The 82,512-nt window shown below is 59.1% G+C and carries 65 protein-coding genes and 4 pseudogenes; 32 read left to right on the forward strand and 37 right to left on the reverse strand.

The features are described 5' to 3' along the window. Nucleotides 1-330: 330 nt before the first annotated feature. From ACYPYD_RS03560 to ACYPYD_RS03570, 3 genes are read right to left on the reverse strand one after another with little or no spacing between them, the layout of a single operon-like run. Complete coding sequence (locus ACYPYD_RS03560; RefSeq protein WP_459662079.1) at nucleotides 331-1,752, reverse strand: aldehyde dehydrogenase family protein; 1,422 nt, start codon at nucleotides 1,750-1,752, stop codon at nucleotides 331-333. A 15-nt stretch (nucleotides 1,753-1,767) separates the two neighbouring features. After that, on the reverse strand, nucleotides 1,768-2,838 hold the full coding sequence (locus ACYPYD_RS03565; protein WP_459662081.1) for an amidohydrolase family protein: 1,071 nt from the start codon (nucleotides 2,836-2,838) through the stop codon (nucleotides 1,768-1,770). Between the two features lie 17 nt (nucleotides 2,839-2,855). Continuing rightward, nucleotides 2,856-3,410 (reverse strand): carboxymuconolactone decarboxylase family protein, encoded by a 555-nt coding sequence (locus tag ACYPYD_RS03570; protein ID WP_459662082.1) that lies wholly within the window; start codon nucleotides 3,408-3,410, stop codon nucleotides 2,856-2,858. A 290-nt stretch (nucleotides 3,411-3,700) separates the two neighbouring features. Between ACYPYD_RS03570 and ACYPYD_RS03575 the strand changes: the two genes are divergently transcribed. The 3 genes from ACYPYD_RS03575 (at nucleotide 3,701) to ACYPYD_RS03585 (ending at nucleotide 7,132) form a co-directional block, all read left to right on the forward strand. Beyond that, nucleotides 3,701-4,969 (forward strand): CaiB/BaiF CoA transferase family protein, encoded by a 1,269-nt coding sequence (locus ACYPYD_RS03575; protein ID WP_459662083.1) that lies wholly within the window; start codon nucleotides 3,701-3,703, stop codon nucleotides 4,967-4,969. A 3-nt stretch (nucleotides 4,970-4,972) separates the two neighbouring features. Next, the gene (locus tag ACYPYD_RS03580; protein ID WP_459662084.1) at nucleotides 4,973-6,367 is read left to right on the forward strand and encodes an MmgE/PrpD family protein; all 1,395 of its coding nucleotides are present in this window, start codon (nucleotides 4,973-4,975) and stop codon (nucleotides 6,365-6,367) included. Nucleotides 6,368-6,535: 168 nt separating this feature from the next. Next, nucleotides 6,536-7,132: an isochorismatase family protein gene (locus ACYPYD_RS03585; RefSeq protein WP_459662085.1), complete on the forward strand. Its 597-nt coding sequence runs from the start codon at nucleotides 6,536-6,538 to the stop codon at nucleotides 7,130-7,132. A 349-nt stretch (nucleotides 7,133-7,481) separates the two neighbouring features. Here ACYPYD_RS03585 and ACYPYD_RS03590 read toward each other — a convergent pair whose 3' ends face one another. The 13 genes from ACYPYD_RS03590 to ACYPYD_RS03650 form a co-directional block, all read right to left on the reverse strand. Then, a complete protein-coding gene (locus ACYPYD_RS03590; protein WP_459662086.1) occupies nucleotides 7,482-8,789 on the reverse strand; it encodes an MFS transporter in 1,308 nt (435 codons plus the stop codon). Nucleotides 8,790-8,872: 83 nt separating this feature from the next. After that, complete coding sequence (locus ACYPYD_RS03595; protein ID WP_459662087.1) at nucleotides 8,873-10,006, reverse strand: carbohydrate porin; 1,134 nt, start codon at nucleotides 10,004-10,006, stop codon at nucleotides 8,873-8,875. A 751-nt stretch (nucleotides 10,007-10,757) separates the two neighbouring features. Beyond that, nucleotides 10,758-11,522, reverse strand: a complete 765-nt coding sequence (locus ACYPYD_RS03600) for an SDR family NAD(P)-dependent oxidoreductase (protein WP_459662088.1) — start codon at nucleotides 11,520-11,522, stop codon at nucleotides 10,758-10,760. 15 nt (nucleotides 11,523-11,537) lie between these two features. Continuing rightward, nucleotides 11,538-13,019: an NAD-dependent succinate-semialdehyde dehydrogenase gene (locus ACYPYD_RS03605; protein ID WP_459662089.1), complete on the reverse strand. Its 1,482-nt coding sequence runs from the start codon at nucleotides 13,017-13,019 to the stop codon at nucleotides 11,538-11,540. A 28-nt stretch (nucleotides 13,020-13,047) separates the two neighbouring features. Then, nucleotides 13,048-14,247, reverse strand: coding sequence for an NAD(P)-dependent oxidoreductase (locus tag ACYPYD_RS03610; RefSeq protein WP_459662090.1), 1,200 nt, complete (start codon nucleotides 14,245-14,247; stop codon nucleotides 13,048-13,050). After that, nucleotides 14,244-15,725, reverse strand: coding sequence for a 3-hydroxyacyl-CoA dehydrogenase (locus ACYPYD_RS03615; protein WP_459662091.1), 1,482 nt, complete (start codon nucleotides 15,723-15,725; stop codon nucleotides 14,244-14,246). Before ACYPYD_RS03615 ends, ACYPYD_RS03610 begins: the two co-directional genes overlap by 4 nt. Beyond that, nucleotides 15,722-17,227 carry a 3-hydroxyacyl-CoA dehydrogenase NAD-binding domain-containing protein gene (locus ACYPYD_RS03620; RefSeq protein WP_459662092.1) on the reverse strand — a complete coding sequence of 502 codons (1,506 nt, stop codon included), beginning with the start codon at nucleotides 17,225-17,227 and terminating at the stop codon, nucleotides 15,722-15,724. Before ACYPYD_RS03620 ends, ACYPYD_RS03615 begins: the two co-directional genes overlap by 4 nt. Continuing rightward, entirely contained in the window at nucleotides 17,224-18,390 is a 1,167-nt protein-coding gene (locus ACYPYD_RS03625) for an acyl-CoA dehydrogenase family protein (protein WP_459662093.1), read from the reverse strand. The genes ACYPYD_RS03620 and ACYPYD_RS03625 overlap by 4 nt, the downstream gene beginning before the upstream one ends. Continuing rightward, nucleotides 18,390-19,094: an SDR family NAD(P)-dependent oxidoreductase gene (locus ACYPYD_RS03630; RefSeq protein WP_459662094.1), complete on the reverse strand. Its 705-nt coding sequence runs from the start codon at nucleotides 19,092-19,094 to the stop codon at nucleotides 18,390-18,392. The genes ACYPYD_RS03625 and ACYPYD_RS03630 overlap by 1 nt, the downstream gene beginning before the upstream one ends. Next, nucleotides 19,087-19,902: an enoyl-CoA hydratase/isomerase family protein gene (locus ACYPYD_RS03635; protein WP_459662095.1), complete on the reverse strand. Its 816-nt coding sequence runs from the start codon at nucleotides 19,900-19,902 to the stop codon at nucleotides 19,087-19,089. The genes ACYPYD_RS03630 and ACYPYD_RS03635 overlap by 8 nt, the downstream gene beginning before the upstream one ends. Beyond that, nucleotides 19,847-21,481: a class I adenylate-forming enzyme family protein gene (locus ACYPYD_RS03640; RefSeq protein WP_459662096.1), complete on the reverse strand. Its 1,635-nt coding sequence runs from the start codon at nucleotides 21,479-21,481 to the stop codon at nucleotides 19,847-19,849. Before ACYPYD_RS03640 ends, ACYPYD_RS03635 begins: the two co-directional genes overlap by 56 nt. A 10-nt stretch (nucleotides 21,482-21,491) precedes the next feature. Then, entirely contained in the window at nucleotides 21,492-22,271 is a 780-nt protein-coding gene (locus ACYPYD_RS03645) for an enoyl-CoA hydratase-related protein (protein WP_459662097.1), read from the reverse strand. Continuing rightward, nucleotides 22,268-23,953: a CaiB/BaiF CoA transferase family protein gene (locus tag ACYPYD_RS03650; protein WP_459662098.1), complete on the reverse strand. Its 1,686-nt coding sequence runs from the start codon at nucleotides 23,951-23,953 to the stop codon at nucleotides 22,268-22,270. The genes ACYPYD_RS03645 and ACYPYD_RS03650 overlap by 4 nt, the downstream gene beginning before the upstream one ends. A gap of 110 nt (nucleotides 23,954-24,063) precedes the next feature. On the opposite strand from ACYPYD_RS03650, the gene ACYPYD_RS03655 reads away from it, so the two are divergent. The 5 genes from ACYPYD_RS03655 (at nucleotide 24,064) to ACYPYD_RS03675 (ending at nucleotide 27,939) form a co-directional block, all read left to right on the forward strand. Continuing rightward, nucleotides 24,064-24,984 carry an SDR family oxidoreductase gene (locus ACYPYD_RS03655; RefSeq protein ID WP_459662099.1) on the forward strand — a complete coding sequence of 307 codons (921 nt, stop codon included), beginning with the start codon at nucleotides 24,064-24,066 and terminating at the stop codon, nucleotides 24,982-24,984. Next, nucleotides 24,984-25,823: an enoyl-CoA hydratase/isomerase family protein gene (locus ACYPYD_RS03660; protein ID WP_459662100.1), complete on the forward strand. Its 840-nt coding sequence runs from the start codon at nucleotides 24,984-24,986 to the stop codon at nucleotides 25,821-25,823. Before ACYPYD_RS03655 ends, ACYPYD_RS03660 begins: the two co-directional genes overlap by 1 nt. Continuing rightward, nucleotides 25,789-26,148 carry a carboxymuconolactone decarboxylase family protein gene (locus ACYPYD_RS03665; protein ID WP_459662101.1) on the forward strand — a complete coding sequence of 120 codons (360 nt, stop codon included), beginning with the start codon at nucleotides 25,789-25,791 and terminating at the stop codon, nucleotides 26,146-26,148. The genes ACYPYD_RS03660 and ACYPYD_RS03665 overlap by 35 nt, the downstream gene beginning before the upstream one ends. Nucleotides 26,149-26,292: 144 nt before the next feature. Next, nucleotides 26,293-27,459: a thiolase C-terminal domain-containing protein gene (locus tag ACYPYD_RS03670; RefSeq protein WP_459662102.1), complete on the forward strand. Its 1,167-nt coding sequence runs from the start codon at nucleotides 26,293-26,295 to the stop codon at nucleotides 27,457-27,459. Nucleotides 27,460-27,480: 21 nt separating this feature from the next. Further along, nucleotides 27,481-27,939: a MaoC/PaaZ C-terminal domain-containing protein gene (locus ACYPYD_RS03675; protein ID WP_459662103.1), complete on the forward strand. Its 459-nt coding sequence runs from the start codon at nucleotides 27,481-27,483 to the stop codon at nucleotides 27,937-27,939. Here the strand turns inward: ACYPYD_RS03675 and ACYPYD_RS03680 are convergent. Beyond that, nucleotides 27,936-28,364 carry a Zn-ribbon domain-containing OB-fold protein gene (locus tag ACYPYD_RS03680; protein ID WP_459662104.1) on the reverse strand — a complete coding sequence of 143 codons (429 nt, stop codon included), beginning with the start codon at nucleotides 28,362-28,364 and terminating at the stop codon, nucleotides 27,936-27,938. The genes ACYPYD_RS03675 and ACYPYD_RS03680 overlap by 4 nt on opposite strands. A 129-nt stretch (nucleotides 28,365-28,493) precedes the next feature. On the opposite strand from ACYPYD_RS03680, the gene ACYPYD_RS03685 reads away from it, so the two are divergent. From ACYPYD_RS03685 to ACYPYD_RS03720, 8 genes and pseudogenes are all read left to right on the forward strand, one after another. Further along, nucleotides 28,494-30,218 carry a sigma-54 interaction domain-containing protein gene (locus ACYPYD_RS03685; protein WP_459662105.1) on the forward strand — a complete coding sequence of 575 codons (1,725 nt, stop codon included), beginning with the start codon at nucleotides 28,494-28,496 and terminating at the stop codon, nucleotides 30,216-30,218. Nucleotides 30,219-30,265: 47 nt separating this feature from the next. Beyond that, nucleotides 30,266-31,909 (forward strand): MFS transporter, encoded by a 1,644-nt coding sequence (locus tag ACYPYD_RS03690; RefSeq protein WP_459662106.1) that lies wholly within the window; start codon nucleotides 30,266-30,268, stop codon nucleotides 31,907-31,909. A 109-nt stretch (nucleotides 31,910-32,018) separates the two neighbouring features. Beyond that, nucleotides 32,019-33,224, forward strand: coding sequence for a 3-oxoadipyl-CoA thiolase (gene pcaF, locus ACYPYD_RS03695; RefSeq protein ID WP_459662107.1), 1,206 nt, complete (start codon nucleotides 32,019-32,021; stop codon nucleotides 33,222-33,224). Nucleotides 33,225-33,264: 40 nt separating this feature from the next. Beyond that, on the forward strand, nucleotides 33,265-33,663 hold the full coding sequence (locus tag ACYPYD_RS03700; protein WP_459662109.1) for a (R)-mandelonitrile lyase: 399 nt from the start codon (nucleotides 33,265-33,267) through the stop codon (nucleotides 33,661-33,663). A 122-nt stretch (nucleotides 33,664-33,785) separates the two neighbouring features. Beyond that, nucleotides 33,786-34,097 (forward strand): YciI family protein, encoded by a 312-nt coding sequence (locus ACYPYD_RS03705; RefSeq protein ID WP_459662110.1) that lies wholly within the window; start codon nucleotides 33,786-33,788, stop codon nucleotides 34,095-34,097. Nucleotides 34,098-34,180: 83 nt separating this feature from the next. After that, the gene (locus ACYPYD_RS03710) at nucleotides 34,181-35,782 is read left to right on the forward strand and encodes a carboxylesterase/lipase family protein (protein WP_459662111.1); all 1,602 of its coding nucleotides are present in this window, start codon (nucleotides 34,181-34,183) and stop codon (nucleotides 35,780-35,782) included. A gap of 91 nt (nucleotides 35,783-35,873) precedes the next feature. After that, a complete protein-coding gene (locus tag ACYPYD_RS03715) occupies nucleotides 35,874-37,172 on the forward strand; it encodes an O-acetylhomoserine aminocarboxypropyltransferase/cysteine synthase family protein (RefSeq protein WP_459662112.1) in 1,299 nt (432 codons plus the stop codon). Nucleotides 37,173-37,217: 45 nt separating this feature from the next. Beyond that, nucleotides 37,218-37,385: pseudogene (locus tag ACYPYD_RS03720) on the forward strand (IS3 family transposase); the annotation flags it as partial. A 101-nt stretch (nucleotides 37,386-37,486) separates the two neighbouring features. On the opposite strand, the gene ACYPYD_RS03725 reads toward ACYPYD_RS03720, so the two are convergent. From ACYPYD_RS03725 to ACYPYD_RS03745, 5 genes are all read right to left on the reverse strand, one after another. Beyond that, nucleotides 37,487-38,188, reverse strand: a complete 702-nt coding sequence (locus ACYPYD_RS03725; RefSeq protein ID WP_459662113.1) for a DUF1330 domain-containing protein — start codon at nucleotides 38,186-38,188, stop codon at nucleotides 37,487-37,489. Between the two features lie 215 nt (nucleotides 38,189-38,403). Then, nucleotides 38,404-39,057, reverse strand: a complete 654-nt coding sequence (locus tag ACYPYD_RS03730) for a DUF1838 family protein (RefSeq protein ID WP_459662114.1) — start codon at nucleotides 39,055-39,057, stop codon at nucleotides 38,404-38,406. A 515-nt stretch (nucleotides 39,058-39,572) separates the two neighbouring features. Continuing rightward, complete coding sequence (locus ACYPYD_RS03735; protein ID WP_459662115.1) at nucleotides 39,573-39,683, reverse strand: hypothetical protein; 111 nt, start codon at nucleotides 39,681-39,683, stop codon at nucleotides 39,573-39,575. Nucleotides 39,684-39,756: 73 nt separating this feature from the next. Further along, nucleotides 39,757-40,080 (reverse strand): ATP-binding protein, encoded by a 324-nt coding sequence (locus tag ACYPYD_RS03740; RefSeq protein WP_459662116.1) that lies wholly within the window; start codon nucleotides 40,078-40,080, stop codon nucleotides 39,757-39,759. A gap of 117 nt (nucleotides 40,081-40,197) precedes the next feature. Continuing rightward, a complete protein-coding gene (locus ACYPYD_RS03745; protein ID WP_459662117.1) occupies nucleotides 40,198-40,407 on the reverse strand; it encodes an ATP-binding protein in 210 nt (69 codons plus the stop codon). Nucleotides 40,408-40,807: 400 nt separating this feature from the next. Here ACYPYD_RS03745 and ACYPYD_RS03750 point away from each other — a divergent pair, with 400 nt between their 5' ends. From ACYPYD_RS03750 to ACYPYD_RS03790, 9 genes and pseudogenes are all read left to right on the forward strand, one after another. Then, nucleotides 40,808-41,452 carry a GntR family transcriptional regulator gene (locus ACYPYD_RS03750; protein ID WP_459662118.1) on the forward strand — a complete coding sequence of 215 codons (645 nt, stop codon included), beginning with the start codon at nucleotides 40,808-40,810 and terminating at the stop codon, nucleotides 41,450-41,452. An 82-nt stretch (nucleotides 41,453-41,534) separates the two neighbouring features. Next, a pseudogene (locus ACYPYD_RS03755) lies at nucleotides 41,535-42,022 on the forward strand (transposase); the annotation flags it as partial. 286 nt (nucleotides 42,023-42,308) lie between these two features. Then, nucleotides 42,309-42,772, forward strand: a pseudogene (locus tag ACYPYD_RS03760) (transposase); the annotation flags it as partial. Between the two features lie 490 nt (nucleotides 42,773-43,262). Continuing rightward, nucleotides 43,263-45,881, forward strand: a complete 2,619-nt coding sequence (locus tag ACYPYD_RS03765; RefSeq protein ID WP_459662119.1) for a TonB-dependent receptor — start codon at nucleotides 43,263-43,265, stop codon at nucleotides 45,879-45,881. A 204-nt stretch (nucleotides 45,882-46,085) separates the two neighbouring features. Continuing rightward, nucleotides 46,086-47,099, forward strand: a complete 1,014-nt coding sequence (locus ACYPYD_RS03770; protein WP_459662120.1) for a DUF1838 family protein — start codon at nucleotides 46,086-46,088, stop codon at nucleotides 47,097-47,099. Continuing rightward, nucleotides 47,096-47,980: a DUF1838 family protein gene (locus ACYPYD_RS03775; RefSeq protein ID WP_459662121.1), complete on the forward strand. Its 885-nt coding sequence runs from the start codon at nucleotides 47,096-47,098 to the stop codon at nucleotides 47,978-47,980. The genes ACYPYD_RS03770 and ACYPYD_RS03775 overlap by 4 nt, the downstream gene beginning before the upstream one ends. Nucleotides 47,981-47,982: 2 nt before the next feature. Then, nucleotides 47,983-49,233, forward strand: coding sequence for a serine hydrolase domain-containing protein (locus ACYPYD_RS03780; protein ID WP_459662122.1), 1,251 nt, complete (start codon nucleotides 47,983-47,985; stop codon nucleotides 49,231-49,233). After that, complete coding sequence (locus tag ACYPYD_RS03785; RefSeq protein WP_459662123.1) at nucleotides 49,230-50,717, forward strand: flavin monoamine oxidase family protein; 1,488 nt, start codon at nucleotides 49,230-49,232, stop codon at nucleotides 50,715-50,717. Before ACYPYD_RS03780 ends, ACYPYD_RS03785 begins: the two co-directional genes overlap by 4 nt. Nucleotides 50,718-50,875: 158 nt before the next feature. Further along, a pseudogene (locus ACYPYD_RS03790) lies at nucleotides 50,876-51,322 on the forward strand (IS5 family transposase); the annotation flags it as partial. 107 nt (nucleotides 51,323-51,429) lie between these two features. Here ACYPYD_RS03790 and ACYPYD_RS03795 read toward each other — a convergent pair. Beyond that, nucleotides 51,430-52,095, reverse strand: coding sequence for a helix-turn-helix transcriptional regulator (locus ACYPYD_RS03795; RefSeq protein WP_459662124.1), 666 nt, complete (start codon nucleotides 52,093-52,095; stop codon nucleotides 51,430-51,432). Between the two features lie 134 nt (nucleotides 52,096-52,229). Further along, complete coding sequence (locus tag ACYPYD_RS03800; protein WP_459662125.1) at nucleotides 52,230-53,189, reverse strand: Rossmann-fold NAD(P)-binding domain-containing protein; 960 nt, start codon at nucleotides 53,187-53,189, stop codon at nucleotides 52,230-52,232. 180 nt (nucleotides 53,190-53,369) lie between these two features. Here ACYPYD_RS03800 and ACYPYD_RS03805 point away from each other — a divergent pair, with 180 nt between their 5' ends. Beyond that, nucleotides 53,370-54,725: an MFS transporter gene (locus ACYPYD_RS03805; RefSeq protein WP_459662126.1), complete on the forward strand. Its 1,356-nt coding sequence runs from the start codon at nucleotides 53,370-53,372 to the stop codon at nucleotides 54,723-54,725. A gap of 29 nt (nucleotides 54,726-54,754) precedes the next feature. Here ACYPYD_RS03805 and ACYPYD_RS03810 read toward each other — a convergent pair whose 3' ends face one another. Beyond that, complete coding sequence (locus tag ACYPYD_RS03810) at nucleotides 54,755-55,657, reverse strand: LysR family transcriptional regulator (RefSeq protein WP_459662127.1); 903 nt, start codon at nucleotides 55,655-55,657, stop codon at nucleotides 54,755-54,757. A 160-nt stretch (nucleotides 55,658-55,817) separates the two neighbouring features. On the opposite strand from ACYPYD_RS03810, the gene ACYPYD_RS03815 reads away from it, so the two are divergent. Continuing rightward, complete coding sequence (locus ACYPYD_RS03815; protein ID WP_459662128.1) at nucleotides 55,818-57,173, forward strand: APC family permease; 1,356 nt, start codon at nucleotides 55,818-55,820, stop codon at nucleotides 57,171-57,173. Between the two features lie 53 nt (nucleotides 57,174-57,226). Here ACYPYD_RS03815 and ACYPYD_RS03820 read toward each other — a convergent pair whose 3' ends face one another. From ACYPYD_RS03820 to ACYPYD_RS03875, 12 genes are all read right to left on the reverse strand, one after another. Next, nucleotides 57,227-58,297, reverse strand: coding sequence for an aminotransferase class V-fold PLP-dependent enzyme (locus ACYPYD_RS03820; RefSeq protein ID WP_459662129.1), 1,071 nt, complete (start codon nucleotides 58,295-58,297; stop codon nucleotides 57,227-57,229). A gap of 90 nt (nucleotides 58,298-58,387) precedes the next feature. Further along, a complete protein-coding gene (locus ACYPYD_RS03825; protein ID WP_459662130.1) occupies nucleotides 58,388-59,917 on the reverse strand; it encodes a S10 family peptidase in 1,530 nt (509 codons plus the stop codon). Nucleotides 59,918-60,028: 111 nt separating this feature from the next. Beyond that, complete coding sequence (locus tag ACYPYD_RS03830) at nucleotides 60,029-60,991, reverse strand: aspartate dehydrogenase (RefSeq protein ID WP_459662131.1); 963 nt, start codon at nucleotides 60,989-60,991, stop codon at nucleotides 60,029-60,031. Next, nucleotides 60,897-61,364 carry a RidA family protein gene (locus ACYPYD_RS03835; protein WP_459662132.1) on the reverse strand — a complete coding sequence of 156 codons (468 nt, stop codon included), beginning with the start codon at nucleotides 61,362-61,364 and terminating at the stop codon, nucleotides 60,897-60,899. The genes ACYPYD_RS03830 and ACYPYD_RS03835 overlap by 95 nt, the downstream gene beginning before the upstream one ends. Nucleotides 61,365-61,549: 185 nt before the next feature. Further along, nucleotides 61,550-62,335, reverse strand: a complete 786-nt coding sequence (locus ACYPYD_RS03840) for a pyridoxal-phosphate dependent enzyme (RefSeq protein WP_459662134.1) — start codon at nucleotides 62,333-62,335, stop codon at nucleotides 61,550-61,552. Beyond that, nucleotides 62,320-63,312 carry a retropepsin-like aspartic protease gene (locus ACYPYD_RS03845; RefSeq protein WP_459662136.1) on the reverse strand — a complete coding sequence of 331 codons (993 nt, stop codon included), beginning with the start codon at nucleotides 63,310-63,312 and terminating at the stop codon, nucleotides 62,320-62,322. Before ACYPYD_RS03845 ends, ACYPYD_RS03840 begins: the two co-directional genes overlap by 16 nt. A gap of 10 nt (nucleotides 63,313-63,322) precedes the next feature. Further along, a complete protein-coding gene (locus ACYPYD_RS03850; protein ID WP_459662138.1) occupies nucleotides 63,323-64,825 on the reverse strand; it encodes a S10 family serine carboxypeptidase-like protein in 1,503 nt (500 codons plus the stop codon). A 32-nt stretch (nucleotides 64,826-64,857) separates the two neighbouring features. Further along, on the reverse strand, nucleotides 64,858-66,267 hold the full coding sequence (locus ACYPYD_RS03855) for a S10 family serine carboxypeptidase-like protein (protein ID WP_459662139.1): 1,410 nt from the start codon (nucleotides 66,265-66,267) through the stop codon (nucleotides 64,858-64,860). A 59-nt stretch (nucleotides 66,268-66,326) separates the two neighbouring features. Continuing rightward, entirely contained in the window at nucleotides 66,327-69,293 is a 2,967-nt protein-coding gene (locus ACYPYD_RS03860) for a TonB-dependent receptor domain-containing protein (protein WP_459662140.1), read from the reverse strand. A gap of 55 nt (nucleotides 69,294-69,348) precedes the next feature. Next, complete coding sequence (locus ACYPYD_RS03865) at nucleotides 69,349-69,618, reverse strand: hypothetical protein (RefSeq protein ID WP_459662141.1); 270 nt, start codon at nucleotides 69,616-69,618, stop codon at nucleotides 69,349-69,351. 234 nt (nucleotides 69,619-69,852) lie between these two features. Beyond that, nucleotides 69,853-71,229 carry a S10 family serine carboxypeptidase-like protein gene (locus ACYPYD_RS03870; RefSeq protein ID WP_459662143.1) on the reverse strand — a complete coding sequence of 459 codons (1,377 nt, stop codon included), beginning with the start codon at nucleotides 71,227-71,229 and terminating at the stop codon, nucleotides 69,853-69,855. 819 nt (nucleotides 71,230-72,048) lie between these two features. Continuing rightward, nucleotides 72,049-74,439 (reverse strand): TonB-dependent receptor, encoded by a 2,391-nt coding sequence (locus tag ACYPYD_RS03875; RefSeq protein ID WP_459662144.1) that lies wholly within the window; start codon nucleotides 74,437-74,439, stop codon nucleotides 72,049-72,051. A gap of 588 nt (nucleotides 74,440-75,027) precedes the next feature. Here ACYPYD_RS03875 and ACYPYD_RS03880 point away from each other — a divergent pair. The 5 genes from ACYPYD_RS03880 (at nucleotide 75,028) to ACYPYD_RS03900 (ending at nucleotide 82,324) form a co-directional block, all read left to right on the forward strand. Then, complete coding sequence (locus tag ACYPYD_RS03880; RefSeq protein WP_459662146.1) at nucleotides 75,028-76,158, forward strand: N-acyl homoserine lactonase family protein; 1,131 nt, start codon at nucleotides 75,028-75,030, stop codon at nucleotides 76,156-76,158. Continuing rightward, nucleotides 76,145-77,740 (forward strand): carboxylesterase/lipase family protein, encoded by a 1,596-nt coding sequence (locus tag ACYPYD_RS03885; protein ID WP_459662147.1) that lies wholly within the window; start codon nucleotides 76,145-76,147, stop codon nucleotides 77,738-77,740. Before ACYPYD_RS03880 ends, ACYPYD_RS03885 begins: the two co-directional genes overlap by 14 nt. Nucleotides 77,741-78,192: 452 nt before the next feature. Further along, on the forward strand, nucleotides 78,193-78,690 hold the full coding sequence (locus tag ACYPYD_RS03890; RefSeq protein ID WP_459662148.1) for an RNA polymerase sigma factor: 498 nt from the start codon (nucleotides 78,193-78,195) through the stop codon (nucleotides 78,688-78,690). After that, a complete protein-coding gene (locus ACYPYD_RS03895; RefSeq protein WP_459662149.1) occupies nucleotides 78,683-79,708 on the forward strand; it encodes a FecR family protein in 1,026 nt (341 codons plus the stop codon). Before ACYPYD_RS03890 ends, ACYPYD_RS03895 begins: the two co-directional genes overlap by 8 nt. A 72-nt stretch (nucleotides 79,709-79,780) precedes the next feature. After that, nucleotides 79,781-82,324, forward strand: a complete 2,544-nt coding sequence (locus tag ACYPYD_RS03900) for a TonB-dependent receptor (RefSeq protein ID WP_459662150.1) — start codon at nucleotides 79,781-79,783, stop codon at nucleotides 82,322-82,324. The last annotated feature ends 188 nt before the right edge of the window (nucleotides 82,325-82,512 follow it).

Raw genomic sequence — 82,512 nt, forward strand, 5'->3', positions numbered from 1 at the left:
AAATGGGAAAATATCGATGATATGGGCGGATGCGTCTTGCCCCTCGATCAAGCACTCGACCACGTTGCTGAAAACAGCATCTTCTGGACCTGGACCTGACCAAAAACGTACAAAGTCGAGCTTAGCTGAATTTCCCTCATTTGAAACAGCACAAGAACGTGCTCTTGTCATCGCGGTGCGCCCTATTACGCCGTGGTTTGAAATTCGCAACGAGGCTTCGTACCTCTGTATTCCCGATGATGTAGGGTATCCTGTGACTTCGCAGGAGTTTTCGGCGCTTAATCGGGGTTAGGCGGCAGGACATTTCATCCTGCCGCTGCGCATCCGTTGTCAGATGAAGCCAATGATCGACTTAATCTCGAGATACTCTTCCATACCGAAAATGCCCATTTCGCGGCCGTTTCCGGATTTCTTGTAGCCGCCCATCGGCGAGTCAGAATTGCTGGGCGCTGCATTGTAGAAGACGCGTCCCGCGCGAAGCTGGCGAGCGACGCTCAGCGCACGCTCCCTGTCTGCGCCGAACAGATGAGCGCCCAGGCCGTAAGGGGAGTCGTTGGCGATTGCGATCGCCTCGTCAACCGTGCGGTACGTCAGAATGGCTGTAACCATGCCGAAAATTTCCTCGCGGGCGATCGTCATGTCAGGAGTCACGTCGGAGAAGATCGTCGGGCGAACGAAGAAGCCGTGCTCAAGCCCCTCAGGCCGGCCCAAGCCGCCGGTTACGAGACGTCCGCCTTCCTTTATGCCGGTCTCGATGTACGCCTGGATACGGTCGAACTGCGCCCTGTTGACTACAGGACCCTGCTTGGTCGCAGGATCGGTCGGCAGGCCGACACGGATGTGAGCATCGACAGCATCGCGCAGCAGGTCCTCGAGTTCGCCAAGGCGATGTTCCTCAACGAGAATGCGCGTGGGTGAGTGGCAGGACTGACCACTGTTGGAAAAGCCGCGGGTGACGTTGTACTCTGCCGCAGCTTTGAGGTCGGCATCCGGCAGGATGAGGTTCACGGATTTGCCGCCCAGTTCCTGAGCGACACGCTTGATGGACGGGGCAGCGGCCTCGGCGATCAGGGCTCCAGCGCGGGTTGAGCCTGTGAAGGACACGATGTCGATGTCGTCATGCCCGCTGATGGCCGCGCCGACTGTCGGTCCATCGCCATTCACAAGATTGAACGCGCCTCTTGGCACACCCGCCTCATGCAAGATTTCGGTGAAGACCAGGGCGCTGACAGGCGTGAATTCACTCGGCTTCACAACGACAGTGCAACCTGCGGCGAACGCAGAAGCCAGCTTGTTGCACAGCAACTGAATCGGCCAGTTCCAGGGGGTGATCAGCCCCGCGACGCCGATTGCCTCGCGCTGCACGATACTGACGCCGATCCGGGTCTCGAATTCGTAATTCTCAAGGGTCGTCACTGCCTGACGCAATGCGGCAAGACCGGCACCCGTCTGGCCTTTGAGACTGCATGGAGCGCCCATCTCCTGCGTCAGCGCGGCCATGACGTCATCCTGGCGCGCTTCGAATTGCTCGATGATCGCGCGCAGGAGGTTGGCGCGATCAGCCACCGACATTGCGCTGAAGGCCGGAAAAGCCGCTCGTGCCGCGGCTACGGCGCGATCAACGTCGGCGACACTGCCCAGTGCCACGGTGGCAAAGACAGCTTCGGTCGCAGGATCGATGAGTTCAAACGGGCGTTGCTCGATAGGATCCACCCACGCGCCGTCGATGTAGAATTTACCATAGTGCTTCATAAACTTATCCTATTTTCATGCGGTCGCGGGCCGTCCGATCAGCGGGCGGGGCAGCCGGTATGTGCGAACAGCGTTGTCGTGATAGAGCGCCGTCTTTTCCGCGGCGGGTCGATGCGCGGTGATGCGTTTGAATGCGTTCCACAGGGCCACATAACTGCAGCTCTGCTTGTCCATCGGAAAATTGCTTTCGAACATGCAGCGTTCGACCCCGAAAGTGTCGATGCATGTCTCGACGTATGGACGCCATGCATCGGCCAGCTCTTCGGAGGACGGCGGGGTTTCGCGCAGATGGAAATCCCAACCGAGGTAAAGCATCCCTAGACCGCCGATCTTGACGGAAAGGTTGGGAAAGGCCGCAAGCATTTCGATGTTGCGTTTCCATTCCTCGAAAACCGCCGAACGATCGAGGTGAGGTGCAGTGCCGAGTAATCCGCCGCAGTGATCCAGTATCACAGTGGTTTCGGGGAAATGCTCGAGCAGGATCGCGAGGTCTGGCAACTGATGGTAGAAAAGCCACGCGTCGAAAGACAGACCAAGAGGGGCGAGGTGGGCGAAGCCGCGATGGAATTGCGGGTCCGCGAGCAGCCCCCGCGGTCCGAAGCTGCGGCCATGGGCCGCCGCGCCATCGTCCCAGGTGGCGCCGTGACGGATGGCACGAAGCCGACCATTCCCAGCGCGGACGAGGGCTTCGAGGACGGGCAGGGCGTCGTCGCCGCGCAAGAGATCTGCATAAGCGATCATCGCCTCGGCAACCCGAATGGTGCCGTATCGCCCGCTCGCGCCTGTTGCTGCCTGTCCGTTGACGAACTCGGCTTCGCCTACGGGCTTCATTTCGGTGGGGCCATCAGCCCGGTACATCGCCCGATACTGCGCATAGATCGTCGAGACGACATTGTGCCCGCTCATGGTATCGGCCACGAACTGCTCGATCAGATAGAGGCCGCGGTCATCGTCCCACAAGTGATGGTGGGGATCGACGATCGGCAGGTCGGGCTCCAATGCCGCTTCCACGTTTGAGGAAGTCCACATCTGCAATTCGAGTGTGTCACGGTAGTGAGTTCCGTGGAAAGGTACGGGGTCAACCAAGATTCCGGCTCCGTGCGTCAGTGCTTGTCGCGAAAACTGGGATAGAGATTGATGTAGCCGTGCTCGATGCGCTGATGCGCCCGGGCGGCGGCCTTCTCCCTCGTCATAGGGGTGAAGCCATGGGCCTGCGCGATGCAGCGCATGAACATCGCTCGTCCCGTTATGGCGACCGCGTCATCGAAAGCCTGTTGCTCGAAGCCGGCGGCAAAGACAGCATCGACATCCTCTTGCCCGATGTCACCGGGCTCGAGCGTGAGTTTACGCACAAAGGCCAGCAACGGTGTCAGGCCTTCGTCGATCGCGGTACTCGCAGGGTCCGCAATAAGGCTGGCGATGGATCCTTGGGGAATCCCGAAGGCATAGGCAACCTCGGAATGAGCCACGTAGGTGAACTCGCAGCCTGCCAGGCCTGAGGCGTAGGCGAAGATCAGTTCGCGCTCGCCGCGAGACAGCGGCGAGGGGCCGTTCATCATGGCCTGGCTCATCTCCGACCAGGGGCGATACACATCGGGATAGGCAGCATAGACGGCCGGTGGTCCGGCGTCCGGCTTCATGGTCTTGATAAACGGCATCAGGTTCCTTCCGCGTTGGTTTCCATCTTCTAGCAAAGTCTATGCCATCACCTGTTCGCGCCATACACGGGTCACCATTCACGGCCATGTCGCATCATTGGGCGGCGAAGAGTGTCCGTGCCGGGCACACTTTTGTCGTTGGCGCGCGCATCTGGTGGTAGCGTGGGCCCGGGAAAACCAGCGCGATGCGCCCTTTTCTACGGATGGCACACAAGTTGCGAGAGGGTGATGGAACCAATAAAGGCGGGGCGGTAAGGATGGCCGGGCTCGTTTTCGCAGCCGGAGATAGCATGGCGAATATCAATAGCATCGAAGCGGATTTTCCGATCCATCAGGCGCGACCGGCAGATGCGCCGCTCGCCCTGGAAGGGCTGCGCGTCGTCGATTTCACGCATTACATCGCCGGCCCCTTCGCGACCGTGATCCTTGCCGACATGGGCGCCGATGTCATCAAGATCGAGGCGCCGGGAAAGGGTGATGATTTCCGGCACTATCCGCCGGTTCAGCCTCCTGTCGAGGGAGGAGCGCCCTACATCTGGGCGAACCGGAACAAGCGCAGCGTCGCTCTCGATCTGAAATCGCCCGAAGGGCTGGCTCTGGCGCGCGCGCTCATCGCAAAAGCCGATGTGGTGATCGAGAATTTCTCGACAGGAGTGATCGAGCGCCTGGGCCTGGGTTACGATACCTTGCGCGAAGAGAACCCGTCCCTCATTTTCTGTTCGGTATCGGCCTACGGCCGTACGGGTCCCTTTGCTGATCGTGGCGGGTTCGACCCGATCGCACAGGCCGAGAGCGGCTTTATCATGATGAACGGCTATCCCGATCGTGACGGTGTCCGTGCGCTCTCGCCCGTGATGGATATCAGTACCGCGATGATGGCCTCCAATGCGATACTCGGTGCTCTGGTCGCCCGTGCACGTACCGGCGAGGGGCAGGCGATCGAGGTGGCACTGTTCGACACCGCGGTAATGATGACGGGCTATGCGGGCCTGCAGCAGATCTATACCGGCAGGGATGCCGTGCGCGGTGGAAACACCAGCCCGGATACCTGTCCGTCTGGAGTTTTTCACGCCCAGGACGCACCGTTTCTGATCAATTGCGGCAACACTGGCATCTTTCAGCGATTGATGCGCCAGGTTGTCGAGCTTCCCGATGTTGCGGACGATCCGGCCTTTGCCACCAACAAGGACCGGGTCGCAAGGCGCACGGAGTTGTTCGAGCTACTAGGTGAGGTGTTCGCAAAGCAGCCCTGGACCCATTGGCAACAGCGCTTGCGGGCTGCAAACGTGCCTGCGGGCGAGTTGCGAACGGTAGGCGCCGCAATCCGATCGGAGGAAGCTCATGCCCGCTCGATCATGACGCGAATACCCCACCCCACCATGGGTTGGCTGCCGAACCTGGCATTGCCGATCCGCTACGCGCAAACGCCCCTTGCCGACCCGGTGCCGGCTCCGCGGATCGGTGAGCAGACACGGGAAGTCCTGACTGACTGGCTCGGGCTTGACGACACCGCCATCCAGGAGAAGGCGGCTGCGGGCGCGCTGGGCAAAGGAAACTGATCGATGACCGAGAGCACCAACCCTGCCGTCCCCATCGCGCGTCAGCTCGCTCAGTGGGGCCTGTCGCTACGTCTCGAAGATGTGCCCGGCGACGTCCTTGAGAAAGTGAAACTTCATCTGCTCGACCAGATCGGCGCGCAGGCGAGCTGTCATGCCTTGCCCACTCCGCGGATCACGCAGCGCTACGTTACCCAGTTCGGACGGCCGGGCATCGCATCGGTGCTGGGGACGAACTTGTCCCTTGATCCCGAAGATGCCGGCTTTGCGAACGCGGTGGCCGGCAGCAGCTTTGAAATCGACGACTATGGAGGTAACGGCGCCTACGCTCATCCCGGTTGCGTCGTGGTTCCCGGGGCGCTCGCGGTTGCGGAATCGCTGCAGGCAAGCGGCGCAGAATTCCTGCGTTCGGTCACGGCCGGTTTCGAGGTGATCATGCGGCTTGCGGTCGCAACCATGCCTTCGATGCTGCAGGAGCGAGGCGTTCATCAGACTGGAGCCCATGGCGTGTTCGGCGTCGCCATCGCCAGTTCGCTGCTGCATGGCGATGACGCTGAAACTGCGACCAATGCACTTTCGATCGCCGGAAGCCATGCCTCGGGAACTACCGAATATTCCCAGACTGGCGGTGAAGTGAAGCGTATCCACGCCGGTATCGGTGTTGCAGGAGGTTTGCGCGGTGCTCGGTTGGCGCGGCTCGGCATCAGCGCCCCGCCGACGATTCTGGAAGGGCGGCGCGGGGTTCTTCAGGCGCTTTGCAACGGTTATGACATCACTCCGCTTTACGAGGAACTCGGCACACGCTGGCATTTCCACGAGAAGGCAGCGTTAAAGGCTTTCGCTTCGTGTGCACTGGTCCATCATCATTTCGCGGCGCTTGACAAGATTCGGGCGCGCCATGCGGTGGCAATCGACGAGATCGAGGAAGTGGTTCTCGGGTGCGATCCGCTTACCCTCATTCACAACGGCGCGGCAGGCCCCCATCCAACCACGCTCGTCGGGGCGCAATTCAGCGCTGAATACGGCATTGCCATGCGCATCGTGCGCGGCAACAACAGTGTCGGTACTTATCTCGATCTGCAGGCTGAAGGTTTCCAGGATCCGGCGATCAAGGCAATTGCCGAGAAGGTCGTGATGGCTGCCGACGCTGAATGCGCGGCAGGCCTTCCGATGGGACGAGTGACTATCCGCCTGCGTAGCGGCGAAACTCTTTCCGATACCGGCTATGCACTGGGATCACCACTCAACCCTCTGGGGCGTGGAGATGTAGAGGATAAGTACCGCGAACTGGTCGAACGGGATTTCGGAGCCGAGGCGACAAAGCGCTCGCTCGATCTGATCATGAACATCGAGAACGTCGCGGACCTTCGCACGCTTACCGATATTTTCCGGCGGGACTGAAGCTGCGGGCGCGGACTTCCTGTGCCCGCCCGCCTGCACCCTGATCGCAACAGCCTAAGGAAAAAGGAAATAGCCAATCATGACCAATCGAGTGAAGCGGCAGCGCTTCTGCAATATCCTGGAATGTCGATCCATCCTCCAACTTCGCTATCTGCTTGCGGAGGTGTCATGACAGACGAGACACTGGACGGATTTCGTCTCGATCGCGATGATGTCGTCATCGTTTTCGCTCATCTTCAACCGGCGATCGTACGCAACAGCGGAACCATATCGCCCAAAATGATCGAGGCAGGCGCACTCGCCTTGGCCGAGGCTGCTGCTGTCCTCGATATTCCGATGCTGTTCAGCCTCGTTCCGAGGGAAGGGGGGGACTCGTCTCCACTTCCTGCACTGGCGCCTTACGTCCATGATGAAAACAGCTTTGTTCATCGGGTCGCCAGTCCGTTCATGGACGAGGACTTCGTTGCTGCGCTTTCGAAGACCGGCCGGCGTACGTTGGTGCTTGCGGGCTATTCCACCGAAGCAATCATCGTCTTCGCTTCGCTGGATGCGATCGCGGCTGGTTACAAGGTCGTCGTGGCGCTGGATGCGGGCGGCGCGCGCGGCACGCGAATTGAAGAGGCGGCTCTGCGCCGGATCGAGCGTGCCGGTGCAGTATCGTCGTCCGTCATCGGGGTTGTCATGGGCTGTGCGCCGGAATTTGGTAAATCGCCGGACAGTGAGGCATTTGCAGCAGTCCAGAAATTGCTTGGAATGCGAGAGTAGTTATTGATATCGCGTTTCTTAAATCCGATTAATTTTTTATATAGAAGTATAATCTAAATAATACTGAAACCTAAATTTATAGAATTTGACGTTTTTCGTTGTAAGATGTCAGTTTAATTTGTATTGTGCAATCGCCTTCCAGGCAATCCTCTCCCAACTCTGGCCGGCCTTTGTGCCGGCCTCTTTTTGTTGGCTGGATCTGGGTAATCCGAACAAGATTACAGCGCTGCTGCAACTGACCCCCGGCAGCATGTCTATATTGACATAATGAACATGCCGTGTGCCTCATGGGCGTCAGTCCCGGGAGAACGGATTTCCTCCCGAGAACGCCCATCGGTTGCGACGGCACTCAGGGTTTCGTGGCTCCGCCGGTTTCCTGTCCTGCCGTTCGCAGGGAGATGCCTTTCGTTTCAGGTATCCAGCGCAGGAGTAGAAGCGCTCCGCCGCATACGGCGGTCGTGTAGATCCCGGGAGCAATTTTGGTGTCGAACACGCCGACAAGCCAAGTTGCTATGAACGGTGTGGTGCCGCCAAATACAGCGACCGCGAGCTGGTAGGAAATGGCGTGACCGGTCGCGCGGAACGTTGTGGGGAACAACTCGGGCATGATCGTGAATGCCGCACCAGCATATAGTCCGATGCCGATCGCAAGCAGCGTCTGGCCGAGTAAAGCGCTGTAGATCTCCCCTGTGGCAGCGAGCGCCACGGCAGGATAGGCAGCGAGCGTTATCCACACTGCTCCCATGAGAATGACCCGTCTACGGCCTATTCGATCGCTCAACGCTCCGGAGATCGGCATGAAGATCGCCGAAATGGTAATCGCGGTCGCATTGGTCAGAAGGGCGGACCTGGGCTCCATTCCGACCTGACGGACCAGGAAGGTGTACATGAACGCGAGCAGCAAGTAGGAACTCACCGCCAGGATGGATTCAAGCAGGAGAACCTGGAGCATGGCCTTGAGGTTTCGCGGATTGGTGACTGCCGACATGAAGGTTTCCGCCGCCTTCTTCTCGGCTCTTGCCTGCCTGAATTCCTCGGGGTCGTGCAAGCTCTGGCGAAGCCAGATTCCAACGATCCCGATAAGTCCACCAACGAGAAACGGGATGCGCCAGGCCCAGGACATGTATCCGTTCGACCCAACAAGGCTTTGAATCACCAGCAGAAAGGTGGCAGCAAAGGCATTCGGCAGGAAACCGAAAAACCAGATCCATCCAATCCAGCGGCCCCGCTGTTCCTCAGGGGCTGATTCGATCACAAAACTGGTACTGCCCGATGTCTCTCCACCCATGGCAAGGCCCTGGGCAAGGCGGCACAGGACAAGCAGAACAGGAGCGGCCAGACCGATCGAGGCATAAGTGGGCAACAGACCGATAATCATGGTTCCCGCCGCCATCATCCATATCGTCAGGCTCAGTACCTTGATGCGCCCGATCCTGTCGGCGAGCGCCCCGAAAAGTACGCCTCCCACCGGCCGTGCGAACAGGGCCACCGCATAGACCGCAAACATGCCCAGAACGGCAGTTTCGGGCGCCGCTGCGGGGAAAAAGTAGACTGAGAGGACGGGGACGGAAAAACCGAAAATCGCGAAATCATAGATTTCTCCGAAGTTTCCGATCGAGGCTGCCGCCAGTGTCCTGCGCGAACGTTGCTCTTTCATATTGCTGGGCCTCTCGTGGGAGCGGAATGACGAATGATGGGCGATGCTGGTGCTCGACGGCTCTTCTGTGGCTTCATTGCGCTTCAGATGATCAGAAACACCGCGAGCGACATCACGGCAGCGTCCTTGAAATCACCGACAAATGAGGGATTGTGGACGTACGTAAGCCCTGGGGTGGCGTAGACACCGTGGGTCAGTCGCGCGGAATAGGACAGAGATGCATTCACCTGCGACCGATTGGCATGCATCCCGGCAAGACGCTGCGCTTCGCGGGCATCGTCGCTGAATTGGGTCCAGATGAATCGTAGCGACAATGTGTCCTTTGGCCTGCTTGCCGCCATTCCGATGGAGTAGACCCGGGCCTCGATTGATTTTGTGGAACTGTTGACGCTCTGAGGTATCCAAAAGGCAGATGCACCGACATAAACACCGCGACCAGGCGCCAGCTGGTCCGGCTGGGTTATTTGCCGATCGGCCGCTGCATAGATGCTGGCATTCGCGGAGGTTCCCCTGCCATCGAAGCGTCGATACCTAGAATCATTGAAGAAACCGCCTGCTCGCAACCAGATCTGCTTCGAGTTGAATGTCGCTGGGCGACGGACGCCGATTTCGCCGATGTACAGAGGGCCTGCGTCCTTTAGCGTGAAGTTGAAGAAGCGTCCGCGTCGGTTGAGCACTTCATCGGGAAGCCCGCGCACGCTGGTGCTGCGTTGGACACCGACGCGTATATACTTGCCGTTGCTTCCATATCCGGTGACATTGATCAAAGGGACATTGGCCGGATCAGCACCGAGCCCTGCCTGCACGGGAAGGAGGCCTGGAATTCCCGCCGAGAGGATCGGGCTGCCTCCGGCAAACATTCCGACATACTCGTAGTAGTTTGGTGTTATTCCGGCCTTTACGGTGAGCTTTCCGTGTAGGAAGGTTTGGTAGATACCGAAGTTACGGACGTAGTTCGAGCTGGGACCATTAGGGTAGAAGCTAGTGAACGTATTGTTCATTCCAAAAAACAGCATGGTGTCGGGAAGCCCAACAGCATCCATGCGATAAGTGATCTCGAAGTTCTGGGATGAAGTGTTCAGGGTGGGGCGCTGCCCGTTGTAACGCTGCGGAGATCTTGGCTGTCCGGTGTTCAGCGGATTGTATGTCATGTTGACATTTCCGATTGCCCGGAAGCTCATATTGCGGTCTGCCAGCCAGCTCCGGTAGCCGCCCACGTCCTGTGTTATCGTGTCCGCGCTGCCCGGGAACGTGGAGGTATTGCCGGGCTCGAGCAATGTGTCGAAGTAATCGTATCGAGGCTCGGGTGATGGGGGAGCTGTGTTACGTACCGGCAGAGATGTCGGGGGCTTCAGGCTCGGAGCGGAGGATAGCCGTTCCCGAACATCGTCCTGCCTCTCGCCAATCCCGGAACTTTCGGCCCGACCGCTGCTGGCGAGAGCACGACCCGGTTCTGCGACCATCGCAAGAGCCGTCAGAAGAAGGCCGGTTCTTGCTATCGTTCCATTTCCCATCAGATTTCCTGCGCGCTGTTGATCCGCATACTCCCTCGGGCTCACATGGACTCGCGTGTGTCAGGCGGAGGTTCATGCGAACACTTGCCGACAAATCAGCAAGTTACATGCCAGAAGGTGAAGCGCCCGACAGGTGCGCTGAGCAGAGCGTCGGGTTTCAGATGGGCTGCGCTGAGAATGAATGTTGGCTTTCAAGCCGACAGTGCGTGTATGTGAAACGAACACCTGAACGCATTGTAGCGATCACGCACGAACACCTCGCCCCGCGATCGGGAAGGTATTGTCATACAGGTATGGGGTTCAGGATGGGCACTGCTCTCTGCACCGCCGAGCTTCTGGACGAGTGCACTGCGTATCAGTTGGGAATTCACCGCGCCTCGCTCATCGGACGGGCGCGTGCACAGGCCTGCGGACGAGGATCAACTGACCTTCTCGCACGCAGGCCAGAACTACCTCAACCTGCCATGTAACCGCCATCGACCACGAACGAGCCGCCTGTCGCGTAGGAGGCACGGTCGGAAAGCAGCCAACAGACCATCTCGGCCATTTCCGCGGCACTGCCAAGACGGCCGAAGGGTATCTTGGAGAGGATCTGGGGCCCGCGACGCGACATTGCATCCTCGATCATGCCTGTATCGACGTAACCGGGGCAGAGGACATTGACCCGGACTTTGGGCGCATACTCGATCGCTGCCGTCTTTGTCATCCCAATCACTGCATGCTTGCTTGCCGCATAGCCAGATTGGGTGATGAATCCCGTCAACCCGGCGAGGGAGGCTGTGTTGACGATCGAGCCCTTTCCCGCGGCCGCCATGATCTCGAGCTCGGCGCGCATGCAATTCCAGACGCCTTTCGCATTCGTATCGACGATGCGGTCCCAGGCTTCTTCAGTCCAGTCAGCCGTGAACTTGCCGCCCATGCCGACCTGGCCACCGGTCACCCCGGCATTGTTGAAGGCGCCATCCAGGATACCGAGCTTTTCCGTGGCTTGGGTGACCATGGTATCGACCTCGCTTTTGACCGCGACGTCAGCGAGCAGGGTGAAGCCTTCTCCTCCCGCTTCCTGCACCATTGCCAACGTTTCGATCAGGGCATCCTCACTGCGGCCGGAAAGGGCCACTCGCGCCCCCTCTCGTGCGCACAAGATTGCAGTCGCCCTGCCAACACCGCTTCCTGCACCGGTGATGAGGATGTTCTTTCCCTGGAGCATGTCCGACATCGTCGAATTTCCTTCTCAGATCCGAGCCGAAGAGCGCATGACGGTCTTGGAAACCGAGTATGCATCCAGGCCGAATTCGCCACCTTCGCGTCCGACGCCGCTCTCCTTTACACCGCCGAACTCGGTTTCGGGACCGGTGAAAGTGAAGCCGTTGACGGATACCATGCCGGTTTGCAGTTCGCTGCAGACGGTGTCGAGATTCTGCAGGTTGTTGGAGAAGACGAACCCGGCCAGCCCCACCTCGGAGTCATTCGCGATAGCAACCGCTTCATCTATTGAGTCGACCGGCAGGCACAGGGCGAGAGGGCCGAAGGGCTCGATCGTCATCGCGTTCGCGTCCCGGGGGACATCGGCCAGAACCGTCGGAGCGTAGAAATACCCTCGATTGCCGAGTCGTTTGCCGCCGGTCGCAACCCGTGCGCCGCGCGCAACGGCATCGGCGACAAGTTCCTCCATTTCGCTGACCCGACGGCCATTGACGACCGGCCCCATGTCTACGCCAGGCTCGAAACCGTCTCCGATCGTCAGGGCCTCCGCGCCCCGGGCGAAGCCATCGACGAACTCGTCATAGATGCGCCTGTGGACGAGGTAGCGTGTCGGCGCAGCGCAGATCTGGCCGGCCATACGGAATTTGGGAAGCACCGCTGCCTTCGCCAAGGCAACCGGATCGACGTCTTCGTCGACGATCACTGGAGCATGGCCGCCAAGCTCCATGAGCGAGGGCTTGATGCCTTCTGCAGCAAGGCGGGCCAGAGCCTTTCCGACCCCGACCGACCCGGTGAGGGTCACCATGCGAATAACGGGCGACAGGATGAGGTGTCTGGAGATTTCCGACGAGGAGCCATGGACGACGCTGATCACGCCGGGCGGCACGCCGCCATCGAGGAAGCACTGGACGAAGAGGCAGGTCGCCGCCGGGGTTTCGCCCGCCGGCTTGATGATGACGGAGCAACCGGCGGCAAGTGATCCTGATATCTTGCGCGAAGGCGCGCTGATCGGAACGTTCCAGGGCGTGAAAGCTGCTACCGGGCCGACCGGTTCGCGTACCACCTGCTGGTGGAAGCCGGCGGGTGAGGGGATCACCCGGCCGTAGCGACGCAGGATCTGTTCGGCATCCCAGTCAAGGAAGGTTGATGCGCGAAACACCTCTGCGCGCGCATCGCCGATCGGCTTGCCCTGCTCGAGCGTGATCGCGGTAGCAATCTCTTCGGTCCGCGAACGGACGATGTTGGCGACGTTGTGCAGAATTTCAGAGCGCTTCGCCGGCGGCACTTTGCGCCAGGTCTCGAAGCCCTTTTCGGCCGCGGCTAGCGCACGATCGAGATCTTGCGGCGTGGCGCGGGGAAGGGCGCCAAGCACTGCCTCCGTGCTGGGATTGACGATTTCCTGCGCCGCCGGGCGATCGTAAATCCAGTCACCTTCGATCAGCAAGCCAACCTTGGGATAGTTCTTCTGGGCGATTTCTGCAGCTTCGCCAGCTTGTTTGGTGTCGCTCATGCCGTTGCGTTCCTCGTAAGACAAATAATCAGGCGCCGAGATAATGCGCGCGGATCTGGTTGGTCATGGTCAGGGGGACACCGAGCTCGGCGCCTTTGCGCGAGACGGCATCGAGGGCCTCCAGCGCCCCATCGAGCGGAGCTTCGGAAGCAGGCGAGAAGAGGAGATCGCCCTGAGCGCTTGCGCCTGAGCCTGAAGCGATCACGGGAGCGAACCCGTCCATGTCGAGGCCGGCGGCTTTGGCCAGCTTCAGGTTCTCGAGCATGATCGCACGGTTCGAGGCAGCCATTGCAAGTTCGACGAGCCTGAGACCTTCGCCGACCTGCGTTTCTTCCTCGCCCGGTTGTCCGGCGAAATCGGCACCCGTGACGCGCTCCATGAAAGGAACGAGATCATCCAGCCGACTTTCTTGTCCGAGCAGTGCGAGAGCAACATTCATGAGGCTGCGTGCCGCATCTGAAATTGGCATCGGAACATGGGTGGCAAGCGCAAAGTCTGCCGCCTGATTGACATCCTTGACCATTAGGCCAAGCGCGAAATCGGCTGAAGATCTGCCCTCCACGATGGCGGGGAGCAGCCTTTGCGTGACGAAACTGCGTGCGTGGCCTGCATTGCACGCTTCGGTCACCGCCGCAGCAGAGCAACCCATGCGACGAGCGAGACCAAGCAGTTCCAGACTGGTCATGCGATAGCCGGTGTTGATGAGATTGTTGATGGCCTTGGTGGCCTGACCATCGCCGACCCGTTCGCTGCAATGGAACACCTTTGAGCTGATCGTTCCCAGGATTTCCTGGGTCTTGTCGAAAGCCGGCTTCGGTCCCGATGCCATTATCGTGATCTGGCCCGCGATCGCCGATGGCACCCCTCCGGCCACCGGGGCGTCGATCAAACCGATGCCGCGTTCAGCGAGCCTGTCCGCGAACTCTCGTGTCGTGGCAGGGATACCGCTGGTCTGGTCGACGACCACGGACCCTCGAGAGAGATGCTTCGCGATCCCGCCATCGCCGAACAGCGCCTGCTCGACATTGCTGCTTTTGGGAAGGCACAGGATCACGACCTCGCATTGCTGCCCCATCTCGGCAAGGGAGCGAGCACCGGTTGCGCCAAGGTCCTCCAGATCGGCGATTGCCGCAGGATTTAGATCCCAGACCAGAAGGTCGTAGGGACCGGCCAGATGGCGTGCCAGCGCGCGTCCCATCGCCCCGAGGCCAATATAGCCGACTTTCAATTCGTCTCTCCCCTGTCTGCCTTCTGCACGTCTGCTTCCTGCGCAGCCTTGCGCAGGGCGACCGATGGCCGGTACCGGGAGTCCCCGGTCCAGGCCAGCAGCGTATCAATCACTTTCACGATTGTGGACAGTCCGATCGAACGCGCCCAACTGATTGGTCCATTCGGATAATTGACGCCGAAACGCATTGCGTCATCGACCGCGTCGGCATCCGCTACGCCCTGCATGACCGCTTCGAAAGCCTCGTTCGCGATCATCGCAACGGTTCGCATCACTACGAGCCCCGGCCAATCCGGCAGGCGGGTGGCCGAGATGCCTTGTGCGGCCAGCGTCGCGACAAAGAGGGCTTGTGTCTCGGCGTCGACATCTGGCGAAGTGGTGAAACCAATGCGCTTTGGTCCCGGTCCGGCGTCGGCCAACAGATCACAAAGGATGACCGGCACGCCGATCTCGGTGCTGCGCTCGGCGGCAGTGCGGCCATCGGTCAGCAGAACTGCGGTGTCACCTATACTGCCGGCATCGCTCCGCCCGGCGGTTACACCGGGAATTGGGGAGATCGCCGGATCGGCTGGCTCGGACATCGGGCAAGGCTGAGCGCTATCGGGCGTGTAATCGTAGAACCCGCGCCCGGACTTGCGACCCAGATGGCCGGCATTGACGAGTTCGAGCTGGACGATCGATGGGCGAAAGCGTGGATCTTGGTAATAGGCGTCGAAGATCGATCGGGTCACGGCATAATTCACGTCGTGCCCGATGAGATCCATAAGCGCGAACGGCCCCATCCTGAATCCGCCTCCCTCGACCAGCAATGCGTCGAGCGTAGCGGGATCCGCGACCTGCTCCTCCAGCAGCCGCAACGGCTCCGCGTAATAGGGGCGGGCCACACGGTTGACGATAAAGCCCGGTGTCGAACTGGCCATCACCGCGACCTTGCCCCAGGCCTGAGCCGTCTTCCGGACCTTCACAGCGACTTCGGGATCGGTGGCCGCTCCCGAAATCACTTCCACCAGCTTCATGACGGGAGCAGGGTTGAAGAAGTGCATGCCTACGACGCGCCCAGGCCTTTTGGCGTCGCGCGCAATCGAGGTGATCGAGATGGAGGAAGTGTTGGTCGCGATGACAGCATCGGCTGAGAGGACGGCTTCCAGCGCGCTGATCAATTCGCGCTTGATCTCGAGGTTTTCCACGATGGCCTCGATCACCAGGGCACAATCGCCAAGTGTGTCGAAGTCCTCGGAGATTGTCAGGCGCTCGGCAATTGCCGACATTGCGTCGGGTTCCATCTTGCCTCTGGTGACAAGCGCCTTCAATCCATCGAGGGTGCGCTCGCGCCCGCGCTGCGCAGCACCAGGTGCTGCATCGTAAAGCCGGACACGATGTCCGGCCGCAGCTGCGACTTGCGCGATTCCCGCGCCCATCGCACCCGCACCGATGACGCCGATCACAACCGTGTTCGGTAATGCTCCGGTTCCGGTCATGCTGTCACCCGCCGTTTCGCGACAACAGCTGCACGGGCAGGGGCATAACCGGACTGTCCCGTCATCGCCAGGATTGCGCTCGTCACGTCGAAGTGACGCGCGAGGCCGCCACGGGTCACCCGTTCGATGGGACCGTCTGGATAACCAAGGCCAAGCCGGCAGGTCGTGTCGATCGAAGCGGCATCGGCAAGCCCTTCGTCGAGAAAGCGCAAGGCATCGTTGTATTTCGGACGGACCAGGTGATCGATGATGCGACCGGGCCGATCGGCGCAGACCGCGACCGCAAAGCCGGCCGCACTGAACAGCGCGCGCGCGGCAGCAATGGCGTCGGGCGAAGTCCCCGGCTGGCGGACGATCTCGATAAGGCCCGATGGCGCATCGTCGCCGTTGCGATACCGCGCGAAGCCGACGACATTGGATCCCTCGCGGCCCATGTCCTCGCCAGTGTGGACACCTAGACATTCGGTATCCAGCTCGACCAGAACGCAGACCTTGTCTGGATTCTCTGCATATCCGCCGCCGAGATGGACGAGCACCTCGCCATCTCGCACCGCTTCGGTGACGAAGGGTTCTCCAGCGTCGAACGAGCGTCCCTTGCCGGCGCCCACGATGCTGTAGCTGGGTGCTTCTTCCGCAACCGGCGGGATGTTCGCACCGAGCAGGCCGGAACCCGATTTGTTGCCGAGCTTCCCAGCGGCAACCATGCGCCGCGCAAGCGGCGGTACTGCCGCGCGGCGGTCCAGCGTGATGGGATAGAATGCTTCGCCCAGGCGAACCTGGGTGTCATACCCGATCATGTCGAGCAAAGTGCATGGACCCATCTTGTAGCCAAGCCCCGCCGTGATCGCGATGTCGATGTCTTCAGGTGTCGCGAGGCCAGCCTCCACGGCGCGGATGACATCATTGTTGAAGGGGACAAGCAGGGCGTTCAGAATGAATCCGGGCTTGTCCTGCGTCTCGACCGGCTTCTGTCCCGCAGCTTCGGTCCAGGCCCAGGCTGCCTGGAAGGTCTCGTCCGAGGTGTTGATGCCGCGCGACATCTCGATCAGCTTCATGAGCTGGGCCGGCAAGCAGAAATGCATTCCGACCACTTTGTCCTCGCGTCCGCAGCCGCCAGCGATCTGGGTGATCGAGAGCGTCGAGGTATTGGAGGCAAAGATCGTCTCGGGTTTGCAGACCGCATTCAGCTCGGCGTAGAACGCCTGCTTGACCTCCAGATCCTCGAAGATCGCCTCGATTACCATATCGCAGTCTGCGAGGTCCGCCAGATCGGTGCTGTCCGAGAGCCGCGCCATCGTGGCGTCGCGATCCTGTTCGGTCATTCGACCGCGTTCCACCGACTTGTCGAAGAACTTGCGGGTTCCTTCCCGCGCCGATGCCAGGCCTTGGGCAGACCGGTCGAAACAGATGGTTTCGAAACCGGCGCGTGCTGCCACGATTGCGATTCCCGCGCCCATGGTGCCGCCGGCGCCGCAAACGGCGACTTTCCTGATAGTGGTCATTTTGCTCTGAAACTCCGTCCGATAAGCTGGCGGTGGATCTGGTTGGTGCCTTCCCAGATCTGGGTAATCTTCGCGTCGCGCATCAGCCGTTCGGCCCGATAGTCGCGGCAGTAGCCGTATCCGCCATGGAACTGGACGCATTCGGTCGCCATGCGCATCGCCAGGTCGCTGGCTCGCATCTTGGCAACTGATGCCTCGAGGCCGATGTCCTGTTCCCCGGCATCGACGAGAGCGGCAACGTGGTCGATCCACTTTTCGAGCATGACCAGTTCGCTGGCGAGGTCGGCGAGGGTGAACTGGTTACCTTGGAATTCGATCACCTTCTGGCCGGATTGCGAGCGCTCGTTGCCGTAGGAGACCATGTCCCGGAACGCTGCGCGGGCAATGCCTCGTGCATGAGCGGCCACCGAGGGACGCGACTTGTTGAGCGAGGCGAGAAGGATGGCGAGCCCGTCGCCGGGCTCGCCCAGCAGGTTGGCGCGCGGCACCCGTACGGCGTCGAATGCCAGGGCGCAGGTCGACGAGCCATGGTGGCCCATCTTTTCCTCTCGCGATACGACCTCGAACCCGGGCGTTCCTTTTTCCAGGATCAGGGCAGAGATGGAACGCTTGGGGTCGTCGATCCCGGACCATTTGCCGAAGACCAGCAGCAGTTCGGCCACATCGCCGCTCGTAATGAAAATCTTCCCGCCATTGATGACGATATCGTCGCCATCGGGCGTGAAGCTGGTTTTCATTCCGGTGGCGTCGGATCCGGCTGACGGCTCGGTAATGGCAAGGGCACCCAATGCTCCCTCGGCAATGCGAGGCAGCAGGCGCGCCCGCTGCTCGTCGTTGCCATATTCGATGAGCGGCTTCATGCCGTGGTAATTGGTGGCATAGATGATCCCGGTCGCTGCGCACGCTTCGGAGATGAGCGTCACGACTTCCAGGTAGAGCGCATAGGACATGCCGACGCCGCCATAGACTTCCGGGACGAAGATCGCATTGAGGCCCAGGTTGTTAAGCGCCTCGACGTTGTCCCATGGGAAGGTGCCGGTTTCATCGACGTGTTTCGCATTGGGTGCGATGACATCATCGACGAGCCGCTGGACCTGATCGAGGATCATCCGTTCCTCGTCGTTCCAGGCTCGCGCCGCAAGAGTTCGATCGAACAATTTCATCAGTGATTGATCCCCTGTCCGCCGTCGACATAGATCGTCTCGCCGGTCAGGAACGGCAGGTCCTCGACGAAAAGGGCAGCGACCAGCCTCGCGACATCACCCGTCGCACCTGGCGCACCGACGGGGATGCGACCCGCCATCCAGCTGGCGACCTTGGGGCGTGTCAGATAATCGCGGTTGAGATCGGTTTCGATGTAGCCGGGCGCGACGTTGATCGCCCGGATTGCGTCGCCGGCCCATTCCACGGCCATCACGCGGGTCATCGCCGCGACGGCCGCCTTCGAGGCGCAGTAGGCGAGGTTGTCGCGGACGCCCAGCTTGTCGAAGAACGAACCGATGTTGACCACCAGCCCACCGCCCTGGCGCAGCAGCGGATAGGCTTCGCGCGCCGCGATCATGACGGCGGTGGCATTCAGCGCCATCGTGCGGTCGAAGTCCTCGACGCTCAGGTTTGCGATCGGTCCGGGGATGTGGATTCCGGCGTTGTTGACCAGACCGGTCACCGGTCCTCGTTCACCGATCGCTGCGAAGGCCTTTCGGACAGCGTCTTCGTCGGTCACATCGCAGCGCATGCCATTGCCGGCAGGTGCCTCGCCAGATCGCGAAAGACAGGTTACGGTCATGCCTCGCGCCGCGAGTTCGACAGCAATGGCAGCGCCGATCCCCTTGGATGCGCCGGTTATGACGATCTGGCCATCACGCATCGCTGAACACCGCTTTGCGCTTTTCTTCGAACGCGGCCATGCCTTCCTCGGCGTCGCGCGTACGGTATGCGAGGGTCGAGAGGTCGGCTTCGATGCGCAGTCCTTCGACAAGCGATACGTCGCCGGCGCGCTGGACGGCGCGGCGTGCGAGTTCGAGCGCTGGCAGGCTGTAGCGCGTGAACCTGGCAGCAAAAGCGAGACCTGCCTCCTTCAAGTCGCCATCCGCCAGAGCATTGATCAGGCCGATCTGCTGCGCCTCCTCGGCGGACACGTTGCGACCGGTCATGATAATCTCGAGCGCCCGCGCTTCACCCACGAGACGAGGCAGGCGCTGGGTACCGCCGTAACCGGGAATGAGACCCAGTTTGATCTCCGGGAGGCCGAACGCAGCGTTGGTCGATGCGATACGGAACGTCGACGCCAGTGCCAGCTCCGCGCCGCCGCCGAAAGCGTAGCCGCCGACGAGTGCGATCGAGGCCACCGGCAGCGTGTCCAGCTTGGCAAAGACGCTCTGCCCCAGTTCCGCGCCGCGCTTCTGTGCCACGAGGTCGCGCCCGCGCAGTTCCTTGATGTCCGCACCTGCGCAGAAGGCCTTGTCTCCCGCGCCGGTGATCAGAAGAGCGCGCACATCGGACATGGCCGCGACGGCATCGATCGCGGTACCGATGTCCTTCAGGATCGCGAACGACAAGGCGTTGAGCGCCTCTGGACGATTGAGAGTGAGGAGGGCGCAGTTACCTTCCCGGCTCAGTTCAACTGACATGGAGTGCTCCGGATTTTGGTTGATAGCGAACGGGTCGAGGCGCAAGTTCGCCTTTCTCGACCATGGCAGCGAGATCGCGTTTCAGGATCTTTCCGCTTGCGGTCAAAGGCATCGCCGGCATTGAGACGAACCATTCAGGCATGTCGAACTTCGACAGGTCCTCGCTGGCAAGATGTTCGAGAAGTTCGTCCGGTTCGAGCGAACCGATGATCGCGAGGCATACCTTTTCGCCCAGGCGCGGGTCGGCGACACCGAATGCTGCGGCTTTCTCCACCAGAGGATGGGTGAGCGCGAGTGCTTCAATCCGCGAGGGGTAGATGTTGTGCCCACCCCGGATGATCACATCCTTGATGCGCCCCTCGATGCGCAGGTTGCCCTGGTCGTCGAACGAACCCAGATCACCCGAAAGCATGTAGCCATGCCTGTTGAAGGAGCGTTCCGTGGCTTCCTGATTAGCAAAGTAGCCAAGCATGAGACAGGCGCCGCGTCCCCCGATCTCGCCGGTCTCGCCAGGTGCCAGTTCGCGGTCCGGGTCTGCCGGGTCCCAGATTCGCACTTCGTAGGCGCTGCCCCCCCGACCGCAGGTAGATATCCAGACATCGACCGGGTCGTCAGGGTGAGTGTACTGATGTGAGGAGCACTCCGTCATTCCGTAGATGTTCTGCGGCACGATGCCCTGGTCGACGAAGCCCTTGGCGACGACTTCCGGAATGGGGGCCCCAGCCATGTAGAACGTACGAACCGATCCCAGCCGGGCGAGGCCGCGCCTTTTTTGTTCCGAAAGCAGTTCCATCGCATGGGTCGGAACACCGAGAACATACGTCGCCCCCGTTTCCATTATCCAGTCCAGACGGCCGGTTCCCGATGGCGCATCATCGGTCACCATCTGGCCGCCGCAAACCAGCCACTGGCCGACGGCAACCCAGGCGATATGGTGGGAAAGGGGGCTGAGCGATAGGATCACCGCCTGATCGTTTAGGCGCCAGTCGCGCGCCAGTTGCCGTGCATTCGCAAGCAGCGTGTTGCTCGAATGCATGACGCATTTCGGGCGGCCGGTCGTCCCGGATGTAAAGGCGAGATAGACGACTGCATCCGGATTGCCGTGCGGTTCGCGATGTTGCGGACCGGTGATGCACAGTGGCCAGTTGGCAGGCGTGTAGACATGACGAAGCGAAGGCACGTCCGAAAGCATCGCCTCGAAATCCTTGGTCGCCCGGTCGGCGCCCCAGCCTGGTTCGGTGACCAGGGCCGAGGCTCCGATTTCCTTCAGCAGAACAACGATCTCGCCGCAGTTGTAACTGCGGTGCAGCGACGGGTTGCATGCGAGCCCCTCTCTCGAGCAGGCGAGGAACGCGATAATGGCCTCGGCCCGGTTCGACATCCAGATCGAGACGCGATCCCCCGCTGTCAGGCCGCGTTCGCGCAGGTCGTCCGCCATCGCGTCCACCCTGGCCTTCACGCTCTGCCAGTCGAGCGACTGTTGGCCATCGCGCAGTGCAGGTGCATCGGGACGCAGCTTCACCTGCGCAGCCAGCAGGCCATAGAAGGTATCGTCGCGCCAGAGTCCCGAACCATAATAGGACCGGGATGTCGCGGGATCGTGCAGGGTCAGGAATGGACGCATTCGTAATCTCTCATCGACCGATTTTGGCGGGGTCCGGCTTGCGCCGTTCAGCGAAGCTCGCGCCAAGTTCCTTGGCTTCGGGCGATCCCAGGTACTGGCTGAGCAGCATGTCGTGGGTGACTCGCGACAGACCTCCGACACCGCCGTGGCGTGCATTGAATGCGCCCTTGATGGACGCTAGGGCAAAGGCGCCGCGCTCGGCGACCTCGAGAGCAAATTCGCGGGTCTTCTCGGCAAGCTGATCGTCAGCAACGACCCGGTTGATGAGGCCGATTTCCTGCGCATGGGCTGCGGTCATCTTGGGATTGGTGTACCAGATTTCCTTGGCGCGCTTCTTTCCGACCAGGTCCTCGAGATACCAGGTGCCATAACCCGCATCGAACGACCCCATCATCGGGCCGACTTGCCGGAAGATCGCACTTTCCTTGGCAATGGTGAGGTCGCAGACGACTTGCAGCACGTTCCCCCCGCCGACGGCAAATCCGTTGACGCTGGCGATTACCGGCTTTTGCAACTTGTCGATCGCCTCGTACATTTCCAGCACCGGCAAGACGCCTGCGTACAGCTTGGTATCCTCCATGCCGTCCTTGCGCCCGCCGATGCAGAAGAAGCGATCGCCCGCACCCGTAAGCACGACGACCCGGGTTCGGGTTTCACGGCGAATTCCCTCGATGCAGTCACGGATTTCGTGACACATCGTCTCGGTAAACATGTTGCCGTCGTCCGGACGATTGAGCGTGATGGTGCCGATCACGCCGTCTTCTTCGTACAGGATTTCGCTGAAGCTCATGTCGTCGTTCCTTCGATGCTGGCCGTCCGTCGGGAAGATCGGCCATTCAGAATTTCGCTCGTGTGCTGGCCCAGCAGCGGCGGGGCAGAACGCGGGTAACTGGGCAAGTCGTCGATCCGGATCCCAAGGCCGATCTGGGGCACCCGCCGGCCATCTCCGGCATCGATGGCGTAGAACAGGCCGCGGTCCTGCAGAGCCTTGTCACAGGCGACCTCGTCGACCCGGTTGATCGGGCCGGCAGGGACGCGTTCGGCCGCGAAGAGCGCAAGCCAGTCCTCGCGCGTGCGGGTGAGCAGGATACGCTGAATGTCGGCGACGATCGCTTCGCGGTGTACGCGCCGCAAGGCATTCGATCCGTACTCCGCGCGCGCTGCATAGTCGGGATCGCCAAGCGCAGCCCAGAACCGCTTCCAGATGGGGTCGGAGCCAAGGCCGAGCGTGATCGGCAAGTCGGCCGTTTCGAAAGCCTGATAGATGGCGATGACGCTGTCCGTTCCACCCGATCGTGTGGGCACTTCACCGGAACCGAGGTATGTGGCGATCCGGCAGGAAAGAAATCGCGTCATGCTCTCGACCAGGCTGACATCGATCTTGCGTCCGCGACCGCTCCTTTGCCGATCGAACAAGGCTGCCAAGGTGGCCATGGCCGCATCGTGGCCCGCCAGCATGTCCGCGGCCGGCGCGCCCACCTTCTGCGGATCGCCGCCAAGGGCTCCGGTCAGGTCCATGATTCCCGAATAGCCTTCTGCGATCAGGTCGTAGCAGGTCAGTTCCGCTCGCTCGCCGCTCAGGCCAAATCCGGTGATCGAAACATGCACGATGTCCTCGCGGATCTGGCTCAGGGAGGCGTGGTCGAGGCACAGCTTTCGCTGGATGTCGGGAGGCTGGTTCGTGACCACGACATCGGCGCGGCGAACGAGATCGTGCAGATCCGCTCGTCCCCGCTCCTGCCGCAAGTCGAGAACGACGCTGCGCTTGTTGCGGTTCATTGCTGCGAACCAGAGCGCCTCACCGTCGAGAAAGGGGGGGCCCCACTGCCGCGCATCGTCGCCCTGCGGACGTTCGACTTTGATGATGTCAGCCCCGAAGTCGGACAGAAGCATGGTGGCGTAAGGTCCGGCGATCGACGTCGTGAGATCAAGTACGGTGATCCCCGTGAGCAGGGCGAACGGCTCACCGAGCGGCGCGACCGGCAGCCGATCGACTGGCAGCCCATCGATCCCGGGCGTCGTTCCTGTTCCATCCATTCCGCAGCAACCTCCCCAGCCGGCTGATCCGGCGTTCGGAAGGTCTCGATGCAAGCGATATGCCAAATGCAAAATGGTGCGGCGCAATGCTGTCGTGCGCGTGTCCGTTGTCCTTGGCGCCAACAGAATGTCTTTTCTGTGCGCACCGGTATCGAGGCTTTCCCCACCACGAAGCTCTAAGATCAGGCTTTCCCGGACCGGTTCGCGTCCCGTCCCGGAGTAGCCGATCGACGGCCGCAAAACACGAAGGCGTGCCGGCTCGGGACCCGGTCGCCCGCCACCCGCGTCGGGTGCTCGCGGATCCGAGACGACCCTGACTGCGGTGAGCCTGCCAAGGGTATGCAGCCGTGCAGGCTCGACGATGGTACCGGCAAAACGGTTCGGCGATTGGCGGAATGTCCTCTTCTGGAGGACGGCGCAGGCTGCGTAACGCATGTCGAGATCGGCTCCCCGTTGTCCTCGCGGTCAACACGATGTCCGCCTGATATGCACAGCGGCCTTGGGGTGCCCAGGTGCTCGATACCCTTTCGTGAGCCGGTTCCCCGGTGCGCGGCCTGTTTCTGGACGGCTGGCATGAGGCTTGCAGAGGCCGGTTCACGATTTGCGAAAACGCGGTTTCTCGGAAAGGATCATCAATGACATTTGCCTCGGACGCACTGGCGGGACGCGTGGCGCTTATTACCGGCGGTGGCAGCGGCATCGGCTTTGGCATCGCCGAAGCCTTTGTGAGGCATGGCGCGCGGGTCGTAATTGCGAGCCGGGACGCTGCCCGGCTCGAAGGTGCGGTTGAGAAGCTGCGCGCACTGGGCGGAGAAGCCATGGCTGTCCAGGCGGATGTACGATCCTACGATGATGTGGAGCGGGCTGTCGCAACGACTGTCGAAACCTATGGATCGCTCGATGTCATGATCGCGAATGCAGCCGGGAATTTCGTGGTTCCCGCCGCGACGATGAGCCCCAATGCATTCAAGGTGGTGATCGATATCGACCTCAACGGCACCTTCTTCTGTGCCCGTGCCGCACACGAGGCCCTTGCAAGATCCGCCTTCGGTGGTCGATTGATCGCGATCTCGACGACGCGCGCGCTTGAGGGGTGGCCCGGCTGCGCGCACGCAGGCGCCGCCAAGGCGGGGATCATGTCGCTTATGCGAACCCTGGCAGGCGAGTGGGGTCCCGATGGCATACGTTGCAATACCATCGCTCCGGGCGCGATCGGAGACACCGAGGGGGTAAAGCGCATCTATGAAGACGCTGGGCGCGCGGCTCATCAGCTTTCCTCGATCCCGCTGGGGGCTTTCGGCAAGACCGCGGACATCGCCGATGCTGCTGTCTTCCTGTGTTCTGACGCAGGCTCCTACATCAGTGGCGCGGACATCGTGGTGGATGGCGGCCGTAATCGCAGTCGCGCAGGCGGTGTGCCTCCCGAAGTGCTGGCCGAAGCCGCGCACGCAGGAAAGGCTGCGTAATGGAGGATTTCGCGCATATCGAGACTGAACGGCAGGGCGCCGTGCTGGTGGTGCGGCTCGACAACGAGGCGGGCCGCAACGCGCTTACCCGCGAGATGCGGTATTCACTGAGAGATCTCACGCGGGCGATCCAGGATGATCTTTCCATCCGCGCCATCTACTTGACCGGCAAGGGCAAGAGTTTCTGTGCCGGCGGCGATCTCAATATGCTCACGAAGGCGTCGGAGCCGTGGGACGTGCATCGTCGCTTCAGCCATGCTGCGACGATGTTCCCGCCGCTTCTTACGCTGGACCGCCCGGTGGTGTGCGGAGTGCGTGGTCATGCGGTGGGGGGCGGCCTTGGCTTAGCCCTCATGGCCGATCTGATCGTCGCGGGCGAAAGCGCAAAGTTCTCGGCGGGTTTCTTCCGGCTGGGCGTTGTGCCCGATTGCCTGGCGATGTTCACGCTTCCCCGCCTTATCGGGCTGGCGCGAGCGCGCAATTTCCTGTTCACCGATGCGACCTGGACTGCCGACGAGGCGGTTGACCTTGGGGTGGCGCTCAAGAAGGTGCCGGACGACGAGGTGGACACGGAAGGTCTGGCGTTGGCCCATCGTCTTGCAAATGGTCCTGCGCAGGTCATGGGACTTTCCAAGCAGTTGCTTCTCAGAACCTTCGAGAGCAGCGTCGAGGAGATGATGCGAACCGAGGGCCTCGGGCAGGTCCTCGCAATGTCGAGTGCCGAATTCCAGGAAGGACTGGCCGCGCTCGTCGAGAAGAGGCGCCCGGAATATGCCGCCGCGGCTGCGCGTAGCGCAGTTACTGATGGAATGGGCGGTCCTCCGCCAGTGGGCGAGTAAATCGGTTATGTCCCGGACAAAAGCCACCACCCCTTATGAGATCGCCCCGCAGCTCGAACGAATTCGCGACGAGGTGCTTTACGCAGATGTCTGGGAGCAGCCTGAACTCAGCAAGCGCGACCGCAGCCTCGTTACTTGTGCCGCGCTCGCAGCATTGTGCCGGACGCCGGAACTGGAAGCGCACATGGCTATCGCCATTCGCAATGGCGTGACCCAGGACGAATTGCGAGGTCTCATCACCCATATCGCATTTTATGCGGGTTGGCCCGCAGCGATGAATGCCGGCCGGGCAGCACTCGCTGTCTTCGATGACGAGCGTGACTGACCAGCATAAGCGCACGCAATCCCGGTCCTGGTCCCACGGCCGGTCCGTGCGGCGTCGCACATGCAAAGCGCAAGGCGGGCGCGAGCCGCTCTGCCGCAAGCCGACTGAGGGATACAAGCAAATGAGAAACCGGAAGGTGTCACGATGACGCTGCGCAACAGTGTAGCCATAGTAGGGGTTGGTGAAAGCGATATCGGCAAGCTGCCACATATGACGGGCCTGGGTCTAAATGCCCAGGCTGCGCGGCGTGCGATCGAGGACGCGGGCCTCAAGCCAAACCAGATCGATGGGCTCCTGACGGCCTATTCCATGACCGAGCCCTACTTTATGCTGGGCTCGGTGCTGGCCGAGTATCTGGGCCTGCAGCCGCGCTTCTGCGCCTCGATGGTCGTTGGAGGTGCTTCTCCACTGGCAATGCTTCACCATGCGGCACAGGCCGTCAAGACCGGTGCGGCGGATGTGGTACTGGTCTGCGCAGGTGAGAACCGGGCGACCGGCATGTCGCGTGATGCAGCTGTTGCCGCATTGAGCTCCGTGGGGCATCCTTATTTCGAGGCTCCCTATGGCGTAGGCATCCCCTCGCTCTACGCCATGGTCGCCAATGCCTACATGGCCAAATACGGGACCACGCGCGAGGAGATGGCAGCCGTTGCGGTCAACACGCGCGCCCACGCCTGCCTTCATCCGCGCGCACAGATGCGCGCGCCGATTTCGATCGATGACGTGCTCACCTCGAAGGAAATCTCCGATCCCCTTCGCATGCTCGATTGCTGTCTGATCTCCGATGCGGGCGGAGCCTTCATTGTGACCAGTCCCGAGCGAGCCCGCGACTTGCCCGGAAAACCGGTACATCTGGCCGGTATTGCCGAGGCGCATACCCACGAGCATCTGCTGTGTGCACCTAGCCTTACCGAGTTTGGTGCCGCGCGATCGGGCGAGGCGGCTTACGCGATGGCCGGCCTTGGGCCGACCGATATCGATGTGGCCATGCTTTACGATTGTTTCTCGATCGTGCCGATCATCGAGATGGAGGAGCTTGGCCTCGCAGGACGGGGAGAGGGAGGCGCCTTCTTCGCCGCCGGCCACGCGCGTGTGGGTGGCAAACTTCCCGTCAACACGCATGGCGGTATGTTGAGCCATGCCCACGCAGGCGCGGTGGGCGGCCTCATGGCGATCATCGAGGCGACGCGTCAGGTTCGTGGCGAAGCGCATGGGAGACAGGTGCAGGGAGCGGGCACGGCTCTGGTGCACGGTGAGGGGGGAATCCTCTCGTCGCATTGTACCGCCGTTCTCACCGCCGAGCCACGCTGAACAGATTTAGGAGAAGATCATATGACAACGCCGCGCGGCATGTTTTTCGACGATTTCACGATCGGTCAGCAGATCGAGACTCCCCGAAGGACCATCACCAGTACCGATATCGTCAACTTCGCTTGCCTTTCAGGAGATTTCAACGGCGTTCATACCGACCATGAATACTGCCGCACGACGCCATTCGGCGAACCGATTGCCCACGCCCCCCTGATCTATGCTGTCATGGGCGGTCTTCAGTATGCCAGCGGTACGAATGACGGAACGCTTCTGGCTGTGCTTGGCATCGATGAATGGCGGATGCTCATTCCGGTCAAGCATGGCGATACCGTACACATGCGCTCCACCGTGATCGACAAGCGGGAGACATCCAAGGACGACCGCGGTGTCGTGTCGTTCAACCGCGAGTTCGTGAACCAGCGGGAGGAAGTGGTTCAGCGCATGAAGGCCACCTTCCTCTACCGCCGACGCCCAGCCTAGTCGGTAAGTTCGACCCGCGGCCGAGCAAGCCGGAACTGGGGCAGGGTGCGTCCGTTCGCATCCTGCCCGAATTCGACTACGACCGGATCGCCGATCTCGACTGTGAGGGCATCATTGCCTAAGATGTTTGTGATCATCCGCGGACCTTCCTGCACCCGGATCGAGGCGATCGCGTAGGGAACCTTGTCGCGAAACTCGGCCAGCGGGGCGCGGCGCACGATCGTGAAACTCTCGACGGTCCCCTTTCCTGCACTTTCGAGGGGCTGCAGATCGACCTCCCAGCATGTCGCACACTGGTGGCGCGGCGGGAACTGCACGTGGCCACATGCACCGCATTTCTGGAACTCCAGGCGCCCGTGCGCAGCCGCGTTCCAGAAGCTCGAAGAATCCCCGTTGGCCAGTCCATTCTCCATCGTCATCTCCATATCTCTTGCCGGCGCGTCGCCAGAATGCATCGAACGATATGCAAGGAGCGGACCAACCGCTGACGATCGTGTCGCTTCAAATAGAAATTGACGAAAGTGACCGCAAGAAATACACCAAGGGGGAGAGGAATGGCGGAATCGAGAACAGTTTCCACCGCCAGTTGGGCAGATATGGCAAAATTTGAAAATGACGCTCCGAGGCTTTCCGGCGTTGTCATCGTCAGTCTGGATGGAAAAATACTCTACTCTAGAGGGCAGGGGGAAGATCCGCAGGTTCAGGCGGCAATCACCAACCGGGAGTGGCTGGCCGAAGTGGCAGGTCGCGATGCCTATCCGATTGCGCTTCGAACGGAAACGCTGGTCGCATTGGTGAACCGCTGCAGTGATGCATACATCATTATTCTGTCGCGCGAACCTATCGGCACCGCGATGCGCTTTGTCATGAACGTGGACTTTGCTTTCGACATCTTCACGCAGGTTCTCACGGACCCTTATGATGCGATGGTCGTGATTGATGACAAGGAACGGATATCGTTCGTCTCACCAGTGCACGAGAAGTTCTTTGGTCTCGGCGAAGGTGAGGCGGTGGGAAAACACATCCGCGAAATGATCCCCAACACGCGCCTGCCTGAGATCCTGCGGTCGGGGGTTGCTGAAGTGGGGCAATTGCTTCGCCTCAAGGACGGCGACCGCGTGGTGTCGCGCCATCCCATTCGCCGTAACGGGAAGATCGTAGGTGCCATTGGCCGGGTCATGTTCAAGGGGCCGCAGCAGGTCGAGGAGCTTTCCCGACGGGTCAACAGCCTGGAGCGGCAGATCGCCCAGTACAAGATGGAGGCGAGCGCCGAGAAGCGCGCCTCGCGTCACCTCGATGCCATAATCGGGCGCAGCCTTGCGATCGAGTCCGTGCGTCAGCAAATCCGCAAGGTCGCGCCGCTCGACGTGCCCGTATTGATCCAGGGCGAAAGCGGGACCGGTAAGGAACTGGTTGCGCAGGCGCTGCATATGCTGAGCGCTCGTCACTCTGGTCGTCTGGTCACGGTGAACGCGGCAGCGCTGCCTGCTTCCCTCGTTGAAAGCGAGCTGTTCGGGTATGAAGCGGGCTCTTTCACGGGGGCCGATCGCAAAGGGCGTCCCGGGAAATTCGAGCAGGCCGACAAGGGAACCATATTCCTGGACGAAATCGGCGACATGCCGATGGAGGTCCAGTCGAAACTGCTGCGCGTACTTCAGGACCGCATCATCGAGCGGGTTGGGGGCGACAAGCCCAAGCACGTGGATTTTCGGCTTTGCACCGCGACCAATCGCGATCTTCAGCGTTTCATCGAGGAGAATCAATTCCGCCTCGACCTGTTCTACCGCATCAGTCCGGTATGCATCATGATCCCGCCGCTGCGCGAGAGGCTCGAAGACGTCCCCCTACTGCTGCACCACTTCGTCGCTGAGCTTTCCGGAAAGTACGGGAAGCCGACGCCTGAAATCGACCCGGATGTCATCGATTTCCTGATGGGCCAGCAGTGGCCCGGTAATGTGAGGCAATTGCGGCACGAGGTGGAACGGGCACTGGTCTTTTCCGAGAACGGCCGCCTTGCTGTGGCTGACTTCATTCGGGGGGCCACGCATGCGCCTCGCGCACCAGAACGTGCTCGTAATGCGCTTCCGATGGCCGCTGCTGAAGGTGAAGTCATGAAGGCAGCGATCGAGCAACTCGAGCAGGACTTGATCACCGAGGCGATGGGACGCTTCAAGGGCAACAAGAAAAAAGTTGCCGAGTATCTCGGGGTGTCGCGTTCTTACCTCTACAAGAAGCTGGGGGAATCCGATGCGGAAGCCGAAGTGGAGATTCTCGGCTGAAGCTCCTGTCTCGTGAGCAAGTCGATACGCCTGGAACCTCGACGCAGGTGAAAGATCGTCCACTTTCGCCTCTGTCGATCCCGACCTTCCGCGCCTTGTGGGCGACCACTGTGCTTTCCAACATGGGGAGTACCATCCAGGCTGTCGCAGCGGCATGGTTCATGACCACGCTGACCACTTCGCCGGTCAAGGTGGCGTTGGTCCAGGCCTCGGCCAATCTCCCGATCATGCTCTTCGCCCTATGGGCGGGGGCGGTCGCGGACGCTTATGACCGGCGGCGAATAATGCTGTCGGCACAGCTGTTCATGCTGCTGGTGTCCACCGTGCTTGCGCTGCTTGCCTGGTCCGGACAGTTGTCTCCCGCGGCCTTGCTGGCGATGACGTTTATGATCGGGGCGGGAACGGCGCTAAACTGGCCCGCGATGCAGGTTTTGGTAGGTGAGATTGTGCCCTCTGCAGCGCTGCCTCGCGCGGTGGCGCTGAACGGTTTGGGTGTTAATCTGGCTCGTACGCTGGGCCCGGCATGCGGAGGTGCGATCCTCGCGCTCTTTGGCGCCGCGGTGGCCTTTATCGTCAACGCCGTGTCGTTCATTCCCCTGGTGACGATGCTTGTGCGATGGCGCTACGATGCGCCCGCCCGCATCTTGCCGCGCGAGAAGATTGGCGCTGCAATGGCCGCCGGGCTGCGCTACGCTGCGCTGTCACGGGCGTTGCGTGCGGTGGCCGTGCGTGCCTTTGTTTTCGGTGTTGCCGCCGGTTCCGTTCCCTCGCTGATGCCTCTCGTCGCAAATGACCTGCTGCATGGGGGGCCTTTCGTCTTCGGAATCCTTCTGGCTTCTTTCGGTGCGGGTGCGATCGGCGGTGCGATCGCGAGTGCCTCGATGCGTGCGCGATGGTCCTCGGAACAGATTGTCGCTCGCCTTTCACTTGTGCTGGCGGCAGGTGCGACGCTTGCCGGGCTTAGCCGATCCATGCCTTTGACGACCGTGGCGATGGCGCTCGCCGGTGCAGCATGGCTGACCGTCCTCACCACCTTCAATGTCGTTACTCAACTCTCCTCCCCGCGCTGGGTCGTGGCCCGCGCCTTGTCGATCTACCAGATGGCGACGTACGGAGGTCTCGCAGCGGGCAGCTGGTTCTTCGGGGCGCTTGCCAGCCGGGCCGGATGTACGGCGGCGCTGGCGGTAGCCGGGGGAGGGCTGCTCATTGTCGCTGCAATCGGGCGGGTATGTCCTCTTCGAGGGGAAAGTCTCGACATGGCACCCCGCGCCGACTGGCACTTGCCTGAAACCAGCGTCCCGGTTGAAATGCGCAGCGGCCCGATCGTCGTCGCGGTGGACTATCGTGTACTCACGGACGACAGTGAAACCTTCCTGTCGCTCATGGCCGAGCGCTCTCGGATACTCAGGCGCGATGGTGCTCGCGACTGGATGCTGCAACAGGATCTGGTCGAGACAGAGGCCTGGGTCGAGACGTACCGGTTTGCGACTTGGCATGACTACGTCCTGCTTAATCAGCGCCGGACCCGGGCGGATCAGCTCGTGCACGAGGCGCTGGCTGCGGTGCAGGCACCCGGAAGCAGTCTGGTTGTGCATCGACGCATTCAACGGCAGGCAAATGGCAAGTCTGGCGGGACGGATGGTCATTGCCAAGGACTGGGTTCAGTCGCAAGCGGCGCCATGACGCCTTGATAGGTCGGCCCTGGCGTCGTGATTGGCCCGGGACTTGCATCCACGGCATCGGCGATGACGCCATCCGCCATGGCGGTGCTCGACCCTTGGACAAGGCCTTCTTCAGACTATGCCCGATGCCTTCATCTGCGATGCCATTCGTACACCTATCGGGAAGCTGAACGGTTCCCTCTCGGCGATCCGCGCCGACGACCTTGCAGCTGTTCCCCTGCGGACCCTGATGGAACGCAATCCACATGTTGACTGGCCTTTGGTCGACGATGTGATCATGGGATGCGCAAACCAGGCCGGTGAAGACAATCGCAATGTCGCACGCATGGGCGTACTGCTGGCAGGTCTGCCGGAAACCATTGCCGCCACTACGGTGAACCGGCTGTGTGGTTCGGGATTGAATGCGGTCGGTTCTGCGGCCCAGGCAATCCGCAGCGGCGATGCCGAACTGATGATCGCCGGCGGCGTCGAGAGCATGACGCGCGCACCATACGTCATGGGCAAGGCAGGTAGCGCCTTCGATCGTACGCAGTCGATTGAAGATACGACTCTGGGTTGGCGCTTCATCAATCCGGCAATGCGGGCAGCGTACGGTGTCGACACCATGCCCTCGACCGCAGAGAACGTCGCAGCCGAATGGAACGTGTCGCGCGAGGAGCAGGATGCGTTTGCATTTGCGAGTCAGGAAAAGGCCGCCGCCGCCCAGAAAAGCGGGCGTTTCGCGCGTGAAATCGTCAGTGTCCGGGTGCCGCAGCGCCGCGGGGATCCGGTGGTCTTTTCCGAGGATGAGCATCCGCGTGTAACTTCGATCGAGAAGTTGGCGGCGCTCCGTCCGGTTGTCAGGGAAAATGGAACGATCACGGCCGGAAACGCGTCCGGACTGAACGACGGTGCGGCGGCGATGCTGATCGCGTCTGAAGCCGCAGCGCAACGTCATGGCCTTACGCCGCGAGCCCGAATTGTGGCGATGGCAGCAAGTGGTGTCGCGCCGCGCGTAATGGGTGTGGGGCCGATCGACGCCGCGTTGAAGCTGCTTCGTCTCGGTAACATCGGTATGGCCGACATCGACGTGATCGAACTCAACGAGGCGTTTGCGAGTCAGGCTGTCGCTACGCTGCGTGCGCTCAATGTCGATCCGTTCAATGACCCGAGGGTCAATCCGAATGGTGGTGCGATCGCGCTTGGGCATCCCCTCGGCATGTCGGGAGCGCGGATCACAATGTCAGCAGTAGAAGAACTGCACTTGCGCAAAGGCCGCTATGCCCTTGCTTTCATGTGCGTCGGTGTCGGCCAGGGGATTGGCTTGCTGCTCGAGCGCGTGTGACGGCGAGCTGCTTATTCAAATCTTTAAACGGGAGAGTCAGATGATCGTAAACAAATCGGCATCCGTACCGTCAAGCCTTGCCCCGGCCGAGACCTTCACCGGTACCGTTCGTCGCGATGGCCTCATCGCGGCGCAGGCGCCGGGACGGGTGTCGACCGGGCTGGTTACCTTCGAGCCGGGCGCTCGCACCGCCTGGCATTCCCATCCCGCAGGCCAGATTCTGATCGTAACCGCTGGTCGAGGGTGGGTGCGCGCCGAGAACCAGCCGCGCTATGAGGTGACGGCTGGTGATTCAATATGGATTCCAGCCAACGAGCGACATTGGCACGGCGGGACAGATACGACGGCGATGACGCATATTGCTGTTACGGAATACATCGATGGAAGCGCAGTGACCTGGCAAGAGCACGTCGCTGACGAAGACTTCCTGACGAGTTGACAGTCCCAGATAGGTTTTGCCCGAGCGCAAAGGTTCGAACGGACCGCCATGAACGTTTGGGCAGACGACGTGCAAAGTGCAAACAAGGGGCAGCGGGTTGAAATAGCGGAGGATATGACGGCATGCTTTGGACCATATATTGTGTCGACAAACCCAACACAGCCCATATCAGAGCGGAATTGATGCAAAAGCATCGAAAATTCATGGAAAGATACAGCGGTTCAATACTATTTTCAGGACCGCTGGTCTCCGATGACGACGAAAATTATCATGTCGGAAGCCTTTTCGTACTCAATGGCGATAAAAACGATTTAGAATTGTTTCTTGCGGACGAGCCTTTTGGCCGTGGTGGGATCTTCGCTCAAGTGATGGTTCGCCGAATGCGTATCGGGCGATTAAATCCGGCTGCCACCGACCCTCAGCCGATATCTTAATGGATAATCTAAACCGGGTCGGTAAGTCGGTGTTTCACACTCCGCGTGCTTGCTCTACCAATGCTCCTCTCAGGCGAGATCCCGTGAAATCAGAATTGTTCCGCACCTGTCGCAATCCGGTGCACGCTGCAGCGCTCGCAGCATTGTGTCCAATCTTGCTGGCACCTGCGAATGCTCAGGTCGTCGCTCAAGCGAGTCACCCGGTGCGCGTCCGCACGCTTCAAGGTACGGTTGAAGGGGTTCGAAAGGAAGGTCTCGCAGTCTTCAAAGGTATCCCATTTGCTCGAGCTCCTGTGAGAGACTTGCGCTGGAGAGAACCGGTTGCTCCTCAATCATGGACGGGCGTTCGTGACGCCACGCAATTTGCCCCGGCGTGTATGCAGGTCGCAAATCCTGCCATGAACATTCCAAGTCAGCCCGTAAGTGAAGATTGTCTTTACCTAAATGTGTGGTCTCCAAACGAAAAGGGCAAACGCCTTCCAGTACTTGTCTGGATTCATGGAGGCGGTTTCAGTTTCGGATCGACCGCAATGCCATTGTTCGATGGCGCCCCATTGGCTAGGAGAGGTGTGGTCTTTGTCTCCTTAGCGTACCGCCTGGGGCCATTCGGTTATCTCGCCCATCCGGACCTTACACGAGAGTCAAAACATCGCGCATCGGGCAACTACGCCCTTATGGATCAGATCGCCGCGCTGCGATGGGTTAAGACTAACATCAAACGTTTCGGCGGGGATCCGTCGAAGGTAACCATCATGGGAGAGTCCGCAGGAGCGATTTCGGCGGGAGGATTAGTCCAATCCCCCCTTGCAAAAGGGCTTTTTCGCGGGGTCATTGCACAAAGCGGTGCGAGCTTCGGTCCTGAATGGGGAGCTATGAGCACGCTACCGCAAGGGGAAGCAGAGGGCGTTCGTTGGGCACGGGCGGTGGGTGGAGATAACCTGCAAGCGCTCAGAGAGATACCCGCTGACAAACTTATCGCTGCTACCCCTCAGGGGAAATATCCTTTCACGCGCATGGCATCGCTTCCCATTATTGATGGCTATGTATTACCAAGTAATCCGTTCATAATTTACCGGCGTCGACGCTTTAATGACACACCTATACTGATCGGAAACAACGCTTTGGAGGGCGCTCTCTTTCCGCCCGTAAGTGGCGTGGGCGAATACGTTGGGAATGTGACGCGTAGGTTTGGGGATGGCGCCGGTCAGGTCCTCAAAGCCTATCCCGCGTCTAGCGATGCCGAGGCAGCTCGATCATGGGTCGCGATAAAGGGAGACGAGGCTTTCGGTCTCCCCGAATTTACTTGGGCAAGGCAACACCAGCTATACGGCAAAACGCCTGTTTTTTTCTACTATTTCGCGCATAATCCTCCCCTTAGACCGGGTGCCCATCCTGGCGCGGTGCACGGTGCGGAGTTGCCTTACGCCCTTGGAACGATGAGTGCCCGAAAGGTCGAGTGGTCGAACGCCGATCGGCAGTTAGCCGATCTTATGGGAGCGTACTGGACGAACTTTGCCAAATATGGCGATCCGAATGGAAAGAATCTTCCGATCTGGCCGAAATTCGATTCACGTCGTGCGACAACCATGCGGTTCACTGACGAAGGCGCGGTTGCTGGCGGGGTCGCTTCGCGTGAGCGATTGGACTTACTTTCTACGCTAATTTTCGGATCTCAACCGAACTGAGGGGCTCGCACGCTACCTTGGTCTGAGAGCATATAATCAGGCCGCCTTAGCGGGCTTGTTCATGCGGTTTTTTTGAATTTAGGAGCCGACGATGGAATTCAAATCCCGACATCCCGAGACTTTGGCATTGCACGCCGGATGGCGCGCCGATCCGGCGACAGGTGCGGTAGTGCCTCCCATCTTTCAGACGACGTCGTATCAGTTCGCCAGCACGGCTCAGGCTGCGCGCCGCTTTGCCCTGGAAGAGCTTGGCCCGATCTATACCCGGATCGGGAACCCCACCACGGATGTGCTCGAGCAGCGGGTGGCAGCTCTCGAAGGGGGCGTTGCAGCCGTCGCCGTCGCATCCGGTCAAGCTGCATCAGCAATGGCAATCCAAAACCTCGCGTGCGCAGCCGATAACATTGTAAGTGGGACGGATCTGTATGGCGGAACGTGGAATCTATTTGCAAACACATTAAAGAATCAAGGTATCGAGGTCCGCTTTGTTGATCCGTCCGATCCTGAAAATTTTTCGGCTGCAAGCGACGAACGCACCCGGGCATGGTATGTGGAGACTTTACCGAACCCAAAACTTGTTGTTTGCCCAATTGCAGAAATTGCTGCGGCGGGTCGGGCTTCAGGAATACCGCTAATCGTGGACAATACCGCAGCCCCGCTCATTGCACGTCCGCTCGATCACGGAGCTGCCATCGTCGTTTATTCGACTACTAAATACTTGGGCGGGCATGGTACCTCGATCGGCGGAATGCTTGTCGACGGGGGGAATTTCGATTGGAAAGCCGCTGGTGTCCGGCAGCCTATGCTCAATAGTCCAGATCCAAGTTATCATGGGTCGGTTTGGAGTGAAGTCGCCGAATCTATCGGGCCGATCGCATTCTCTCTGCGTGCCCGGACAGTGTTGCTACGAGATCTTGGCGCAGCCTTATCGCCCTTTAACGCCTTCCAGATCTTGCAGGGCCTGGAAACATTGCCGCTACGGATGCCCAAACACTGCGCTAACGCTCAAGAGGTTGTGTCGTTTCTTGAGCGGCACGAGATGGTCGAGAAAGTCATCTATCCTTCGGTGCAGGCAGGCAGTTCGTTGGACCGAGCCTCCAAATACCTGAAGGGTGGTTTTGGAGGCTTGGTGGGATTCGAGCTCACGTCGGGGCGGGAAGGAGGGCAACGCTTCATTGATCGACTTAAGCTTTTTTACCACGTTGCTAACATCGGTGATGCTCGTAGCCTCGCTATTCATCCTGCATCTACAACTCATTCACAATTATCGGTGGAAGAGCGAGACGCTGCTGGAGTGTCGGAAGGCTACGTGCGCCTATCTATAGGCCTCGAACACATTGAGGATATCATAGCAGATCTCTCGCAAGCCTTGGACGATGCAAGCACTTAATCCACCTTTCACGAGCGAATTGCCAAGCGGTGAGAGCCTGCTTAGCAATCCGCTCGTTTCCGGCGGGAGGAGGAGCTGAAGCCTGACGTTCTGCGTGCCTTTGTCGAGGACTTCGGTGTTTACGGTGTGCGCAAGGTCTGGCGGCAGATCAAGTGCGAGGGCTTAGGTGTCGCGCGCTGCACTGTCCAGCGGTTGATGCGAGATCTTGGTCTGCCGGGGGGGGGGTATGAGGGTTGCCTGGCTTTAGTCCGCGCTGGTGGGAACTGGCGCGCACGTCAATAGCACTGGATATAGCTAGACAGCCCGGTGATCGATCAATTCGAGAGGTCATTGATCTCGATTACGGACCAATCTCCAGTTAACTTGCGAACCTCTGAAAGTTTCCGATATTCTTCACTTGACCAGAAATTCCGGAGAGCGTCGGTATTGGGAAATTGCACGACTACTATTCCTTGGTTTGGCCAATTGCCTTCAAGAAGTTCTATATTCTCCCGCCCGCTCCGAACGATAAATTTTCCGGAATATTTGTCGACTACAGCAGGCGCAAAAGGTGCGTATTCCTTAATGAATTTCTCACGGTCCTTGAGGTGCATGAGGAAGACGAGATAGGCGTTGCCGGTTGACATTGTTGGCGAGGCACCGGTTAGGCCCTGTACCGTAACGACATCAAGATACGCGCCGTCCAAACGGATTTCCCGCGCCTCCTGATAGGCATCGCTCCACCAGAACTGCTTGACCCTCATTTGATTGGGAAATCGTGCGAGTAGCATGAAGCGGGGCGTCCAGCCACCTTCCAGCACCCGCAAGTTCACGCCTGGCAGGCCTACAATCGCCTTTTCATAATCATATTGGCGAATGACTTTCAGCATTTCTGGCTGATAGGCTCTCTGGACGGCTGCATCCTTATACCAGCCACTGACAATGAGATATCCCGATTTCTGTTCCGTTTGTGCCTGAAGTGGTGTCTGGGCCAAGATAAAAGCTATCAATCCGGCAAATATCGATCGGCAGCGCATGTCTTTTCCTAATAATTTGACGTTTATAATTTCGAAAAGTCGATTAAAAAATATCTTAATTTACTACAGATTGGCCGTAGTCACAAAAGTCGGTTGAAAAAGGCGAGGGGACAAATTCCGGATGCGTTGCTCGGCGCGTGGAAAACTGGTCACCCTAGCTTTGCGCGGTCAGCGATGCGCCCCGCGACATGGCGGGAGTGTAAGTTAAGCTGTGATCAACCCGGCTTATGCTTTGCCATATATTCCGGCAGGTCCAAGTGAGGCTTCGGCCAGTTCTTATAATCAAGGATTTCCGGCGTCTGCTTTTCAACGCCTCTGAGTACCTGGACGGGCATTGCCTCAAGCGAGGCAAATTTGGTGCCGTGCGCCTTACCATAGGTACGACCGGGTCGGTTGCCCATCCCGAGCCGCGGGTGCCAGCTCGTCAGATTCTGGTACTGGCAAAATGCCGGTGCACTGACCACATCCGGATTCAAAATATCTGCCACTCGCGCACTATATGTTGCTAGGGACTCCCAATAGATTGTCTTACCCGCTCCTTGGGTCGGCCATCTCTCGGGGGTCAGAGGGTTGGGACGTGCCATGCTGGCTGCGGTGGGCAGAAAGACCATGTCGTTCATTACTTCCATGCGCAACACTTTCGTGTCGAGTTCTGCACCTCGTATAATGACGCCGTCAGGGCCCAGCTCGATCTCGAATGGACCGCCGAGGAAAGGCCAGATTTCGCGGGTCTCGCCCGTAATAGGATTGACCCAGCTGTCGAGCGGCTCATCTGTATCGAATTTACAGTAGACGCCACTTTCTGCCGTACGCGCGAGAAAATTACCGTCGGGTAGCGGTCGCCATTGGCCGATCGCTATATTGTTCATGGTAAAAAGGGGATCAGATTTCCGTCGTTCATGTAGCCGTAGATGTGAAGGCGATGCAATGAGAAGACAGTCTGTTCGCCTGCTGCACCGATGATCTTCACGTGTTCGGGTCCTCACCTTCGGGTCTTCCAAGTTGAGTCGCGGCAAGCCAACAGCGCTCGCGGACAAGGAGGACGCCATGCTGCCCGACGTGAAAAACCTTCCCGATTCACCTTTGCACTCCCTGTCTTGTTCGATCAGCGGCCCCTCGGACGTCGCATGCCGCGCGCGAACGAAGAAGCCGCTGGGCAATATTCTTCTATTGTATACTGTCAGGTAAATCTGATATTTAGATATATCCGATACGCGGACAAAACTTTCCTGCTTTGCTTAGATGCGTACTTCAGAGTTTCTGGACAGCCGTTTAACAAAAACGCGGACAGGCGTTTCGCTATGTCCCGGACAGCTGGCGTAGTTTGGTCACGGGTGCCTTGATGTGGTTCAGGCGGTTGTGATTTCGGCTTTCTCAATGTCGGTCAAGAAAGGCGTGGGTCGGGTTTGCAGCTGTCGCCTTCGAGCGTTATGCGGTTGGCATTGTGTACGAGGCGGTCGAGGATGGGGTCAGCGATCGTAGGGCTGCCAGTCATTTCGTGCCACTAAAGTAAGGGTAACTGATCCGTAATCAAGATGGATTCGCGCTTGTAGTGCTCCTCGAGATCTCTAGCAGAACGCTGCGCTGCTGCGCTGCTGCGCTGCTGCGCTCGGTGAGCCTTGGCTGCCCCAGTCGTCGAGCACGAACAGTTGGATGCGGGTGAGCTTGTCGATCAGGCACGAGAAGCGACCGTCGAGCCGGGCTATTGCCAGATCTTCGAATAGTCGGGGCATGCGAATGTAGAGGACCGAGTAGTCGGGCCGGGCTGCCTGACTGGCGAACGCACGCCCCAGCCAGGTTTTCCCCGTACCGATTGGCCCTGTAACGATCAGATGTTCATGCGTCTTGGGCCAGTTGTAAATGCTGATCGAATATTCCTCAGAAGTGCACATTTGGGGAGATTACGACCAGCACTCACACCAGTCGCCCTGTGCGAGCGCCATGACGCTGCGGCGATGCAGCTTGCGGTGCCCGGCAAAGTCGATGTTCTCGATACAGGCGTCGCTGAATCATGGCCGCGCGACCGCAAGCCAGTTGGCAAGCCGCTTTTCGCTGCGCATCGCGATCTCCCGGTCGAGCATCAGGCCGAGCCATTCATCGTGGGCAAGCCCATCGCTTCCCGCCTGTTCGGCAAGTTCCCGGTAAGCGCTCGCGATCCCGGTGAGCCCCACCGTCTGTATCTGATCCAACATAGGGTGCGGCAGCATTATCAGCAGCAACAGTAATTCAGAGCCAATTCTCGGTGGAAACCCCAGGTCACTTCTCAGTGGCAATCAACAAACTGCCCATACCGAGGAATTATCGGCATGCAATTTTCTACCAATAAAATTCTCAGAAATCTACGTATAAGAAAAATTATATTTAGTCTATGAAATTTAAAATCCGCTAATTCTATGATAGTTTTTCGATTGAATCTATAAGGTAATTGCGTTAATTTCAGAATACTAACGTTATGCTGGCGCATCGTTTATAAACTGTAAATTGCCTACTTAAAAATAATAATTAATACTCAATATCGTAACAATAAACTTACGTTTCATTATTCATTGTGCGGACAATGCCAAAATGCGCGTATAAGCTGCTTGACCTGAGGGCTTAAGCTGTCATTGCATGATCAGAATGACAAACGCCAGTGAACGCGCCTATCATGCTATACGAAAGCTTATTCTCGATGGAATTCTGGCACCCGGTGCGCAGCTAACCGAAGAGGAGGTAGCCGCGCACTGCAGTATGTCACGCACCCCCGTTCGGGAAGCCATTCGCCGGCTAGAAGGCGAAAAGATCATCGGCCGAGAGCGGGGGCGCACCTTCGTTAAAGAATGGTCTGATGAAAAAATGCTCGAAATTTTTTCTCTGAGATCGTTATTGGAAGGGCATGTAGCCGAAAGGGCTGCGCTTCGCTCGACAAAAGACCAGATTAACAAGTTGAAGTATTTTCATAAAATTCTTCAATATGAAACTGAAAAACCACGTCCAGATGTTCGTGAATTTGTGCGAATTAATACACGTTTTCACAAGACGCTTTTAGATGCGGCCGATTTCGAAATGCTTGAAACCATCGTGGAAATTACCACAAACGTCCCTATAGTTCACAATACCTTGGACAAATATGACCGGCAGCGACTCAGGGAGAGCGTCTTTGACCATGCCGCCTTGATTGAGGCTATTGAATTAAAAGACCCTGAAAGAGCGAAAGCTATCGCGCAAGCCCACGTTCTAAGGGCAAAAAGTGTGTTATTATTAAGTAAAAAACCGATATCTTAGCATGTTAACAGCCCGAATTGAAAGTTTTTGCGCATATCAGCATGTTGTTCTCTATACTGTCCTGCGAGAGAGGGAGTGGCCAATGGCATGGGTTGGTTTTGCCCGGCAGGAGCGACGTCGGAGAGGATTGCGCTATTCCGGTGATAATGACGTACCGTGAATAATCATTGGCGGCGCGGTTTATCGCGCTGGCCAAGCGTGGAGGCCGTTGTCGGACGACGGACATGCGCAAGGTTGTCACCGCTTTGCTCTATATCGCGGCAAGTGGCTGCTTGGCGGCTTCTCCCCAATGCTTTCCGCCTGGTCTCCACAGTCCAGCGCTATCTCTCGCCTGACGCAACGCTGGCCTGCTCGAAGCCATGAACACGGTGCTGGTGATGAACCTGCGCGAGATAGAAGGGCGCGAAGCCTCGCCGGGCGCCGGTGCAATCGACAGCTAGTCAGTAAAAAACTACCGAAAGTGGCGATCCTTGTGGCTATGATGCGGGCAAGAAGATCCAAGACCGCAAGTGTCTATCCCTGACGGACACCTGCGGCTTCCTCATCTTCATCCTCGTTCATACCGCCGACTATCGCATTACCTCAATGAAAATGTTCCTCACGTTGGCATTTGGAGCAGTGATGCGCTCGCCCATTTCGGCGAGAGGTAAGCGATGAAGATTGCCCCCACGTGGCGGTGGAGCGGCAGTGGCGGGTTTGGCGATGTGGTTTCAGTGATAAAGCCGCGGTGACGATGTTGCTCATTTCGGCCATTGTTTGCCTGGTGTTTATAATGCCCCAACTGGACACCTCGGGAAACCTCCGGCGGATAGCGGCTTGAGTTGATCCACGCGTTTGCGTTGCAGCGAAGGCGTTGATGGCAGGGCAGCCGGATTTGTTCGAGCTTTTGAACCCATATGAAGCGTTGAGCGCGGCGGGCGATCCGCTGGAGCGTTTGGCCGCGGTTCGTTGGTTGCCGCGCTGCGCCGTAATCCCCGCGAAAAGGTGGTCGCCCGCCCTTCGAACCGCTGCTCATGTTCAAGGTCTTGGCGCTGCAGGCGCCTACTCGCTGTCGGACGAGGCGAACCAGTTCGAGATCAAGGACTGCCTCTCCTTCCAGAGCTTTCTGGGGCTCGGGCTTGATAGGACGATGCCCGATGCGGCGACAGTGTGGCTGTTCGAGGCGCGCGTGGTGAAGGCACAGGCAATCGACAGGCAATTCGGCCGTTTTGATGCCCCGCTCACCGACCGGGGCTATCTTGCAATGGATGCCAGATTATCGACGCGAACGTGGTGGCGGCCCCCAAGCAGCGCACGGCCGCGGCGGAAATGGCGGCGATTTAGTCGGGCCGCATCCCCAAGGAGCGGCAAGTTGTAACCCTGCTCATGCTAGCACGCCGCCTAGGCTGCTCCAATCCGATCGTCATGCTCTCGGCTGTACCGGGCGCATGATTGGCTTATCTCGATGCCGAAATGAGCGGTGGCTAGGAATAGCAACAGCACGTCTCCGGACTGGGCCGCCTGTCGGCGAAAAAGCCGCTGAGCTTCTTGTTTCGTCAAGGCGATCTACCGGCAATGTGATCATATTTTGTTCGAAGGTTAAGCGATCACTGTGCACATCCATGGCGCTAGAGAAGTTTGGCAATTTCGGGCATGTCAGTCGGCAAAGGTGCCCGATCTATATCAAGCAATTGATTATAAAGAATATGTTTGATACGCGTCTGCGGCTCGAGAATACGAATGGCCTAAGGTAATCGCCAGTCGGATAAAGTTAGCAAATGACTTCCGTATTTTGTGCACACTATCCAGTTTTCCCTAGTCGGGTGACGATGTGAACGCGCTCACTCCAGCTAAAAAGCGCCGACAAATTCAGGGGAAATATACGATGAACATATCGCAAGCGCTGAAATCGAGAAGGGCCTCGTCGATCGCGATCATTGCCTCAACAATGACGCTTCCGATCATTGCGCACGCTCAAGAGGCTCAAATATCTCCTGAAGCGAATATTGGCGATATCGTCGTGACCGGCGCCAGGCTGCGGCAAGAGAGCGTCCAGTCCGTCCCTATAGCAATCACCTCCCTTTCGGCCGAGGATCTTGAGAAGCGCAATATCAGCAACCTGAATGATTTGACCAATTCGACGCCTGGCGTGTCCATTACGTCAATCGCCGGTGGTACTATGCAGATGGTGTACATACGTGGTCAGGCGCCCGCGAATACAACGAACGATTTGAACGTGGAAGCTAATGTTGGCGTGTTCATCGACGGCGTGTATCAGACGAGCCGCAACACCATCGACATCATATCGGTGCTGGATGTCGGCCGTATCGAGGTCGCCCGAGGCCCTCAGAGCGCACTCTTTGGCCGATCGACGTTCGCTGGCGCCCTGTCTATCGTCAATCGCCTTCCTTCAGACCATTTGGAAGGCGGCGTTCAGATGACAGTAGGCACTAATGAGGACTTCCGCGTGCGCGGCACAATCTCCAGTCCAGTCACCGACAACCTTTCCGTTCGCGTCGGGGGCGGATACCTGACCTACGATGGCTTCGGCAAGAACTTGGCTGATCGTAAGAATAACTTAGGTGGAACCGAAAAGTACGCTGTCAACGCGTCTTTGGAATTTTTGCCAACACCTGAACTAAAAGCCACTCTAACAGGTTTCGTTACGCATTCGAAGTCGGAATTGACGCCAGCGAGCGTTGCGTCGATTGCTATCTTCAATTGCGGTGCGACCAATGCAGCAACAGGCCTATTCCAGCGCTATTGTGGTGCGATCGCCTCGCCCAAAGCGAGTGATCTGTCGCCCGAAATCCCGGAGACTGAGGGTAAAACGCGTCAGATCGCGTTCGATCTCAACTGGCGCAGTGATGGCGTTTCGGTGACAAGCATCACCGCGCTTACCGCCGCTGAGAACATCACCTATAATGACTACGACGGTACATCGCAGGGAGCGGTGTTGGGCGTATGTTCGAGTGGAGCAGCCTGCTTGCCGTTCGGTGCCTATAATCGCCTCGTTCGTGTCAATCTTGCCACCTCGAGCCGAGAACGTGTCCGCACCTTCAGCCAGGAAATTCGGATACAGTCGGATAGTCAGGGGTCGCTGGAATGGCTGGTTGGATCGAGCTATTTCAATTCGCGGATCCCGCTAGCGGCGCTGGGGCTCGGCGCAGACGGCTCGCGACTGGCACCCAACGAGCGATTATTGCAGCCTTCTCCGCCACTTAATCCCGCTGCATTCGGAACGGGCTCCTATGATTTCAGCACGAATCCTTTTTTGGTCGACGATTGGATAAACAATCAGGTCTTCGCCAGTTATAGCCGCGCTAGTACTGAGACGATGTCCGCATTCGGATCGCTTGGATATCGGTTTGGAAACCTGCGGCTAAATGCTGAAGGCCGCTTCAATGTGGATCGCAAGAAGGCTCAGGTTTTCTCGGCGGCAAGCTTCCTTGCGCAGCCCGGCTACAATCAACCTATCAATGGCGTAAACACGCCTGCCGCCAGCGCCTTCCCGGTGGCCGGTCCGAAGTTCGCTCGCACCTTTGACAGCTTCACTCCGCGCTTCACAATGGATTATCAAGCGACGCCGGACATCTTCTTCTACGCTTCTGCTGCGAAAGGAGTTCGTTCGGGGGGCTTCAACACGTCCAATGCAGTTAGCACGACGGGTATCCTTGCTGAAGAAGTAGCTTACGACGAGGAGAGCAATTGGACGTACGAAGCCGGTTTCAAATCTGAATTCTTCAATCGCCGCCTTCTCGTTAACGCTAGCTATTTCCACATCGACTGGACGAACGCGCAGATTACCGCCTTTACCAATAACCCGACTTCGCAAGGCGCGAATGCCATCGTGCGCAATGCAGGTGACCTAAAAACCAATGGTTTCGAGTTCCAGAGTGAATTTCGTCTGTCTGATGCTTTCAGCGTTGGAGGGAGTATCGTCTATTCTGATCCGAAGTTTCAAGCGGGAGCTTACGATTCCTCTACAACCTGCCTGATTGGTAGCGGGCTGGCTGCTACTGCAGCACCTGGCTGTCCGGACGTGATTATCGTTGACACTCCCAGCGGTCAACGCGCGGCGACTTCGCTGAAAGGTCGGCGTCCGGCGCGCTCCGTCAAGCTGCAATGGAACATGCACGCGGTTGCTGACCTCCCCATCGGTCTCGACTGGCGCTTGACTGGTCGTATCGACGTCTCCCGCTCAGGGCAAACTTATGCCGATGCTACTAACATGGCCTCGTTTGGCGGGCGTACGCTCACCAACGTGCGTATCGGGGCGGAGAGCGCGAACTACAGCATCGCCTTCTGGGCAAACAACCTGTTCGATGTCCATTACACCGCCAACACCATTAGCCAGCCTCGCGCTGGCATCCCCTTCGCTTTCTTCCCGTATGAGGTCTATCTCGGTGAATCGCGCCGAATGGGGATCACTGCAGGTTACAAGTTTTGACACTGGCCGGCGCGGAATCGTCCCTCTCGCGCCGGTCCTTTTTTATTGTATGGTCGCAGGCTCCTAGCAGGCGGCCTTCCATGACGAGTATTGAGGTTTAGGACTGATCGCGATTGCGGACTATCTCCATGAAAGTCGCAAAGCGCGTTGTCCGGACTAATCCGAACCCATTACCTCGTCGAGTTGAAGTGAAGGAATGTGTTTGTGACTGAACTGAAACTTACGCGTCGTGAGGGCCTAGGTATGGCAGCTCTTACGGCCGGGCTCGCGGCGGTGCCATCGTTCGGCGCGCCATTGCCTGATTGGAATTACCGGATCGATTTCAAGGACCCGAAGTGGAACCGCGATACTTTCGCGCGATTAGAGGGAAACTTGGATACGACGAAGGAAAAATGCGGCTGGATTAGGGGGCGCGCAATGGGCGTGCGCGAAAACGAGAAGGTACGGCCCCTCTTCGATGTGGATGGCTTTAGTTTTGTTCGCCTGAAGAAGCTGGAAGATGGCAGCTGGCGCAAATTGCTTAGGGAAATCGTCTTCTACCGCGATATCGAGACTGGAAGGATTCTAGAGCGCTGGCACAATCCCTATACCAATGAGGATGTGCGGGTAGTCCCCATCGCAAACGATCCGTTCAATTTCACGATCAGCGAGTTTCAGCCCGAGCCGCCCACCTACGGCGGGTTGAACACGGAGAAACCCGCACCCCGGCCGCTGCTGTTGGACTGGCAGGAGGTGCCCGATGGCACGATCCTGCTCAACACCCGCATCGATCTTTATTACCCCAATGCGCTGCGTCCGGACCACTGGGTGCGTGAGTCTTCTGGTTGGATGAACCGCGTGTCGGAATATTTCACCTATTTTATGAAGCGGAAGGATGTCGTGAACCCGCGCCTGACCCATATTCCTCATGTCGGTTCATGGACGCGCATCACGCCATGGTTGCCATGGATGCTCATGAGCGATGCGCCGGGTCATATCAGCTATGTCACGAGCTATGGATCGGTGGAACGCGGTGCGCAAGACCTGCCCGCCGATCTGGTGGCGGCAGCCCGGGCCATGGGGGAGAAATGGCTCCATGCCCCGACCCAGGATTATGGGCCTTCGCTTTCGAGCCTCGAGAATTTTGCACGCGAGCAGAAGCCGGCGCCAGTCCCAGCGGGTTGGACCGCGCCGCAGCCGCCACTTGCGGTCGGCCCCTTGCCGGCTGCCGGCAAATGACAAAGGGCGAAGAAGAAATGATGCTAGGCAGACGTAGCGCTTTGGGGTTGATGGGCGCAGGCCTCGCCATGGGCGCAGTGACTAAGGTCGCCGCGTCCCGCGTACCTCCGCCTTCACTCGCAACGAGTGAGGGGCGCTTTCGCGCCTATATGATGATGCGAGCTGCCCTCGATGAGCAACTGGTCATCGGCTATGTCAGTGGCAGCTATTTCGGTGTCGTCGGTGCGGAGGTGACGCCGCTCTGGGACGTGGTCGGCGCGACATTCGCCCGCTATCGGAAGCGAAGCGATGGCAGTTATGACGGGGTGACGGGAGAGATCGCCTATTTCCTAGACCCGAAAACGGGAGAGGCGCCCGGTCGCTTCCTGATCCCGTACACCGGCAAATGGGCGATTGACCCACAGATCAACCTGCCTCCCAACCGCATCACATTGCTGCCCACGTTGGACATGACGGTGCCCAAGCTGATTCCCGGCACACGGTTCGATCATGTCATCAAGCATCCGGAGGTGCGCGGCGGCGACGTCTGGATCACAGAGGTGACGCGCGTCGGCATGCCTTCGCCCGCAGGAAAACCCGCATTCCATTATAATGAAATGACTACGCTGCATGCCCAAACGGCTGACCTGATGCTACCCGGTATCGCTCGTATCCCGTGCGAAACCAGCTTCACCAATATCGTCGATTGGCGGCCGTGGATGGACATGGCTGATCATCCTGGTCACCTCACGGCAATTGGTAGCGGCCGTTACGGTGTGCAAATCAAGGATTTGCCACAATGCTGGATCGACGCAACCCGCAAGAGATTTCCTTTGATACTGAACGATCCCGGATCTTTGATCGATCCTTTGTGGACTAGTCTGCCTCCGGCGGGGTCCTGACTATGAAAAGACGCTGCCAAATACTCTTCGCTGTTTCATGGGCGGTTTTCGGCTATGCATCTGTTTTAGCTCAGCCTGAGGGCCGGATCAATGAAACAGAGAGCATCTATCGCCGGCGCTTCGCCGACATGATGGCCAATGGCGGAATCATGACCAGCTATGCTCCGATGGAAGCAGTAGCGGGTGCGAAGCGACCAATTCCATTGCCGGAGGCAGCGGACAAAGAGCACCGTATCAAAACCGCGGCTCTCGATCAGGCTGCAGCCTATGCAAGGGCGAGCAATGCCCGCGCCTTCATGGTCTGGCGTGATGGCAAGGTGGAGCGCGCGGAATATTACAAGGGCGGCGATCGGAACACGCCCATTGTATCCAAATCGTTATCGAAGCCACTGGGCGCCATCGCGATCGGCCGAGCCATTGCCATGGGTAAGATCGCATCAGTCGATCAGCCGGTGGCCGATTTCATCGCGGAATGGCGCGGCACGCCAAAGGCCGCGATTCTTATCAGGCATTTGCTGGACATGCGGGCGGGTCTGATGGAGCAGGACTACAGTCCAGATCCCAACCATCCGCTCAATCGGGCCTACCTCGACCCGGATCATGGTCGCTACATCATAGACTATTATCCCTTAACTCATAAGCCGGGCAGCTATTATGGCTACAGTAACGCAACGGCGGAACTGGTGGCCCTTGTAATCGAGAGGGCGACGGGGCTACGCTATGGCACATTTCTGAGCCAGGAGGTGCTGGTACCCATCGGCGCGATGGGCGGGCAGATTTGGGTCAATCGACCCGGCGGGCTGGCCCATTCGGGCTGCTGCATGACCCTGCCTGCGGAGACCTATCTGCGCCTTGCTATCCTGCTGATGGACGATGGTATAGTCGGGCGAAGGCGACTTTTGCCAAAGAACTATGTAGCCGAGATGGCTAAGGGAACGGCACAAAATCCGTATTACGGCATGGGGGTCTGGGTCGCCGGGACCTATGTCAATCGCCGGGGATTTGGTGCGGTGGGCAAGCCGGGGCCGCGCGTTCTGCACAGCGAACCTTATCTCGACAAAAACCTGTTCCTGTTTGACGGCAATTCCAGCCAGGTCGTCTATATCTCCCGGGCAACCCGCACGATCATCCTGCGCCTCGGTGACACGGCGCCCGCCAAACCGGAATGGGATAATAGCAAACTGCCGAACATCGTCTTGCGCGGCCTCATCCGCCAGACGAGAGAGCATGCGCCCGAGGTACAAGCGCGATGAGTGGGGTTAAAGAGACGTTTTCACAGAAACATCCACCGGAAGGCGTCACAAACATGGAATGTTCGCGTCGCACATTTACGGCGGGAGCGCTGATGCTTGGCGCGTTGGCATTGACAGACCGGGCAGTCGCGGCTCCCGCAAAACAGGCCGACGTGATCATATTAGGCGCGGGTATATCGGGGTTGAATGCTGCATGGCTGCTGGAGCAGCAGGGGCTGAAGGTCATCGTTCTTGAGGCCAGAAAGCGCGTCGGCGGCCGCATATTGAGCCTTCTTGACCAGCCAGGTTATCCTGAAATGGGATTCAATTCCATGGGTGAAGGCTATGGCAGGGGCATAGACGCGGCAAAGCGCGCGGGTGTCGAACTGGTCGATGTGGCGCAGCGCTTTTTTGGCGGGTCACCGCAACAACTATTCCTCGACGGCAAGGCGATATCGAAAGCAGAATGGGCGGCATCCGCGCTCAACCCCTTTCCCGCCGAGCTGAAAACCGCGATGCCGTGGGAAGTGGTCAATCGCCTAGTCGGCGCGCACAACCGACTGGCGGACTTCACCCTCTGGACCGATCCGGCCAATGCGATACTCGACATCTCAGTTTACGATCTACTTAAGTCTCATGGACTTAGCGATGCAGCCATCGCGCTAGCGAACGACACTTCGCCCTATTACGGGCAGACGGCGCATGACGTCTCGGCATTGATGCTAGAGTTTAACGATGGCTTCATCAAAAGCCAACTAGCGGCGGGTCCGCGCGCACTGGCGGTGAAGGGCGGCAACATGCGCCTACCCATGGCGATGGCACGGCAGATAAAGGGCGATCTGCTGCTTGACCGCGAGGCAGTCGCGATCGATGTCGAGCGAGATGGTGTGACGGTTCGCTGCGCTGATGGAGCGACCTTTCGCGCTGGCCGTGTGATATCCAGTCTGCCGCTGTCTACATTGCGCCATGTTCGCATTACGCCGCGGCTAACGGGTCCACAATTTCAAGCGATGGCGACGTTGGCTTATCAACCGATAACGTTGGCGTTCCTGACCGTAGCCGCGCCTTTTTGGGAAGCGGATGGACTTTCACCGGCAATGTGGACGGATGGGGCGCTGGGCGTTGTCCTGCCACAGCGTTTTGGGGCGGATCCCACACAAGTAACTGGGCTGGTCGTGCAAGCGCGCGGACGCCTCGCCGAGTATTGGGATGGTATGGGCCGTGACGAGGCGCTTGCCCATGTGGTGGCGCATCTGGAGGCCATTCGCCCGGCTGCAAAGGGCAAACTGCGGGGCGCTGCCTTGCACAGTTGGGGCCTTGAACGTTTCAATAGGGGGCATCTCGCCTATTTTGGGCCGGGACAAATAGCGGCTTTCGCGCAGGATATCGGCAAGTCTGTCGGTCGCCTGCATTTCTGCGGAGAGCATACAGCGGTCGGCGCGCGCGGGGTGGAGGGAGCATTGGAATCGTCCGAGCGGGCTGCAACAGAGATATTGATGGCCTGATCCGCGCAAAGAGATGAAAAAGTGTTATACCAAATCCCGTTGAGGCTGGCTCATTGGGATACCCAAAGCAGATTTTTCTGATTCACCATTGCGAGCGGCTTTGTTGCGCAAATGCCCAAGGGATTCCGTTCGTGAATCCAGCGGGTTAATGGGCGGCGATGAGCAAACCGCCCCGCGCACGTTACCGCACGACGAACTGGAAGTCCTACAACGCAGCGCTGGCACAGAGGGGTTCGCTTCACGTTTGGTTTGATCCCGGGATGCAATGGCTGTCCGCGCCGATGGGCAAGCGTGGCCGTCAGTCCGTCTTCTCGGATGCCGCGATTTAGGCCTGCCTGACGTTGAAGGGCGTGTTCAAGCTGCCCTTGCGCCAGACGACCGGAATGGTCGCCAGCCATCTCGAGATGGCAGGGCTCGATTGGCCGGTGCCGGATTTCAGCACTTTGAGCCGGAGGCAGAAGACGTTGCTTGTCGAGATCCCCTGTCAGCCCAGTTCCAGACCGTTGCACCTGCTGATCGACAGCACGGGCATCAAGGCGGTGGGCGACGGGGAATGGTGCAGGCGCAAGCATGGTCCGTCCAAACTGTCAACTTGGGTCAAACTCAGCGGGTCGCGTAACCGAGCGCTTTCAAAGGCCAACCGCTACCCGGTGACCGATTTGCGCAACAAAGCCAACTTTTTGTCGACGCGATGGTTTATGCGAAGGCTTGCCTACTCCCGCTTTTCGCGGACGGAGCGAAGAATATGATACAGATTCGCCCTGCCAAGACCGAGTGCAGATGCCACGAGAGGAACTGAATTACGTGCCTGAAAGATGTGGGCTTCGTCTAAGCGACGTACTATGCAGCGGCGGTCTTCGCGCGTCAGGACCGCCATCGACTTTTTCATTGAAAGGAGTTCTTGTCGCAAGATCATATTGACCTGCTCTCGAAGGTCGCCCTTGAATAAAAATTCAGGGATGGGTGCTGGACTACTTACAAAATTGCTTAGGAGCTCGATAGCTGCATCGAATTTAGACATATCGAGGTTTATGCAGAGATAGCCAGCGCGGTTTCCCTGTCGATCTGGAAGTACCGCGCTGATTGATTTGATGCGACCGCCGTCACGTTCCGCTTTTTCGTATGGGCCCACTATAATATTGTTGGACTGCAGTTCGGGATCGTTGCGCAGATTTGAAGGATCGCCAACGCGGCGGTTCGAGAACGCGTTCCATATGCCAGCAATGCGGTCGTTAGCGATATCGTGGATTACTACCTCGGCATGAGGGTGGAGCAAGGTTGCAATCGCTTCCGCGACTGCCTGGAACGCACTCAGATCTGGAGTAATGGCGATCGGCAATCCAGACGGCAGATTTTCAGGACTCTGAGACTTGGTCATGGCGCTTTCGTATCGCAAAAAACACATCACGCCTATCCATGGCTGCAAGATGGCAGCAAGGTCTAGCGCTTTCTGGCAGGCATTTGCGCGCCTCATCGGCCACCAGATTTTCGAGATTTCGATACAATCAGATCTCAGGCGCGGCGTTGGTTGAATCCCGTGGCAATCCGATCAAGAAACAGGCTTGCGATAGCATGATCCTGCACCGAAAGCCCAGTCAGATCGGCGATGGTGATCTCTTCTGGCTTAGTACGGGCAGACACGCCGCTTGCCAGGACCTCACCCAAGTTGCGATCTGCGGCTTCGCTGACCACGCCGCTACGCACGGCGGCGCCGAAATCGCCATGCTCGAGGCATTGTCCATGATCGTCAGTGAGTATCGCGCCAGCACATGCAAAAAGGGTGGGGTCCAACTCAACCTTCCCTGGGGTGTCCGCGCCAAGTGCCACGATATGAGTGCCGGGCATTACCCATTCCTGGCGGACCAGTGGTACTGTGGATGGGGTAACCGTGACTATAAGATTGCAATTACCAATTTCTTCGATGCAGTCGATAGCGCAGGCGCCCACCCTGTTTGCCAAGGCCCTCGCATTTTCCGGTGACCGATTCCATATTCGGGTGGAGGTAACCGCGATTTCCTCCTTTAGCCACTGCGCCGCGAGTTGAGCTTGAAGGCCAGCGCCGACGATGCCAAGATGGACAACTCCCACAGGAAGGGCTGCCCGCGCCGCCAAAACTACAGCCGCCGCCGTTCGCCACGCCGTCAGCATTCCCTCGTCACACAACAAGGCCAGAATATTGCCAGTACGCTGACTCATGGCGAGCATGAGACCGCCGGTGTTCGCGAGGCCAAGGGAAGCGTTGCCATAAAAGCCGGTCGCAACCTTGATGAGGAACGTGTCGCCACCCGGAACAAAGCCTGACTTAACGTGGCAGTCCCCAGCCTCGAAGGTAAGATGAATTGGAGAAGATTGCCAATATTCTCCTCGCGAATGCGCGATCAAGCCCGTCTCAATAGCGTGGATAATCGCGCGTCGGTCAAAGACGCTCTCCAGCTCTTTCAGATCGACAAGGCGAAAACCCGGGCCGCTCATTCGCTCTTCTTGCACCCACACGTCCCGTGCTCCATTCCGTCGCATCATTGATCGCGCGAACCCACGCACCGATCAGCTACACAATATGTCTTGCCATAATGTCCAAATCAAACGATTTGTCAGTATGTGGCTCACAGACCTTGCGTCTACGATGAGCAATGGTCCAATTTGGATGTTTGCATGATGCAGGATAAAGCTGAGAGAACAGGCACTGTGCGTAATGAGGCGCTTCCCCCATCTGCCAAGATTGGCTGGGCGCTTGGTCAATTGCCTATCGCTTGTCACGTGGGGCTGGTATCTTTCTACCTTCTATACTTTGTTACTGACGTTCATCACATACCCCCGGCATGGGCCGGCATTGCGCTGGCGCTGCCGCGGATTTTCAACATTGTGTTCGATCCTGTCGTGGGAAACTGGTCGGATCGGGTCCGGACGCAGTTCGGACGTCGCCGCCCGTTCCTGCTCGCCGGGTCTATCTGGTGGGGAGCGAGCCTGTGCCTTCTATTTGCCTTGCCTGTCGAAGCGGACCAAATGCGCGGGGCTGCCATTTTGTGCGTTGCCTTCCTGCTCGTTTCGGCAGGGCAGACGCTGTATCACGTGCCCTACTCGGCGATGCTTCCAGAGATGACCGAGATTGATGCCGAGCGCATCAGCCTTGTCGCGTGGAAAGAAGCCGTTTCCCGCGTGGGAATTCTGCTGGCGGCATCGGCGGTGCCGGTTATCGTTGCTTCGCATGCTGATGAAGCCATGGGCTACCGATCGGCTGGACTTCTGTTCGGATTGGTCATAACAGGCAGCGGTACATTGGCGTTCCTGGCGACGGCTGGAAATTACTGCGCGTCCCCGACCGCAGTTCCCGACCGGCTGCCGCTTCGCGAACAATTTACGGAGATTGCGCGCAATCGACCGTTCAGGTTGCTAGTACTGAGCTATGTGTTCATCATGCTGGCGGACGAGGTGTTTTCGGAAGCGCTCGTTTACTATGCGGTCCACGTGCTACGACGAACGCCTGCGTTCGTCGGGCAGGCCTATCCCATCAGTTCAATCGCTGCGATTCTCACCGTCCCATTTTGGAACCGATTGGCGGCGAGGAACGGTAAGCGGCGAACGTTCTTCGTCGCTTGCACCGGCATGGCGCTGGCATGGATTGCCATTCTCGTTATACCCGCCAGGCACGGCGCGCTGATGTTGCCACTTATGGGCGTGATTGGAGCATTTAATGCCGGGCTGTTGATGCTGCCGAATGCGATGGTCCCTGAAACGATTGATTTCGACACCAAGCGAACCGGAATGCGACAAGAGGGAGCCACTTACGGGGCTTGGATATTTTGTCAGCAGACGGCCATGGCTGGCGGAGGAATTCTCTTGTCAATGATGCTCGCGGCAATTGGTTACGTCGGCGGATTGGCAAATCAGCCCGCGTCGGTACAAAGGGCGTTGACGCTTATCATCGCTGTCCTTCCCGCGCTCTTTCTTGTTATCGCGATGGTTCTTATTGCCCGCTATCCACTTGGCCGTTTGAAAACCGAAGGTTGACCGTCGCTGAGTCCGCAATTTAGCATGTTTCAGGCTGCATCGCCCTGTATGGTGAGATTTTCCTGGAGGCATAGGGAAAACTGCTGGATCAACTTTGGCACGTTAGGGCGTCTTAGCGTGATAATGTCCAACGTGCTTTGCGAGAAAGTCGGATGCTCGAACTCAATGGCGCGCACCCGACCCTCATGCTGATCGTGCCATGCTGCGCGCATGGGTAGGATCGAAACACCGGCGCCGGAACGCGCGAAATCGCGCAGCGTCTCAAAGCAGTTGGTTTCCAGCAGAGGCCGGGTCAGCACCTGATGGTCCGCGCAGACGCGGTCGAACATTTGCCGCACGCCATAAGTGCGAGGCGGAATAGCAAACGCTATGTCGGCAAAGTCTCGGACATGCACGCTCGCTCGCAAATGAAGCGGGTGGTCGAGTGAAACAACCGCGGTAACCGGCTCCCTGATCTGCGCGATATGTGCAATAGTTTGATCAGCATGGACATTGTAACCTATGCCAATATCGCATTTTTGCGTCTGTACAGCTTCGACTACGGCTGGGGCAGGGACCACATGAAAGTTGAAAAGCACATTGGGATAGCGTTTGCGAAATGCCATCAAGGCTTTGGTCGGTCCTATTGAAGTTATGCTTTCGACCATCGCCACCGTGATTAAGCGAGACGAGCCGCGTGTGTCATTGAGATCGGAGCGCAACGAGTCAAAACCACTGATCACGTTCTCGCAATATTCCGCGACCAGCTGGCCTGCATAAGTAAGCGTAAGCCCGCAAGTCGAACGGCTGAGCAGCGGGGTGCCGATCAAACGCTCGAGAATGGCAACCTGCCGGCTGACCGATGATGGCGCAACGCTGAGTTGCTCCGCCGCCTTGCGGATTGAGCCCGCCCTCACCACCTGCCGGAACGCACGAAGCGGGTCAGGGAACACCGAATTGCTCTGTGCGCGATAGAATCATTGCACAGCAAATGTACGGCAGCTTTTGTATTCGAGCAATGCCTGGGGGTAGGCCGTTGCGGCAAATGCAACGGCGCAATGCGCAGAAAGAATTCTGATCGGGTTCGATTTTCCCTAGCATGGACGCTCGTCTATGAAAGCCAGCGCGATGAAACAGGAATGCGATAAAGGTTCACTGAAGCCCAATGCCGGACTGCTGGATGTCGTGATGCTTGGCGCCGGATCGGCGATCGGATCTTCCATCTTCTCGGTACTCGGTCCAGCAGCACGCGTCGGTGGGGAAAGCCTGCTGTGGGCAATCCTGGCCGCTATGGTGCCGATGGCGATCCTGGCGCTGGTCTACGCAGCGGTAGCATCAGCCGCTCCGCGTTCGGGTGCTTCGTACGAATGGCCGCGGATGTTCATTGGACCACGTTTCGCGTTCATGGTGGCTTGGCTGCGCATTTTCGGGAGCGTGGGCATGCTGGTCACCGGATCGCTGGTCCTCGCCCATTATCTGGCAATCTTGACCCCTCTACCCCCCACCGCGACGATGATGGCGATCTTCACCGTCCTATTTGCGCTCAACCTGTTCGGAATCGCGCTTGCCGCGAAAGCGCAGACATGGCTGATGCTTATCCTGCTTGCCACATTTTCGATCTTCATCGGCGAGGGATGGGGGCGCATCGATCCTTCCCGTCTCGGCGAACTTTGGGGACGGCCTGCGTTCGCTGGCATCTTCCTGACGCTCCCACTTTTGATCAACCTTTTCATGGGAATCGAGACAGCGACCGAAATTGGCGAGGAGGTACGCGACGCGAGCCGCAACGTACCGCTGGGTATCTTGCTCGCGGTTCTGCTGACGTTGGCGGTCTATCTGCTGATCACGATGACGGCGCTAGCGCTGATCGGGTGGAGGGGGATCGCCTCAGGAGATACACCGCTGGTTGTGGCGGCCCAAGCAACTGGGACACGCTATATCGTACCGGTTATGCTGGGTGCAGGTATCTTGTGCCTCGTGAAATCGCTTAACGTCAATTTCATGATTTTTTCACGCAATCTGTACGCAATGGGCCGCGCTGGCGTGCTTCCTGCGCCGCTGGGCCGTGTACATGGAAGTTGGGGAACACCCCATGTCGCAGCGACAGCCGTATTCCTGCTGACCTGTCTCGGTCTTCTTTTGCCTAAAGATCTGGTTTTTCTGTTTACCGCGACGAGCATTCCAACAGTGCTGAAGTACATCTCTACCTGCCTGTCAGCGCGCGCAATGGCGATTCGGCAGCCTGAACTCGTTGCGACGGCGCGCTTCAGACTCCGACCCGGGACCCTGATCGTCGTGGCGATGCTAGGGGCCACTTGCGCTATGGCAATCGCCGTCGCCGCACTGGCAACTGACTGGCGAGCCTATGTCCTGATCGGGGTATGGGCTCTTCTCGGCATATTGTATCGTATTGCGGCACGACGGCACGAGGCAAAGGGGCGCACGGTGGCGTCCAAGGTGCCGCCATGATGCCGCCATGATGCCGCCATGATGCCGCCATGATGCTGAGGGGCGCCATGTTTTTAAACAAGGCACCCTTCCAAAATGGTCAGCGCTTCGTCGATTTCTGCATGCGAATTGAAGGCAGCGGGGGCGAGCCGTATATAGCCCTCATGTGCTGTGACGCGTACGCCTGACCTGTGGATTGCCTCGACTCTCGTGCGGTCGAGGTGCGCGCCGCCGAAGGCACGAATCGACGACGCTGATGAACGCGGCGTGAGAATATCCAGTCCCGCAGCGCTCAGGCGATCGTCGATGATAGCCGTCAGTGGACGCCATCTGTCGCCTGCACCAAACGCCTTCATGGCGGCAATGGTGCGCGGCAGGGTCTCTACCAGGATTTCGACTGCAGAGGATCCAAGCGTCCCGATATGAAAGAAGGCGGAAGCGTTCGGCAACGGCTCGCGGGTTTGCAGGTCGCCGCGGACAGGACGCGAGATTAGCGGCCATCGATCGCGACGCACGTAAAGAAACGCTAGGCCCATGTCGCCGAGTAACCATTTATATGTGCCGCATGCGCAGAAGTCGACGCCGCTTGCCTTGACGTCGATCGGTAGTGTACCGGCCTGCTGGATAATGTCGGCGTAGACGAATGCACCCTTGGCATGCGCCATCTCGCATACCTGTCTCAAATCGTGTTCGGCGCCGTTGAAATGTGACACCCCTGACAGCGCGACCAGACCTGTGGCATGAGTGATCGAGGTTGAAAGGCGGTCGTAATCCGGTGCACCTCTGGAGATGGGAAGGATTGAAACATCGTTCCCTTCCCGGATAAGCGATCGGTACATCGCCAGAGCATCTGCATAATGAAGCTCGTCCGTGACAATCCCGGCGTCAGAGCGCGGCAATCGTAGTGCCTGCAGAACGAGATTTTCAGCGAAAAGCGTGCTGGGGACAAGGCTGATCTCATCGGGTTCGGCATTTATAAGCGAGGCGAACAGGTGTCTGGCCGTGTCTTGCAGGGCCGTTAATCCTTGCTCCCGGTCGTGGCGTGTCAAAAAGTCTGCATATGCATGAAGGCGAGCTGCCGCAACTATGGGAAGCGGATGTCGCGCTGCCGAATTAAGATAGAAGGGCGGCGCCATGAAGTCCATGCGCGACCATGGGAGGTGGTTCTTCACAATCCACCCCCGGACAGGAAGGAATTCTGGCACTTTATGCGCAAAACGGATTGTACCCGTATATCAAGCATCAGCAATCAGCGCGCGCAGATCACGTGCAAAATCATTTCCCGTTCCCCCGAGATAGACCATGTGGCCTGATGCGTAGCGGGTGAAGCGTGTCCGATCCATTGGCACGTTGGCACGGCCAAGAGCGGCTTCGGCCGCGAACATCGGTGTCGCGAGATCGAAGTAGCCCGATGCAACCAGAAGCTTTAGCTGCGGATTGCGACGCATCGCGAGCGCGAGTTCGATTGCGTAACTGCGCGAGGTTGCCACCCCGTCGCGTTCCCAGCGCCATTTGTCAGAGAGGCCCGTCCAGTTGATCGCTGCGTAAACATCATCGATATCCACCTTTAGGTCGCCTCTGAGATACTGATGCCAGGCACCAACATAACTAGGCGTGTACTGTGACATGGCGGGATCGTCGGCAACGCCGTCGAGCTTCAGTCCGGTGCGAGCATGGGACAGCGTGTAGCGGGTGTCGTATACGCCGAGGTCGCGCTTTTCGTGAAGCAGCAGCGTCGTTGAGAAACGATCGGTGGAAACGCGCAGATCTTCGGAAAGGATCAAGTCGGCCGAGAGACCGATCAGATTTGCGATCCGATGCGCGCCGGCGATGCGTTCTGCCGATGTCAGGGCGCTGCTTGCCTGTAACAGTTGCATGTATTCGCCGCCCGCAAAGGCGGCCGCCTCTTCGACGAAACTTTCGAGCCGCCGGCCGGCGCGGTCGATCTTGTTGTGGTACCAAGCGGTCGCGGCATAGCTTGGCAGGAGCATGGCGAAGTCCTGATCCGACGGTGCTTCTGAAAACGGCTCAAGCACTGCCCCGACGAGTGCTATGCCGTTGATGCTGATTGCGTGAAGCACCCCGCCGTAGTCAGGACCGCCCATCAGCATGCGCTGGAGAACGGCAGCCCGAATTGTGCCGTAGCTTTCGCCGACGATGTACTTGGGTGATTCCCAGCGATCATTTGCGCTCAGCCAGCGATCGATGAATTGCGCGATGGAGCGGGCGTCCTCATCGACGCCGTAAAAATCCCCAGCGTTGCCCTTGCCTCTGAGCCTACTGAACCCTGTCCCGACGGGATCGACGAAAACGAGGTCCGCTATGTCGAGCGGAGAACCGGGGTTGTCTTCCATTTCATAGGGCGGCAACACCGAAGGGTCGACATCGCGATTGAGCCGCACACGCCTCGGCCCGACAGCACCGAGATGCAACCACACAGAACTCGCGCCGGGTCCGCCATTGAACACGAAAGCGACAGGGCGGCTCCGCGGATCATCGACTCCGCGGCGCAGGTAGGAGAAGGAAAAAATGCTGCCCAAAACGCCGGTTTCATTGCGTATCTCGGTATCGGCGGCGACGACGCGATAGGTGATCCGCGTGCCGCTGATCACGGCACTATGTCGGCTTTCAAATCGGCGAAGCGGCGCTTCGATTTCTGCTGCCCAAACTGGTGGCGCCGCGATGCCAACTGGCAGGGCTGCTAGGGCGCCCACGATCTGTCGTCTGGAAAAGTGCGCTGATACCTCGGATCGGTCGGTCGTCAAAACTGCTCTCCTTGGCGGCGCGAGATTGAAGTTCTAGATTGCCGAGACGCATGCCGCCACCATGTTTGCATTGGGAACCGATAGTGCGGCGGGATACCGCGCGTCAGGCCTTCACACATAGGACAATACTGCAACCCGATTCTGGATTGAAGAAAGCACGCTCATTGCGACGACAGCCGAGCTTTTAGGGTTTTTTTCCGCAGCATTGCCATGCACTTCGACCATGAGCCTGCCCCCCGCACCCTCTGCATACAATCGACCCAAATTGCCCTCGATTGCAGGATCTGCCACGAGGTGAACCTGGGTAGAGTCGAGGCCGATCCCGGCAATGGCGATTGCAGCCGCTAGATTTGCATTGCGGGGAAAGTCGAGTGCAGCCTGCCGCGCGGACCCTTCGAACAGGGTCTGACGCTGGTTGAGCGCCTCGAGATCGTGGTCGTGCTCAGCAATCGTGTTCAGCCATGCTGATGGTGGCTTGACGGAGGTGTATGTTACCCGCTCAAGCCCCTGACGTTTCAGCGCCAGCAACCCGTCGAACCCGGCCATTGCCCCCGCCGGAAGAAAAATCCGCGAGTTCGACTTCTCTCCCGTCGCGATCAAGGCACGATGAAAATCATCACATGCGAGTGCTCCGACCGACAGCAAATAAAGATCTGCCCCGCACTGCAGGATTTGCTCCCCATAATCGCGGACGCAATCCTGGCCGGCTGCTTCGATGACCACCGCCGGACCTTCATCAAGCAAGTGTCGAACCTGCTCGACCACCTTGACACGTTCGCCCAATAGCTCCCTCGCATGATCGGCCTGGTGGGGGCGCACACACACGACCGACAGGTGAAACCGGCTGGGCATGTCCGCCCAGCCCTCGGCGATCATCTTGCCCAATGCTCCAAACCCGATCAGTCCGACCTTGTCCACTTCGCCTGCCTCATGTGTCGATTTGCGGATGGGTGTATCATCCTCTTTGTTAGAGAGGCTGCTAGCGCCGTTGAGACACGGCCCCGTTGCAGGTTGCGCAACGCCCTTGGGCGCAAAGGGACACTGCGATGCATTCCAATTCCACTCTGGCGCCATGCGCCAACGTAGCGCCACCAAAGGCGCTACGCGCAGGAAGTGGCACGCCATCGAAGAAATGCATGTAGATGGTGTTGAACTTCGGCCAGTCGCTTATGTCCTGCAACATCACCGTACATTTTACGATCGCTGACCGCGGCAGGCAAAGCCGGGAGAGGCTTCGATCCAGATTAGCGAAGAGGCGATCGGCCTGCCGATCGAACTCGACCGGAACCTGTCCGTCGTCGTCGATTCCAATTTCGCCTGACAGGAGAGTTAAACCGCCGACGGACACCGCCGAACTGAATGGAAGAGTCGCGTTTACGTGTGCTAGGTGATGCACGTGACGCTCAAGGAGCGGGGCATTTGCCGCTGGATCAAGTCGCGGGCTCATCGTTGATTTCCAAGGATAGAACGGAGGACTATCTCGTCGATGTTACCGCCCGAGACGATAGCAGCGATACGCGCGCCCGCGAGTTCATTTCCGCACACAGCAGCGGCGACCGGAACGGCGCCTGCTCCCTCAACCACCATCCGGTGCTGTCGAAGGAGCCGGGCGACCATGGCCGCGGCTTGAGCCTAGGTCACGACCGAAGTATCGGCAAGATACCTTCGCAGGTTTGCCCACTGCGATGGCAATACCGTCACGCCGCCCGTTCCGTCAATGAACCCCGAGCGATCGCATTCCACTTCAATTGGTCTGCCGTGTTGGAAGGCGGCGGTGAGCGGGGTCGACGCGTCACTCTCGCATGCGATCACCCGAATGCCCGGACGCAGGAGACGGACAGCGGTGGCTATCCCTAAAGCGAGGCCACCTCCACCGAATGGTACCAGAATTGCGTCAATGTCAGGCTGATATTCAATGATCTCGGCAGCGATAGTTGCATTGCCAAGTATGACCGTACGGCCACTGCTCGGATGGATGAAACAGTGCTTTTCTGCTGCGGGCAGCGCCCCCGACAGGATTGCCCACCATTCGTCGAAGGCAATCTCGATCACATCGGCGCCCAGCGCCCGCATCGCGTCGATTTTACTGCGGGCGGTGGTGTCTGGTGCATAGACACGGAGGGGAACGCCGAACGAGCGGCCTATCTTCGCGAGGCCCTGACCGAAATTGCCCGCGCTCGCGGTCATGATCCCCAATTTGCGCTGCTCGTGATCGAGGCTCAACACGGCAAGGGTGGCGCAGCGTACCTTGAATGATCCTAACGGCTGCAAATTTTCGGGTTGCAGCCAAATATCGCGATCCCGAACGCCGTCGAGCCGGATCAGCGGCGTCCTGGTAATGTAGGGGCTGAGAACCTTTCGTGCCGCTTCAAGCTCGGCCCGTGAGATGGAGGCGAGGTCGCCTAGTGCGTCTGACATGGTGCGACCGACCGATCGAGAAGGTAGAGTTTCCGGCCATGCGAATCCCATATCGTATTGTACTGGTTCAAGATCGCGTATCCCAAGCTAAGGATGTTGGAATGGGCCAGCCCAAGTGGATCGGCGGCAGCAAACACACCGTTGTTTATCGGGATTGATGGCACAACGATTTTCCGCCCGTCCGGCATCCGCACATCGACGTCGTACGTATTGGGCGTAGTTACGGATCGCCTGATATGGCCCTGTGCCAAGAGGCGATCTCGGGTGACGTCGTCGGTGAACAGCGTTCCGTACTGCCCTGTGTCAAACGGCGTTTGGAATGGCACATCGCCTACGTGACTGATGACGATCGGATGGTTAGCAAGCTTGCGGACTTGGTAAGGCAACACCATCGCCAGCTTCTCACCCTCCAGCAAGGCGCGCGCGCCCCGCTGGTCGAAAGTCGCTCGCCGGCATCGATAGTCGAGCTTCATCGCATAGCCATGCCAGAATGCGAACCCAACCCAGCCGAGGAAATCTGGCGTGATTTCCTCAAGCTGCTTGCCGTCCTGACTCGTGACATTGCGCACGTCACGGAAGGACATGTGCCCGATACGAATCTCCGAAATCCGCGGCCTCAGCGTAACCGCAAAATGCTGGCCGCTCCCGAATGTTCCGTCCCCTGCACTCGCTCCGGCGGGCAAGGGAATGCGACGGTCGTTGAGGCCGCTCACTGTACTGCTTGAACCGGTGTCCAGCATGAACTTCCCTTTCACGCCGTTCACCTCGCCGTCAACGAACGGAAACTCCTCGACCATGATGATTGGAAGCTCGACGCGCTCGCCCGTCAGTCTGATCGTAGGTGGTGCGGGTTTCTGCCGCGCCGCAGGTGGAGCCGGTGTTGAAGTGGAACTCGACGGCGGAGTCGAGGTTTGCACGGAAGCGCCGACCGGTTGGACGGCAAGCCACACGATCGGCAGTAAGGACAACGCGCGCATCAATTACCTCCTAACAGCGAACAGGTCCGGGGCGCAGGCAACGGACCGGAGCTACGAATGAACGCAGACGTTCGGCGAAGGCGGCGCGGCTGGCGGGATCTGTGTAGAACATGTGCCCGCCGACATAATGGACGGATTGTAGCCGCCGCACGTCGAGGCCTGGCCGCGCCATTAGGTAATCGTCCGCGCCGGCGCTTGCTGCCGTATCGAACCAGCCGCCAGCCATGAGGACACGCAGCCGCGGTTGGGCCGTCATGATCTGGATCAGCTCGGCGACATAGTCAAACTGGGCATATGTGCTGCCATCGGTTACCGAAAAGGGCTGTTCGGCATAGGTCCACGAAGCGTCGCTCGGTCGATCGGCAATGTCCGCCCCGCCGCTGAGATAATCGGCGGCACCTAAACCGAATTCGGACCGGAAAATGTCGGAAGCGGCTGCTTCGAGTGCAGCCGAGACCGCTTCGTCGGGTTCGCCTGATGCGCTGAGCGGGCCTGTGTAGCGGGTGTCGTACAAGCCTAACGCCAGCCCCCGATCAGCGAGCGCCAGGCGCCGGTAGTCTTCCTTGGGAATATAGAGGTCGTGAGCGATCAGATATTCCGTTGAAATGCCAGTATAAGCAGATAGCTGCCGGGCCACGCGCGCTAGCTCTTCCGGATTGATCCGGGTACCTGCGATCAGCGCGGGAAGCCATTGCACGCGCGCAAAATTCGCAGCGTCGGCCACGAACCGCTCCATCGGCAGCCCCTTGCCCGCGAGCCCGTGATACCAGGCGCTTGCAGCCAGAGTGGGCATGCCGATGATCTGGCCGACGGTGTTGGAGCGTCGCTGTACTGTGTCCACAATCTGGAGGCTCTGGGACAACATGATAACGCCGTTTAAGGTGTCAGCCTGAGCGTCCTTTAGTAAGGCAGCGGCTACGAAAGCCGCGCGCACAGCGCCATAGCTTTCTCCCATCAGATATTTGGGCGAGCGCGCCCGACCATGCGCGCGCACCCATGACTGGATTGCAGAGGCGATGCTTCTGGCGTCACCCCTGACCGAGTAGAAGTCGGGCCGTGCCGCTGGGCTCAGCAACCGACTATACCCGGTTCCAACCGGATCAATCAGCACAATGTCCGCAACGTCCAGGATCGAGTCCGCGTTTGCGACTAGAGGCGCGTGGGCGGGAACAACCAGCTTTGGATCGGCGGGTAACTCGATCCGCTTGGGGCCAAGCAGTCCCGCATGGAGGTAAATGCTGGTTGAGCCCGGGCCGCCATTAAAGGCGAACACGATCGGCCGGTCATCGCCCTTACCGGGGCGCAGATATGATATCGTCGTAATCGTCGCCGCTGAATGGCCGCTCGAATCCTTAACGGCAAAACGATCAAAAGCCGCGACGTAGTCCATGCTCTGGCCGGCGACGATCGCATTGTGCTGCCGACTCATTGTCGGCGGGCCCGCATCGGCGAGCGCCGGCCACGATGGAAGCCAAAGGAGGATCGTGAGCCAAAGCCATGGGTGATGCTTCATGGTGCGTCTCATCATCCGTTGCACTACAGAGTTCATTGTGTTGCGCTCTCGCGAATAAACCTTGCCAAGTCACGGCTCAGTGCGAGACGTGCCGGCTCATCGCGGTACATCATGTGGCCCCCCAAATAGCATCGCAGCGCGATTGATCTGGCTTCCACCCGATCAAGGCGGCGAATGAGTTCGTGCGTCGCCTCACAGCTGTTCTGTGAATCGAACCTGCCCAGAGCCGCAAAGATTTTCAGCGTCGGCGCTTTCACGAGCGCCCGGCTGAGCCATGGCGTGCTCTCGGGAGGTCCGCCGCCATCCTCGGCCTGCTGCATTGATGCTGCGTCGCCAGCATATTTCCAGCGCGCGTTGACAGGTGGCTGGCCGTCTTCCAGCCCCCAATAAGCAAGGGAGGTGCGGTAGCCAAGGTTCCTGAGCAGGTAGCTACGGATATCGGCGATCTGGCGTCTTTCGACCGCCGCCCCGACTTTGTCGGAGGGGCGTTCGAGCATCCGCATATCATAGGGTTGGAGCCGGTTCGGCGCCTTCAAGTTTCGTGTAAAGGCTTTCGTCGTCACCGTCAGGCTCGCCAACTCCACTGCGGATGCCGAGATGCCGAGATGACGAGCAACATCTTGCGCGAGGGTCCTACGGGCATCGACCGACAATGACGCGAGCCTTTGCAAGGCGGGCGCGTATGTCTGCCGCGCCCAGCGGGCGGTGGCCTTGCCGACGCTACCAGCGGACGAGCCCTTGATCTTGCCATGGAAGTATGCGGCCATCGCCTTGTTGGGAGTATAAAGCGCAATGGACAGGGCAGGGGGCAGTGCCGTCTCGAATGAGAGCTTACCACCTGAGATCAGAACAAGCCCTTTGAGCGGCAGGTCCTGATTAAGTAGGATCTCCGCCGTTCCGGTCGCACGGGGTACTCCGAAACTCTCGCCCATGAGGAAGACCGGCGAGTGATGCGCGGAGAACCGATCGCGCCAGGCATTGATGAATGCCGCTGTCCATTTCTGGTCGGCGAGTGTGTCGTAGAACTGCGTGGCATCCCCCTCGTTTGCGGCCCTGCTGTACCCGGTACTTTGCGGATCCAGAAACACCAGGTCGCTTGCCGTAAGCAAAGTCTGGGCATTATCGACGAAACCACTACCCGTCAGTCGCCTCGGACCCGCGAATTCAACGTGCAGCGGGAGTGCGTTGCCGCCTGGCCCACCGTTCCAGATGAAAGTAACCGGGCGTGGGCGCCGAGATGCCACTCGATAGGAAACAAAAAACAGGGCGCCCCGGACGATACCGCTTCCGTCTCGCATCGTCAGTCGGCCAGCGTCACTCACATAGGCGAGCTGGCGACCATCGATCTCAATCACATGGTGTCGATGACTGATCAGTTCTACCGGTGGCGGTATTGAGGCGCGGGCGCCATCGGCGGTCGTGGTTGTGAGCAGCGCCGACAATGGCAAGCCAAAAGCTATCATGCTGGCACGACACGAGCGAAATGACGAACTCATTCGGCTCATTTCAACTTGAGCCGCGCGCCGACGAAAAACTGCCGGCCGATTATGTCACCGTAGTTGAGAACGGTAGAGCGAGAGGGGCCACGGTCAGTGAAATTGTTCACGCCCGCGCGCAACTGAATGTTATCGAGGTCTAGAACCGCGGAAAGGCTGTGGCGCGTGTTGCTTGGAACGATCGGAAATGGCGTGTTCTCAATCGTATCGAAGCGATTGATCTTCGTTTTGGGCAGGTAATAAACTTCGTACGTAAGGCCGAAACGTCCAATGTGGTAACGCACGTCCGCGCGCAGCACCCAGTCGGGGCTAACTGTCGTGCCCGCCTGCTCGGTGGTCACACCCGACACGGTCGTGCGGAGTCGTTGATTGTGAGTCGCGTCAACGGACAATTCGAGCGTTCCCGCATCTTTTCCATTGGCTAGCCAACTCAGTGGAAAGCGATAGCTGCCGTTAATCACATAGCCGCGGTATTGCAGCAAAGCAGCATTGAACGTCGTGGAGCGAGCCGAAACAATATAACCCGTTGCAGGGTCACGCCGGAATGCGGCGCAGATGTCAGCGGGCTGCGGACTGGCGTCAAAGCAGGCCTCGGCAAAATTCGTTGGGGTGAACGCCGTAAGGCCCCCCTTCAAGTCAATCTGAATACGATCGACGCCTATCGAGAGTATTCCAGGAACGTAACTCGGTTGCCATACTAGGCCATAGGTGAACGTATCAGAGACCTCGTTCGAAAGATCGGTATTACCGCCCGATGTTACCAGGGCCGTGTCAAAATTGACTGCCGGATCTGTGAACGTGGCCAGTGGGCCCCATTGCGGGTTAGCCGCGAACAGTGATTGACAGTTAGCGATTCGGTTCGGCACCGATACTCCGGAGTTCAGGAAGCGTGCATCACATGGATCGTTGATGCCGCCCTGCAGCACTGTGGACCGAGGGGCATAGAGCTGATCGAGAGTAGGCGCTCGAAAATTTCTGCTGCGATTGAGACGTAAAGCGAGTCCAAAGCCTGGCTCCCATCGCGCCCCGGCGCCCCAAACCTGCGCCCGGCCGGCTACGGAATGGTCCACAAGACGATACTGTCCCTCGACTTCAAGGCGCTGGACGAAAGGGACCTGCATCTCTGGTGCAATCAAAGGTAAAAGAACTTCGGCTGCAAATTCATCGGTATTGAACTGACCTCCGGTAGGCGGCGAGTAGCTGTCGTTAAAGGAACCGTTTTGATCCGCTTCGAACGGTGTAAATCGAGCTGACTCCCCGCGATGTTCATAAGTTAGGCTGAACTTCGCCGGCCCAGCGGGAAGTCGCATGATATCGCCGCCGAGGGTCGCAATCAGGTCGTCTTGCCTGTTTCGGTAATCCGCTCCCGTCGGCGCCGTTGCATAGGCGCGCGCAGCATCACTGATGTTGCCATTGCCAAACGGATTTATCGGCGAGCATTGCGGGTCGACGACCTCAATCGCATTTACGGCGCAAACGATCTGACCACTGCTGTTGCGAGCGACGTCTACTGCATTCGCCAGCCGAGCATCGACGGCAGCATAACCCGAGTTGCGACCCGAGATCTGCGCGTGGGAAAAGCTGACAGCAAAATTGAAATCGCGATCTAGCGTCCTGAAACGGCCATCGAGTGCTAGAACGCCACGATAGACGTCGTTTTCGTAAGTGAACGCCCGGGTAGGAACCAGAGCATCGAGCGACTTGGAAAGATAAAGTGATTCACCGGCGGCAAAGCCCGGCGACAGGGCGCTCAGCGTCGAAACAGCATCAGGCGTGAGATATGGGTTATCCCGTGTAAACGCGATCGGGTTCCCGCCGAGTACCGAAAGTTGTGGCGCCTGACTGCCGAGCGGGTCTGTGGCCTTGCGATGCGCATAGTTGAGTTCGGTTGATAGCGTCACGTCAGGCGTTATATCGTAATGTCCAACCACGTTGCCGCTCAACGTCTCGACCCCAGAATAAAGCGCCTGGAGTTTGGCATAGGGATATCCGTCGCCGCCGCTGCAGAACGGAATAGGGCAGTTGAAACCCGGGACCGGCGGCCTGCCCATATTGAACGGTATGATCGACCGCCCATCGTTGCTGAACTGGCTGAGCACGAAATCCGAGACGGGCGCGGGCTCGGAAAAGATCACTCCGGGCTCGTTTTGTACCCAGAAGCGAGGATCATTAATCGGCGCGCGCGAAGGAATGCCATCTGAAGGCGTCTGATTCAGGGGGTTCGTGAATAAGCGGAATACCGGATTTGTGATAGGACGCCTGTCGAATAGGAGTGGGTCCGTCTTGCGATATTCCAGATCGATAGCAATGTTGCCACGACCTTCCGAGAAATTTCTACCTGCAACAAATGCTACGCTGCGCCGCGGATAGTCGCCTCGTGATGTGATTCCCGATTGTAAATCCAACTGCACGCCGTCGAACTTATTCTCCAGAACGTAATTGATCACGCCCGCTATGGCATCGGAGCCATAGACTGCTGCACCGCCAGCCTGAGTTATGTCGATGCGCCGCAGAAGGCCGGTGGGGATGATATTCGTGTCGACGACACGGTCGCCTAATCCAGAACTGGTGGTCACCATGCGGCGGCCGTTCACAAGCGTAAGCGTGCGACCCGCACCAAGTCCAAAGATGTCGGGGAACTGCTGACCGTCGCCTGCGGGATTACCGTTACCAGGAGCCTGTGCGAAAGAGGGGCGTATGGATGAGACGGTATTCAACGCCTCGCCGGCCTGAACGTAGCCACGCTGGATTAATTCGTCGGAACCTACCTCAATGATCGGCGCCGAGGTCTCGGTTGCACTTCGACGTATGCGGCTTCCTGTGACGACAATGTCCTCGCCTCGCTCGGTTGCCGCGCCGACGGCGGCATCGGTCAATGCAGATTGCGCGAACGCCGGCGAGGCAAGATGGAGGGAAAATACCAGACTTGTGAGCCCCCCCGCACCGATGAACTGTGACCGATTCAATACCATGTCAGTCCCCCATTTTGAAAGCAGCGCTGAAGAGGTAATGCGAAGTTGGAAGCTTCTAGATCTCGGCCCCCGAAGGTCTTCGTGTCTCTTCAGCACCTCCCGCTTTCGCAAAGAAATAGTGAAGACGGCGCGGCGTCCAGTAGGAAGTGAAGAACGGGCCAATGCCATTTTCGCAACAGCCACCGCCGAGCAGGGTACTCAGTGCAGTAAGCTGAATTGCAAGCGGATCGATGCGGCCGTTTCCAAGGAATACCTGCTGTTGCAACTGACGGGCACGCCAGTGCCTGACTTCGCCTGTTGTTTCATGAGCAGGCAAACCGTCCATCTCGGGCTAATCGATCTTCGGGTTCGAAGTGCATCCGGATCGCCCCGCGCGCTCGCTCCAAGGCTAGCTTGGACGATATGGAACTGTTCGTGACATGGCTGGCGACCGATCGCCGGCTTGGTCCGGGTACGGAACGCTCAAGCACCTGATAATCGTATTGACGGGCACAGGTGGCTACAAAGGAGCAGGATTGCGTGCGTTCAAAAGCACCTCTGCCACCGTCGGTTTTGCGGACTAACGCGCGTCCGGCAGACCCGGCTTAAGGAAAGCTTTGAGGTCGCGTGTAAAGGCTCTGCGTGCGGTTTCGCCGAGATAAAACATATGCCCTCCTTCATAGGACCGCAGAACAACGTCTTTTGGTGCAAGCTCCAGATGTGAAGCGAGATAGCGATCAGCGCCGTAAGAACCGGCGGTGTCAAAAAGACCGCCGGCGATCATCAGCCGCGCGCCATGTTTCCGGATTGACCTCGCGAGTACGCCCGGCATGTCGAGCGGTTCATACGGGTCCGCCTTTGGTCCATAGCGCCATGCCGCTTCGACACTAGGGTCCAATAAAACGTAGGGGGTGCTGTCTATCGGTGAACCGACCAGACCGTACTGTTCGCGATAATGCCGGCGAGTTGCCACCGTCATCCCCGGGAGCAGCGCATCTATCGAAGGATCCTGCGACGGCTGGTTGGGTCGAGCAGGGGCTTGATAGCGGATGTCGTACAGGCCGAGCACCGTACCTCGCGCGCGCAAAGCTTCACGTCTGTACTGCTCTTTAGTGAGCGTGAGCCCGTCCCGCTTGAATCGAGAAGCCGGAATGCCGGTGATTGCGGCTAGATGGTCCCCGATCTCGCGGCGCTGCTGCGGTAGGAGGTCTCGCCCTTTCATCAACGCCGGTAAATACGTCGTCACCGCCCAGTCGTACGCCCGCGACGCGCATGTCGCGGGATCTGTCACATGGCCTCTCTGGCGAAGATGACAAGCGCTGGCGGCGATGGTTGGCAAGCCCAAGGCGGTGCCAAGGTCGTTGTCCGGGCGCTGTCGAGTATTCTCGACCGTGATTGATTGAGAAACTAGGACGATCCCTCGCAGTGCTACCTCTGGTCCGGTGGTAAGGGCATCTGCCACTGCAACCGCCCGTTCGGTCCCGTAGCTTTCGCCGATGAGGTAAACCGGCGCTTGCTCGCGGTGATGCCTGTGCAACCAATCGCGGATTAGCCTTGCCAGGTAATTTCCATCCGCCCGCCAATCGTACACGTCTCCAGGTAGGACGCCCGCATTGACGCGGCTGAAGCCTGTGCCCAATGGATCGACCAGCACCAAGTCTGCTGTTGCCACAATGGGATCAGGATTATCTACAATGTCCAGCACGGCTGGCATCGATGTATTCGGTGGTGGTACGACGACGCGCTTCGGACCGAGTACGCCAAGATTGAGCCAGGCCGACCCGGCGCCAGGCCCCCCGTTAAAGGCAAATAGGACTGGCCGGTCGTGATCCTCCTCCCGGATTACGCTGGTCACGACAATTTCGCCGAGTGCGATATCGTCAGGTGTCCGGGCGGTAAAGCGATCGACCTCGTCGCTCGAAATCGATGCGGCCAGTATGAGAAGCAGACTAAACATGTCGGGATAAGCGCGCAGGCGCGCTTTCGAATGAATTGCTTCTTACACGAGAGAAGAGGGAATTTCCGGCAAGCCATCGGGTTATCTCTTTGCCAAGAGGGATCACCCCCATGGCGTAGGCGCAACGCTCCTTGGCAGCGTCGGCCGGTGACCAATCTCTCGCCATTCTCAAAGCTCCAAAACGATGCTGACAGAATGGAGAATATGGTCATTTTGTCAATTGGAGGATGCCACCGATTTGGAGGCGGACCGGCAACCTACATTTTTGCTGCGGCTCGATGATCGGATGATGATCCTGTCATCGAGCCGCTTTTTTCGGGGAATGCGCAGCCACTAAGTAGGCAACGAAGTTTGTCGCTTCAAACAAGTCGGTTTCAGGTTGGCGCAAGAGTTTGTGACTATCCTCACACCAAAGAACAACGCGCCATTTTAGCGCACGCCGGTAGTGCGCGGGAGGCCCCGCAAAATCGGTAGAAAATGCGAGCGGCGATGGCAGGCTGGTGATGTTTACTGGCCCAAAGCCGTCCCGAATATGCTGGACGACTCAACGATTGCATTGATGCGGTTCGCCGTTACCTCCGCCGGTTGCCGGCCGACACTGCGGGGCATGCTGGTTGCCGGCGGGTGAGCGAAGAGGGGCAGTCCTCTCACTGATGCAGTCACCTGCGGGGCAGGGATAGCGAACGACGCGCTGGCTATGGCTAGCTGGCGAGCGGTCTCCGTCGGGGGCGGGCAAGGCCCCGCATAGAGTGTCACTGTTCTTATTCGCGGCCAGGCGTTCAACACGCATAGGCCGCGAATGCACGTACGGTGCCTTTCCTAGAAGCTGAAGCCGACGCGCCCGCCGAAGTAGCGGGACGAATCGCGGGCATACAGACCCGTCAGTGTAGGGACGGGTGAGAAGCCGTCGCGCTGCAGCAGAGCATAATGATGGCGGTTGGTGACATTGTTGACAAACAGATCTGCTGTCCAGCGGCCGGAATGCGAATTGATTCCCGCCGTAAGGTTCAAGATTGCGAAGCTGCCTTGGCGGGCATAGGGGTCACCGAATAGATCGAATTGCGTCTTGCTCTGATATCGCAAGAACGCACCGAAATTTGCGTCGAAGGGCGCGGCCTCGAGCGGCAGCGTATACCTGATCGAAGTGGTGGCCTTCAACTTCGACGTATTTGGCAGACGACCGCGCCGATTCTGCAGCCCGTCCAAGCAGCCTTGCGCCGCCGTCTGGCCAATGAAGCACTGTGCGCCGGGATAGTCGAGGATCTTCGCATCCAGATAGGACGCATCCAGTCCCAAGCGAAGGTTTCGCGTGACCGCGAGGCTGCTCGAAAGTTCCGCACCCTGCGTGCGCACGCGGCCGATCGCAAAGAGCCGGATGGTCGGCACTTCATTGATGTCGCCATTGCTCTGCTGCAGCGACTGCACCTGATAACTGCGATAATTCGCCCGGAAAACCGACAAGTTGATCGTGAGCCGGCGATCGAGCCACTGCGTCTTGAAACCAGCCTCGTAGTTCTGGACCTTCTCGCTGGCCACCGGACGCAATCCCCTGGCAGTCATCGCGCTGCCGCTGTCTTCCAGATCGTAAGCTTCACCGGTCTGCGCGTTGGCATATGTGACATACCCCATGACATCCGGCGCGATCTCCTGCTGCACGCTCGCTTCTCCTGAGACAAAGCCATAGCCCGACGAGCCGTGGGAACGAGGCGCGGTACCGTCCGCAAACACCCAGTCGTAGCTGGTGCGGTCATGCTGGTAACGCAGGCCGCCCGTCACTGAAGTTCCTGGCAGGATTTCGTAAGTCAGCCGGCCGTAGGCAGCGAAGCTTTTCGTGGAGGCAGAGCGGTCCCAGTCTACCGGAAACACCGGCGCCCGGCTGTAAGGCTGGAAATTGTCGGTGTCTGAATAGATGGCACCAAGCAGGTACTGGAACGCACCCGCGCCGCCAGGTGAGGCCAGTCTTACTTCCTGCGTCAAGTATTTGGTATCGACGTCTGTCTCGGCCGTAACCCGTTGGCCGAGGAAAGTGTAGCCGACAAAAAGATCGGAACGCGGCTGCGTGCTGCGATTATAGGTTGAGATTGAGCTCAGCGTACCAAGCGACATGTCATAGTCGGCCCGCAGGCTGACTCCCTTGTTGATGTTTTGCGTCAGGCCATTTCGTGGCGAGGACACCGTGGTGCTGTACGGCCGGACCTCTGCGCCAGGGTGCAGGCTCGCCAGCGTTGATCCCGGCACCAGCACCGAACCGGCACCGGGCTCAGCATAGACGTAGGCGTTGCCGCCGATCAGACCGGCGGTGCGGAAGGAGGCTTTGGTATAATAGCCGGTCAGGGTGAAACTGAGATCGTCCGTAGGCGACCAGCGCAGTTTGCCCCGAACGCCGCGCTGATTGAAGCCGCCGAGGCGGCGATTGTTGTCGGCAACGTTGCGCAGCGGGCCGGCCCAACGATCGTAGTAGCCCGAAATGCTGAACCCGAGAGTGTCGGAGAGCGGTCCGGAAAAATAGCCTCCAACGCGGGTCTGGGCGTCGTCGGTTTGTTCGGCGGTGAGTTTGCCCGTGAATTCACGGGTCGGACTATGCGTCACGATGTTGATGAGACCGGCTGCGGCGTTGCGACCCGACAGCGTAGATTGCGGGCCAGGCAGCACTTCGACACGCTCGATGTCGGTAAGTTCATTGGCCAGTGTTGAAAAGCTTGGCTGCGGCACATCGTCAATCACGATACCGGTCTTCGTCTGAACGCCGATCGAGAGCGCAAAAGACGCAATGCCGCGGATCGCCGGAGGGCTAGTCGGCGTTGCCACGGCGCCCTGGATAGCCGGCGAAACACGGCCCAGATCTTGAAGGTTGGTCACGCCGGATTGCTCCAGTTGGGCACTGCCCACCACCTGGACGGCCTTTGGCACGTCCTGTACGTTTTCCGAGCGCTTCTGCGCGGTAACCACGATAGCGTTGTCATCGCTTTCGTCGCTTGCCTGCTGCGCTGTTGCCTGGTCCTGCGCGCTGGCCGCCGAAGGGACGATCGCTCCCAGCGACAGCAATGCGACAGCCACGATGCCATACTGGGATACGCCCGCGCTCAGCGAATTGCGTAGCGCGGAAAAAGGGTGGCTCATTTTCGTTATCTCCCGGCCGGACACTCCAGCGCCGGCAAAACCGCTGCAATAAGCGTGCCGTTTGCGCTTCGCTGCCAGCGAAGTGCGCATGAGGTAATTCCCGACCCGGAATGGTCCGGTCTACTTCGTCATTCGACGGTCGTGGAAAGCGACGCATGCGCGGGATGAATCTGCTGTTACGAACTCTTGCTTGTGCCGGTCACGAACGGGGCCCTGATACGCAAGCGGTGTGAGGAAAAGACGCTTGGCCGCGCCTGGGCCGACCACTGAAACCCAACCAGGAACTGCATGGAAGGCTAGCCGCAGGATTGCCAGGGTGTTGTCCCGGATCGCCCGCACAATCGCGGTGGCGGACATCCGACAAGGCGGCTAAAGTTAATCTGGATCGGGTCGAAGCGCTCTTGCGGGCCGATTTCAGTGATCCGCCCGTCACCGCTCTGTGCCGAGCTCCGTCGCGAACGGCCAACTGCAGCTCCGTTGCTTGCCGGTTTGATGGCCCCGGCTGCGTGGCGGCGCAAGATGTCCTGCAGGGCTACAGTGACCGCCATGGCTACACACGAGGGTAGCTGGGGCGGTCACTTGACGGCAAACGCTGCCATTGACGCCCATTCCTGCCGTTAGTTCGATCGCCGTCGGCGACTGGCACGATCCCTGCATCGCAACCTCGTGAGGGTGCGGATGCTGTATCCGGTATTTAACCGGCAGGGTGAGATGGGTGAGATGGGTGAGATGGATCCGAGCCGTTCCAGAATTTTTGTTCATCCGCGTATCGATGGGGGAAGTGCGTTTGCGAAGGCTTTGGGCCGATCCAAAATCCCGGCGACGGTCATGAAGGCGATGTCGCCTTTTTTCGCCGCTGCCGGTCGCCCTGCAAGTCACGAGCATTTGCACTGCAACGATGTCGCGCATAGCGGCTGCGACGGGACAGTCCTGAGAGGCAAGGAAACACAAGGGCGGGCGCCGACGGGCAGGGGGAGGCGGATAGCATCGATAATTGCGGCAGTAATAAGCCTGAACATCCTCGCTCCCGCAGTCTATTCGCAGGATATTCCGGGCAAGACCGGAACGCCCTCCGCAGCCGTCGAGCTGCGGCGCATGCAGTGCGGGAAAGACAAGTCGCTGCCCAAAGCAATGTTTTCCGACACGTTTCTCTACGCTGACGACAGTCAGAAGGACTTCACCTTCAGTTGCTACCTCATCCGTCACGGGGACGACTATCTGGTGTGGGATGCCGGGCTTCCTGAAGCCGATGGTCCGCACATTGTCGATCAGCTCAAACAGATCGGCATAGCCCCCCGGCAGATTAGGTTCCTCGGCATCAGTCATTTTCATTTCGATCATATCGGACAGGCAGCCGACCTGCCCGATGCGACGCTCCTCATGGGCGCTGACGACCTTGCCGCCATCCGCAAGGGTGGAACCCTCCCGGATGGGTCTACGGACAGCGCGAAGAGGCTCGCACCCTGGATCAGCGGCGGTAAGCCCGTGGTCGAACTGACAGGCGACTACGATGTGTTCGCAGACGGGACGGTGGTCATCATGCGGATGCCAGGTCATACACCCGGGCATCGTTCCCTGCTGGTCCGTCTCCGCCGTACGGGAAATGTGCTGATTTCAGGTGACCTCTATCACTTTCCCGAAAACCGTGCTGGACATATCGTCCCTGTCTTCAATACGGACCGCGCCCAGTCGCTGGCATCGATGGATCGCTTCGAGGAACTGGCGCGCCGGCTCAAGGCGACCGTCATCATCCAGCACGAGCCGGCCGACATCGCCAAGCTGCCAAAGTTTCCCAATGCTGCGCGGTGACCGCGCCCCATTAGCGGCTGTCTCGCTTGTGCTTGCGGCTACGGCGGGCGCGACCACTGTGGCATTCGCGGCTGACGAGGCGGGGCCGCCTTCGACAGTTCAACCTACCGTCGTCGTTGCGGAAGGGCGCCTGTCAGGTGCCACGCGCCAGGACGTGTCGATCTATCTTGGCATACCCTACGCTGCGCCGCCTACTGGTGAGGGTCGCTGGAGTGATGCTCGGGCCGCTGTCACCTACGATGGCACTCGAGACGCGCGCGGGTTCGGCGCCAGTTGCCCGCAGCCGACAGGCGGGCCAGTCGATCCGCGCTTTGCGATGTGGACGCAGGAATACCTTACGCCGTCGGAACCGGGCATCGACGAGGACTGTCTTTTCGCAAATGTCTGGACGCCGGATCCGGTGATTGCCAAGGCGCGGTCGCGCAAGTTGCCCGTGATGCTGTTCCTGCACGGCGGCGCGTATTTCTCGGGGTCGGGCTCGGTACCCGTTTATGACGGGGAAAAGCTTGCCCGCAGCGGCATTGTCGTAGTGACGATCAACTACCGGCTTGGCGCGCTGGGCTTCATGGCCCATCCCGAACTTACCGCTGCCCAAGGTGGATCGGGCAATTACGGAATTAGGGACCAACTGGCGGCGCTACGCTGGCTGCAGCGTAATATCGGCGCATTCGGCGGCGATCCGCACAAAATTACCGTGGTGGGTCAATCAGCCGGCGCTGGCTCGATTCTGGCATTGCTCGCGGCTCCGGCAGCGCGCGGATTGTTTCGCGCCGCAGTGATCCAGAGCGTGCCGCTCAAGGGCAATTTCAATCCGCTTGCCGGGGAGGAGCAGATCGGCGTCGAATCGCTCGTCAACTGGAATGCGCGCGATATCGCGGCCGCACGACGACTGCCGGTCGCACGGCTTCTAGAGCCACAGCGCGGCAGACCTCTGCGTTTCCTGCCGGCTGAGGACGGGGTCGTGGTCCACAAGGGTGCCGAGCAACGTGGAATCGTTAACCAAGTCCCCTTAATGATCGGCTATACGCTCAACGATCTGTTCGTGCCGAGCCGAGCGGTAACCGCAAGCGCATGGCGCACCGAAGCGCGAGAGCGATACGGAACGGAGGCCTCGGCGTTCCTGCGTTTTTATCCGGGACGGACCGATCGCGAAGCGAGCGACAGTGCGCAGCGTGAAGTTACGTCTCGCGTCGAGATGGGGGGTATTTTGCACTGGCTTGAAACTGCACGGCCTACCCGTCCCGTCTACGCCTATCTGTTCAGTCACGAGGAGCCGGGAACAGCGGCCGGTAATTTCGGCGCGTTTCATTCGTCCGAACTGCCCTATGAATTCAATACGCTGCACCTTTCGCCGGGGCGGCACTTCACATCAATCGATCATCGGGTAGCCGAACAGTTTTCCGGTGCGTTGGTGAATTTCGTACGCACTCTGTCGCCGGCAGGCGGACCGGTGCCAGCTTGGGCCCCGCTCACCCGTCAAAACAAGACAATCATGGAATTCGGTGACCAAGCGCGAGCCTCGCGGATGATGCCTGAAGGCGCGGAGCTCGTGCTCGCGCGCGGTCGTCCACCGGGACCATGAATGACCTCGGGTTAGCATGGTGCGCCAGCCGTTCGATGGCGACACTTCCGATCGGTTTCAGGTGCTTGAGACCGAGCCTGCCCGGCGCGCGCTCATCGGCGTATTGCACACAACAGTGTGGGGCCGGGGTTTCACGGGGGCAGAAAGTCCGCGAGAGTCTCCACTTCCGGCACGGCGTACTCGGCCAAGCTGCCCCTGCAGTCCCGGGTGGGATTGCAGGCTGCAGACGGATGTGCGGACACGCGCAGGGATTTCTCAGCAAGCGGCAGCGTCGATTACGAGTGGGCGGGCCAAGCACAACGCTCAGGCGAAAATCGCCGAAAGCGCCTCCGGGCCGGCGAATAAAAAATCGCAACGAAAACATATAAAACACAGGTGGGCGGGAGAGGCCAGTGCTGGCGTGGGATCGCAAATCGCTGAGAATGGAGAGCACTCGCGGCGAGCGAGAAAGTATGCTCGACTTGCTGGTCAGGCTCTATTCCCGCTCCCTCGCCCGTTTTTTCGAGCGCCGGGTACGCAATGCGCATGACGTGCCCGACCTTGTCCAGGATGTCTTCCTGCGCATGAGCGCGCTGCCCGATCCGCTCAGCGTGGAAAAGCCTGAAAATTACTTGTTTGTCACTGCCGCCAGTGCCTTGCGTGACAAAGCCAGGCGCGACACTGCGCGGCGAGCCGACTTGCATGACGAGTTGGACCATCGGCTCCACTCTAGTTGCACGATCACGCCACTGCGCACTCTCGAAGGGCGCGAGGCGATCGAAAGGCTTCACTGTGCGTTGATGCAATTGCCCGAGCGCAGCCGTGATATCTTCGTGCTGCGCATTTTCGAGGACTGCAGGATGGTCGACATTGCCGCCGCGATTGGCGTGTCCCGCCGGGCCGCGGAGAAGCACTATGCCCGTGCTCTTGCACACGTCGTTCTCGCATTGGACGAGTGGCGTCATGATTGAAAGGACGGACGGACAACTCGCGGCCGCGATGTGGGTCGGCGTCCTGGAGGGCGGCGCCGACGAGCGCACTCGCGCTAGGTTCGAAAAATGGCGGGGTGCGCAACCTGGCAATGGCGAAGCCTTCGATCGCATGTCCGATACCCATGCGCGGCTTTCTGCAGTCGCCGAGGTCGATGAGATCCTGTCATTGCGCCAAGAGACGCTTGCCCGGGTCGTGGCACGCCGCAAGAGCCGGACAGCGGTCAGGGTGGGACTAGCGGTGTCGCTGGTCGTCGGCGCCTTGGTGTATGGCGTGCATTCTCTGCATCCTGGCCGCGCGCCGCAGCTTATGGCCGATGCCAGCGCGCCTGTCGGCGAACTGTTCGCCACGGCGGTTGGGGAAAGAATGACGATCACTTTGCAGGATGGATCGAAGATCTCGCTCAATACCGCGACACGCATGAGAATAGCCTACGGGCCGTCAGAGCGCCATATCACGCTCGAGAGCGGGCAAGCGTGGTTCGAAGTAGCCCACGATCGCCGACGACCGTTCCGGGTCCTCGCCGGAGGGCAACGCATAGAGGCGCACGGCACGGCCTTCGATGTGCGCACGGCGCCGGGGCGGACCGAAGTCATGCTCGCCCAAGGCCGGGTCACCGTGGAGAGTACAGGGCAAAACGGTGTTATCGCCAACATCGCCATGAATCCGAGGGAACTGTTGGTGGCCTCCTCGACCGGTGTTTCTGTCCGGCACGTTGGCGACCTTGGCAGATGGCAATCCTGGCGCGAGGGCAGGGTGCTGTTGGACAATGTCCCCTTGTCGGACGCCATCGCGGAGATGAACCGTTACACTTCGATCCGCCTTGTCGCGGCTGACGAGCGGACCGCGCGCATTCGCATGAGCGGATCGTTCAACGCGGGGGCGACCCAGGCATTCCTGGAGGCGCTCGCCTATGGATTTCGGATAGACAGCCGCCAGCAAGACCCGAATACGATCGTTCTGCATCGCAAGTGGGGGGCTGAAAAAAATTCGCCTTGAGGTTCGCAAATCCGGGCAGCCTGCGTCTTGGAATGCAGCCCAAAAACAAGGGCGCATAAGAGGAGGGGTAAAGTGGCTGTTCTTTCACGTCTTTTAATCGGCGCCTTGAGTGTCTCAGGCATCGCCATTTCCGGGCCGCTTCATGCGCAGGTCGCTCAGACCCAAGTGTTGGTAAAGATCCCCGCTTCCAAGCTGGAGAGCGGCCTCGACTTGCTGATGAACCAGACGCGGCAGCAGATTCTTTATGCACCAAGTTTGGTGCAGGGGAAAACGACCATGCCCCTGGTCGGTATCTACGCTCCGGACCATGCACTTGCGCTATTGCTGAGAGGCACCGGCCTTCGCTTTTTGCGGACCGCCAATGGTGCCTATGTCTTGGAGGCCAATCAGGCGCCCCCGGCGTCGCGCGCGCCAGACGGTCCCGCTACCAGGACGGTGGCTGCCGCTACTGCCAATGACGCAGGGGTCGAAGAGATCGTCGTGACCGCGCAGAAGCGGACGGAAAACCTCAACACAACGGCAATATCCGCAGATGTGCTGTCCGCTGCGCGCCTCGATCAAAAGCACATTACCACGCAGTTGGACCTCGCGCTCGTAACGCCCTCGCTCGCGATAGGCGATGGCGGCATCAGCGCCGCAGTCAACATTCGCGGTGTCGGCCTCAGCCTGAGCAGCGGCATCATTACCTCGGGCGTTGCGGTCTACCGCGACGGCATGTTCCAGCTTCCCTCGGCCCAGGACGAGCCGCTGTTCGACATGGCATCGGTGGAAGTCCTGCGCGGTCCCCAGGGAACCTTTGTCGGTTCCAATTCGACCGGCGGCGCAATCTTCTACAACACCGCCAATCCGGAATTCGGCGACGTCAAAGGCTATGTCAAGGCCGGATACGGCGCCTACAACGATGTTTCGCTACAAGGCGCGGTAAACCTGCCGATCTCGAATACGCTGGCCGCGAGAGTGTCGTACTTCCTGCAGCGGCGTGACAGCTTCTTCAAGCAGGAAGGTACCATCGCGGGCGACACCGCCTTGCCTACCCTGCTGAGCTTCAGGCACCCCGGAAACCTCGACAAGAAGATGATCCGCATCGGCCTGATGTGGGAGCCTAACTCAAACTTCACGCTTCTTTCAAAAACCGCGTTCTGGCAAAATCGGTCGGATGGCTATGCCCATGTCATGGCGACGGACAATGCCTATTACGACGGACGTCCTTTGCGATACGTGCTCGATTACAATGTGCCGAATACACAGGATAATGGGCATTACTTCAGGCAGATACTTCAGGCGGACTATACCTTTGACAGCGGCTTGAACGTGCGCGCAACGGCGGGCTACGTTCATGTCAGCAGCAGCTACATTGATGATTTCGATTCCAGCTCCTCTCCCGGCGATCCCTCGACAGGCCTGCCGCCTGCCAATTCGGTGTTCGCCAACAAGCCTCTGGGTCGTCTCTATACCCAGGAAATCGACGTTATTTCGAAGCGTGATGCGCGGTTCTCGTGGATAGCAGGCGCCTTTCACTACTGGCAGCTGGCGGTGGCCCACCTGAACATCGCACTGCCTGGTGTGACGGTTCAAGGCGATGTCCCGCCTTACCGAAGTGCATGGGCTCCCTTTGCCCAAGGGACTTACCAGCTCGTGCCCGGCAAGCTTGAGATTCAAGCCGGCGCGCGCTACACCAGATCGAAATCCTGGCAGAAGGGGCAGACCACCCTGTACTTTCCAGGTTCCTCCACACCGCTCGTAATTCAGCAGGCAGCGCGGCAGTCCGATTCGGCTGTCACCGGAAAGATCGGTCTGAACTGGACGATCTCGCCAAATCAGTATGCCTATGCATTCGCGGCCAAAGGCTACAAGGCAGGCGGGACCAATGGTCCCAATTCCCCCAATTTCCGTCCGGAAATCGTCTACGATTACGAAGCCGGCCTCAAGTCGAAGCTCTTCGACGGACACCTGAACACCCAGATCAATGCCTTCTACATGGATTATCGTCACCTCCAGCTATCCAACTATATCACACCGACCGGTTCGTTTGGCGGGGCTACCGGCGTATCCAATGCCGGCCCGTCGAAAATCTGGGGCTTCGAGGCGCAAGCGCAGGCTCGCTTCGGGGCATTGTCGCTCGATGCCAATGTCTCCAACGTGAACTCCAAGCTCGGCGACACCTTCTACATCAACGCCAATGCGCTTCCCGGAGGCGGTAGCAGCCCGCTGGGGCCGCAGTGCGGCGCCGGTGCTCCCAGCAACCCGCCAACATGCTTCGACTACGGCCCCTATTCGCGCAACCTGTCGGGTCAACCCAATCCCTATTCGCCCAAGTTCACCTTCAACGGCGGCGTGGGGTACGATATCGGGGTCGGGAATGGCACACTGACGCCGCGGGTGTCCTTCACGTATATCGCGAAGCAAAACCAGTCGGTTCTCAACGACCGGGCTAATCGTATCGCCGCCCACTCGATCACCAATGTCAGCCTGACCTACAACTCGGATGCATGGACCGTGGAACTGTACTGCACGAACTGCACGAACTCGATCTACCAGGTGGGTAACACCTTCGGGCCAGCCTACTTCCTTGGGGCACCGCGCCAGTATGGATTGAGCGTGCAGCGCAACTTCTGATGATATCCCTCGACGTACAAGGGGCATCGTTCCTCTGCTATGCCTGACCATCCCTTCGCCAGTGCGCTCCTCCCAACTGGCGAGCCGGCCAACCTTGCGGGTAACCGCGGGTTGGCCGGCGACGGGGTCAGAAAAGCCGAAAAGTAGGTCGAAACATCGTGGGAAGGGCCGGTGAAAATATCCGGACC

It is taken from the genome of Novosphingobium sp. 11B, from assembly GCF_054589055.1.

Bases quoted from the DNA above. Each gene is read 5' to 3' on its own strand.
- ACYPYD_RS03775 (WP_459662121.1), top strand. From the start codon at position 47,096: ATGACAAAGGGCGAAGAAGAAATGATGCTAGGCAGACGTAGCGCTTTG.
- ACYPYD_RS03600 (WP_459662088.1), bottom strand. From the start codon at position 11,522: ATGTCGGACATGCTCCAGGGAAAGAACATCCTCATCACCGGTGCAGGA.
- ACYPYD_RS03660 (WP_459662100.1), top strand. From the start codon at position 24,984: ATGGAGGATTTCGCGCATATCGAGACTGAACGGCAGGGCGCCGTGCTG.
- ACYPYD_RS03705 (WP_459662110.1), top strand. From the start codon at position 33,786: ATGCTTTGGACCATATATTGTGTCGACAAACCCAACACAGCCCATATC.
- ACYPYD_RS03800 (WP_459662125.1), bottom strand. From the start codon at position 53,189: ATGAGCGGCCCGGGTTTTCGCCTTGTCGATCTGAAAGAGCTGGAGAGC.
- ACYPYD_RS03570 (WP_459662082.1), bottom strand. From the start codon at position 3,410: ATGCCGTTTATCAAGACCATGAAGCCGGACGCCGGACCACCGGCCGTC.
- pcaF (WP_459662107.1), top strand. From the start codon at position 32,019: ATGCCCGATGCCTTCATCTGCGATGCCATTCGTACACCTATCGGGAAG.
- ACYPYD_RS03640 (WP_459662096.1), bottom strand. From the start codon at position 21,481: ATGCGTCCATTCCTGACCCTGCACGATCCCGCGACATCCCGGTCCTAT.
- ACYPYD_RS03870 (WP_459662143.1), bottom strand. From the start codon at position 71,229: ATGTTTAGTCTGCTTCTCATACTGGCCGCATCGATTTCGAGCGACGAG.
- ACYPYD_RS03590 (WP_459662086.1), bottom strand. From the start codon at position 8,789: ATGAAAGAGCAACGTTCGCGCAGGACACTGGCGGCAGCCTCGATCGGA.
- ACYPYD_RS03885 (WP_459662147.1), top strand. From the start codon at position 76,145: ATGCTGCGCGGTGACCGCGCCCCATTAGCGGCTGTCTCGCTTGTGCTT.
- ACYPYD_RS03840 (WP_459662134.1), bottom strand. From the start codon at position 62,335: ATGTCAGACGCACTAGGCGACCTCGCCTCCATCTCACGGGCCGAGCTT.
- ACYPYD_RS03575 (WP_459662083.1), top strand. From the start codon at position 3,701: ATGGCGAATATCAATAGCATCGAAGCGGATTTTCCGATCCATCAGGCG.
- ACYPYD_RS03785 (WP_459662123.1), top strand. From the start codon at position 49,230: ATGAGTGGGGTTAAAGAGACGTTTTCACAGAAACATCCACCGGAAGGC.
- ACYPYD_RS03795 (WP_459662124.1), bottom strand. From the start codon at position 52,095: ATGACCAAGTCTCAGAGTCCTGAAAATCTGCCGTCTGGATTGCCGATC.
- ACYPYD_RS03725 (WP_459662113.1), bottom strand. From the start codon at position 38,188: ATGCGCTGCCGATCGATATTTGCCGGATTGATAGCTTTTATCTTGGCC.
- ACYPYD_RS03860 (WP_459662140.1), bottom strand. From the start codon at position 69,293: ATGGTATTGAATCGGTCACAGTTCATCGGTGCGGGGGGGCTCACAAGT.
- ACYPYD_RS03615 (WP_459662091.1), bottom strand. From the start codon at position 15,725: ATGACCGGAACCGGAGCATTACCGAACACGGTTGTGATCGGCGTCATC.
- ACYPYD_RS03670 (WP_459662102.1), top strand. From the start codon at position 26,293: ATGACGCTGCGCAACAGTGTAGCCATAGTAGGGGTTGGTGAAAGCGAT.
- ACYPYD_RS03890 (WP_459662148.1), top strand. From the start codon at position 78,193: ATGCTCGACTTGCTGGTCAGGCTCTATTCCCGCTCCCTCGCCCGTTTT.
- ACYPYD_RS03735 (WP_459662115.1), bottom strand. From the start codon at position 39,683: ATGACTGGCAGCCCTACGATCGCTGACCCCATCCTCGACCGCCTCGTA.
- ACYPYD_RS03820 (WP_459662129.1), bottom strand. From the start codon at position 58,297: ATGGACTTCATGGCGCCGCCCTTCTATCTTAATTCGGCAGCGCGACAT.
- ACYPYD_RS03580 (WP_459662084.1), top strand. From the start codon at position 4,973: ATGACCGAGAGCACCAACCCTGCCGTCCCCATCGCGCGTCAGCTCGCT.
- ACYPYD_RS03605 (WP_459662089.1), bottom strand. From the start codon at position 13,019: ATGAGCGACACCAAACAAGCTGGCGAAGCTGCAGAAATCGCCCAGAAG.
- ACYPYD_RS03845 (WP_459662136.1), bottom strand. From the start codon at position 63,312: ATGCGCGCGTTGTCCTTACTGCCGATCGTGTGGCTTGCCGTCCAACCG.
- ACYPYD_RS03685 (WP_459662105.1), top strand. From the start codon at position 28,494: ATGGCGGAATCGAGAACAGTTTCCACCGCCAGTTGGGCAGATATGGCA.
- ACYPYD_RS03865 (WP_459662141.1), bottom strand. From the start codon at position 69,618: ATGGACGGTTTGCCTGCTCATGAAACAACAGGCGAAGTCAGGCACTGG.
- ACYPYD_RS03830 (WP_459662131.1), bottom strand. From the start codon at position 60,991: ATGGCGCCAGAGTGGAATTGGAATGCATCGCAGTGTCCCTTTGCGCCC.
- ACYPYD_RS03895 (WP_459662149.1), top strand. From the start codon at position 78,683: ATGATTGAAAGGACGGACGGACAACTCGCGGCCGCGATGTGGGTCGGC.
- ACYPYD_RS03560 (WP_459662079.1), bottom strand. From the start codon at position 1,752: ATGAAGCACTATGGTAAATTCTACATCGACGGCGCGTGGGTGGATCCT.
- ACYPYD_RS03645 (WP_459662097.1), bottom strand. From the start codon at position 22,271: ATGAGCTTCAGCGAAATCCTGTACGAAGAAGACGGCGTGATCGGCACC.
- ACYPYD_RS03625 (WP_459662093.1), bottom strand. From the start codon at position 18,390: ATGAAATTGTTCGATCGAACTCTTGCGGCGCGAGCCTGGAACGACGAG.
- ACYPYD_RS03875 (WP_459662144.1), bottom strand. From the start codon at position 74,439: ATGCGCACTTCGCTGGCAGCGAAGCGCAAACGGCACGCTTATTGCAGC.
- ACYPYD_RS03880 (WP_459662146.1), top strand. From the start codon at position 75,028: ATGCTGTATCCGGTATTTAACCGGCAGGGTGAGATGGGTGAGATGGGT.
- ACYPYD_RS03700 (WP_459662109.1), top strand. From the start codon at position 33,265: ATGATCGTAAACAAATCGGCATCCGTACCGTCAAGCCTTGCCCCGGCC.
- ACYPYD_RS03675 (WP_459662103.1), top strand. From the start codon at position 27,481: ATGACAACGCCGCGCGGCATGTTTTTCGACGATTTCACGATCGGTCAG.
- ACYPYD_RS03815 (WP_459662128.1), top strand. From the start codon at position 55,818: ATGAAAGCCAGCGCGATGAAACAGGAATGCGATAAAGGTTCACTGAAG.
- ACYPYD_RS03835 (WP_459662132.1), bottom strand. From the start codon at position 61,364: ATGAGCCCGCGACTTGATCCAGCGGCAAATGCCCCGCTCCTTGAGCGT.
- ACYPYD_RS03850 (WP_459662138.1), bottom strand. From the start codon at position 64,825: ATGAAGCATCACCCATGGCTTTGGCTCACGATCCTCCTTTGGCTTCCA.
- ACYPYD_RS03780 (WP_459662122.1), top strand. From the start codon at position 47,983: ATGAAAAGACGCTGCCAAATACTCTTCGCTGTTTCATGGGCGGTTTTC.
- ACYPYD_RS03730 (WP_459662114.1), bottom strand. From the start codon at position 39,057: ATGAACAATATAGCGATCGGCCAATGGCGACCGCTACCCGACGGTAAT.
- ACYPYD_RS03680 (WP_459662104.1), bottom strand. From the start codon at position 28,364: ATGGAGATGACGATGGAGAATGGACTGGCCAACGGGGATTCTTCGAGC.
- ACYPYD_RS03750 (WP_459662118.1), top strand. From the start codon at position 40,808: ATGACAAACGCCAGTGAACGCGCCTATCATGCTATACGAAAGCTTATT.
- ACYPYD_RS03620 (WP_459662092.1), bottom strand. From the start codon at position 17,227: ATGACCACTATCAGGAAAGTCGCCGTTTGCGGCGCCGGCGGCACCATG.
- ACYPYD_RS03585 (WP_459662085.1), top strand. From the start codon at position 6,536: ATGACAGACGAGACACTGGACGGATTTCGTCTCGATCGCGATGATGTC.
- ACYPYD_RS03740 (WP_459662116.1), bottom strand. From the start codon at position 40,080: ATGTGCACTTCTGAGGAATATTCGATCAGCATTTACAACTGGCCCAAG.
- ACYPYD_RS03650 (WP_459662098.1), bottom strand. From the start codon at position 23,953: ATGCGTTACGCAGCCTGCGCCGTCCTCCAGAAGAGGACATTCCGCCAA.
- ACYPYD_RS03805 (WP_459662126.1), top strand. From the start codon at position 53,370: ATGATGCAGGATAAAGCTGAGAGAACAGGCACTGTGCGTAATGAGGCG.
- ACYPYD_RS03630 (WP_459662094.1), bottom strand. From the start codon at position 19,094: ATGCGTGATGGCCAGATCGTCATAACCGGCGCATCCAAGGGGATCGGC.
- ACYPYD_RS03665 (WP_459662101.1), top strand. From the start codon at position 25,789: ATGGAATGGGCGGTCCTCCGCCAGTGGGCGAGTAAATCGGTTATGTCC.
- ACYPYD_RS03715 (WP_459662112.1), top strand. From the start codon at position 35,874: ATGGAATTCAAATCCCGACATCCCGAGACTTTGGCATTGCACGCCGGA.